The sequence below is a fragment of the Streptomyces sp. NPDC048290 genome (genome assembly GCF_040652095.1).
Lineage (GTDB): Bacteria > Actinomycetota > Actinomycetes > Streptomycetales > Streptomycetaceae > Streptomyces.
Map to the genome: position 1 here is coordinate 9765 of NZ_JBEZLM010000009.1, position 113089 is coordinate 122853.

Annotated in this window: 101 protein-coding genes, 1 tRNA gene, 1 pseudogene and 1 riboswitch (1 of these 104 running past the window's edge); of the genes and pseudogenes, 40 read left to right on the forward strand and 63 right to left on the reverse strand. The window is 71.7% G+C overall.

What is annotated here, in order from left to right; all coding sequences use genetic code 11:
* Nucleotides 1–935 precede the first annotated feature (935 nt).
* The 3 genes from AB0D49_RS17075 to AB0D49_RS17085 all read right to left on the reverse strand — a co-directional run bounded on the left by AB0D49_RS17075 (nt 936) and on the right by AB0D49_RS17085 (nt 4595).
* Nucleotides 936–2303 carry a phosphomannomutase/phosphoglucomutase gene (locus AB0D49_RS17075; RefSeq protein WP_362757796.1) on the reverse strand — a complete coding sequence of 456 codons (1368 nt, stop codon included), beginning with the start codon at nt 2301–2303 and terminating at the stop codon, nt 936–938.
* Between the two features lie 103 nt (nt 2304–2406).
* On the reverse strand, nt 2407–4023 hold the full coding sequence (locus tag AB0D49_RS17080) for an L-lactate permease (protein ID WP_362757798.1): 1617 nt from the start codon (nt 4021–4023) through the stop codon (nt 2407–2409).
* A gap of 197 nt (nt 4024–4220) precedes the next feature.
* On the reverse strand, nt 4221–4595 hold the full coding sequence (locus AB0D49_RS17085) for a DUF3499 domain-containing protein (RefSeq protein WP_362757800.1): 375 nt from the start codon (nt 4593–4595) through the stop codon (nt 4221–4223).
* 448 nt (nt 4596–5043) lie between these two features.
* On the opposite strand from AB0D49_RS17085, the gene AB0D49_RS17090 reads away from it, so the two are divergent.
* Entirely contained in the window at nt 5044–5490 is a 447-nt protein-coding gene (locus AB0D49_RS17090) for a metallopeptidase family protein (RefSeq protein ID WP_362758375.1), read from the forward strand.
* Nucleotides 5491–5585: 95 nt separating this feature from the next.
* On the opposite strand, the gene AB0D49_RS17095 is transcribed toward AB0D49_RS17090, so the two are convergent.
* The 3 genes from AB0D49_RS17095 to AB0D49_RS17105 all read right to left on the reverse strand — a co-directional run bounded on the left by AB0D49_RS17095 (nt 5586) and on the right by AB0D49_RS17105 (nt 11294).
* Entirely contained in the window at nt 5586–7070 is a 1485-nt protein-coding gene (locus AB0D49_RS17095) for a DUF5719 family protein (protein ID WP_362757802.1), read from the reverse strand.
* Entirely contained in the window at nt 7067–10762 is a 3696-nt protein-coding gene (locus AB0D49_RS17100; protein WP_362757804.1) for a glycosyltransferase, read from the reverse strand. The genes AB0D49_RS17095 and AB0D49_RS17100 overlap by 4 nt, the downstream gene beginning before the upstream one ends.
* Nucleotides 10763–11030: 268 nt before the next feature.
* Nucleotides 11031–11294, reverse strand: coding sequence for a WhiB family transcriptional regulator (locus AB0D49_RS17105; protein ID WP_003975777.1), 264 nt, complete (start codon nt 11292–11294; stop codon nt 11031–11033).
* 863 nt (nt 11295–12157) lie between these two features.
* On the opposite strand from AB0D49_RS17105, the gene AB0D49_RS17110 reads away from it, so the two are divergent.
* From AB0D49_RS17110 to AB0D49_RS17125, 4 genes are read left to right on the forward strand one after another with little or no spacing between them, the layout of a single operon-like run.
* Nucleotides 12158–12661: a cysteine dioxygenase family protein gene (locus AB0D49_RS17110; RefSeq protein ID WP_362757806.1), complete on the forward strand. Its 504-nt coding sequence runs from the start codon at nt 12158–12160 to the stop codon at nt 12659–12661.
* Nucleotides 12662–12702: 41 nt separating this feature from the next.
* The gene (cofD, locus tag AB0D49_RS17115) at nt 12703–13662 is read left to right on the forward strand and encodes a 2-phospho-L-lactate transferase (RefSeq protein WP_362757808.1); all 960 of its coding nucleotides are present in this window, start codon (nt 12703–12705) and stop codon (nt 13660–13662) included.
* The gene (locus AB0D49_RS17120; protein ID WP_362757810.1) at nt 13659–14978 is read left to right on the forward strand and encodes a coenzyme F420-0:L-glutamate ligase; all 1320 of its coding nucleotides are present in this window, start codon (nt 13659–13661) and stop codon (nt 14976–14978) included. Before cofD ends, AB0D49_RS17120 begins: the two co-directional genes overlap by 4 nt.
* Nucleotides 14979–15038: 60 nt before the next feature.
* Nucleotides 15039–16058 carry a DNA-3-methyladenine glycosylase 2 family protein gene (locus AB0D49_RS17125; RefSeq protein ID WP_362757812.1) on the forward strand — a complete coding sequence of 340 codons (1020 nt, stop codon included), beginning with the start codon at nt 15039–15041 and terminating at the stop codon, nt 16056–16058.
* 355 nt (nt 16059–16413) lie between these two features.
* On the opposite strand, the gene AB0D49_RS17130 is transcribed toward AB0D49_RS17125, so the two are convergent.
* Nucleotides 16414–17496 carry an NDP-sugar synthase gene (locus tag AB0D49_RS17130; protein ID WP_362757814.1) on the reverse strand — a complete coding sequence of 361 codons (1083 nt, stop codon included), beginning with the start codon at nt 17494–17496 and terminating at the stop codon, nt 16414–16416.
* Between the two features lie 106 nt (nt 17497–17602).
* The gene (locus AB0D49_RS17135; RefSeq protein WP_362757816.1) at nt 17603–18952 is read right to left on the reverse strand and encodes a peptidoglycan recognition protein; all 1350 of its coding nucleotides are present in this window, start codon (nt 18950–18952) and stop codon (nt 17603–17605) included.
* 129 nt (nt 18953–19081) lie between these two features.
* On the opposite strand from AB0D49_RS17135, the gene AB0D49_RS17140 reads away from it, so the two are divergent.
* The 5 genes from AB0D49_RS17140 (at nt 19082) to AB0D49_RS17160 (ending at nt 27037) form a co-directional block, all read left to right on the forward strand.
* The gene (locus AB0D49_RS17140; protein WP_362757818.1) at nt 19082–19837 is read left to right on the forward strand and encodes a TIGR03089 family protein; all 756 of its coding nucleotides are present in this window, start codon (nt 19082–19084) and stop codon (nt 19835–19837) included.
* A 272-nt stretch (nt 19838–20109) separates the two neighbouring features.
* On the forward strand, nt 20110–21336 hold the full coding sequence (locus tag AB0D49_RS17145) for an LCP family protein (RefSeq protein WP_362757820.1): 1227 nt from the start codon (nt 20110–20112) through the stop codon (nt 21334–21336).
* A 253-nt stretch (nt 21337–21589) separates the two neighbouring features.
* On the forward strand, nt 21590–23443 hold the full coding sequence (locus AB0D49_RS17150; RefSeq protein WP_362757823.1) for an LCP family protein: 1854 nt from the start codon (nt 21590–21592) through the stop codon (nt 23441–23443).
* 276 nt (nt 23444–23719) lie between these two features.
* Entirely contained in the window at nt 23720–25285 is a 1566-nt protein-coding gene (locus AB0D49_RS17155; protein ID WP_362758377.1) for an LCP family protein, read from the forward strand.
* Nucleotides 25286–25435: 150 nt separating this feature from the next.
* Nucleotides 25436–27037: an LCP family protein gene (locus tag AB0D49_RS17160; protein ID WP_362757825.1), complete on the forward strand. Its 1602-nt coding sequence runs from the start codon at nt 25436–25438 to the stop codon at nt 27035–27037.
* Between the two features lie 15 nt (nt 27038–27052).
* Here the strand turns inward: AB0D49_RS17160 and AB0D49_RS17165 are convergent, their stop codons facing one another.
* Complete coding sequence (locus tag AB0D49_RS17165; protein WP_362757827.1) at nt 27053–28081, reverse strand: glycosyltransferase family 2 protein; 1029 nt, start codon at nt 28079–28081, stop codon at nt 27053–27055.
* A 153-nt stretch (nt 28082–28234) separates the two neighbouring features.
* Here AB0D49_RS17165 and AB0D49_RS17170 point away from each other — a divergent pair, with 153 nt between their 5' ends.
* Nucleotides 28235–29764, forward strand: a complete 1530-nt coding sequence (locus AB0D49_RS17170; RefSeq protein ID WP_362757829.1) for an LCP family protein — start codon at nt 28235–28237, stop codon at nt 29762–29764.
* 138 nt (nt 29765–29902) lie between these two features.
* Here AB0D49_RS17170 and AB0D49_RS17175 read toward each other — a convergent pair whose 3' ends face one another.
* The gene (locus tag AB0D49_RS17175; protein ID WP_362757831.1) at nt 29903–30472 is read right to left on the reverse strand and encodes an acyl-CoA thioesterase; all 570 of its coding nucleotides are present in this window, start codon (nt 30470–30472) and stop codon (nt 29903–29905) included.
* A 118-nt stretch (nt 30473–30590) separates the two neighbouring features.
* Here AB0D49_RS17175 and AB0D49_RS17180 point away from each other — a divergent pair, with 118 nt between their 5' ends.
* Nucleotides 30591–31907: an LCP family protein gene (locus AB0D49_RS17180; protein ID WP_362757833.1), complete on the forward strand. Its 1317-nt coding sequence runs from the start codon at nt 30591–30593 to the stop codon at nt 31905–31907.
* Nucleotides 31908–31926: 19 nt separating this feature from the next.
* Here AB0D49_RS17180 and AB0D49_RS17185 read toward each other — a convergent pair whose 3' ends face one another.
* Nucleotides 31927–32283, reverse strand: a complete 357-nt coding sequence (locus tag AB0D49_RS17185; RefSeq protein WP_362757835.1) for a VOC family protein — start codon at nt 32281–32283, stop codon at nt 31927–31929.
* Between the two features lie 88 nt (nt 32284–32371).
* On the opposite strand from AB0D49_RS17185, the gene AB0D49_RS17190 reads away from it, so the two are divergent.
* Nucleotides 32372–32878, forward strand: a complete 507-nt coding sequence (locus tag AB0D49_RS17190) for a CGNR zinc finger domain-containing protein (RefSeq protein WP_362757837.1) — start codon at nt 32372–32374, stop codon at nt 32876–32878.
* 13 nt (nt 32879–32891) lie between these two features.
* Here the strand turns inward: AB0D49_RS17190 and AB0D49_RS17195 are convergent, their stop codons facing one another.
* Nucleotides 32892–34235: a UDP-glucose/GDP-mannose dehydrogenase family protein gene (locus tag AB0D49_RS17195; protein WP_362757839.1), complete on the reverse strand. Its 1344-nt coding sequence runs from the start codon at nt 34233–34235 to the stop codon at nt 32892–32894.
* A gap of 218 nt (nt 34236–34453) precedes the next feature.
* On the opposite strand from AB0D49_RS17195, the gene AB0D49_RS17200 reads away from it, so the two are divergent.
* Nucleotides 34454–35611, forward strand: a complete 1158-nt coding sequence (locus AB0D49_RS17200; RefSeq protein ID WP_362757841.1) for an acyl-CoA dehydrogenase — start codon at nt 34454–34456, stop codon at nt 35609–35611.
* A 55-nt stretch (nt 35612–35666) separates the two neighbouring features.
* On the opposite strand, the gene AB0D49_RS17205 is transcribed toward AB0D49_RS17200, so the two are convergent.
* The 4 genes from AB0D49_RS17205 to AB0D49_RS17220 all read right to left on the reverse strand — a co-directional run bounded on the left by AB0D49_RS17205 (nt 35667) and on the right by AB0D49_RS17220 (nt 39858).
* The gene (locus AB0D49_RS17205; RefSeq protein ID WP_362757843.1) at nt 35667–36827 is read right to left on the reverse strand and encodes a dipeptidase; all 1161 of its coding nucleotides are present in this window, start codon (nt 36825–36827) and stop codon (nt 35667–35669) included.
* 130 nt (nt 36828–36957) lie between these two features.
* Nucleotides 36958–38193: a dipeptidase gene (locus AB0D49_RS17210; protein ID WP_362757845.1), complete on the reverse strand. Its 1236-nt coding sequence runs from the start codon at nt 38191–38193 to the stop codon at nt 36958–36960.
* A 7-nt stretch (nt 38194–38200) separates the two neighbouring features.
* Complete coding sequence (gene purE, locus AB0D49_RS17215; RefSeq protein WP_362757847.1) at nt 38201–38722, reverse strand: 5-(carboxyamino)imidazole ribonucleotide mutase; 522 nt, start codon at nt 38720–38722, stop codon at nt 38201–38203.
* Nucleotides 38719–39858, reverse strand: coding sequence for a 5-(carboxyamino)imidazole ribonucleotide synthase (locus AB0D49_RS17220; protein WP_362757849.1), 1140 nt, complete (start codon nt 39856–39858; stop codon nt 38719–38721). Before AB0D49_RS17220 ends, purE begins: the two co-directional genes overlap by 4 nt.
* A gap of 177 nt (nt 39859–40035) precedes the next feature.
* On the opposite strand from AB0D49_RS17220, the gene AB0D49_RS17225 reads away from it, so the two are divergent.
* Entirely contained in the window at nt 40036–40620 is a 585-nt protein-coding gene (locus AB0D49_RS17225) for a GtrA family protein (RefSeq protein WP_362757851.1), read from the forward strand.
* Nucleotides 40621–40814: 194 nt separating this feature from the next.
* Here the strand turns inward: AB0D49_RS17225 and AB0D49_RS17230 are convergent, their stop codons facing one another.
* Together AB0D49_RS17230 and AB0D49_RS17235 are read right to left on the reverse strand one after the other, a co-directional pair.
* Entirely contained in the window at nt 40815–42086 is a 1272-nt protein-coding gene (locus AB0D49_RS17230; RefSeq protein WP_362757853.1) for an ATP-binding protein, read from the reverse strand.
* Between the two features lie 241 nt (nt 42087–42327).
* On the reverse strand, nt 42328–43005 hold the full coding sequence (locus AB0D49_RS17235; RefSeq protein ID WP_355739402.1) for a response regulator transcription factor: 678 nt from the start codon (nt 43003–43005) through the stop codon (nt 42328–42330).
* Between the two features lie 491 nt (nt 43006–43496).
* On the opposite strand from AB0D49_RS17235, the gene AB0D49_RS17240 reads away from it, so the two are divergent.
* Complete coding sequence (locus AB0D49_RS17240; protein ID WP_362757855.1) at nt 43497–44990, forward strand: oligopeptide:H+ symporter; 1494 nt, start codon at nt 43497–43499, stop codon at nt 44988–44990.
* Nucleotides 44991–45060: 70 nt separating this feature from the next.
* Here AB0D49_RS17240 and AB0D49_RS17245 read toward each other — a convergent pair whose 3' ends face one another.
* The 3 genes and pseudogenes from AB0D49_RS17245 to AB0D49_RS17255 form a co-directional block, all read right to left on the reverse strand.
* Nucleotides 45061–45435 (reverse strand): peptidase inhibitor family I36 protein, encoded by a 375-nt coding sequence (locus AB0D49_RS17245; RefSeq protein ID WP_362757857.1) that lies wholly within the window; start codon nt 45433–45435, stop codon nt 45061–45063.
* A 148-nt stretch (nt 45436–45583) separates the two neighbouring features.
* A pseudogene (locus tag AB0D49_RS17250) lies at nt 45584–45835 on the reverse strand (DUF397 domain-containing protein); the annotation flags it as partial.
* Nucleotides 45817–46659, reverse strand: coding sequence for a helix-turn-helix transcriptional regulator (locus tag AB0D49_RS17255; protein ID WP_362757859.1), 843 nt, complete (start codon nt 46657–46659; stop codon nt 45817–45819). The pseudogene AB0D49_RS17250 and the gene AB0D49_RS17255, both read right to left, overlap by 19 nt.
* A 180-nt stretch (nt 46660–46839) precedes the next feature.
* Here AB0D49_RS17255 and AB0D49_RS17260 point away from each other — a divergent pair, with 180 nt between their 5' ends.
* Both AB0D49_RS17260 and AB0D49_RS17265 read left to right on the forward strand, forming a co-directional pair.
* Nucleotides 46840–46977, forward strand: a complete 138-nt coding sequence (locus AB0D49_RS17260) for a hypothetical protein (RefSeq protein WP_362757861.1) — start codon at nt 46840–46842, stop codon at nt 46975–46977.
* Nucleotides 46974–47156, forward strand: coding sequence for a hypothetical protein (locus AB0D49_RS17265; protein ID WP_362757863.1), 183 nt, complete (start codon nt 46974–46976; stop codon nt 47154–47156). The genes AB0D49_RS17260 and AB0D49_RS17265 overlap by 4 nt, the downstream gene beginning before the upstream one ends.
* A gap of 113 nt (nt 47157–47269) precedes the next feature.
* On the opposite strand, the gene AB0D49_RS17270 is transcribed toward AB0D49_RS17265, so the two are convergent.
* From AB0D49_RS17270 to AB0D49_RS17295, 6 genes are all read right to left on the reverse strand, one after another.
* Entirely contained in the window at nt 47270–48502 is a 1233-nt protein-coding gene (locus tag AB0D49_RS17270) for a hypothetical protein (protein WP_362758379.1), read from the reverse strand.
* Nucleotides 48503–48543: 41 nt separating this feature from the next.
* A complete protein-coding gene (locus AB0D49_RS17275) occupies nt 48544–49560 on the reverse strand; it encodes a hypothetical protein (protein WP_362758381.1) in 1017 nt (338 codons plus the stop codon).
* A gap of 2 nt (nt 49561–49562) precedes the next feature.
* Nucleotides 49563–50444: a hypothetical protein gene (locus tag AB0D49_RS17280; RefSeq protein ID WP_362757865.1), complete on the reverse strand. Its 882-nt coding sequence runs from the start codon at nt 50442–50444 to the stop codon at nt 49563–49565.
* Nucleotides 50445–50505: 61 nt separating this feature from the next.
* On the reverse strand, nt 50506–51186 hold the full coding sequence (locus AB0D49_RS17285) for an LPXTG cell wall anchor domain-containing protein (RefSeq protein ID WP_362757867.1): 681 nt from the start codon (nt 51184–51186) through the stop codon (nt 50506–50508).
* Nucleotides 51187–51389: 203 nt separating this feature from the next.
* A complete protein-coding gene (locus AB0D49_RS17290; RefSeq protein ID WP_362757869.1) occupies nt 51390–52007 on the reverse strand; it encodes an ATP-binding protein in 618 nt (205 codons plus the stop codon).
* A gap of 249 nt (nt 52008–52256) precedes the next feature.
* Nucleotides 52257–52634: an STAS domain-containing protein gene (locus tag AB0D49_RS17295; RefSeq protein ID WP_362757871.1), complete on the reverse strand. Its 378-nt coding sequence runs from the start codon at nt 52632–52634 to the stop codon at nt 52257–52259.
* Between the two features lie 306 nt (nt 52635–52940).
* Between AB0D49_RS17295 and AB0D49_RS17300 the strand changes: the two genes are divergently transcribed.
* Entirely contained in the window at nt 52941–53924 is a 984-nt protein-coding gene (locus AB0D49_RS17300) for a SigB/SigF/SigG family RNA polymerase sigma factor (RefSeq protein ID WP_362757872.1), read from the forward strand.
* Nucleotides 53925–54220: 296 nt separating this feature from the next.
* Complete coding sequence (locus AB0D49_RS17305) at nt 54221–55786, forward strand: RICIN domain-containing protein (RefSeq protein ID WP_362757874.1); 1566 nt, start codon at nt 54221–54223, stop codon at nt 55784–55786.
* Between the two features lie 52 nt (nt 55787–55838).
* On the opposite strand, the gene hutI is transcribed toward AB0D49_RS17305, so the two are convergent.
* From hutI to hutU, 4 genes are all read right to left on the reverse strand, one after another.
* Nucleotides 55839–57014: an imidazolonepropionase gene (gene hutI / locus AB0D49_RS17310; RefSeq protein ID WP_362757876.1), complete on the reverse strand. Its 1176-nt coding sequence runs from the start codon at nt 57012–57014 to the stop codon at nt 55839–55841.
* A 98-nt stretch (nt 57015–57112) separates the two neighbouring features.
* On the reverse strand, nt 57113–58519 hold the full coding sequence (locus tag AB0D49_RS17315) for a formimidoylglutamate deiminase (protein ID WP_362757878.1): 1407 nt from the start codon (nt 58517–58519) through the stop codon (nt 57113–57115).
* Nucleotides 58516–59718: an allantoate amidohydrolase gene (locus AB0D49_RS17320; protein WP_362758383.1), complete on the reverse strand. Its 1203-nt coding sequence runs from the start codon at nt 59716–59718 to the stop codon at nt 58516–58518. The genes AB0D49_RS17315 and AB0D49_RS17320 overlap by 4 nt, the downstream gene beginning before the upstream one ends.
* A 134-nt stretch (nt 59719–59852) precedes the next feature.
* On the reverse strand, nt 59853–61562 hold the full coding sequence (gene hutU, locus AB0D49_RS17325; RefSeq protein WP_362757880.1) for a urocanate hydratase: 1710 nt from the start codon (nt 61560–61562) through the stop codon (nt 59853–59855).
* Nucleotides 61563–61771: 209 nt separating this feature from the next.
* Between hutU and AB0D49_RS17330 the strand changes: the two genes are divergently transcribed.
* From AB0D49_RS17330 to AB0D49_RS17350, 5 genes are all read left to right on the forward strand, one after another.
* On the forward strand, nt 61772–63241 hold the full coding sequence (locus AB0D49_RS17330; protein WP_362757882.1) for a diaminopimelate decarboxylase: 1470 nt from the start codon (nt 61772–61774) through the stop codon (nt 63239–63241).
* A gap of 172 nt (nt 63242–63413) precedes the next feature.
* On the forward strand, nt 63414–63833 hold the full coding sequence (locus AB0D49_RS17335; protein WP_362757884.1) for a hypothetical protein: 420 nt from the start codon (nt 63414–63416) through the stop codon (nt 63831–63833).
* A 497-nt stretch (nt 63834–64330) separates the two neighbouring features.
* Nucleotides 64331–64996, forward strand: coding sequence for a transcriptional regulator (locus AB0D49_RS17340; protein ID WP_362757886.1), 666 nt, complete (start codon nt 64331–64333; stop codon nt 64994–64996).
* A 70-nt stretch (nt 64997–65066) separates the two neighbouring features.
* Complete coding sequence (locus tag AB0D49_RS17345) at nt 65067–65537, forward strand: roadblock/LC7 domain-containing protein (protein WP_362757888.1); 471 nt, start codon at nt 65067–65069, stop codon at nt 65535–65537.
* 13 nt (nt 65538–65550) lie between these two features.
* On the forward strand, nt 65551–65925 hold the full coding sequence (locus AB0D49_RS17350) for a hypothetical protein (protein WP_362757890.1): 375 nt from the start codon (nt 65551–65553) through the stop codon (nt 65923–65925).
* Between the two features lie 179 nt (nt 65926–66104).
* Here the strand turns inward: AB0D49_RS17350 and AB0D49_RS17355 are convergent, their stop codons facing one another.
* The 3 genes from AB0D49_RS17355 to AB0D49_RS17365 form a co-directional block, all read right to left on the reverse strand.
* Nucleotides 66105–66710, reverse strand: a complete 606-nt coding sequence (locus AB0D49_RS17355; RefSeq protein ID WP_362757892.1) for a hypothetical protein — start codon at nt 66708–66710, stop codon at nt 66105–66107.
* A 129-nt stretch (nt 66711–66839) separates the two neighbouring features.
* Complete coding sequence (locus AB0D49_RS17360) at nt 66840–67700, reverse strand: MurR/RpiR family transcriptional regulator (RefSeq protein ID WP_362757894.1); 861 nt, start codon at nt 67698–67700, stop codon at nt 66840–66842.
* A complete protein-coding gene (locus AB0D49_RS17365) occupies nt 67697–69202 on the reverse strand; it encodes an aromatic amino acid ammonia-lyase (RefSeq protein ID WP_362757896.1) in 1506 nt (501 codons plus the stop codon). Before AB0D49_RS17365 ends, AB0D49_RS17360 begins: the two co-directional genes overlap by 4 nt.
* Nucleotides 69203–69662: 460 nt before the next feature.
* On the opposite strand from AB0D49_RS17365, the gene AB0D49_RS17370 reads away from it, so the two are divergent.
* Nucleotides 69663–69863 (forward strand): hypothetical protein, encoded by a 201-nt coding sequence (locus tag AB0D49_RS17370; RefSeq protein WP_362757898.1) that lies wholly within the window; start codon nt 69663–69665, stop codon nt 69861–69863.
* 209 nt (nt 69864–70072) lie between these two features.
* Here AB0D49_RS17370 and AB0D49_RS17375 read toward each other — a convergent pair whose 3' ends face one another.
* The 3 genes from AB0D49_RS17375 to AB0D49_RS17385 all read right to left on the reverse strand — a co-directional run bounded on the left by AB0D49_RS17375 (nt 70073) and on the right by AB0D49_RS17385 (nt 73353).
* Nucleotides 70073–70759 (reverse strand): ATP-binding cassette domain-containing protein, encoded by a 687-nt coding sequence (locus tag AB0D49_RS17375; protein ID WP_362757900.1) that lies wholly within the window; start codon nt 70757–70759, stop codon nt 70073–70075.
* Nucleotides 70760–70802: 43 nt separating this feature from the next.
* The gene (locus tag AB0D49_RS17380; RefSeq protein ID WP_362757902.1) at nt 70803–72905 is read right to left on the reverse strand and encodes a hypothetical protein; all 2103 of its coding nucleotides are present in this window, start codon (nt 72903–72905) and stop codon (nt 70803–70805) included.
* Nucleotides 72906–73059: 154 nt separating this feature from the next.
* Nucleotides 73060–73353 carry a lactococcin 972 family bacteriocin gene (locus AB0D49_RS17385; RefSeq protein WP_362757904.1) on the reverse strand — a complete coding sequence of 98 codons (294 nt, stop codon included), beginning with the start codon at nt 73351–73353 and terminating at the stop codon, nt 73060–73062.
* Between the two features lie 433 nt (nt 73354–73786).
* Between AB0D49_RS17385 and AB0D49_RS17390 the strand changes: the two genes are divergently transcribed.
* Nucleotides 73787–75247, forward strand: coding sequence for a glycosyltransferase family 39 protein (locus tag AB0D49_RS17390; protein ID WP_362757906.1), 1461 nt, complete (start codon nt 73787–73789; stop codon nt 75245–75247).
* Nucleotides 75248–75655: 408 nt separating this feature from the next.
* Here AB0D49_RS17390 and AB0D49_RS17395 read toward each other — a convergent pair whose 3' ends face one another.
* Nucleotides 75656–76090, reverse strand: coding sequence for a PPOX class F420-dependent oxidoreductase (locus AB0D49_RS17395; RefSeq protein WP_362757908.1), 435 nt, complete (start codon nt 76088–76090; stop codon nt 75656–75658).
* 128 nt (nt 76091–76218) lie between these two features.
* Between AB0D49_RS17395 and AB0D49_RS17400 the strand changes: the two genes are divergently transcribed.
* Both AB0D49_RS17400 and AB0D49_RS17405 read left to right on the forward strand, forming a co-directional pair.
* Nucleotides 76219–76650, forward strand: coding sequence for a hypothetical protein (locus tag AB0D49_RS17400; protein ID WP_362758385.1), 432 nt, complete (start codon nt 76219–76221; stop codon nt 76648–76650).
* Nucleotides 76651–77061: 411 nt separating this feature from the next.
* Complete coding sequence (locus tag AB0D49_RS17405) at nt 77062–77628, forward strand: hypothetical protein (RefSeq protein WP_362757910.1); 567 nt, start codon at nt 77062–77064, stop codon at nt 77626–77628.
* A gap of 131 nt (nt 77629–77759) precedes the next feature.
* Here AB0D49_RS17405 and AB0D49_RS17410 read toward each other — a convergent pair whose 3' ends face one another.
* Nucleotides 77760–77906 carry a hypothetical protein gene (locus tag AB0D49_RS17410; RefSeq protein WP_362757912.1) on the reverse strand — a complete coding sequence of 49 codons (147 nt, stop codon included), beginning with the start codon at nt 77904–77906 and terminating at the stop codon, nt 77760–77762.
* Entirely contained in the window at nt 77903–78331 is a 429-nt protein-coding gene (locus AB0D49_RS17415; protein WP_362757914.1) for a hypothetical protein, read from the reverse strand. The genes AB0D49_RS17410 and AB0D49_RS17415 overlap by 4 nt, the downstream gene beginning before the upstream one ends.
* A gap of 133 nt (nt 78332–78464) precedes the next feature.
* On the opposite strand from AB0D49_RS17415, the gene AB0D49_RS17420 reads away from it, so the two are divergent.
* Together AB0D49_RS17420 and AB0D49_RS17425 are read left to right on the forward strand one after the other, a co-directional pair.
* Entirely contained in the window at nt 78465–79295 is an 831-nt protein-coding gene (locus AB0D49_RS17420) for a helix-turn-helix transcriptional regulator (protein WP_362757916.1), read from the forward strand.
* A complete protein-coding gene (locus AB0D49_RS17425; RefSeq protein WP_362757918.1) occupies nt 79292–79507 on the forward strand; it encodes a DUF397 domain-containing protein in 216 nt (71 codons plus the stop codon). Before AB0D49_RS17420 ends, AB0D49_RS17425 begins: the two co-directional genes overlap by 4 nt.
* A gap of 56 nt (nt 79508–79563) precedes the next feature.
* Here AB0D49_RS17425 and AB0D49_RS17430 read toward each other — a convergent pair whose 3' ends face one another.
* Nucleotides 79564–80952 (reverse strand): cystathionine beta-synthase, encoded by a 1389-nt coding sequence (locus AB0D49_RS17430; RefSeq protein WP_362757920.1) that lies wholly within the window; start codon nt 80950–80952, stop codon nt 79564–79566.
* A gap of 148 nt (nt 80953–81100) precedes the next feature.
* On the opposite strand from AB0D49_RS17430, the gene AB0D49_RS17435 reads away from it, so the two are divergent.
* From AB0D49_RS17435 to AB0D49_RS17445, 3 genes are all read left to right on the forward strand, one after another.
* On the forward strand, nt 81101–82120 hold the full coding sequence (locus AB0D49_RS17435) for an SGNH/GDSL hydrolase family protein (RefSeq protein WP_362757922.1): 1020 nt from the start codon (nt 81101–81103) through the stop codon (nt 82118–82120).
* 295 nt (nt 82121–82415) lie between these two features.
* On the forward strand, nt 82416–83636 hold the full coding sequence (locus AB0D49_RS17440) for an acetyl-CoA C-acetyltransferase (RefSeq protein ID WP_362757924.1): 1221 nt from the start codon (nt 82416–82418) through the stop codon (nt 83634–83636).
* A 303-nt stretch (nt 83637–83939) separates the two neighbouring features.
* Complete coding sequence (locus tag AB0D49_RS17445; protein WP_362757926.1) at nt 83940–84737, forward strand: hypothetical protein; 798 nt, start codon at nt 83940–83942, stop codon at nt 84735–84737.
* A gap of 255 nt (nt 84738–84992) precedes the next feature.
* On the opposite strand, the gene AB0D49_RS17450 is transcribed toward AB0D49_RS17445, so the two are convergent.
* Nucleotides 84993–85304 (reverse strand): hypothetical protein, encoded by a 312-nt coding sequence (locus AB0D49_RS17450; protein WP_362757928.1) that lies wholly within the window; start codon nt 85302–85304, stop codon nt 84993–84995.
* Between the two features lie 103 nt (nt 85305–85407).
* On the opposite strand from AB0D49_RS17450, the gene AB0D49_RS17455 reads away from it, so the two are divergent.
* Entirely contained in the window at nt 85408–85638 is a 231-nt protein-coding gene (locus AB0D49_RS17455; RefSeq protein ID WP_362757930.1) for a DUF4287 domain-containing protein, read from the forward strand.
* 80 nt (nt 85639–85718) lie between these two features.
* Here the strand turns inward: AB0D49_RS17455 and AB0D49_RS17460 are convergent, their stop codons facing one another.
* From AB0D49_RS17460 to AB0D49_RS17480, 5 genes are all read right to left on the reverse strand, one after another.
* A complete protein-coding gene (locus AB0D49_RS17460; protein WP_362757932.1) occupies nt 85719–86603 on the reverse strand; it encodes a Bax inhibitor-1/YccA family protein in 885 nt (294 codons plus the stop codon).
* Nucleotides 86604–87019: 416 nt separating this feature from the next.
* Nucleotides 87020–87259, reverse strand: a complete 240-nt coding sequence (locus AB0D49_RS17465) for a hypothetical protein (protein ID WP_362757934.1) — start codon at nt 87257–87259, stop codon at nt 87020–87022.
* Nucleotides 87260–87466: 207 nt separating this feature from the next.
* Entirely contained in the window at nt 87467–88603 is a 1137-nt protein-coding gene (locus AB0D49_RS17470) for a hypothetical protein (RefSeq protein WP_362757936.1), read from the reverse strand.
* Entirely contained in the window at nt 88600–88800 is a 201-nt protein-coding gene (locus AB0D49_RS17475; protein ID WP_362757938.1) for a hypothetical protein, read from the reverse strand. Before AB0D49_RS17475 ends, AB0D49_RS17470 begins: the two co-directional genes overlap by 4 nt.
* A gap of 54 nt (nt 88801–88854) precedes the next feature.
* Nucleotides 88855–89397 (reverse strand): ATP-binding protein, encoded by a 543-nt coding sequence (locus tag AB0D49_RS17480; RefSeq protein ID WP_362757940.1) that lies wholly within the window; start codon nt 89395–89397, stop codon nt 88855–88857.
* Between the two features lie 176 nt (nt 89398–89573).
* On the opposite strand from AB0D49_RS17480, the gene AB0D49_RS17485 reads away from it, so the two are divergent.
* Nucleotides 89574–90830, forward strand: a complete 1257-nt coding sequence (locus AB0D49_RS17485; RefSeq protein ID WP_362757942.1) for a transcriptional regulator — start codon at nt 89574–89576, stop codon at nt 90828–90830.
* Here AB0D49_RS17485 and cutA read toward each other — a convergent pair whose 3' ends face one another.
* Entirely contained in the window at nt 90831–91154 is a 324-nt protein-coding gene (gene cutA, locus AB0D49_RS17490) for a divalent-cation tolerance protein CutA (protein WP_362757944.1), read from the reverse strand. It lies immediately after the preceding gene.
* A gap of 106 nt (nt 91155–91260) precedes the next feature.
* A tRNA-Leu gene (locus AB0D49_RS17495) sits at nt 91261–91343 on the reverse strand.
* 463 nt (nt 91344–91806) lie between these two features.
* Here AB0D49_RS17495 and AB0D49_RS17500 point away from each other — a divergent pair.
* Nucleotides 91807–92574 (forward strand): ABC transporter ATP-binding protein, encoded by a 768-nt coding sequence (locus AB0D49_RS17500; protein ID WP_362757946.1) that lies wholly within the window; start codon nt 91807–91809, stop codon nt 92572–92574.
* 54 nt (nt 92575–92628) lie between these two features.
* Nucleotides 92629–95157 (forward strand): FtsX-like permease family protein, encoded by a 2529-nt coding sequence (locus AB0D49_RS17505; protein WP_362757948.1) that lies wholly within the window; start codon nt 92629–92631, stop codon nt 95155–95157.
* A 132-nt stretch (nt 95158–95289) separates the two neighbouring features.
* Here the strand turns inward: AB0D49_RS17505 and AB0D49_RS17510 are convergent, their stop codons facing one another.
* Nucleotides 95290–96579: a cyclopropane-fatty-acyl-phospholipid synthase family protein gene (locus tag AB0D49_RS17510; protein ID WP_362757949.1), complete on the reverse strand. Its 1290-nt coding sequence runs from the start codon at nt 96577–96579 to the stop codon at nt 95290–95292.
* Nucleotides 96580–96856: 277 nt separating this feature from the next.
* Nucleotides 96857–98236 carry an NAD(P)/FAD-dependent oxidoreductase gene (locus AB0D49_RS17515; RefSeq protein ID WP_362757951.1) on the reverse strand — a complete coding sequence of 460 codons (1380 nt, stop codon included), beginning with the start codon at nt 98234–98236 and terminating at the stop codon, nt 96857–96859.
* A gap of 540 nt (nt 98237–98776) precedes the next feature.
* Here AB0D49_RS17515 and AB0D49_RS17520 point away from each other — a divergent pair.
* Together AB0D49_RS17520 and AB0D49_RS17525 are read left to right on the forward strand one after the other, a co-directional pair.
* Nucleotides 98777–99049, forward strand: a complete 273-nt coding sequence (locus AB0D49_RS17520) for a type II toxin-antitoxin system Phd/YefM family antitoxin (RefSeq protein WP_362757953.1) — start codon at nt 98777–98779, stop codon at nt 99047–99049.
* Complete coding sequence (locus AB0D49_RS17525; protein WP_362757955.1) at nt 99046–99315, forward strand: type II toxin-antitoxin system RelE/ParE family toxin; 270 nt, start codon at nt 99046–99048, stop codon at nt 99313–99315. Before AB0D49_RS17520 ends, AB0D49_RS17525 begins: the two co-directional genes overlap by 4 nt.
* Nucleotides 99316–99319: 4 nt before the next feature.
* Here AB0D49_RS17525 and AB0D49_RS17530 read toward each other — a convergent pair whose 3' ends face one another.
* From AB0D49_RS17530 to AB0D49_RS17585, 12 genes are all read right to left on the reverse strand, one after another.
* Entirely contained in the window at nt 99320–100261 is a 942-nt protein-coding gene (locus AB0D49_RS17530) for a Ppx/GppA phosphatase family protein (RefSeq protein ID WP_362757957.1), read from the reverse strand.
* Nucleotides 100262–100310: 49 nt separating this feature from the next.
* Nucleotides 100311–100910, reverse strand: a complete 600-nt coding sequence (locus tag AB0D49_RS17535; protein WP_362757959.1) for a DUF501 domain-containing protein — start codon at nt 100908–100910, stop codon at nt 100311–100313.
* A gap of 82 nt (nt 100911–100992) precedes the next feature.
* Nucleotides 100993–101469: a septum formation initiator family protein gene (locus AB0D49_RS17540; protein ID WP_362757961.1), complete on the reverse strand. Its 477-nt coding sequence runs from the start codon at nt 101467–101469 to the stop codon at nt 100993–100995.
* 151 nt (nt 101470–101620) lie between these two features.
* Nucleotides 101621–102907 (reverse strand): phosphopyruvate hydratase, encoded by a 1287-nt coding sequence (eno, locus tag AB0D49_RS17545; RefSeq protein ID WP_362758387.1) that lies wholly within the window; start codon nt 102905–102907, stop codon nt 101621–101623.
* A gap of 778 nt (nt 102908–103685) precedes the next feature.
* Nucleotides 103686–104393 carry a transglycosylase family protein gene (locus AB0D49_RS17550; protein WP_362757963.1) on the reverse strand — a complete coding sequence of 236 codons (708 nt, stop codon included), beginning with the start codon at nt 104391–104393 and terminating at the stop codon, nt 103686–103688.
* A gap of 3 nt (nt 104394–104396) precedes the next feature.
* A riboswitch (cyclic di-AMP (ydaO/yuaA leader) is annotated at nt 104397–104593 on the reverse strand.
* A 216-nt stretch (nt 104594–104809) separates the two neighbouring features.
* On the reverse strand, nt 104810–106138 hold the full coding sequence (locus AB0D49_RS17555) for a transglycosylase family protein (protein WP_362757965.1): 1329 nt from the start codon (nt 106136–106138) through the stop codon (nt 104810–104812).
* A gap of 493 nt (nt 106139–106631) precedes the next feature.
* Nucleotides 106632–107906: a cytochrome P450 gene (locus AB0D49_RS17560; protein ID WP_362758389.1), complete on the reverse strand. Its 1275-nt coding sequence runs from the start codon at nt 107904–107906 to the stop codon at nt 106632–106634.
* Nucleotides 107907–108124: 218 nt separating this feature from the next.
* On the reverse strand, nt 108125–109168 hold the full coding sequence (locus AB0D49_RS17565) for a nucleoside triphosphate pyrophosphohydrolase (RefSeq protein WP_362757967.1): 1044 nt from the start codon (nt 109166–109168) through the stop codon (nt 108125–108127).
* A gap of 248 nt (nt 109169–109416) precedes the next feature.
* Nucleotides 109417–110064, reverse strand: coding sequence for a SurA N-terminal domain-containing protein (locus AB0D49_RS17570; RefSeq protein WP_362757969.1), 648 nt, complete (start codon nt 110062–110064; stop codon nt 109417–109419).
* A 174-nt stretch (nt 110065–110238) separates the two neighbouring features.
* A complete protein-coding gene (locus AB0D49_RS17575; protein ID WP_362758391.1) occupies nt 110239–111726 on the reverse strand; it encodes a protein kinase in 1488 nt (495 codons plus the stop codon).
* A gap of 38 nt (nt 111727–111764) precedes the next feature.
* Nucleotides 111765–112385, reverse strand: coding sequence for a hypothetical protein (locus AB0D49_RS17580; RefSeq protein WP_362757971.1), 621 nt, complete (start codon nt 112383–112385; stop codon nt 111765–111767).
* Nucleotides 112386–112823: 438 nt separating this feature from the next.
* On the reverse strand, nt 112824–113089 hold the final stretch of the coding sequence (locus AB0D49_RS17585) for an N-6 DNA methylase (RefSeq protein WP_362757973.1). Its footprint extends 1996 nt past the window's final position; only the last 266 of its 2262 coding nucleotides appear in the window; the start codon falls outside the window, past its right edge; it ends in the stop codon at nt 112824–112826.

Here is a 113089-nt window from a genome sequence, read left to right on the forward strand (position 1 = left end):
CCCGGCTCCCGGCTCCCGGCTCCCGGCTCCCGGCTCCCGGCTCCCGGCTCCCGGCTCCCGGCTCCCGGCTCCCGGCTCCCGGCTCCCGGCTCCCGGCTCCCGGCGGACCATACAGGTCGGCAGCCCGGCAGGTCGGCAGCCCGGCAGCCCGGCAGCCCGGCAGCCCGGCAGCCCGGCAGCCCGGCAGCCCGGCAGCCCGGCAGCCCGGCAGCCCGGCAGCCCGGCAGCAGCATGTTGCCCGCCCGTCCCGCCGCCGTGGCCCGCCGTCCTGCCGATCGTTGCGGCGGCGGCGTGTCTCACAACCGGTTGGACGACCGCCTGTCCGCGTGTGGCCCGCGGCCAGGGATATCGGCGCGTTGCCGCCCGCAGGTTGGGCTTGGAAGGTCGTCGCCCCCCGAACCCGACCAGGCGCACAGTCAAGTCCTTGTGCCGAGCCCCTGCCAGCTGACGCTGGGGCACACCACTCCGCTTCCGGTCATTGTGCCGAGCCCCTGTCAGCTGACGCCGGGGCCACACCACTCCGGTCCCAGTCGCCGTACCGAGCCCCCCCATCCGGCGCCAGGGCACATCGCCGGGCCCTGCCACCCCCAAGGGGCGCGGGGAACTGCGCGACCAGCCACACACCACCCACGCCCGAGACTCCACCGCGATCCACCCGGTCCGTGGCGGGGGGCAGCGCGCAGCGGACTGTGGGAGCCCACGCAGCCGCCTGCCCAGCAACGCGAAGGGGCGCGGGTCGTCCCCAGAGGCGACGAGCCCCGGGCACCCCGGGACCACAGAGGGTCCTACAGGGCACCTCGCGAAAGCGGCGGTGCCGACGGGATGGACGGATCGTCAGCCTCTGGACCCCGGACGCGAAGAGTCCGGGGGCGCCCCGAGGGACGGCGCGGTCTCTGGCCGCCCCGGGACCCGGAACAGCGTCGCCAGACCCGCCGTCAGCCCCTGATGATCGCCAGCGCAGCGTCCCGTACTCGCGTCATCGTCGCCTCGTCTCGGGCCTCCGCGTTCAGGCGGAGGAGGGGTTCCGTGTTGGAGGGGCGGACGTTGAACCACCAGTCGGCCGTGGAGACCGTGAGGCCGTCGAGGTCGTCGAGGGTGACGCCCTCCTGCCCCTCGTACGCGGAGCGGATCGCGGCGAGGCGGCCCTGCTGGTCGTCGACGGTGGAGTTGATCTCGCCGGACCCGGCGTAGCGGTCGTACTGGGCGACCAGCGCGGACAGTGTGCCGTCCTGGCCGCCGAGGGCAGCGAGGACGTGGAGCGCGGCCAGCATCCCGGTGTCGGCGTTCCAGAAGTCCGCGAAGTAGTAGTGCGCGGAGTGCTCGCCGCCGAAGATCGCGCCGGACGTGGCCATCTCGGCCTTGATGAAGGAGTGGCCGACGCGGGTGCGGACGGGTGTGCCGCCGTTCTCCTTGACGACCTCGGGGACGGTCCAGGACGTGATGAGGTTGTGGATGACCGTGCCCTGGCCGCCGTGCTTGGCCAGCTCGCGGGCGGCGACGAGCGCGGTGATCGCGGACGGGGAGACCGGGTCGCCGTTCTCGTCGACGACGAAGCAGCGGTCGGCGTCGCCGTCGAAGGCGATGCCCAGGTCGGCGCCCTCGGCGCGGACCCGCGCCTGGAGGTCCACGATGTTGGCCGGGTCCAGGGGGTTGGCCTCGTGGTTGGGGAAGGTGCCGTCCAGCTCGAAGTACATCGGTACGAGGGTCAGGGGCAGGCCCTCGAAGACGGTGGGGACCGTGTGTCCGCCCATGCCGTTGCCCGCGTCGACGACGACCTTCAGGGGGCGGATGGAGGTGAGGTCGACGAGGGAGCGGAGGTGGGCCGCGTAATCCTTCAACGTGTCACGCCGAGTGATCGTTCCCGGTGTTCCGGCGGCGGGTTCCCGGGCGGCTCCGTCGAGCCAGCTCTCCACCAGGGCGCGGATCTCGGAGAGGCCCGTGTCCTGGCCGACGGGGGCGGCTCCCGCGCGGCACATCTTGATGCCGTTGTACCGCGCCGGATTGTGGGAGGCGGTGAACATGGCGCCGGGCAGGTCGAGGGCGCCCGACGCGTAGTACAGCTGGTCCGTGGAGCACAGGCCGATCTCGGTGACGTCGACGCCACGGGCCGCCGCGCCGCGCGCGAAGGCGCCGGACAGGCCGGGCGAGGAGGGCCGCATGTCGTGCCCGATCACGATCGCGTGGGCCCCGGTCACCTGGGCGAACGCGGCGCCGAACAGTCCGGCGAGTCCCTCGTCCCACTGGTCCGGGACCACCCCGCGTACGTCGTACGCCTTCACGATCTGCGACAGATCAGCAGTCACGGCCAGCCCTCCTGGTGTCCAACTCGGTCACCCAAAGCTACCTGCCCCCCACGGCTCGCGCGCGCACGCCCCGGCCTATCCGGGGTCACCCTCCGTGCACGGCTCAGGGCAGCATCCAACCGAGCACCGGTCCGCTCTGGCCGACCACGATCAGGCACATCACCAGCAGCAGGCCGAGGCTCCAGGGCAGCACCTTGCGCAGCAGGTCGCCCTCGCGGCCCGCGAGGGCGACGGCGGCGCAGGCGATGGTGAGGTTCTGCGGGGAGATCATCTTGCCGAGGACCCCGCCGGAGCTGTTCGCGGCGGCCAGCAGCTCGGGCGAGAGACCGGACTCGCGGGCGGCGGTCACCTGGAGGGCGCCGAAGAGGGCGTTGGCGGAGGTGTCCGAGCCGGAGACGGCGACGCCGAACCAGCCGAGCACCGGTGACAGGAACGCCAGTCCGGCGCCCGCCGCCGCCACGAACTGGCCGATGGTCCCGGCCTGTCCGGACAGGTTCATCACGAAGGCGAGCGCCAGCACGGAGGTGACGGTCAGGATCGCGTACCGCAACTCCCGTACGGTGGCCAGCCATTCACGGACGGCCACCCGCGCGGGGACCGCGATGACGAAGGCGGCGCACATGCCGGCGATCAGCACCAGCGTGCCGCCGGTCGACACGATCGGCCAGGTGAAGACATTGGCGCCGACGGGCTCGCCGTCGGGCCCCAGGACGTCCAGGAAGGGCCAGTCATAGGTGCGGGTCGCACCGGCCAGCCGGTCCTTGACGGCCGGGATCTGCGCGACCGAGAAGACGGCCACGATCAGCGCGTAGGGCGCGTACGCGCGGATCACCTCCGCGCGAGGGTCCCGTTCGTCTAACTCGGCGCTGCGCGCGCCGGTCAGCACGGCCGTACGGACGGTCTCGGTGGCGGGCCGCCGCGCCCGGGGTACGGCGGCCAGGGCGCCCGCGCCCGCCAGGGCGGCGGCGATGTCGGCGAGTTGGGCGGAGACGTAGTTGGCGGCGGCGAACTGGGCCACGGCGAAGGCGGTTCCGCACGCCAGGGCGGGCAGCCAGGTCTCGCGCAGTCCGCGTCGGCCGTCCACGAGGCCGATCAGCACCAGGGGGACGACGAGGGCGAGCAGCGGGGTCTGGCGGCCGACGACCTGTGCCACGTCCTCCAGGGGCAGTTCGGTGACCTGGGCGAGGGTGACGACGGGGGTGCCCATGGCGCCGAACGCGACCGGGGCGGTGTTGGCGACGAGGGCGACGACGGCCGCGCGGACGGGGTCGAAGCCGAGCGCCACCAGCATCACCGAGCAGATCGCGACGGGTGCCCCGAATCCGGCGAGCGCCTCCAGGAGGGCGCCGAAGCAGAAGGCGACCACCAGGGCCTGGATGCGCGGGTCGTCGGAGAGCCGTCCGAAGGAGCGGCGCAGGACGTCGAAGTGCCGGGTGCGGACCGTCATCCGGTACACCCACAGGGCGTTGACGACGATCCACAGGATGGGGAACAGCCCGAAGGCGGCTCCCTGGGCGGCGCTGGAGAGCGTCTGGCCGAGCGGCATGCGGTAGGCGAGCCAGGCGACCAGTACGGCCGCCAGGAGGCCGGTCAGGCCCGCGAGATGGGCCTTCATGCGGACCGCGCCGAGCAGGACGAGGACGAGCAGCAGCGGCAGGGCGGCGATCAGGGCGGACAGGCCGAGTGATCCGGCGACGGGTTCCAGGTCCTGGATGTACACGCGCGCCTCCCGACCCCCCACCCCGGTTCCGGGATGTGGAAAGCGAGTTCTTGTTTCCGGCTACCGGAATGCTCGTGTCCGCGACAACGCCGGGTCAATGGCCGGGGGCCGGAGGGAAGCGTGAAGAACGTGGGGGCCGTGTGTCGGACGGTGGGTCAGACCCGGGTGACGGGCCCTCAAGGGGCGTGTCCCGCAGGTCAGTTGTCCGGGGAGCGCAGGACCCTCAGGTGACCGCGGCGGGCGACCTCCATGGGGTCCGCACCGCGCGACACGCCGCCCGCCTGCGCGGCGCGCTCCTGCGGACGGGCCGCCTCGCGTACCGCGTTCGCCAGCGCCTCCAGGTCGTCGCCGCTCGGGCGGGCCGGGGCGGAGCCGTCCAGCAGCCGGACGACCTCCCAGCCGCGCGGGGCGGTCAGGCGCTCGGAGTGCTCGGCGCACAGGTCGTAGCAGTGGGGTTCGGCGTAGGTGGCGAGCGGGCCGAGGACGGCGGTCGAGTCGGCGTAGACGTACGTCAGCGTCGCTACGGCGGGACGGCCGCAAGCGGTGCGCGAACAGCGACGTACAGGGCTCACGACGTTGGACGGTACCGCACTCTTGAGCGGGCCGCGACGACTCTCCCCCAGGTCACTCCACCGTGTCGTGTGGGGAAACGCCCCACGGACCCCTTCCGTCACACCCCGCTGACCTGCGCGGACATGCGCCGGGGTGGGGGTCGGGCGGAGGCGGCCCGGTCGGCGGTGCGCACAAACCCCGTCATTTGCCTCGTGGCCGACGGTCTCGGAGAGATACGGAATCGAGCCCAACCTTGGCCGGAATGGTCATCCGGCGACATGCCGTACGGGTCGGTCGTGGGCGTTGACCGGGCTGGCCGGGCGCGGCGCGCGGGCCGGGTGGGGGCGTGCGGCGCAGGTGGGACGGGGGGCGGGCGCGCGCGGGGGTGGGAGCGGGGGCGGAATCGGCGGATTCCGGCGGATGAGTGCCGGGCGGGAGCGGGGGTGCGGGGACTACCCTTCACCAGTGATGGACAACCCCGTACCGCCGCCCGCCGCAGGCCCCTGGCCCCGCCGCCGTGACCGTCATGGACGGGGCATGCGCGGGCCGATCGCGCCGCCGCAGGTGCCGCTGGCGGCCAGCCGCGCCGACACCTTCGCCGGTCTCGTGGAGGACTCCGTGGAGCGGCTGGAGCGGCGCTGGCCGCAGCTGGCCGACATCGACTTCCTGGTGCTGGAGGTGCCCCGACTGGACGGGGGCGGGCCCTGGAGCGACGAGGCGGTGCCGCTCGGGCGGAGCGTCCCCGCGCGGGACGGGCGCCCCGCGCGGGTGGTGATCTACCGGCGGCCGGTGGAGATCCGCACCAAGGGGCGCGACGAGCGGGCCGCGCTGGTCCACGAGGTGGTGGTGGAGCAGGTGGCGGAACTGCTGGGGCTGACGCCGGAGACCGTCGATCCCCGGTACGGGGAGGACTGAGTCCCTCCCCAGGACGTCCCAGGACATCCCAGGTACGTCCTCCGTACGTCCCGGGGGGACCGGCTCCGGAGCCCGCCCTGTGACCGGCTCCCGCGCTACCCCTGTTCCTGGAGCACCGACAGGTCCTGTTCCGCGTCGGGGACGGACACCCGGCCCCGGTCGTCGGGCAGGACCTGCGTGGTGAAGGCGGGGACGTCGTCCTGGGGGGCTTCGAGGGTTCTCGCGGCGTAGAGGGGGCCGCCGGACGTGGGCTCGACGGTGAGGGCGTAGGTGCCCTTCAGGCCGTCGGGGACGGGCAGTTCGACGTTCTGGGTGGTGCCGGACTTGACCGTGTAGGTCTTGGACACCGGTTCGCCGCCCTGGGTCCCGGCCGATGCCGTGACCTTGACCTGTGTGGTGGTCGTCGGGGCCGTGAGGGAGAGCGTCGTGCCCTTCTCCGTGTTGGCGACGGCCGTCGCGCGGGCCTGCACCGCGCGGGCGGCCGGGATGAACGCGCTCTCCCGGTCACCGCCCTCGCCCCGGATCACCTGGACCGCCGCCACGACCGGCACCGAACCGCCCGTCGGGGTCAGCACCAGGGAGCCCGGTTCGCCCTTGGTGACGTCCGCGAGGTCCACGGCGGTGGTCATCCCCGCCTTGACGTGCAGCGTCTCATGGCCGACCGGGGTGATCAGACCGGACGGACCGGCCAGCCGCAGCTTCAGGTCGGCGTCGGTGTCGCCCGGCGAGAAGGCGATCAGCCGCACCTGGGCGGCGTCCTCGGGGATGCCCGGCAGGACCAGGCTGCCCGCGGGGTCGGCGGACGCCGTCAGCCAGTCCCCGCCCAGCTTGTCGTCCAGCGCCTGGACGGCCGCGCCGACCCGGCCGCTGCGCACATTGACCCGCACCGTCAGATCGGTCTCCTCGGCCTCGGTCAGCGTGGACAGCAGGATCGGCTCACTGGTGCGGGGCTTGACCGCGATGTCGGAGCCGACCTCGGACTCCAGGACGCCGTTCTTGCCGTACAGCTCGATGTCGACGACGGCGGCGGAGTCGTCCGGGTTGATGAGGTGGACGTAGTCGGTGCGGTCGCCCGCCGTGCTCGCGCCCGGGAACCAGAAGTCGGTGTCGGGGGTGACACAGCTGAGGCCCTGGAGGCCGCGGCCGGTGCCCGCGGTGACCTCGGTGGTCTGCTGGACGGTCCAGCCCGGCGCGAGGCGCCCCTCGGCGGTGCCGGTCAGGGCGGGCGCCTCGGCGCCGGACTCCTCGGCGGTGACAGGTGTGCCCGGTTCCTTCGGGGTGAGGACCGGTTTGCCGGGCTTGGCGTCCGGGGCGGCGGACTTCTCGGCGGCTGGGAGCAGTTCCGCCGTGCCCTCGTCGCCGGTGCCCTCGGTGGCCGGGGTGAAGGCCGTGTACGCCGTCTCGGCCAGGTCGGACGTGCTGGGCGCCGGGCAGACCAGGCTGGTGCGCTCGACGGGCAGCGTGGCCGCCGACCCTGCGGGGTCCGGCCCACTCGGGTCGGGGGCCGAGACGGAGGCGAAACCGGTGAGCGCGGCGAGCGCGGCCACCCCGGCGATCAGGGACACGGTGGTGCGCTTCACTGCTGGCTCCCGTCGGTGCGGCGGCCGTGCGGGTCATGCTGCGCCGCGGGGTCGTACGAGGGGTCGTAGCCCTGGGGGTACTGGGTCGGGTCGTACGGCTGCTGCTGGGGCGGGCCCGCGTAGCCGTCCTGTCCGCCGTAGCCGTAGGGGTCGTACTGGGTGGCCTGGTCGGCCGGGACGGGGTGGCCGCTCTGGTACGGGTCGGCCTGGTAGTCCTGGCCGTAGCCGTACTGCTGGGGGGCGGCCTGCTGGTACGGGTCGGCGCCATAGGAGGCGTATTCGGCGCCGGTGGGGGCCGGGTCCCAGGTGCCGTCGTACGGCTGCTGCTGCGGGACGGCGGCGGTGACGGGGGCCGGGTCCGGGGCGGCGGCCGAGGTGTCCTCGGCGGGGGAAGCGTCCTCCGCGCGGTCGCGCATACGGCGGGCGCGGCGGCCCTCGCCCGTGGTGGCCTGCGCCGGGATCACGGGCTCCTCGGGCAGGTCGTCGTCGATGTCGCGGCGGCGGCCGGGCAGCGCGAGGACCACCAGGACCAGGGCGAGGGCGCCCTGGGCCCACAGCCAGGCGGTGTGGGTGACCGGGGCGTCGTAGGTGACGTCCAGGCGTCCGCCGTCGGCGGGGAGTTCGAAGCCCTGCGCCCAGCCGTCGACCGTGGTGCGGGTCAGCGGGCTGCCGTCCAGGGTGGCGGTCCAGCCCTCGGCCGCGGTGTCGGCGAGGCGCAGGACGCGGCCGTCGGCGCCGGAGGGGACGTCGGTGTGGATCTCGACGGGTCCGGCGGGGACCGGCTGGGGCTCGCCGCCGCCGTCGGGGACGATCGCCGCGCGGGACACCTGCCGGTCGACCTGCCACAGGGCGCTGCCGTCGTCCTGCTGGCTGAGCCGGCTGAGGCCCGGGGTGGCGTCCAGGACGCGGGCGACCTCGCGCGGGGCGCCCTGGTGGACCAGGACGTAGCGGACGGCGAAGCCGCCGAGCTGGTCGCTCTGGTCGGCGCCGGAACCGGCCACCAGGTTGGCGACCACCTTGTCCAGGCGGGCGTTCGCGCCGTCCGCCGCGGCGAGTTCGGCGTCGCCGAGGCGGGCGCCCGAGCCGCGGACCAGCGAGTAGCGGACCCGCGCGGTGCTGTCCCCGGCCAGGACGAGGGTGCGGGCCTGGTCGGTGCTGCCGCTCTCCTCGGCGACGAACGCGGGCACCTGGACGGGGTCGCGGCGCTGCAGGGGGCCGTCGGCGCCGCGGATCATCCATCCGGCGGCGAGCAGCAGGGGGCCCGCGGCGGAGGCGAAGGCGATCAGGACGGCGACGGGCTGGCGCCAGCCGAAGCTCTGCTCGGCGACCCGGGAGCGGGCTCCGTCGGCGCCGAGCACGGCGGCGGCGAGCAGCGCGAGGCCGTAGACGAGGGTGGCGGGTCCGGCCCAGGCGGAGGCGTTGGACAGGACCGCGAAGAGCAGGGCGACCAGGGCGGCGGCCCAGGCGGCGAGGATGCCGGAGCGGCGCTCGGAGCGCAGCAGGGCGGCCAGGGCGGCGAGCACGATGCCGATGAGCATCGGCCCGGCGACCGTCCCGGCGCCGCCGGGCGCGGCGCCCAGCAGGTCGGCGGCGCTCGCGGCGGAGGCTCCGTAGTCGAGTCCGGCCTCGGTGAAGAAGCCGGTCGGGAGCAGGGTCAGCGACCAGGGGGCGAGGACCAGGAGGGGCGTGCCGAGCTGGGCCAGGAAGCGGGGTCCGTATGCGGCGAGTTCGGTGCGGCGCACAGCGAGCAGGGCGATGCCGAGGACCAGCGCGAGGGGCCACACGATGGGCGTGAACGCCATGGTGACGGTCAGCAGCAGGGCGTACGCCCAGGTGGCGCGCCAGGTGCCGCGGGTACCGGCGAGGCCGGAGGCGGCGACGGCGGCGCGGGCGAGCAGCGGGAGCAGCGCGGCGAGGACGGCGGTGCCGATCCGGCCTCCGGCGAGGGCGCCGGTGGCGGCGGGCAGGAAGGCGTAGACGACGGCGGCCCAGGCGCGCAGCAGGCGGGACATCACCAGCGGGCGGGAGGCGAAGTAGGCGGTGACTCCGGCGATCGGGACCGAGCAGACCAGCAGCACGGTGACGGCCGCTCCGGTGGAGCCGAACGCCAGGCTGCCGAGCGCGGCGACGGCGGCGAGGTAGGGCGGGGCGGCGGAGGTGCCGCCCGCGCCGACCGGGTGCCAGGCGTCGAGGTAGCGGGCCCACAGGTCGGCGGCGTCGGCGGGGGCGGGCAGCAGGGCGCCGCCCGCGAGGGCGCCGGTGCCGAGCAGCTGGCGGCAGGCGATCAGGGAGGCCAGCAGCAGGATCAGGAAGAGCATGGGCCCGGGGTTGCGGGCGACGCGCTTGAGGCGGGCGAACTGCTCGATCTCCAGGAAGTCGGCGTCGTCGCCGCCCGGTCCGGACTCGACGGCGCCGCCGTGGCGTCCGGCGCCGCCCGCGGTCTCGGCGTCGGAGCCGCCCAGGAGGCCGCCCGCGACCTGCTCGACGGTGGCCCGGACGGTGGCGCCGGGAGGCGGGAAGAGCGGGCGCAGCTCGGCCTTGTCGATCTGGGACCTGCCGCGCGCGCGGCGGGCGGCGATGATCCGCTCGGGGCGCAGCAGGGTGCCCAGCAGACCGCGGATCTCGTCGACGGCCTGTCCGGGGACCTTGCCGACGAGGTAGGCGACCGTGCGCAGGGCCGTGCCGACGACCAGGCGGAGCAGGATCCAGGGCAGCAGCGCGGTGGGCGCGTTGGCGAGCAGCGTATGGACGGCGCCCGCCTTGTCGACCTTGTGGGGGGAGGCGGCGGTGCGGCCGACGCAGTCGACGCTGCGGCGCTCCCGGGAGGCGGCCTCGGCGTGTCGTACGACCGCCTCGGGGGCGACCAGGACGCGGTGGCCGGCGGCGTGGGCGCGCCAGCACAGGTCGATGTCGTCGCGCATGAGGGGCAGTCGGCGGTCGAAGCCGCCGAGCTGTTCGTAGACGTCGCGGCGGATCAGCATGCCCGCGGTGGAGACGGCGAGGACGGGGCGTACGTGGTCGTGCTGGCCCTGGTCCTGTTCGCGGCGGTCCAGGCCGGTCCAGCGGCGGCCGGAGTGGGCGATGGTGACGCCGACTTCGAGGAGCTGACGGCGGTCGTACCAGCCGCGGAGCTTGGGGCCGACGACGGCCACGTCGTCGCGGCCCAGCTCGCGCTCGTTCTCGACGACGCGGAGGAGTTCGGCGAGGGCGTCGGGGGCGGGGGCGCAGTCGTCGTGCAGCAGCCAGAGCCACTGGACGGGCTCGCCGTGGGGCAGTTCCGGGAGGTCGTAGGCGTCGTCGCGCCAGGTGCGGGTGACCGGGTCCCAGCCGCTGGGCCGCTTGAGGTAGGGCAGGTCCTCGGGGGTGAGGACGGGGGCGGTCCGGTGGGCCTCCTCGACGGCCTGGCCGAAGCCGGTGCGCCGGGCGAGGTGGAGCACCCGGTCGGCGCCGAGGGCCCGGGTGACCAGCTGCGCGGAGTCGTCGGCGCTGCCGGTGTCGGCGGCCATGACGGACTGCACGGGGCGCTCCTGGCCGAGCAGCCCGGCGAGCGCGTCGGGCAGCCAGCGGGCGCCGTCGTGCGAGACGAGTACCGCGGTCACCACATGGCGCGGGTACTCGGGCTGGCGGGCCGGGTCAAACACTGCGGTGGCGGCCGGGTCGTGCTGGGCCGCCGGGTGGCTGTGCGCGGACATCGAGGTACGGGCCCCGGTTCGGTGGACTGCGGTGGACACGGCCCGTGCCCGGTGGGGGCGGTGGGGTGTCTCGGACGAGCGCCCACACTATCGGCTGACCATGACGACGGCCCGCCGCCTGTGGATAACCCACCCGCGACGGGCCGTTCGTACGGTGTTCGATCGTCCGGGGCGTCCCGGCCGCGCTGCTGGGGGTGCTTCCGGGAGTGCCTCCGGGGTGTCCTCGCGGGACGGCGCCCGCGCGGGGCGGCGTCCTCGGCGGGTCCCCTCAGACGGCGGCTTTCTTCAGGCGGCGGCGTTCGCGTTCGGACAGGCCGCCCCAGATGCCGAAGCGTTCGTCGTTGGCGAGGGCGTATTCGAGGCATTCGGAGCGGACCTCGCACGCGAGACAGACCTTCTTGGCCTCGCGGGTGGAGCCGCCCTTCTCGGGGAAGAAGGACTCGGGGTCGGTCTGGGCGCACAGCGCGCGCTCCTGCCAGCCGAGTTCCTCGTCCGCGTCGTCGACCAGCAGTTGCTGCACCAGCTCGGTCATGTGCGCCCCTCGTCTGTGCTTTCGCGTCCCCGTTTTTCGGCCGTCAGCGCCCGATCGCGGCTGAACGACACGAGTGAAATTACAAGTGTGCTGCTCCGGGCGAGTCAAGCCGAGATCTGCTATTGGGCCCCTTATTCACTCTGCGGAACCAAGGCCGTGCGGAAAGTGTTCAAATCGCCATAAACCTCGACACGCAGAGATGACCCCGCGGGGCGACGACCCACACAGGACCTCCACAGACGTCCACACCGACCTCCGCGGTGGTGTCCACGCCGACAACTCACCGGCCTCCGCGCGGACACCCGTACAGGCAGCGGACACCTGTACCGACACCCGTACCGACATCTGCACGGACACCGGTGGCGACATCTGTATGGACATCTGTACGGGGAAGGACGTCCCTCGGTTCGATCTCGTTCCGGCCCGGTCGCGGAAGCGAACCTGATCACATTCGGATCACGGGACCGCGCTCCGGACCGCGCACCCGGATGAGCGCCATGTCTCCCGGTCATCGCATGAACAAACCTTTCGGCAGCGAGATCGACCGGAAGAGGTGAAACCGTCCCGCGCCCCGGGTGCCGGGTTGACACCACAGGTGTGAACCGCTGTCCTTATGGGCATGCTCGCGAACTTGGCGCCCACCTCGACCCGCTCCGCCGGGTCCCCCGGTGCTGCCCTCGCTCGCCGTGGCTGTTGTTGCTGTCCCAGCTGTTGAGCCCAACGCGCTCCGGCTGCTCCCGGGTCGACCTCGCCCCGGCCGCCCCTCCCCCCGCCCGCACCCGGGCACACCTCACGCCCGCGACCCGGGCGCACGGTCCGTGACACCCAGCCCCCCGCACTGACGCCGAGGAACCACCCACCCCATGAACAGCGACAGCGACCTCCAGATCGCCGGCGACATCCTTGAGGTCCCCCACCTGCTCCAGGCCCCGCGCGAGCACCCGGCCACCGTCGCCGAGTTCGCCGGTCTCGCCCGGACGATCGCCGCGGACCGCTCCGCGTGGGAGCACCTGGTGCGCTACGACGCCACCAGCCGCTGGTACCACCGGCTGCGCACCGGGCCCGGCTACGAGGTCTGGCTGCTGTCCTGGGTGCCCGGTCAGGGCAGCGGGCTGCACGACCACGGGCCGTCCTCCGGGGTGCTGACCGTGCTGTCCGGCGGGCTCACCGAGCACGCCCGCGGACGGGCCCGCGCGCTGACCGCCGGGGCGCAGCGGGTGTTCGCGCCGGGCTACGCCCACGAGGTGGTCAACGACACCCTCGCCCCCGCGGTGAGCCTGCACGTCTACCACCCGGGCCTGACCGAGATGCCGATGCATGTGCGCGAGCACGCCCGCTGCTGCACGGGCCTGGCCCGGGTCCCGTAACCGCCCGGCGCGCTGTCAGTGCCGCCTGCAACACTTTCCCCATGCGCATTGTGGTTCTGGCAGGCGGCATCGGCGGTGCCCGGTTCCTGCGCGGTCTGAAGCAGGCCGTGCCGGAGGCGGACATCACCGTCATCGGCAACACCGGCGACGACATCCACCTTTTCGGGCTGAAGGTCTGCCCGGACCTCGACACGGTGATGTACACGCTCGGCGGCGGCATCAACGAGGAGCAGGGCTGGGGGCGCGCCGAGGAGACCTTCCACCTCAAGGAGGAACTGGGCGCGTACGGGGCGGGCCCGGAGTGGTTCGGGCTCGGCGACCGCGACTTCGCCACGCACATCGTGCGGACGCAGATGCTGGGCGCCGGCTATCCGCTCAGCGCGGTCACCGAGGCGCTGTGCGACCGGTGGCAGCCGGGGGTGCGGCTGATCCCGATGTCCGACGACCGGATCGAGACCCATGTGGCCGTCGAGATCGACGGCGAGCGCCGGGCGATCCACTTCCAGGAGTACTGGGTCAGGCTGCGGGCGTCGGTGCCCGCCGAGGCGGTCGTGCCGGTCGGCGCGGAGCAGGCCAAGCCCGCGCCGGGCGTCCTGGAGGCCATCGCCGGGGCCGATGTGGTCCTCTTCCCGCCGTCCAACCCGGTGGTGTCCATCGGCACCATCCTCGCCGTGCCCGGCATCCGCGAGGCCATCGCCGAGGCGGGGGTCCCCGTGATCGGCCTGTCCCCCATCGTCGGGGACGCCCCCGTGCGCGGGATGGCCGACAAGGTCCTCGCCGCGGTGGGCGTGGAGGCCACGGCGGCGGCGGTCGCCGAGCACTACGGCTCGGGCCTGCTGGACGGCTGGCTGGTGGACACGGTGGACGAGGGCACCGTGCGGCGGGTCGAGGCGGCCGGTATCCGCTGCCGGGCCGTGCCGCTGCTGATGACCGATGTCGACGCCGCCGCGCGGATGGCGGGCCAGGCGCTGGAGCTGGCCGAGGAGGTGCGCGCCCGGTGAGCGCCGAGGACACCACCGCGCGGGAGGGCTTCCAGGTCTGGGCGGTGCCGGGACTGCCCGAGGTGCGCGAGGGGGACGACCTGGCCAAGCTGATCGCCGCCGCCGCGCCCGGTCTGGCCGACGGGGACGTGCTGCTGGTCACCTCGAAGATCGTGTCCAAGGCGGAGGGCCGGATCGTACGGGCCACCGACCGGGAGGCCGCGATCGACGCCGAGACGGTACGGGTGGTGGCCCGGCGCGGGACGCTGCGGATCGTGGAGAACCGGCAGGGCCTGGTGATGGCCGCCGCCGGGGTCGACGCCTCCAACACCCCCGCCGGGACGGTCCTGCTGCTGCCCGAGGACCCGGACGCCTCCGCGCGCGCGATCCGCGCCGGGCTGCGCGACGCCCTCGGGGTCACGGTCGGCGTGATCGTCACCGACACCTTCGGCCGCCCCTGGCGCGCCGGGCTCACGGACGTGGCGATCGGCGCCGCCGGGGTCCGGGTGCTGGACGATCTGCGGGGCGGGACGGACGCGTACGGCAATCCGCTCGTCGCGACCATCGTGGCCACCGCCGACGAACTGGCCGCGGCGGGCGATCTGGTCAAGGGCAAGGCGGCCGGGCTGCCGGTGGCGGTGGTGCGGGGGCTGCCCCATGTGGTCGGCGCGGACGACGGCCCGGGGGCCCGCGCCCTGGTGCGCGACTCACGGGACGACATGTTCCGGCTCGGCACCTCCGAGGCCGTCCGGGAGGCGGTGACCCAGCGGCGTACGATCCGCGCGTTCACCGATGAGCCGGTGGACCCCGGTGCGGTACGGCGGGCGGTGGCCGCGGCGGTCACGGCACCGGCGCCGCACCACACCACGCCCTGGCGCTTCGTACTGCTGGAGTCGCCCGCGTCGCGGGTGCGGCTGCTGGACGCGATGCGTGAGGCGTGGATCGCGGACCTCCGCCGGGACGGGAAGAGCGAGGAGTCCATCGCACGGCGGGTGCGGCGCGGGGACGTGCTGCGCGACGCGCCCTATCTGGTGGTGCCGTGTCTGGTCATGGACGGGTCCCATCACTACGGGGACGCGCGGCGGGACGGGGCCGAGCGGGAGATGTTCGTCGTCGCCACCGGCGCCGGTGTGCAGAATCTGCTGGTCGCGCTGGCCGGGGAGCGGCTGGGGTCGGCGTGGGTGTCGTCCACGATGTTCTGCCGGGACGTGGTGCGGCGGGTCCTGGAGCTGCCGCAGGAGTGGGACCCGATGGGGGCGGTCGCGGTGGGGCATCCCGCGCGGGAGCCGGTGGCGCGAGGGGTGCGGGGCGTCGACGGGTTCATCGAGGTGCGGTGAGGTGGGGTGCCTGTGGTGAGGTGTACGTAGGGGAATTTCAGGGTTTTTAGGGGTTTGCCGGTGGCTGGACGTTTTGCTCCTCGGAGCCCGCGTACGCAGGTGCGCGGGGGGTTTCCCATGGGGTCCCTCGGGGTGTCCGGGGCGGTGGCCGGGCGGGTGCGGACGTGGGTGCCCGAGGGGGCGGTGGATCTGGGGCTGGTGCTCGGGCCGCTGCGGCGCGGGCCCGCCGACCCCACGTTCCGGATGCTGCCGGACGGGTCGGCGTGGCGGGCCTGCCGGACGCCGGGCGGGCCGGGCACCCTGCGGGTGTCCCTGCGGGACGGGGCCGTGCGGGGGGAGGCGTGGGGGCCCGGGGGTGACTGGCTGCTGGAGCGGTTGCCCGAGCTGATGGGGGCGGCGGACGATCCCTCGGCGTTCCGGCCCCGGCATCGGCTGCTGGCCCTCACCCGGCATCTGCGGCCAGGGCTTCGGCTGACGCGGACCGGGCTGGTGATGGAGTCGCTGATCCCGTCGGTGCTGGAGCAGAAGGTGACGACGGTCGAGGCGTACCGGGCGTGGCGGATGCTGGTGCGGAGGTTCGGGGAGCGGGCGCCTGGGCCTGCCGGGCGGGGGGAGGTTCCTGGGCTGGCGGGTGGGATGTATGTGATGCCGGACGCTCGGACGTGGGGGTTGATCCCGTCGTGGGAGTGGCATCGGGCCGGGGTGGACGACAAGCGGGCGTCGACGATTCTGCGGGCCGTGCGGGTTGCTGCGCGGCTTGAGGAGGGGGTCGGGATGGGGGCGGGGGAGGCTCGGCGGCGGCTTGAGGTGGTGCCGGGGGTGGGGGTGTGGACGTCCGCGGAAGTTGTGCAGCGGAGTCATGGGGCGGCGGATGAGGTGACGGTGGGGGATCTGCATCTGCCGGGGATCGTGGGGTTCGCGTTGGCGGGGGATCGGTATGCGGATGATGCGGAGATGTTGCGGTTGCTGGAGCCGTATGGGGGGCAGCGGCATCGGGCGGTTCGGTTGATCTTGGTGAGTGGGAGGGTGCCGGGGAGGCGGGCTCCTCGTATGCCGGTGGGGGATATTGCCGGGTTGTGAGGGGGTTGGGGGGCGGGGGTCGGGGGTGCGGCTTTTCTGTTGGGTGCGGGTTGAGTTGGGCTGGTCGCGCAGTTCCTCCCCCAGAGGGGGTACCCCCAGCGCCCCTTGGTGTGTTTCGGGCGCCCCTCGTGATCAGTGCGGGGCGTTGAGGGATTCGCGCAGTTCCCCGCGCCCCTGGGGGTGGGCTGCCCTCGACCCTCGTTGTCAGTGTGCGGCGTTGGGGATTTTGCGCAGTTCCTCCCCCAGAGGGGGTACCCCCAGCGCCCCTGAGGGAGTTCCCCGCGCCCCTCGTGATTAGTGCGCGGGGCTACAGGTGCGAAGAGATGCGGGGCTACAGGTGCGAAGAGATGCGGGGCTACTGGTCCGATGAGAAGCGGAGGGACGCTCTGGGGATTTGGGCGTCGCACCAGACTCTCGCGCCCGACTGGAGTTCATTGTCGGGGCCGACGAACGCGCCGTCGCCGATGACCGTGCCGGTGAGTATGGAGCGTTCGCCGACGCGGGCGCCCGTGCCGATGAGGGAGTCCGTGATGACCGCGCCGGGCTCGATGACCGCGCCCGGCAGGATCGTGCTGCCCACCACCCGCGCGCCCTGGGCGACCAGCGCGCCCTCGCCCACGACCGTGCCGCCGGTGAGCTTGGCGTCGGGGGCGACCCGGGCCGTGGGCAGGATGAGCCGGTCCCCGGTGCGGCCCGGGACCGCCGGGGACGGGGCCCGGCCCAGCACCAGGTCCGCCGAACCGCGCACGAACGCCGCCGGGGTGCCCAGGTCCAGCCAGTACGTGGAGTCGACCATGCCCTGGAGGTGCGCCCCGGCGGCCAGCAGCCCGGGGAACGTCTCACGCTCCACCGACACCGGGCGGCCCGCCGGGATCGTGTCGATGACCGAGCGGCGGAACACGTACGCGCCCGCGTTGATCTGGTCGGTGACGATCTCCTCCGGGGTCTGCGGCTTCTCCAGGAACGCCGTGACCCGGCCCGTCCCGTCCGTCGGGACCAGGCCGTACGCGCGCGGGTCGGTGACCTGGGTGAGGTGCAGGGAGACGTCCGCGCCCGCCCGTTCGTGGGTGTCCACCAGCGCCCGGATGTCCAGGCCGGTCAGGATGTCGCCGTTGAAGACCAGCACCGGTTCGTCCGGCGCGGAGTGCAGCCGGGACGCCACGTTGCGCAGGGCGCCGCCCGTGCCGAGCGGCTCGTCCTCCGTGACGTACTCGATGTGCAGGCCGAGCGCCGAGCCGTCGCCGAAGTACGGTTCGAAGACCTCCGCGAGATAGGACGTGGCGAGCACGATGTGTTCCACGCCCGCCGCGCCGGCCCGCGCCAGTTGATGCGTGAGGAACGGCACGCCCGCCGCCCTGACCATCGGCTTGGGCGTGTGCACCGTGAGCGGGCGCAGCCGGGTGCCCTTGCCGCCGACCAGAAGGATCGCTTCCGTCACCTGTCGTCTCTGCTTCCTGCCGGGACCGGCCGAACTGTCGTTCGGCCGGTCAGTGTGTGCAGTGGGGTGTCCGGCGCCTGCTACGGCCGTGCGGTGTCGGCGTTCGTCAGCGGCCCTGGAACCGGGCCGCGTCGGCGCGGGCCGTGCCGAGCCTGCCGTAGAGCTGTCCGCCGGGGCAGTCCGTGGCGAAGCCGTCCCGGTGACCGGAGATCACGTTCAGTCGCACATTCTTACCCTTTGCGTAGAGATTGCCGCCACCCGACTTCAGAGACGTCGTTCCCTTCGGATTGGCTCCCCAGATGCCGAGTTTCCACGCGCTGAGCCGGGCCACGGCGGTCACCGCCGAGCCGCTCGGCTTGGTGGAGCTGTAGGTGCCGATGACGGCGATCCCCATGCTGTCGGTGTTGAAACCGAGGGTGTGGGCGCCGAGCACCGGCTTGGCCACGCCTCCGGCCCGGCCCTCGTAGATGTTTCCGCACTTGTCGACGAGGAAGTTGTAGCCGATGTCCCGCCAGCCCATGCTCCCCACGTGGTAGCGGTAGATACCGCGAATGACGGAGGACGCCTCGGAGCACTGGTAGTTGTTGCCGGTGGCGGTGTGGTGGACGAAGGCGGCCTTGACCTTCTTCGTGTACACGAACCTCTTCTCCCGCAGGCCCTCGTCCGCGCCCCAGCCCTTACGGGTCACGATCTTCGGGCGCGGGCCGATGTACGGCTTCGTCTGCGGGGCGCCCGCCGCGGTCGTACCCGATTCGCGGGCGAGTTCACGTTCGGTCTCGGCGCGGGTGAGGGCCGGGAACTCCAGCGGCTCGGCCGGCAGCGCGGCGGCGGCGCCGGTCGTGTTCGACGGCTCGGCCGGCGCCTCGGCGTCGGCCACGCCCGGGTCGATCAGTTCGATCCGCAGGCCCGCCGGGAGGATCGCCTCCCCGCCGGACCGGGCGCCGTCGCCGCCGGACGCGGCGGTCTCCTCGGCCTGTGCCTGGACCCGGACCTCCACGCCGTCCGACTCCCCCACCCACAGCGGGGCCGTCGCGCCCCGGACGCGGGGCGAGGAGCGTTCGTCGGTGTCGGGGTCGGCGGCGTGCTCGGCGTTGTGCGTCTCCAGGTCCTGCCAGTCCGTCCAGACGCCGGTGAGGGCGGAGCGGGTACGGACCTGGACCCGGCCGTGGAGTTCGGCGTCGGGGTCGTCCCAGATGACGCCGAGGAGGGAGAAGTGCCGGACGTCCCGGACGGGCAGGCCCTGGAGGGTGGAGCCGAGGGCGCGGCTTTCGGAGAGCGGGCCCAGGGGGAGGGACTCGGTGCTGCCCGGGACGCCGGTCCCGCTTCCGGGGCCGGTGGAGTTCCCGGCCGGGCGGGGCGGTGCCGCCGCGGCCTCGGGCAGGGTCGTCGGGAGGGCGAGGGCGGCCATACAGGCCATACAGGTGACGCCGATGGCGGAGGCAAGGTATCCACGCATGCCCCTCACTCTGGACATAGTCATATAAATCTGTCCATCGCGGAACTGAGGGAGCGTCGGACGGCACTGCGCCGAACCGGTGACGCGGACCTCCGGGGCGGACGGCGCCGCGCGCGTACGCTTGCCCGGGTGAACTCCACCGATCGCACCCCTGCCGACCTGCTGCGTTCCGCGCTGGCCACGGACCCGGCCCGCCCGCTGGTGACCTTCTACGACGACGCCACGGGCGAGCGCGTGGAACTGTCCGTCGCCACCTTCGCCAATTGGGTGGCCAAGACGTCGAATCTGCTCCAGGACGGGATGTCCGCCGAACCGGGCGAACGGGTGGCGCTGCTGCTGCCCGCGCACTGGCAGACGGCGGTGTGGCTGCTGGCCTGCGCGTCCGTGGGGACGGTCGCCGAACTGGGCGGCGACCCCGGCCGCGCGGACCATGTGGTGGCCGGGCCGGGGGCGTTCGAGGCGGGGCTCGCCTGCCGGGGCGAGCGGTACGCGCTGTCGCTGGCGCCGCTGGGACGGCGGTTCGTGCCCGGACCCCCCGAGGGATACGCGGACTACGCGGTGGACGTACCGAGCTTCGGCGACCGGTTCGTGCCGTACGCGGCCGTCGACCCGGAGGAGCCCGCGCTGGTGGTCGCCGGGACGGAGCTGAGCGGCGCGGAGGTGGTCGAGCGGGCCCGCGCGGACGCGGCCGGGCGGGACGGCGGGCCGGGGGCACGGGTGCTGTCCGGGCTGTCGTACGACACCTGGGACGGGGTGAGCGCGGGGCTGTACGCGGCGCTGGCGGGCGGGGGGTCGGTGGTGCTGTGCCGGAATCTGGACCGGCTGGACGAGGGGGCGCTGGCCGCGCGGGTGGAGAGCGAGCGGGTGTCCGCGATCGTGCGGTGAGGGCGAGGAGGGTGCTGAGGCCGGGGAGGGCCGAGGTGGGCCGGGGAGAGCCGGGGAGAGCGGCTGGGAGCACGGTGACGGCGGTCACCGCGACGGCGACAGGGGTCTGACCCCACCTCCCCGCCTCCCCGCCGCCCCTCCGCCCCTCCCCTCTGCCCCGCCTCCCCTCCCCCGCTCACCCGTTCAGCCGCCGCCGAGGCGCCCCCACTCGCCCCCGCTCCCCTCCCCCGGCATCGTCGAAGGCGCAGCGAGTCGCTCGGAGGGGGTGTTCGATGGGCGGTGGGGCGTCGCAGGACGCGGACCCGCGGAGGGGGGCGCCGGAGGGCGCGGACCCACGGAGCGGGGCGTCACAGGGCGCGGGCCCGCCGGGCGGGGCGTCCGCCACCGGGGCCGGCACGAGCAGGCGGCGCCGCCGCACCTGGGCGCGCCGGGGCGCCCTCGGCGGTGCCGGGCTGCTGCTGATCGGGGCGGGCGCCGGATGGGCCGTCTATCTGAAGCTCAACGGGAACATCACCGCCGACGAGGCCGCCGCCCGGGAACTGGCCCGGTACGAGAAGGACCGCCCGACCGCGCTGGTGAAGGGCGCCCAGAACCTGCTGGTGCTCGGCACCGACTCCCGGGCCGGTGCGGACAATCGGCGCTACGGGAAGGACGACGGGACCGAGCGGTCGGACACCGCGATCCTGCTGCATCTGCCCGCCGGACGGGACAGCGCCACGGCCGTGTCGATCCCCCGCGATCTGATGGTCGAGGTGCCCGGCTGCCTGACCCGGGAGGGCGGGCGCAGCGCGCCGGAGTTCACGATGTTCAACCGGGCTTTCGAGACCGGGGGTTCGGCGTGCTCGATCCGGACCGTGGAGAAGCTGACGGACATCAGGATCGACCACCATCTCGTCGTCGACTTCCATGGCTTCCGGGAGATCGTGGACGCCCTGGACGGCGTCGAGATCTGTCTCGCGGAGCCGATCCACGACGAGGACGCCAAACTCCGGCTGCCCGCGGGCCGGGTGACCCTCGACGGGGAACAGGCCCTCGGTTACGTACGGGTCCGCAAGTCGCTCGGCGACGGCAGCGACACCGACCGGGTGGAGCGGCAGCAGCGGTTCCTCGCGGCGCTGGTGCAGAAGGTCCGCGGCAATGGCGTACTGCTGAATCCGGCGAAGCTCTATCCGGTGCTGGACGCGGCCACCTCGTCCCTGACGACCGATCCGGGATTGGCCAGTCTGCGGAGTTTGTACGCTCTCGTTCGCGGGCTGCGTGACATCCCCACCGAACGTGTGCAATTCCTTACGGTTCCGCGGGAGTCGTATGTGGACGACGTCAATCGCGATCAGTTGGCGGAGCCCGCCGCCGATGCCCTCTTCGAACGTCTGCGCAGCGACGCGGGCGTCGCCGTGGCACCGGGGAAATCCGACAAGGCAGACAAGAAGCCGTCGCGCGGGACCTCCGCGGCGCCCACTTTCCGGGGTGACACGGCCGCCCGGGACGGCTGCTCCTGACGGTTCACCGGGCACCGGGGTAAAGCAGATGCCAAGGGAACGTACGCGTGTTCAAAGAAATGGGCCGGATTGCCCAGTTGTAGGGAGAAGGAATTTCCGGCCGCCGTCACTCTTCGCCGAACTGGGCGGATAGTGTGAGCGCTTCGGTGTGACCGACCCGCGACCGACGTGGTGTCGCACACCGTGTGTACGAGACCCGAGCGCCTTTGAGGGGGAAGGCGCCGCGTGGCCCCGACGGAGGATTCGGACAACCGTGGACGCGCAAGGCCGTGGGCGGGCGGACAATGTCGATCCCGCAGACCAGTGGGTGCTCAATCCGAACACCGGTGAATACGAACTGCGACTGAGTCCTTCCGCACCGCAGTCACCGGTTCCCGGGCAGCGTGGCACGGGCAGACCTCCACGCAGCCGGAAAGCGACCGTGCCGGACGACCGGGAGACCCGGGGCAGCCGCTCCGGCGCCGCGCCCGGCCAGTCGACGGGCCGGGCGTCGAACCGGTCCGCGGGCCCGCCCGGACCCGGCACCCGTGAGACATCGAGGACCCCGGCGGCCCCGGGGCGCACCTCACCGGGACGGGACGTCCCCGGTCCGCGCAGACGCCGCAACGCTCCCGAGGAGCCGCCTCCCGGGCGGCGCGGGCGGCGCCCGGCGAAGAAGTCCAAGGCGAAGAAGGCACTGGTGTGGACCGGCGGCACGATGGCGTTCGTGCTGCTCGCGGCCGGGGTCGGCGGCTATCTGTATCTGAAGCACCTGGAAGGCAACGTCGACACCACGGACGTCGGTGACGCGGGCTCCTCCAGCTTCTCCAAGGACGAAGCCTTCAACATCCTGCTCATCGGCACGGACAAACGCACCGGCGCGGGCAACGAGGGCTACGGCGACACCGGCAGCAAGGGACACGCCGACACCACGATCCTGCTCCATGTCGCCAAGGACCGGACGAACGCCACCGCGCTCAGCATCCCGCGCGATCTGATCGTGGACATCCCGGACTGTCCGACCAAGCAGGAGGACGGCACCGAGACGGTGATCCCGGGCAGCACCGGCGTCCGCTTCAACACCAGCCTCGGTCAGTCGGGCCGGGACGCGGGCTGCGCCATGCGGACCGTCCAGGCGACCACCGGCATCAAGCCGGACCACTTCATGATGGCCGACTTCAACGCGATCAAGACGCTGACCAGCGCGGTGGACGGCGTCGAGGTGTGTGTGGAGGAGGCGGTCGACGACCCCGACTCCAAGCTGAAGCTGCCCGCGGGCAAGTCCGTCATCGAGGGCGAGCAGGCGCTCGCGTTCGTCCGGACCCGGCACAGCTGGGGCAACAAGGGCGACCTGGACCGGATCAAGGTGCAGCAGCAGTTCCTGGGTTCGCTGATGCGGAAGATGTCCTCCAGCGACACCCTGACCAGTCCGAGCAAGCTGCTCAGCCTCGCCGAGGCGGCCACCGACGCGCTGACCGTGGACACCGGCATCGGCAAGGTGCCCACGCTCAAGGATCTGGCGCTGGAGCTGAAGAAGGTGCCGCCGAAGAACATCACCTTCACCACCGTGCCGGTGATCGACAACCCGGCCGAGGTGGTCAAGGCGACCGTGGTCGTGGACGAGACCAAGGCGCCCGAGGTCTTCGACGCCGTCATCAACGATGTCTCCTTCACCGAGGTGAAGAAGCAGGAGGCGGCGGAGAAGAGCGCGGCGGCGAAGGAGGCCGCGCAGCGGCTCGAAGGCCCCAAGGCCGATCCGTCCGAGGTGCGGGTGCGGATTCTCAACGGCGGGGCGGAGGCGGGGTCGGCGCAGACCACGCTGTCCTGGCTCCAGACCGAGCAGGGGGTCACCAAGTCCGAGCAGAACGGGAACGCGGAGGAGCAGGCGAAGACGACGCTGGAGTACGCGACGGATCAGGCTGACCAGGCTCGGGCGCTTGCGGCGATCATGGGGTTGCCGGGGACTGCGCTTAAGCCGGGGGAAAGTGTCGCGAACTCTCAGGGGTTGCCTGCGATGACGTTGATCCTTGGGAAGGACTTCAAGGGGGCCGGGACTCCGCTTACTGCGCCTACGAAGGCGCCGGAGGTTGAGAAGTCGACGGCCGATCAGGAGCAGTGCGCTAGCTGAGTGGGGCCGTGCGGGCGTGGGGGCTGGTCGCGCAGTTCCTCCCCCAGAGGGGGTACCCCCAGCGCCCCTGAAAAGCAGGGCGTCCCCCCAGCCCCCGTATACAGGGCCCCTCTACAGGGTTTCCCCTAAGTCTGGGGGGATTTTGCTTGGGCGTGGCCAACCACTCGGGGGTCTCGTCGGTCTCACTGGTAGCCAGAACGGCTCAGGGGTGGGGAAGGACGGGGAGAGTTGAGCGGAAGCAGTGTGCGCGCCAAGCGGCGGGCCGTGGACGACACCATGCCGCTGACGCCCCGGAGAGCCCGCTCGCGGCGGCGTCCCGGTGGCGGGCGGCGGCTGGTGCGCTGGTCGGCCAGTACGCTCGCGGTCGTCATCCTCGGTACCGCCGGTGCCGGATACCTCTACTACGAGCACCTCAACGGCAATCTGGAGTCGGGCGAGCGCAGCAGCGGTGACTCCAAGGCCGAGCGCACCGCGCCCAACGCCGCCGGGCAGACACCGCTCAACATCCTGCTGATCGGTTCCGACAGCCGGGCCTCCGACGCCAATGTGGCGCTCGGCGGCAGCCGGGACAACCGGGACAACCCGCCGCTCGGCGATGTGCAGATGCTGGTCCATCTCTCCGCGGACCGGAAGAGCGCGGCCGTGGTCACCATCCCCCGGGACACCCGGGTCGACATACCCGAGTGCAAGGACCCGAAGACCGGCGAGGTCTTCCCGGCGACCAACACCATCATCAACGAGTCCCTCGGCCGCGGCGGCGCCGGTTGCACACTCGCCACCTGGGAGAACCTCACCGGTGTCTATATCGACCACTGGATGACGATCGACTTCGCCGGGGTCGTCGGCATGGCGGACGCCATCGGGGGCGTCGAGGTGTGCGTCAAGCAGAACGTGTGGGACCGTCCGCTGCCCCGGGTCCCCGGCGGCTCCGGGCTGAAGATGACCGCCGGGAAGCAGAAGGTGGAGGGCGAGCAGGCCCTGGAATGGCTGCGCACCCGGCACGCCTGGGGCAGCGATCTGCTCCGTGCCCGCGCCCAGCACATGTACCTCAACTCCATGATCCGCACGCTGAAGGAGCAGAGCCTGTTCACCGACGGCCCCCGGCTCGCCCGGCTGGCCGAGGCCGCCACGGACGCGCTGACGGTCTCCGAGGAGATCGACTCGGTCACCAAGCTCTACGACCTCGGTATGCAGCTGAAGACCGTGCCGACGAACCGCATCACCATGACGACCATGCCCAACGTCCAGGACCCCCAGGACGAGAACCATGTCGTCCCGGCCGCCGAGGACGCCGCCGCCATGTGGGCGATGCTCCGTGACGACGTGCCGTTCGACGACAACGGCGGCAAGGGAGACAAGGGGGACAAGGGCGGGAAGGGCGGCAAGGGCACGGCCGCCGAGAAGCCCGCCAAGGAGCCGTCCGCGCCGGACGCCGAGATCGGTGTGCAGGTGCGCAACGGCACCCGGACCGGCACCGAGGCCGCCGTCCCGGGCCGGGCCGGGCACATCGCGGAGGAACTGGCCGCGCAGGGCTTCGCGCGGGCGGCGGCCGACGCGTCCGGTTCGCTGGCCCAGGAGCGTACGGAGGTGACGTACCCGAGCGCCGAGTTGGAGGGGGACGCGCAGCGGGTCGCCAAGGCGCTGGGGATTCCGCTGAGTTCGGTCAAGCGCTCCACCGATGTCTCCGGGGTCACGCTGGTCGTGGGGGCCGACTGGCGGGAGGGCACGGCGTATCCGAAGCGGACCGCTCCAGAGGCGGGGGACCTCCCCGACACCGCCGACGCCCTCAACGGCTCCGACGACACCCCGTGCATGGACGTGTACGCGCCTTATCGCTGGTGACCGAGGTCACGTAGGCAGGGGTTGCCCGTCCGGAGCCCGCTCGAAAAGATCGCAGCTGTTCTGGTGTAGACCTGTCGGACCGTGGACCTGAGGGTCCGGTCCCGGGTCCTTGATCCCCGTACCGCGCAGGGGTGGGGGAGGACGGACACAATGACGCAGCACCGTGTGCGACGGGAGAGCACGCTCACGCGCCCCCCGCGCCGCACCGACGGGCCAACCGGACCGGACACCGGGAGCGAGGACGCGCCCGCCGAGGCGCCCGCCCCCCGGCCGCGTCGGCGGCGGCGCCTGCTGAAGTGGGCCGCCGCCGTGCTGGGCCTCGCCGTACTGGCCGCGGCGGGCGCCGGTTACCTCTACTACCAGCGGCTCAACGACGACCTCCGCAAGGACCATCTCAACCTGGGCGAGACCAAGGTGGCCGCGCCCACCCCGAACGCCGCCGGACAGACCCCGCTGAACATCCTGCTGATCGGCTCGGACGCCCGGGACACCGAGGAGAACCAGGAGCTGGGCGGCGCGCGGGAGACGTTCGGGGCGGCGCCGCTCGCGGATGTGCAGATGCTGCTGCATCTGTCCGCGGACCGCAGCAACATGTCGGTGATCAGCATGCCCCGGGACACCCTGGTGCAGATCCCGAAGTGCACGGACCCCGACGACGGCACGGTGTACCCGGCGAGCGACGGCCGGGTGATGACCAACCAGAGCCTCGGCCACGGCGGTCCGGGCTGCGCGGTGGCCACCTGGCAGGAGCTGACCGGCATCCGGATCGACCACTTCATGATGGTCGACTTCGCGGGGGTGGTGAACATGGCGGACGCGATAGGCGGGGTGCCGGTCTGTGTGGACGCCAACATCCACTCCCGTACCAGCGACGGCAAGGGCTCCGGACTGAAGCTGCCGAAGGGCACCACGTCGATCCAGGGCGAACAGGCCCTCCAGTGGCTGCGCACCCGCTACGGCTTCGAGGACGGCACCGATCTCGCCCGCGCCAAGGCCCAGCACATGTACATGAACGCGATGGTCCGCGAGCTGCGCGCCAACGCCACGCTCACCAACCCGAACCAGCTGCGCCGGCTGGTCGAGGAGGCCGTCCGGGCGCTCACCGTCGACGAGGGCCTGGACACGGTGAAGAAGCTGTACGACCTGAGCAACGAGCTGCGCAAGGTCGAGCCGGCGCGGATCACCATGACGACCATGCCCAACCGGTATGTGGGCGCCCGGGTCGAGCCCACCGAGGACGCCGAGCGGTTGTTCCGGCTGGTGCGCGAGGACATCGCGCTGGACGGCAAGGACGGGCCGAAGAAGCCCGCGAAGCCGGAGGCGCCGACCGACCCGGCGGCGCAGGACGCCGACATCGCCGTACAGGTGCAGAACGGGACGCGGACCGAGGTGCTCGGACCGGCGTCCGGGCGGGCGAGCGCGGTGGCGGGGCTGCTGGTGGCGGACGGCTTCGAGGGGGCGTTCGCCGATCAGTCGTCGGCGCTGAGCGAGGAGCGGACCGTGGTGCGCTTCCCCAGCACCGATCTGGAGGGCGACGCCCACCGGGTCGCCGCCGCGCTGGGCGTTCCGGCGGACGCGGTGCGCAAGAGCACGGACGTCTCCGGGGTCACCCTGATCGTCGGCGCGGACTGGCGGGAGGGCACGACGTACCAGGCGCCGGAGGTGGACGACTCGACGCCCGCGTCCGCGAACCCGCTGAACGGCGCGGACGACTCGGCGTGCATGAAGGTGAACCCGAACTACACCTGGTGAACCCGGCGCGGGAGGTCAGCCCGCGCCGACCACCGCCGGGCGGCGGGACGCGATGACCTTCCTGGCCAGCGACCTGGGGCTGGTCAGGAAGCCGAACCCCCAGGACATGTGCATGGTGGCCAGCGCCACCGGGATCTGGAGCCGCGCCTTCAGGCCCAGCCCCTTCCCGGCGGGCAGCGACCCGGCGGTGATCGCCGCGAGATATCCGCCCGGGATCACCAGCGCCCACGGCGTCAGCACCGCCCCCGCCACCAGCCCGGCGGCGATGGCGCAGACCGCGACCGGCGCGGCGAGATAGCGCGGATTGATCGACCCGGCGTGGTAGCGGGCGACGACATGGCGCCAACGGCCGTAGTCCTTGTACTGCTTGGCGAGCGCGCGCACGCTGGGCCGGGGCCGGTACGACACCTTCAGCTCGGGCGAGAACCAGATCAGTCCGCCCGCCTCCCGGATACGGAAGTTCAGCTCCCAGTCCTGGGCGCGGATGAACTCCTCGTTGTAGCCGCCCTGTTGCTCCAGCGCCGCGCGCCGGAACACCCCGAGGTAGACGGTGTCGGCGGCGCCCGCCGCACCGCCCGTGTGGAAGGCCGCGTTGCCGACGCCGATCTTCGAGGTCATCGCCGCGGCGACGGCGTGCTCCCAGTCGTTCTCGCCCTCGGCGTGCATGATGCCGCCGACGTTCTGCGCGCCGGTCTCGGCCAGCAGCCGTACGGCGGTGGTGATGTAGTCCGGGGAGAGCATCCCGTGGCCGTCGACCCGGACCACGACCGGGTGCCGGGACGCCTTGATCGCGGCGTTCAGCGCGGCGGGGGTGCGGCCGGTCGGGTTGGGCACGGTGTGCACCCGGGCGTCCTCGGCGACCAGTTCGGCGGCGATCTCGTCCGTGCGGTCCGTGGAGGGACCGAGGGCGATCACGACCTCCATCTCACCGGCGTACTCCTGCGCGAGGATCGCGTGGACGGCTCCGCGCAGATGCCGCTCCTCGTCGAGGACGGGCATGATCACGGAAACGGCGGGGAGCGGCATCTCGGCGTTGGCGTTCATCGGTGCTCACGTTACCGCGAACGGGGGACACGCTTGCGCGCCGCCGGGTGCGCTGCGCCGGGTCGCAGATCGTATCGGCCTACGGTGCTCACGGCCGGGCCCCCATCCGGACGGACCGGCCGCCGCCGCCCCAGGTCCGCCGGAGGTGTCCCCATGCCCAGCACGCCACCCCGGTCGCCCGCCGGTCCGCGGCGCCGTCCGCAGCGGCCCGTGCCGCAGCGCCGCGCGCGCCCCGCGGGCGGGCCCCCCGTCGAGCAGCGGCCCGCGCGCTCCGCCGTACGGCCGAGGCGGCGCCCGCGCTGGGCCATGCGGGCGGTGACCACGCTGTCCGTGGTGGTGCTGGCGTCGGCCGGGATCGGACACGCGGTGATGACGGGCCTGGACTCGGACATCGCGCGGGTCGACCCGTTCAAGGACATGAAGAACCGCCCCCGTGCCGGACACGGGATGAATGTGCTGCTGGTCGGCACGGACGGCCGGGACAAGATCTCCGAGGCGGAGCGGCGGCGGTACCGGCTGGGCGGGGCGCCCTGCCACTGCACCGACACGATCATGATGGTGCACATCTCGGAGGACCGGGAGCGGGCGAGCGTGGTGAGCCTGCCCCGCGACTCGTACGCGGAGCTGCCCGCGCACACCGACGCGACCACCGGGCAGCGGCACGGGGCGCATCCGATCAAGCTGAACGCGGCCTACGCGGAGGGCGGGCCGCAGCTGACGGTCCGCACGGTGGAGCACATGACCAAGGTGAAGATCGACCACTATCTGGAGGTCGACTTCACCAGCTTCATGAAGACGGTGGACGTGCTGGGCGGGGTCGAGATCTGCACGACCGAGCCCCTGAAGGACACGTACACGGGTCTGAACCTGCCCGCCGGGCGGCATGACATGACGGGTGGGCAGGCGCTCCAGTTCGTCCGGGCCCGGCATGTGGACGGGGCGTCGGACCTGGGCCGGATGGGCCGCCAGCAGCGGTTCCTGGCGGCGCTGGTGGCGCGGGCCACGTCCTCCGGGGTGCTGCTGAACCCGATGAAGTTCCGGGACGTGACCCGCGCGGTGCTCGGCTCGGTGCGCGCGGACCGGGGCTTCGGCACGGACGAACTCCTCGACCTCGGCCGGGCCATGCGCACCTTCTCCCCGTCGTCGTCGGAGTTCACGACCGTGCCCATCGGGCAGATGGGGTACGCGGTGAAGGGCATCGGATCGACGCTGAAGTGGGACCCGGTGAAGTCGGAGGAGCTGTTCAAGGCACTCCGTGAGGACAAGCCGCTCGCCAAGGACCCGGGACGCCCGAAGGGCGCCGCCGCGCCGGTGCGGGTGCCGGTCGCGCCGGACCAGATCCGGGTCCAGGTGGAGAACGGCACGCAGACTGCGGGGCTCGGCAGGCGGGTGGACACGGCGCTGGCGGCGGAGGGCTTCCGTACGACCCGGCAGCCGGTGAACGCGGAGGGGGCGCGGGACGCGGCGCGGACGGTCGTGTCGTACGACCCGCGCTGGGACCGTTCGGCGACGTCGTTGTCGGCGGCGCTGCCGGGCAGCGAGCTGCGGGCCGTCAAGGGTCTGGGTCCGGTGCTGAAGGTGACCGTGGGGTCGGACTTCCGGGCGGTCCGCAAGGTGAAGGCGCAGGAACCGGCGCCGGCGCGGGAGCCGGTGGTGCGGGGGAACGAGGTGACGTGCGGGTGAGGGGCGTGGGGTGAGCGTCGCCGGGTGAGGGCCGTCGGGTGAGGGGCGCTCCCTTGAGTCCCCGGCGCCTCACTCCGTCCTCGGCGCCCCCTGCAATCCCCTGCACAGTCCCCCGCGCCCCTGTGTCCCCGGCGCCCGCTACTCCCCGCTACCCCCGCCCGTCATCCCCCGCTCCCGCAGCTCCATGATCGCCCGGCGGCGGGCCAGCCGGTGGGTGCGGCGGATCTGGGCCTCCTGGTACCGCCGCCGGTCCCGGTCGGTCTCCGGCAGCACCGTCGGCACCGCGCGCGGCTTGCCGTCCGCGTCGACCGCCGCGAACACCAGGTACGCCGAGCCCACCTGGGTCGCCGGGGTCGACTCGTTCCAGCGCTCGGCCATGACCCGGACGCCGACCTCCATGGACGTCCGCCCGGTCCAGTTGACCTGCGCCTTCACATGGACGAGGTCACCGACCCTGACCGGCTCCAGGAACGCCATCTCGTCCATGGACGCGGTCACGGCGGGCCCGCCGCTGTGCCGCCCGGCGACCGCGCCCGCCGCGTCGTCCACCAGCTTCATGATCACGCCACCATGTACGGTGCCCAGCAGATTGGTGTCGTTGTGGGTCATGATCGTGCTGAGCGTGGTCCGGGAGGCCGACGTGGGTTTGCCGGGAATCCCCTGGTCGTCCTGAGTCTCCGGCTCTGTCGGTCCGGCCTGGTCTGTCATGGTGTCCACTGTAGGCGGCGGGACGAAGCGCGAACTTTGTGCCGGGTTCGCAACAGCCCTGCCCTGATTTTCCGCCGAACCTTGTGGGGGGCCCAGTGGCGCACGGCACACTAAGCCCATGAATGACTGGCCCCAGGGATGGTCCGACGACAACCGCGGCGGCGCGGGCGGCAACCGCTACGGCGGTGGCAGCGCGAGCGCGCAGCCGGAGAGCGCCCGTGTGATGCGCCAGGTGCGCCGCGGGCCCGCCGGGGCCGGCGGCTACCCGCCCGCTCCCCCGCAGCAGCCCCAGCAGCCCCAGCAGCCGTACGACGGCTTCCCGCAGCAGCAGTCGCACGCGAACGGGCCGGGCGGTGACGGCTACGACAGCGGCTACAACACCGGCCAGGTCTACGGCGGTGGCGGGGGCGGCGGTGGACGCGGCGGCGGGGGCGGCGGACGTCCCCGTCCGGCGCCCAACTGGCGGCGCCGGATCAAGGTGACCGCGATCACCGTCGTCACGGTGCTGGTCGTCACCTCGGTGGCCACCTACTTCTGGGCCGACTCCAAGCTGAACCGCGAGGTCGATCTGTCGAAGGTGATCGACCGCCCGGAGGCCGGCGAGGGCACCAACTATCTGATCGTCGGCTCCGACAGCCGTGAGGGCATGACCGCCGACCAGAAGAAGGACCTGCACACCGGTTCCGCCGACGGCAAGCGCACGGACTCGATGATGATCCTGCACACCGGCAGCAACGGGTCCACGCTCGTCTCCCTCCCCCGTGACTCCAATGTGGAGATCCCGACCTTCGTCGGCTCCGAGTCCGGCAAGACCTACGAGGGCACCGGCCGCCAGGTGAAGCTGAACGCCGCCTACGCCGAGGACGGCCCGGAGCTGCTGGTGCGCACGGTGGAGGCCAACACCGGGCTGCGGATCGACCACTACGTCGAGATCGGCTTCGCCGGGTTCGCGAACATCGTGGACGCGGTGGGCGGGGTCGAGATCGACATCCCGCAGGACATCAAGGACACCAAGTCCGGCGCCGACCTCAAGAAGGGCAAGCAGACCCTGAACGGCGAGGAGGCGCTCGCCTTCGTCCGGACCCGGTACGCGCTGCCCGGTTCCGACCTGGACCGCACCAAGAACCAGCAGAAGTTCCTGTCCGCCCTGGCCGGTCAGGTGGCCACGCCGGGCACGGTCCTGAACCCGTTCAAGCTCTACCCGACCATGGGCGCGGGCCTGGACTCGCTGATCGTGGACCAGGACATGGGCCTGTTCGACCTGGTCGGCATGTTCTGGGCGATGAAGAGCGTCAGCGGCGGCGACGGCACGTCGATGAACATGCCGCTCGCCGGGAACTCCGCCAACGGCAACCTCCAGTGGGACACCGCCAAGGTCAAGCAGCTCGTCGAGCAGCTCAAGAACGACGAGAAGGTCACCGTCACCAGCAACTGACGCCCGTCACCCCGCGCTCTCAGGCCCGGCAGAGGCAGAACGGATGCCCTGCCGGGTCCGCGTACACCCGCCAGCCCCGCCCCTCGGCGCTGTCCAGCGGCTTGGCACCGAGCGCCAGCGCGGCCGTCTGTGCCGCGTCCAGATCGGCGACCGTCAGATCCAGATGGAACTGCTGCGAGTGCCCGCCCGACGGCCACTCGGGCGCCTTGTGGTCGGGCGCGCCCTGGAACGCCAGCGTCCGCCCGTCCGGCGTCCGCAGCTCCACCCAGTCGAGTTCGCCCTCCACCGTGCCGCCGAGGAGCCCGGCGTAGAACCCGGCGAGCGCGCCGGGGTCGGGACAGTCCAGGACGACGGCACCCAGTGTGGCCACAGCCATGCTCTTCTCCCGCGTTACCTTCAGCAGCCGTCTTACGGTAACGGCCGCGGTTACCGCATGATGGCGCACCACCGGTAACCTCGCAAGGGTGACGGAGCGATCTCCCGCGCCCGGCGGTCTGGAGCTGATCGAGGCGCTGGTGAACACGGCGGACCTGGAGTCCGGTGCGGACACCTTGGACACCGTGGACGGACGCGCCCCCTTCGGCATCCCGGAGAGCGGTCTGGAGACCGCCCGTGAGCTGCGGGAATCCCTGCGCGCCAGCTGTCTGGCGCACGCCGGTCACCCGCCGCACCGGGAGGTGACCCCGCTCGGGGTGCTGCTGGCGCGGGCGCCGCTGTGTGTGGACATCGACCCCGGGGACGGTTCGGCGCGGCTGGTCCCGGTGGACGGCGGGGCGCTGCTCTCCCGGGTCGCGGCGGCCGTCGCGGAGGCGGTCACGGCCGGGACCTGGCAGCGGCTCAAGGCGTGCGAGCTGCCGGACTGCCACTGGGCGTACTACGACCGCAGCCCGGCCGGACGGGGCCGCTGGTGCTCGATGCAGGTGTGCGGGGCACGGGCGAAGATGCGCCGGTACCGCGCCAAGGGGACCTGAGGAGACCCGGGTCTCAGGCCGTCGGCCGCCCCATCGCCCGGTACGTCCAGCCCGCCTTGCGCCACACCTGCGGGTCGAGCGCGTTGCGCCCGTCGAGGATCACCCGGCGGGCCGCGGCCTCGCCCAGCACGGCCGGGTCCAGCTCCCGGAACTCCCGCCACTCGGTGAGATGCAGGACGACATCGGCGCCGCGGACCGCCTCCAGCGCGGAGTCGGCGTAGCCGAGGGTCGGGAAGAGCCGCCGGGCGTTGGCCATGCCCTTGGGGTCGTAGACGGTGACCTGGCCGCCCTGGAGGTGGATCTGCCCGGCGACATTGAGCGCCGGGGAGTCGCGTACGTCGTCGGAGTCGGGCTTGAAGGCGGCGCCGAGGACGGCGACGCGCGTGCCGAGGAACGAGCCGGTGCCGAGGGCCTCGCGGGCCATCTCCACCATCTGGCCCCGGCGCCGCATGTTGATGGAGTCGATCTCGCGCAGGAAGGTCAGCGCCTGGTCGGCGCCCAGCTCACCGGCGCGGGCCATGAAGGCGCGGATGTCCTTGGGCAGACAGCCGCCGCCGAAGCCGATCCCGGCGCGCAGGAACTTGGCGCCGATCCGGTCGTCGTGGCCGATAGCCTCGGCGAGCCGGACGACATCGCCGTCGGCGGCCTCGCAGACCTCGGCCATGGCGTTGATGAAGGAGATCTTGGTGGCCAGGAAGGAGTTCGCGGCGGTCTTGACCAGCTCGGCGGTGGGGAAGTCGGTGACCACGAAGGGGGCGCCCTCGGCGATCGGCGTGGCGTACACCTCGCGCAGCAGTCGCTCGGCGCGCTCGCCGCGCACTCCGGCGACGATCCGGTCGGGGTGCAGGGTGTCCTGGACGGCGAAGCCCTCGCGCAGGAACTCCGGGTTCCAGGCCAGCTCGGCGTCGGCGCCCGCGGGGGCGTGCGCGGCGAGGTAGGCGGCGAGGCGGTCGGCGGAGCCGACGGGGACGGTGGACTTGCCGACGACCAGGGCGGGGCCGGTGAGGTGGGGGGCGAGGGAGGCGAACGCGGAGTCGACATAGCTCATGTCGCAGGCGTACTCGCCGTGCCGCTGCGGGGTGTTCACACAGACGAAGTGGATGTCGCCGAAGGCGGCCACCTCGGCGTAGTCGGTGGTGAAGCGGAGCCGTCCGGTGGAGCCCTCGATCCCGGCGACATGCCTGCGCAGCAGGTCTTCGAGGCCGGGTTCGTACATCGGGACCTCGCCGCGCCGGAGCATCTCGATCTTCTCCGGGACCACATCGAGCCCGAGCACCTCGAAGCCCAGCTCCGCCATGGCGGCGGCGTGGGTCGCGCCGAGGTAGCCGGTGCCGATCACGGTGATCTTCAGAGTCATGGGGTACTCCAGGAATGCGGTACGCGTGTGACATGCGGTGCGGGGCGCGGTGCCCGAGCATAGTCGGGGGTACGCGCACCGCTTCAACGGGCAGTTCTACCGCTGTCGTCTAGCTCACGTACCCGTCCCTGGGGCCGCCCTCTAAACTTCGAGTTACTTAACGGTAATTTGCGTGTGCTTCACCCCGTGCTTCACCCGTCTTTGGAGCGTGAGAGACCGTGGCCGGATCGGCTGATTTCGACCTGTACCGCCCGTCCGAGGAGCACGACATGCTCCGGGACGCCGTCCGCGCGCTGGCCGAGGCGAAGATCGCGCCGTTCGCCGCCGCGGTGGATGAGGAGGCGCGCTTCCCGCAGGAGGCGCTGACCGCCCTCGTCGCCAACGATCTGCACGCGGTGCATGTGCCGGAGGAGTACGGCGGCGCGGGCGCGGACGCGCTGGCCACGGTGATCGTGATCGAGGAGGTGGCCCGGGTCTGCGCGTCCTCGTCGCTGATCCCCGCGGTCAACAAGCTGGGCTCGCTGCCGGTGATCCTGTCCGGCTCGGAGGAGCTGAAGAAGCGCTACCTGGGCCCGCTGGCCAAGGGCGACGGCATGTTCTCGTACTGTCTGTCCGAGCCGGAGGCGGGCTCGGACGCGGCCGGGATGAAGACCAAGGCGGTCCGGGACGGCGACCACTACGTGCTCAACGGCGTGAAGCGCTGGATCACCAACGCGGGCGTGTCGGAGTACTACACGGTGATGGCCGTGACCGACCCGGAGAAGCGCTCCAAGGGCATCTCCGCGTTCGTGGTGGAGAAGTCGGACGACGGCGTCAGCTTCGGCGCGCCGGAGCGCAAGCTCGGCATCAAGGGCTCCCCGACCCGCGAGGTCTACCTCGACAACGTCCGGATCCCCGCGGAGCGGATGATCGGCGCCGAGGGCACCGGTTTCGCCACCGCGATGAAGACCCTCGACCACACCCGGATCACCATCGCCGCCCAGGCCCTCGGCATCGCGCAGGGCGCTCTCGACTACGCCAAGGGCTATGTCAAGGAGCGCAAGCAGTTCGGCAAGCCGATCGCCGACTTCCAGGGCATCCAGTTCATGCTGGCCGACATGGCGATGAAGATCGAGGCGGCCCGTCAGCTGACGTACGCGGCGGCGGCCAAGTCGGAGCGCGGTGATGCGGACCTGACCTTCCAGGGCGCGGCGGCCAAGTGCTTCGCCTCGGACGTGGCCATGGAGGTCACCACGGACGCGGTGCAGCTGCTCGGCGGGTACGGCTACACCCGGGACTACCCGGTGGAGCGGATGATGCGGGACGCGAAGATCACGCAGATTTATGAGGGGACGAATCAAGTGCAGCGGATCGTGATGGCCCGCAACCTGCCGTAGGGCGGCGGTCCCCGGAAGCTGGGCTTCCGGGGACCGTTCCGTGGTGCGGCGTCGGTCAGCCGTCCAGTTCCGCGATGCGGGCCGTCGACGGGGAGCGGCGGGTCTGGGCCGCCTTCGCCGTGGTGTCGGCGCCGCGCAGCACCCGCTGGACGTTGCCCCAGGTCAGCAGGGCGAGGTCGGGTTCGGTCCAGGCGCGGCGGAGGAGTTCGGCGACGAGGTGGGGGTAGCCGGCCGCGTCTGGCAGCTCCCTCGGGTGGGTGGTCCCGGCGTCGTAGGTGCCGGAGAGGGCCACCGCGTGCGGTCCGGCGACCGCGCGCACATGGTCGAGGTGGTCGGCGACGTCCCGGACGGTCGGGCCGCTCTGCTCGGCCGTCAGCGGGACCATGACCAGGCCCTGGGCGGCGCCGATCTCGGCCAGCAGGTCGTCGGGGAGGTTCGCGGGGTGCGGGCGCAGGGCGCGGGACGCCGAGCGGGTGCACAGCACGGGCGCCTTGGAGCAGGCGAGGACCCGGCGGACGGTCGGTTCGGAGGCGCCGGAGAGGTCGGCGAGCACACCGAGCCGGTTCATCTCCCGGACGACCTCCTCGCCGAACCGGGTCAGTCCCGCCTCGCTGGCCCAGGAGGTGCCGGTGAGGGTGACGATCCGGACGCCGACGTCGTGCAGGACCCGCAGCAGGGACAGCGAGTCGTCCAGGGCCGCCGCGGTCGCCGGGCCGAGCAGGACGGCCGTACGGCCGCAGTTGCGGGCGTCGATGACCTCCCCGGCGGTCTGGGCGTAGCGCAGTCCTTCGGGGTGGGCGGCGACGACCGTGCGGACCAGGTCGACCTGTTCCAGGGTGGCGGCGACCGCGCGGTCGGCGGCGAGCCCGTCGGGCAGGTGCAGGGCGCAGAACAGCGCGCCCACCTGTCCCTCGCGCAGCCGCGGTACGTCGGTCTCGACGGCGCTCTCGCCCAGTTCCAGGTCGTACCAGGGCAGATGGCGCAGGACCCAGGGCAGTCCGCTGTAGCCGTCGGCGACGGGGTGGGCGGTGAGCAGGGCGCGGGCCCGCTGGAGCCGGTCGGCGTCGGTGTCGGCGCCGGTGTCGGTGCCGGGCGCCTCGGTGCCGGGTGCGCCCGGTGGCGCGGGCGGCTCGTCGTACGGGGCTGTCGGCAGGGACAGCGGGTCCGGCTCGCCCACCTCCGTCGTCGTCGTCAGTTCGTCCTGGACGTCTGCCATCTTCGGCTCCGTACTTCCACAATCCAAAAGCGTGATCGCCTTGCTCGATCACCGTCGCACGGAGCCGCCCGGTCCTTCCTGGTGGATGGGTTGTTCGGGTGGTTTTCGATCGGCTTTCCCCGGTGGCCGGTCAGGCCGTGGGGGCGTCCAGCGTCTCGATGGTGGCGTTCGACGGGCCGCGCCGGGCGCGCAGGTCACGGGCCACGTCCTCGGCGGCGCCGAGCACCCGGACCGCGTTCTGCCAGGTCAGCTTGGCCAGGTCGGGGCGGGACCAGCCGCGGTCGAGGAGTTCCGCGATGAGGTGGGGATAGCCGGAGACGTCGGTGAGGCCGTCGGGCAGGAACGGGGTGCCGTCGTAGTCGCCGCCGATGCCGAGGTGGTCGATGCCGGTGACCTCGCGCATGTGGTCGAGATGGTCGGCGACCGTGGCGACGGTGGCGACCGGGCGGGGGTGGGCGGCCTCGAAGGCGCGCTGCACCTTCATACCGTCCGCCGTGCCGTCCAGCGGGTGGAGGCCATGGGCACGCATGTTGTCGTCGGCGGCGGCCGTCCAGTCCACGGCGGCCTGGAGGACGAACTTGGGGACGAAGGTCACCATCGCCATCCCGCCGTTCGCCGGGAGGCGTTCGAGGACGTCGTCGGGGATGTTGCGGGGGTGGTCGCAGACCGCGCGGGCGGAGGAGTGGGAGAAGATCACCGGCGCCTCGGAGGTGTCCAGGGCGTCCCGCATGGTGGTGGCGGCGACATGGGAGAGGTCGACCAGCATCCCGGTGCGGTTCATCTCCCGGACGACCTCATGGCCGAAGGCGGAGAGCCCGCCGACGCCCGGGTCGTCGGTCGCGGAGTCGGCCCAGGGGATGTTGTCGTTGTGGGTGAGGGTCATGTACCGCACGCCGAGGTCGTACAGGCCGCGCAGGGTGGCCAGGGAGCAGCCGATGGAGTGGCCGCCCTCGGCGCCCATCAGGGACGCGATCCGGCCCTCGCGCCGGGCGGACTCCATGTCGGCGGCGGTCAGCGCGGGGGCGAGGTCCTCGGGGTAGCGGGCGAGCAACTGCCGTACGCAGTCGATCTGTTCGAGGGTCGCGGGCACCGGGTCGGGCAGGTCGGCGCGGACGTACACGGACCAGTACTGGGCGCCGACGCCGCCCTCGCGCAGCCGGGGGAGGTCGGTGTGCAGATGGGCGCTCTGGTCGGTGGCGATGTCCCGGGCGGCGAGGTCGTAGCGGACCTGTTCGCGCAGCGCCCAGGGCAGGTCGTTGTGGCCGTCGACCACGGGGAACTCGCGCAGCAGCGCTCGGGCCTCGGCGTCGGAGGGGCGGGCGGCGGGGCGGGTGCCGGTTGTCGGAGTGGTTGTCGGAGTGGTCATGCCCTGGTCACTTCCCGAATCCGAAGCCGGTCGATCCCTCGGTCTTCGACCGGAGCCGCTTGCCCTTCTCGGTCGCCTGGTCGTTCAGCTCCTGCTGGAAGTCGCGCATCCGGCCGAGGAGTTCCTCGTCGTGGGTGGCGAGGATACGGGCGGCGAGGAGTCCGGCGTTGCGCGCGCCCGCGACGGACACGGTGGCCACCGGCACCCCGGCGGGCATCTGCACGATGGACAGCAGGGAGTCCATGCCGTCCAGGTACTTCAGCGGGACGGGGACGCCGATCACCGGGAGCGGGGTCACCGAGGCGAGCATCCCGGGCAGATGGGCGGCGCCCCCGGCGCCGGCGATGATCACCTTCACCCCGCGGTCGGCGGCCTGCTCGCCAAAGGCGATCATCTCGCGGGGCATCCGGTGCGCGGAGACGACGTCGACCTCGTAGCCGATCTCGAACTCAGCCAGGGCCTGGGCGGCGGCCTCCATGACGGGCCAGTCGGAGTCGGACCCCATGACGATGGCGACAGCAGGGCTCATTCGGTGATCGTGCCTCTCAGATAGGCGGCTGCGTGGCGGGCGCGCTCCAGCACGTCGCCGAGGTCGTCGCCGTAGGTGTTGACATGGCCGACCTTGCGGCCGGGCTTCACGTCCTTGCCGTACATATGGATCTTCAGCCGGGGGTCGCGGGCCATGCAGTGCAGATACGCCCCGTACATGTCCGGGTAGTCGCCGCCGAGGACGTTGACCATGACGGTCCAGGGGGCGCGCGGGCGGGGGTCGCCGAGCGGGAGGTCGAGGACGGCGCGGACGTGGTTGGCGAACTGGGAGGTGATGGCGCCGTCCTGGGTCCAGTGGCCGGAGTTGTGCGGGCGCATGGCCAGCTCGTTGACCAGGATCCGTCCGTCGCGGGTCTCGAACAGCTCGACGGCGAGATGCCCGGTGACCCCTAGCTCCTTGGCGATCCTGAGCGCCATCTCCTCGGCGGCGAGGGCGCGCGCCTCGGGCAGCTCGGGCGCGGGCGCGATCACCGTGTCGCAGACCCCGCCGACCTGCCGGGACTCCACCACCGGGTAGGCCACGGCCTGGCCGTGCGGGGAGCGTACGACGTTGGCGGCCAGCTCCCGGACGAAGTCGACCTTCTCCTCGGCGAGCACGGGGACGCCCGCGCGAAACGGTTCGGCGGCCTCCTCGGCGCTCTCCACGACCCAGACGCCCTTGCCGTCGTAGCCGCCGCGGACGGTCTTCAGGACCACCGGGAACCCGTCGCCCTCGGCGGCGAACCGCACCACGTCGGCCGGGTCGGCCACGATCCGGTGGCGCGGGCAGGGGACGCCGATCTCGACGAGTTTGGCGCGCATCACCCCCTTGTCCTGGGCGTGCACCAGGGCGTCGGGGCCCGGCCGGACCGGAATCCCGTCCGCCTCCAGGGCGCGCAGATGCTCGGTGGGGACGTGTTCGTGATCGAAGGTGATCACGTCGCAGCCCCGCGCGAAGGCGCGCAGCGTGTCCAGATCGCGGTGGTCGCCGATCACGACCTCGCTCACGACCTGCGCCGCCGAGTCCTGGGGGGTGTCACTGAGGAGCTTGAACCTGATGCCGAGCGGGATGCCTGCCTCGTGGGTCATACGAGCGAGCTGGCCACCGCCGACCATGCCGACTACCGGGAACGTCACACCCCTAGGGTATCGGCCACCCGGATCGCCCGTGTCCGCCCGATGTCGCCCCGATGTCGGCCGCCCGGCGCGCGATTTTCTTTCCGAACCTGTGCACCGGTCCGGGGGCGATCACGGAAGGGGGCTGGTTAGCATGGCCGGGTTGACGTCTTCGACCGGACGGGAGCCTTCTCCGCCATGGCACATGGTTCCTCGGGGCTCCGTGACACGCCCCCCAGTGGATGGCGGCTGCGGGTGCGGCGGCTGGGCCGCGAGGTCGCGAAGTTCGGCGCCGTCGGCGGGGCCGGTCTGCTGGTCAATCTGCTGGTGTTCAACCTGGTCAGGGCGGTGACCGACCTCCAGGTCGTCCGCGCCAGCGTGATCGCGACGATCGTCGCCATCGTCTTCAACTACATCGGCTTCCGGTACTTCGCCTACCGCGACCGGGACAAGAACCGCCGGACCCGGGAGATGACCCTGTTCCTGCTGTTCAGCGCGGTGGGGCTGGTCATCGAGAACGGCGTGCTGTACGCGGCCACGTACGGTGTCGGCTGGGACACCCCGATGCAGAACAACGTCTTCAAGTTCCTGGGCATCGGGGTCGCCACGCTGTTCCGGTTCTGGTCATACCGGACGTGGGTGTTCCGGGCACTGCCGTCGGCGGAGCCGGGTGGGGCGGCGGTGGCGGGCGCGGAATCGTTCCTGGACGGCGGTGACGGCGGTGGCAGCCGTGGCTCGTCGGGGGCGGTACGGCAGCGGCAGCGGGCGCGGGCGCGGGTGTGAGCCGTGCCGTGCCGTGCCGTGCGGGAGCGCGGGGTGACCTTCTTGTGCTGAGCGCTGGCGGGACGGGACGTGACGTGAGGGCCACGGCCCGGATGCGTCCGCGGGACATGACGACCGCGGCTCGGTTGCGTCCGCGGGACGTTGCGGCCACGGGGTCCGGATGCGCACGCGGGGCGTGACGGCCGCGTGTCCGGCTAGCGGACCGTCCGCCCCTGCTCCCCCTCCGCCCGCTGCACCGCCGTGCGCGACAGGAACAGTCCGAAGATCGGCGGCTGGGTCTGGAGCATCTCCAGCCGTCCGCCGTCGGCCTCCGCGAGGTCGCGGGCGACGGCGAGACCGATGCCGGTGGAGTTGCGCCCGCTGATCGCCCGCTCGAAGATCCGCGCCCCGAGGTCGGCGGGGACGCCCGGTCCCTCGTCGGTGACCTCGATGACGGCCTGGTTGCCGGTGACACGGGTGCGCAGGGCGACCGTGCCGCCGCCGTGCATCAGGGAGTTCTCGATCAGCGCGGCCAGCACCTGGGCGACGGCGCCCGGGGTGCCGACCGCCTCCAGGTGCCGTTTGCCGGAGCTGACGATGGCCCGGCCCGCCTGCCGGTAGGCGGGGCGCCACTCGGCGAGCTGCTGCTGGATGACCTCGTCCAGGTCGAAGGAGACGGCGGAGCCGGTGCGCGGGTCGCGGGAGTTGGTCAGCAGCCGCTCCACGACGTCCGTGAGCCGTTCGACCTGGGCGATGGCGATGGTGGCCTCCTCCTTCACGGTGTCCGGGTCGTCGGTGAGGGTGATCTCCTCCAGCCGCATCGACAGCGCGGTCAGCGGGGTGCGCAGCTGGTGGGAGGCGTCGGCGGCGAGCCGCCGCTCGGCCGTCAGCATCCGCCCGATCCGCTCGGCGGAGGAGTCCAGCACATCGGCGACCCGGTCCAGCTCGGGGACGCCGTAGCGCTTGTGGCGGGGGCGGGGGTCGCCGGAGCCGAGGCGTTCGGCGGTCTCGGCGAGGTCGGTGAGCGGGGAGGCGAGCCGGTTGGCCTGCCGTACGGCGAGCAGGACGGCGGCGATCACCGCGAGCAGCGCGACCAGCCCGATGATCAGCAGCGTCCGGCCGACCTCCTCGGTGATGGAGGAGCGCGGCTCCTGGAAGGTGACGGTCTCGCCCTCCTCGCCCCGGGAGGTGTACTCGATGACGTCGCCGCTGGGCCGCTCGCCGATCTCGATGGGCGGCCGGTCGGGCAGCCGGATGACGGCGTACTGCCCGGGGCCCACCTGGTCGCTGAGGATCGCGGAGGAGATCTCCTCGTGCCCGAGGATGCGGCTGTCCACGATGCTGGCCAGCCGCAGCGACTCGGCCTCGACGCGCTCCCGGGCACTGTCGGTGATGGTCCGCGTCTCGACGATCACGAGGGACACCCCGAAGACCGCGATCACGACGAGCACGACAGCGAGGGTGGACTGAATAAGCCGACGCCGCATCTGGCCCTACCGGTACCGGGCGGCGGCGGAAGAGACGCGGTGGGTCACGCGCCTTTCAGGGGCGCGGGGAACCGCGCGACAAGCCACGACGGCGCCGCACGCACGCACCTCAGGGGCGCGGGGAACCGCGCACTCAAGCGGAACGCCGCCGCACGATTCTTGAGGGGCGCGGGGAACGGCGCGACAAGCCACGACGGCGCCGCACGAACCCCCCGTGGAAGACGACCACCGCACCACGCCCTCAGCTCTTCTCGAACCGAAAACCAACACCCCGCACCGTAGCGATGTACCGAGGATTCGCGGCGTCGTCCCCCAACTTCTTCCGCAGCCACGAGATATGCATGTCCAGCGTCTTGGTGGACGACCACCAGGTCGTGTCCCACACCTCCCGCATCAGCTGGTCCCGCGTCACGACCCGCCCGGCGTCCCGCACGAGCACCCGCAGCAGATCGAACTCCTTCGCGGTGAGCTGGAGCTCCTCCTCGCCCATCCACGCCCGGTGCGACTCCACATCGATCCGCACCCCGTGTGTCGCGGGCGGCTGCTGCGGCTCGGCGGCGCCCCGCCGCAGCAGCGCCCGCACCCGGGCGAGCAGCTCGGCGAGCCGGAAGGGCTTGGTGACGTAGTCGTCCGCGCCGGCGTCGAGACCGACGACCGTGTCGACCTCGTCCGCGCGGGCGGTCAGGATCAGGATGGGCACGGTGTGGCCTTCGGCACGCAGTCGGCGGGCCACCTCCAGACCGTCCATGCCGGGCAGGCCGAGGTCGAGCACGACCAGGTCGACGCCGCCCTGCATGCCCGCGTCGAGTGCGGTGGGTCCGTCCTCCCGCACCTCGACCTCGTATCCCTCCCGGCGCAGTGCGCGGGCCAGGGGCTCCGAAATGGAGGAGTCGTCCTCGGCGAGCAGTACACGGGTCATGTGGTGATGGTAGTCCCGCAGGCCATGACACCGAGGTGAGATCGCCTGGACGGATTCTTACTGGCGCACATGGCGGACATTTCGGTTAGGACGCTCGCGCGAGACCGGAATGACTGCTTACGGTTCCGTCACAGTCTGTGATCCCTGTCTCAAGTCCTTCCATATCATCCACTCCCCTGCTTTATGGTGATGGAACGCCTGTAGCACCGACAGGGACCTTCGTGCCGAGTCGACGGACCGACTTGACACCGGAGGTCTCTTTTGTGTGCGGGTCGGTCCTGTGGACCGGCCTTGAAAGGAATGACCTGTGGCCGGGCCTCGTAGCGCATCGACGCGCGTAGAGGCGTGGCTCCCGGTGGTCGCCGTCCACCGCCCCGCGACCCGGGGCGGACCCCCCGTGGGCGTGGGGTGGACGCTCCGGACCGCCGGTGCCGGCTCCCCCACCGGGCGCGCTCCGCTCCATCCGCGCGTCCCGACAGCAAGGAACACCCATGGCGTCCAGCCTGACGAAGGACTCGGCCCTCCCGGGCACCCCCGGGTCCGAGAAGTCCTTCTTCGGCCACCCCCGCGGCCTGGCCACCCTCTTCATGACCGAGATGTGGGAGCGCTTCTCCTACTACGGCATGAGGGCTCTTCTCCCCCTCTACCTGGTCGCCCCCGCGGGGCTCGGCCTGGACGCCGGTACGGCGATCGCCATCTACTCCGTCTATGTCTCGACGGTGTACCTGCTGGCGATGCCGGGCGGCTGGTTCGGCGACCGCGTCTGGGGTCCCCGTAAGACGGTGGCCATCGCGGGCTCCGTCATCATGGCCGGCCATCTCGTCCTGGCCCTCCCCACGGCCGGGACGTTCTACTTCGGTCTGCTGCTGGTGGCCGTCGGCTCCGGTCTGCTGAAGTCCAACATCTCCACGATGGTGGGCCACCTCTACGACGGCCCGAACGACCCGCGCCGCGACGGCGGCTTCACGGTGTTCTACATGGGCATCAACCTCGGCGCGTTCGCCGCGCCGCTGGTGATCGGCACGGTCGGCCAGAAGGTCAACTGGCACCTGGGCTTCGCGCTGGCCGCGCTCGGCATGGCGCTGGGTCTGGCCCAGTTCCTGCTGGGCAGCCGCCACCTGTCGGCCAAGTCCAGCGTCGTCCCGAAGCCCCTCGATGTCGCCGAGCGCAACGCCACGCTGCGCAAGTCGATGATCTGGCTGCTGATCGCGGTGGTCTTCTACGCGATCGTGGTCGGCACCGGCACGTACACCCTGAACTGGGTGATGGTCCCGCTGATGGTCATCGGTCTGGTCGTCCCGGTCATGGTGCTGGCGCGGATCAAGCGCGACAAGGAGCTGACCCGGACCGAGCAGTCGAAGGTCTCCGGCTACATCTGGTTCTTCGTCGCCGCGGCCGTCTTCTGGATGATCTACGACCAGGGCGGCTCGACGCTGGCGCTGTTCGCCGAGAAGAACGTGGACACGCAGGTCTTCGGCTGGGAGTTCCCGGTCTCCTGGTTCCAGTCGGTGAACCCGGTGCTGGTGATGGCCCTCGCGCCGGTCTTCGCGACGGTGTGGCTGGCGCTGAACCGCAGCGACCGCGAGCCGAGCACGATCGCCAAGTTCTCCGGCGGTCTGGTGATGGTCGGCATCTCCTTCTTCGTCTTCCTGCTGCCGCTGACGGCGGCGGACGGCGGCGCGGTGTCGCCGTGGTGGATCGTGCTGATCTACTTCTGCCAGACCACGGGTGAGCTGATGCTGTCGCCGGTCGGCCTGTCGGTGACGACGAAGATGGCCCCGGCGAAGTACGCCTCGCAGATGATGGGCGTCTGGTTCCTGGCGGTCACGGCGGGCGACGCGGTGACGGGCCTGCTGTCGACGTACGGCGTCGACCTGAACAAGACGAGCGTGGTGGCCGCGGAGGCGGCACTCGCCGTGCTGGCGGGTGTCGGGGTGTTCATGTACCGCCGGAAGGTGAAGGAACTGATGGGGGACGTCCGCTGACGTCACCTGGATGAGGAGGGGCCGCCCCGGCAGCTTGCCGGGACGGCCCCTTTCCCGTTCCCTGGCGGCGTCAGCAGGGGTGGAGCGAGCTGATCCTGTCGTTGATCCAGTAAGGGACGGAGGCCCAGCGCTCCCAGGGGCCGATCCGGAACTGGAGCCCGCCGTAGTCGGGGTGCTCGTAGAAGCAGTAGGCGGAGCCCGAGTTGTTGACGATCGACGAGGTGATGTCGTGGTGGCTGGAGAGGGTCCCGCTCGGCTGGTAGTTCCAGCGCAGCAGGGTCCCGCCGTAGTTGCTGTCCGAGAAGAGGCACATCGTGTAGCCGTCGCAGTCCCATTCCGCCGCGGCGGCGGGCGTGGGATGCGCGAGACCGGCCGTACCGGCGAGGGCGAGAGCACCGAGGAGCAGTGCGGCACGGCGCCTGGCGTTCGAGAGGAGGGCTGTCATGGGCGGGAATCTAGCCAGGGAGAGCGCGGCGGGAACGGCACACGATTCCGGCCGTTCCCGGACGGGGAGGGAGTTCGCCTGATCGGGCAGAGTCGGGGGGCGGAGGGGTTGGGGAGCGGCGGACGGGCGGGGGCTGCATGGACGCGGTGAAGGCGGTCCAGGCGGGGACTCCGATGAGGAGGAACGGGCCGTCGGGGGTTTTGGAGTCCCGGACGGGGATGGTGGCGGGGATGTCGGGCGAGATCTCTACGCAGTTGCCGCCGTCGGTGTTGCTGTGGGTGCTCTTACGCCATATAGCCGAGGCCAGGAAGTCGTCGGAGACTTCCACACAGTTGCCGCCGCTTCCGTTGCTATAACTGCTCTTGCGCCAGAGGCAATTGGTCAGGTCGATGGATCGCACGGCACTTCCTCCAGGATCTGCCCGATGAACTTCTGCGACGCGGCGGGGGACAATGACATGTCGCGCACCGCATCGTACCCACGCTGCAATCGCTCAACCGATGCACTGTCCTTGACCAGTTGACCACCATGCGCGTTCTCCGCATAGGCCATCAGCCGCCCATCCGGCATCCGCAGGAAGATGATGTCCGTGCTGATCAGGGCATGCAGCCCAGCCCTCATCGGGAGTACTTGAAAGGTGATGTTCGGCCGCACGGCCAGTTCCAGCAGCAGCGTGAGCTGTTCCCTCCACGCCTCCTTTTCCCTGAGCGTGGTACGCAGGACCGACTCGGCAAGGATGGCCCGGAAGTGCGGACCGTCTTCTTCCATCAGCCGCTCACGTCGGCCGAGTCGCGCTCGAATCTGTTGCTCCAGTTCGTCGCCGTTCAAGCCGTCGGCGACCATCACTTCCCAGGAGTACGTCTCAGTCTGCGCCAGCCCGGGAACGACGCTCACGGCGAATTGCCACAGGCTCGCGGCATCCGCCTCGTGCTTCATGTACGTGCGGTACTGCTCGATGAAGTGCGTCTTGTCCTCAACCGCCAGCTCCCACAGCGTCACCAGCAGCGGCGCAGTCCCATAGTGCTGGTCCAGCGCCTCCACTACCTCCGGGCCGCCCAGCGTGTGGCCGTTCTCCATCTTGCCGAACAGTGAGGAATCCCAGCCGAGGATCTCTTCCAGTTGGCGAAGCGTCTCCCCGCTCCGGGCCCGCTGTGCCTTCAACTCCTCCGCGAACCGCTGCCGCGGCTCCCGGCTCCGATCCGTGATGACACGCCTCGCAGGCATCGCGCCTCCTTGCGGAAGTTGCGGAATTTGCGTTTCAGCGCTGCGAAGCCCCTCGTCACCTGGGCTTTTTCGCAACGCAAACGCGGGATGCTCTTCAGCGTCCCGCCAACGCAAAGTAGCGCAACGACTGCGATGCGTACGGGAGATCGATCCAAGTCCATCCATTCGAGGAGCACAGACATGCCCATCCCCAGGACCACCCCCCACCGCCCCCAACTCCCCTGGCGTACCCGGCACCGCTCTGCCGTCTCCTGGGCGCGGCCCGCTCCCTCCGTGCTGCGGGCCATCGAGACCGCGCTGCTCCGGCGGCTCGGATGAAGCCCGTCCTGTGCGACCCGTTCCCGACCGGCTTCGCGCCCGTCCCGGTGGACGGCTGTGCCATCTGCACCGAACTCGGCGCGCGGCAGCGCAAGGCCCGCGATGCCGGGAACCAGAGCGCGCTGACCGACGCCAACGTCCTGCTGCGCCGCCACGTCCGCCAGGCGCACGGCTCATGAAACGGCGGACCCCGCTCGACGACGCGTTCTGGAGCGGGGTCCTGACCGTGTGCAGCGTGGGCGCGCTGATCGGGGCGATCTGGTGGTACGCGGGGCTGGGCCCCTGACCTACCTCACCGCATCCCCCGCCGCCCCGGCATGAACGTGAACACCGCTCCCCCGAGCAGCACCGCCGTCCCCGCCACCAGTCCCAGCGCCTTCAGCGTGCCGTTGTCGCTCGCGCCGGTCTCCGCGAGGCCGCCCGACGTCGACGTACCGCCGCCTGCTGTACCGCCGGAGGACGACGTGCCGCCGCCTGACGTGGACGTGCCGCCCTGCTGTTCCGTGGTGTCCAGGGTCAGGGAGACCAGGGACTCGGCCGGGGTGCAGGTCGTCGTCGTACCCAGGGCCTCGATCGTCAGGACTCCCGGGGACAGGGTCGACTTGCCGGTCGCGCCCGGCTTGTACGTGCCCTTGAGGTCGGGGATCGCTATCGGGTCGCCCGCGGCGATCGGCTGCGCGTTCGTCGGGCCCTCCACCGCTACCGTGCCCTCGTCGTCACCGCCGATCGCCACCTGCATCGACGGTTTCACCGAGTCCGCCGGGATCTGGGCCGGGCTGTCCATCACCGACTTCTTGAACTGGACCGTGAGGTCGTAGTTCCCGCCGTTCTTCTTGGCGTTGATCTGGACGGGCGAGGTCGCGTTCTTGTCCCCGATGGGGGTCTTGCACGCGTACGGGACCTGGACCTCCTTGCCCGTGAAGTCGGTCTGGCCGCCGCCCGTGGGGGTCGGAGGTGTGGGGGTGGGAGGGGTAGGAGTCGGGGGCGTCGGTGTCGGGGGGGTCGGAGTGCCTCCGCCCGCCTCCTTCACCGTGATCTTCGCCGCCGCCGGCACCGGTTCCTTCGGGGCGCACTTCGTGTCCGTCGAGATCGGCTTGCTGACGTTGATGTTGTACGCGTCCGGCGTCAGCGTCACCTCCCCCGCCGCCGTCAGCTTCAGCGTGCCCTTCATCGCCGACAGCTTCATGTCACCGCCCTTCGGGATGGGCGGGTTGGTGCGCGGGCCCTCCATCGCGATGTCCGCGGTCTGCGCGCCCGTCGCCTTGAGCGTGCCCGTCGGCTGGACGGTGTCCGCCTCCAGGTCGAGGATGTCGGGGTTCTTGGACGCCCCCTGGATGAACGTCCAGGTCACCTCCACCTCGTCGCCGACCTTCGCCTCCGCCGGTGCCGCGATCTCGACCTTCGTCGTGCCCTCGACCGGCGGCAGGCCCGAGATCGCGGGCGGGATGCACTCCGTCAGATACGCGGTCTCGGCCGCCTGCGCGGGCGCGGTGCCCAGCGCGATCAGCGCCGCCGCCGTCCCCAGGGCCAGCACACCGGCCGCCGGTCCCGCTCTCCTCGTCCTGCTCACGGTGGTCCCTTCGTCGAGTTCGCGTGGTCGTCGTGCGGTGCGGAGAGCCCACCGGCCGTGCCCGGAGCGGAGTCCGGGGTGAACCAGGGGAGTGTGGAGGGGGGGACCGGTTCGTTCCCGGACGCGGACGGTTTCCGGGGAGCCCGGCGCGGGCGCGAGCGCGGCGGCAGCGGTACCCGGTCCACCACCGCCAACCCCACCCGGAACAGCGCCGCCGGTACCACCACCGCCACCAGCACCCAGAACAGCGTCACGCCCCACGGCCGGCCCACCCCCCAGGGACGTTCGGCCAGCACCCGGCCGCCGTACTTCAGGGAGACCGTGTAGTCGCCGTGCGCCCCGGCGGAGAGTTCGACCGGCAGTTCGATACGGGCCCGTCCGCCCGGCGCGACCGTGCCCTGCCACTGCTGTTCCTCCCACTGCGGGGCGAACACGCCGTGCGAGGTGCCCAGTTCGAAGACCGGGTCCCGGATCGGCTCGGTGCCCACATTGCCCACCGTGAACACCAGCGTCCGGGACGGCGGCGCCCCGAACCAGGTCAGCAGTCCGCTGGAGCCGTCCAGGTCCGTGTCCGTCAGCACCGACAGACGTCCACCGGTGGGCTCCGCGGGCAGCGGCTCCACCGCGTGCCCGGCCACCTGGAACACCGCGTCCGCCTGCGCCTCGGGACCGGTCGCCGTCGCCACATGCACCACACACGGACACGGCACCGGCGGTTCCGCCACCGGCAGCCGGGTACGGAACCGGCCCTCCGCGTCCGCCGTCGCCGCCCGGCCGTCCGCGTTGGCGCAGGAGTTGGTGCCCCCGACCACCCCGCGCGCCGGGTCGGACTGACCGCAGATCAGGACCATCAGCAGCGTCCTGGCTCCCCAGCCCGAGCCGCTGACGGTGACCGAACCACCCGTCCCCGCCTGCTTCTTCGACACCCGCACCGACGGTTCCCCGTCCGCCGCCGAGGCGGCCGACGGCAGCGCCAGCAGCACAAGCGCCGCCGCCAGCAGGGTCCTCAGCAGCCTCACGTCCGCGCTCCCGTCAGCTCCGGTGCCGGGCGGGGGTCCCCGGCCGTCGTACCGCCCAGTCGTCGCCGTCGCCGTCGTACGGTGATCAGCGCCGCCAGCGTCAGCGCCGCCGCCGTCGTCGTCAGGGTGCGCCAGGGGACGAAGGGGGCCGAGGCCGTCGCCTGTGCCCGTACCCCCTCCCCCGCCGTCGCCGTCAGCCGGATCTCCACCGTGTCCAGCGCCGGGCGGTCCGGCCACGGCTCGGTCAGGGTCACCCGGCGGCCCGGCGGGATCTTCGTGTCCAGCGGACGGGCGGGGCGGTCCAGGACCGTGCCGAAGACCCCCTCCGCGCGGACCGCCAGCGCCGGGGCGAGTGTGGTCGTACCCCGGTTGACCAGGTCGTATCTGATGCCCTCCGGGACGACCTCGGTGCGCTCCACGGTCAGTGCGGACAGCTCGGGGCCGCCCGTGCGCAGCCGTAGCGCGAGCCTGTTCGTCCGGCCGTCCGCGTCCCGTACGACGAGCTCGCCCGCCCGGTCGCCGGGGGGCGCGTCGCGCGGGACCGTCACCGTGAACGGGATCTCGGCGCGGGTGCGGGGCGGCACCCGCAGCTCGGCGTCGGAGAAGCGCGCCTCGACCCCGGTCGCGGTGAGGCGTACGTCGACCGGGGCGGCCGTGCGGTTGGTCACCGACACCGTGTCCCGCAGTGCCGTGCCGGGGGTGCCCTCGGCGTAGAACGACGGCCGGCCGCCGCCCGCGGGCGCCGCGGACCAGCCCTCGGCGGCCGACGCGGGCACGGCCAGCAGCACCAGTACGGCCAGTACGACCGGCAGGACCGGCAGGACCGGCAGCAGGAACGCGGCGGCGGTCACGGCGGACGGCGGTGACGGCGGTGGCATCGGCGGCTCCCCGGGAGGTCTCGGCACGTCAGCGGCTTGTCAGCGGCACATCGGCGGCACGTCAGCGGTTCGCCCGGACCCGCTGGCCGCGTCGGGTGAGCCAGAGCGTGCCCGCCGCGCCCACCAGCAGGACCGTTCCGCCGAAGGTCGCCAACGCGATCGCGGAGTCCTCCGGGCCGGTCTGCGGGAGCTGCTCCTCGCCGCCACCGCCCCCGCCGGTGCTGGAGCCGCCGCCTCCCGAGCCGCCCGCCGCCGTCACGTCCAGGGTGAGCGACGGGCCCGGGTCGTTCGCGGGCGTACAGGTCGTCGTCGTCCCCAGCGCCTTGATGGTGAGCACCCCGGCCGTGAAGGTGACCTTCCCGGACTTCTTCGGGGTGTACGTACCGGAGAGGTCGCTGATCTTGATGGGGGTCTCGGCCGGGATCGCCTCCTGGTTGGCGGGGCCGGTGACGGTGAGCGTGCCGCTGTCGGCGCCGCCCAGTTCGATGGTGGCGCTCGGGGTCATCGCGCCCTTGCCCAGCTCGACGGGGCTGGAGGACACGCCCTTCTGCCAGGACATGGTGATCTTGTAGCCGTCGCCGTTCTCGACTCCCTTGATGTCGATGGGCGAGACGGCGCTCTTGTCGCCGATCGGGGTCTTGCACGAGTAATCGACGTCCACGACGTCGGCTCGGGCCGCGGGTGCGGCCAGCAGTACGGCCGCACCGGCCAGGGCCGCGGCGGTTCGCTTCCGGTACGGCACGGTCCCTCCTCATTTCTGACGGCGTATCAGATGGGCCGTCAAGGTACGGCCGATGCCGTGAGGAGGGAAGAGAGACCGCACCGTGAGTTGTGAGGGTGAGGGTGAGGTGGTGGGGGAGGGCGGTGAGCGTGGGGCGGTGCTACGCCGGGGCGGCGTTACGTCGCGGCGGTGTTACGCCGGGGCGGCGTTACGTCGCGGCGGTGTTACGCCGGGGCGGCCAGTTCCGCCCAGACCGTCTTGCCCGCGAGGCCCGGCGTCCGGACGACCCCCCAGTCCAGGCAGAGCCGCTGGACGATGAACATGCCATGTCCGCCGGGGCGGCCCGCGCGGTGCGGGGTGCGCGGCGACGGCTGGCCCGTGCCCCGGTCGGAGACCTCGATCCGGATCACCTTGCGGTCGCAGGCGATCCACATCTCGTCCGGTCCCTCGGCGTGCAGACAGGCGTTGGTGACCAGTTCGGAGACGACGAGCAGGACGTCCTCGGCGGCGGCCCGGCGGTCGGCGGAGGCGGCGGGCAGCCAGCCCCAGGCGTAGAGCGCCTGCCGGGCGAAGTCGCGGGCCATCGGGACGATCCCGGCCTGACCCTCGAAGCTCAGCCTGCGCATCTGGCGTCCGGTGGGGTGATCGGTGCCGGGGGCCGCCTCGGCGGGGGGATCCGCGGGGACGCCGGAGGCGCCGGACGCACCGACCGGCTGGGCCACGCCGGAAGCGCCGGACGCACCGACCGGCTCGGACACGCCGGAGGCGCCCGCGGGCTCGGACATGCCGGAAGCGCCTGTGGGCTCAGGGGAGCCCGGCGGGTAGGGCCGGGTGGTGCTCATCAGCGCTTCACCTCACCGATTCACCAGTTCACCAGTTCACCAAGTTCATGATTCAAGCGTCATTGTCGGCGGTACCGGGGGTTTCCACATCTGTGGCGTACGTCCCACCGGTGCCGCGACCTGTCCTGCGATCTGTTCTGCGACCTGTCCTGCGACCTGCTCTGCGATCTCTTCTGCCCGACGATTCGGGAGGAACACCCCCCGTTCGACCCCTCGGGCCGAGCATCGAACAGATACCCGGGCAGCGTCTCAGGTGGAGCCGTCGGAGAGGGCCGCTTCCACCGAATCATGGAGGGTGAAGACCGCTTCCACGCCCGTGATCTCGAACACCCTGGCGACCACCGGCTGCATCCCGGCCAGATGGACCTCGCCACCGGCCGCCTCGGCCTTGAGCCGGGCACCGAGCAGCACATTGAGGCCCGTGGAGTCGCAGAAGTCCAGCCGGGTGCAGTCGACCACCAGCCGGGTCAAGCCCTGGGCGAGGCATTCCTCCAGCGGTTCGCGCAGCAGGTCGGCCGTGTGGTGATCCAGCTCACCCGCCGGAGTCACCACGGCGCTCACCCCCTCCTGCCGCACCTCCACCAGAAGCCGGCCCGACTGTGCGCTGCCGAGCATCCCGTGGTCCATGCCGTCTCTTCTCCCGGGGGGTTGGTGACTGCCGACCGGTCCGTCCGCCTGCCGACGGTCCGTCTGTCCACCGGCCGATGCGACCGACGGCGCCCTCGAACCCTACGCCCTCACCCCCCTCCCTGACACCCGAACAACCTCACATACTCGGACATTTGCGCCGTAACGGTACTTGCAGTCAGTACCGAGGAGCGGGTAGGGCTAGTAGGGACACGTAATCGGACTCGGCCGGCTTTGGAGGCGCCGCACACCGCACCGCACGTACCGGCTTCGGCAGCCATATGCCGAGAACGATGGAGGACACCCATGTCACCCCGGCTCGACGCCTCGCAGGACCAGACGGCGACGTCGACGCACGACACCGGTCCCGCTCCCGTGAGCGCCATGAGCCCCGGGACCCCCGCGAACCACCCGGTCGACCTGATCCACCTGGCCGACCCGGCCCACCCGATCCACCCGATCCACCCGGCCCACCCCGTCGACCCGATGGCCGGGCTCCCGGAGATCCCGCCCTTCGACGAGATCGGTCCGGTCGACGCGCGGGCCCTGTCCAAGACCCTCTTCGAGCGGCTGGAGTCCCTCGAGGAAGGCACCCACGCGTACGCCTACGTCCGCAACACGCTCGTCGAGCTGAACCTCGCCCTCGTCAAGTTCGCCGCCTCCCGGTTCCGTTCCCGCAGTGAGCCGATGGAGGACATCGTCCAGGTCGGCACCATCGGGCTGATCAAGGCGATCGACCGGTTCGAGCTGTCCCGGGGGGTGGAGTTCCCCACCTTCGCGATGCCGACCATCATCGGCGAGATCAAGCGCTTCTTCCGGGACACGTCCTGGTCGGTACGGGTCCCCCGGCGCCTCCAGGAGCTGCGGCTCGACCTCGCCAAGGCCGGGGACGAACTCGCCCAGCGGCTGGACCGGGCGCCGACCCCGGCCGAACTCGCCGGGCATCTGGGCATCTCCACCGAAGAGGTGGTCGAGGGCATGGCCGCCGCCAACGCCTACACCGCCTCCTCGCTGGACGCCCAGCCGGAGGACGACGACTCCGAGGGCGCCCTCGCCGACCGGATCGGCTACGAGGACCACGGCATCGAGGGCATCGAGTACGTCGAGTCGCTGAAGCCGCTGATCGCCGAACTGCCCGTCAGGGACCGGCAGATCCTGTCCTTGCGGTTCGTGGCCAATATGACCCAGTCCGAGATCGGCGACGAACTCGGCATCTCCCAGATGCATGTGTCCCGGCTGCTCTCCCGCACGCTGCGACGACTGCGGCGCGGGCTCACCGCCGACGACTGATCCGCGGCCCTCGGCCATGCGGCGCCACCAGGCGCCGAGCTGTAGGAACCCCACAGAAAAACCGGAGAGACTTCGCACCCGGCGCCCTGCGGCGCCGGGTGTGTCATGTGCGATGGACCGGGGTCCATGGGAGCGCGCCCATGTGAGCCGTACGCGTTACCGCCGGTAGCCCCTTTTCCCGCGCGCCGCACTGGACCACTATGGTCACCCTCCAAACTGGCCGGTACGTCAGCAATGCGGATCGATTCGCTGCTGACCCGGCTCAGCACAGCGGGGGAACGCAAGGAGGCTGCTGAATGGCTCGGCCCCAGGGGACCGGCGACGACCACACGACCACGGAAGGGGTGCACTCCGGCGCGTCCGACGCCCGGTTGACCGAACTGCTGCGCGCCCCCACCGCTGTCGCCTACCCGGCGCTCCAGGAACTACGCGCCCGCCACCGGGAGTCGGTCATCGGCTACGCCCGGCTGTGCACCACCGGCGACTCGGCGGCCCGTCAGCTCGCCGCGCAGGCGTTCACGCTGGCCGCCCGCGAGACCGCCCGCGGCACCGACCCGGCCGGTCCGTGGCGCCATCAACTCCTGCTCCTGGTCGAGCGGGTGGCCCTCGGCTGGGCCGAGGGCGAGCGCTCCGCCGCGCTGGACGCGGGGCTGCTGCTGGTGCTGAACACCGGCGGCCCGGACGGTCCCGTACCGCCCATGCTCACCGCGTTCCAGACGCTCCCGGAGCGTATCCGCGGGCTGATCTGGTACGGCCTGGTGGAGGGCGAGAGCACCGAGCGCACCGCGCTGCTGCTCGGTGTCTCCCGCGCGGACGTGGCCTACGGCACCGAACCGGCGCTCACCGCGCTCGGCCGTGCCCTGCTGCGCTCCCGGCTGGCCGCCTCGGACGACCCCAGCTGCCAGGACTTCCGGCGGCTGATCGAGGAGTCCGTCCGGCCCGACTCGCCCCGGCACAGCCCGGACCTGGTCGCCCATATGACGCACTGTCCGTACTGCTCCGGCGCCTATGAGGAGCTGACCGCGCTGCGCGACGCCCCGCGCACCACGCTGGCCGAGGGGCTGCTGCCCTGGGCGGGCGCCGCGTACGCCGCCCGGCAGCGGGGCGGTGAGCCGGGCACCGCCGAACGGACCGGGCGACGGCCCGCCTGGGCCTCCTCGCGGCGGGTCGCGCTGTTCTCGGCGGGGCTGGTGGTCGCGCTGATCGCGCTGCTGTCGGCGCTGTCGCCGGACGATCCGCCGCCCGCGCAGGCCGCGAGACCGGTGACGGTGGCGCCCCCGCCGCCCGCGGTGACCGTGACGGCGACGGTGTCCGCGACCCCGTCCAGCGCCTCGCCGTCGTCCTCACCGTCCAGCAGACCGCCGTCGCCGTCGGCGACTCCGGCACCGACGAGTACGACCCGGGCGCCGCAGCCGAAGCCGACCCCGACCCGTGCTCCGGCGCATCCGCCGGGCGCCAGGTACACACAGGTGGTGAACATGGCCTCGGGGCGGTGCCTGGACGTGCGGGACGGGTGGTTCGCGGAGGGGACCGACGTCATCACCGCGCCCTGTTCGTCGTCGGACACCCAGCGGTGGCGGGTGGACGCCGCGCGGGGCACGCTCCAGTCGGCCGCCGATCCGTACTACTGCCTGGACAGCCGGGGCGACCCGGATCTCGGGGTCGGCATCTGGAGCTGCGACGCGGTGGAGGGGGGCGGCGGGCAGAACCTGCGGTTCGTGGTGGACAGCGCCGGGCTGATCCGGGCCGCCATCGCGATGGACAAGGCGGTGACGCCGAGCGGGGGCAGCGGGGTGATGCTCCGGTCCGTGGAGGGGACGGACGGGAGCACCGGGCAGCGGTGGCGGGCGGGGAGGTCTTGAACGGGGGGTTCGCGGGCGGGAGTTGAGGGGACGGCCCCCGCCCGGCCGCGGCTCAGCCGACGGCCGTGCCGCCGCGCCAGACGCGGGTGACCAGGGGGACGCCGGGGCGGTAGGCCAGATGGACATGGCTGGGCGCGTCCAGGAGCACCAGGTCGGCGCGCGCGCCCGGGGTCAGCCGGCCGATGTCGCTGCGGCGCAGGGCCGCGGCGCCGCCCGCGGTGGCCGACCAGAGCGCCTCGTCCGGGGTCATCCGCATGTCCCGTACGGCGAGGGCGATACAGAACGGCACGGACGAGGTGAACGACGAGCCGGGGTTGCAGTCGGTGGACAGCGCCACGGTGACGCCCGCGTCGAGCAGACGGCGGGCGTCGGGCCACTCGGCGCGGGTGGAGAACTCGGCGCCGGGCAGCAGTGTGGCGACCGTGTCGCCCTGTGCGAGGGCGTCGACGTCGGCGTCGGTGAGGTGGGTGCAGTGGTCGGCGCTGGCGGCGCCCAGCTCCACGGCGAGCTGGACCCCGGGGCCGTAGGAGAGCTGGTTGGCATGGACCCGGGGGATCAGGCCCTTCGCCTGGCCGGCGGTGAGGATCGCGCGGGCCTGGTCGCCGTCGAAGGCGCCCTTCTCGCAGAACACATCGACCCAGCGGGCGTACGGGGCGCAGGCGTCGAGCATCTCGCCGGTGACCAGGGCGACATAGGCGGCCGGGTCGGCGGCGAACTCGGGGGCGACGACATGGGCGCCGAGATAGGTCACCTCGTCGGTGTGGGCGGCGGCGATGCGCAGGGCGCGGGACTCGTCCTCGACGGTCAGGCCGTAGCCCGACTTGGTCTCGAACGTCGTCGTGCCCTGACGGAGGGCTTCGGTGAGGTAACGGGTGAGGTTGTGCTCCAGTTCCCCGTCGCTCGCGGCGCGGGTCGCGGCGACCGTGGTGCGGATGCCCCCGGCGGTGTAGGGGCGGCCGGACATCCGGGCGTTGAACTCCTCGGTGCGGTCGCCCGCGAAGAGGAGGTGGGAGTGGGAGTCGACGAAGCCGGGGATGACCGTCCGGCCGCCCGCGTCGAGGTGATTGTCAGTGGCGGGTGCTTTGCTTGATTCACCGGTCCAGACGACCCGGTCGCCGTCGATGACGAGCGCCGCGTCCTGGATCAGACCGAGAGGGGAGTTGTCGCCGAGGGAGGGGTCGTTGGTGACCAGCGTGGCGATGTGGGTGATGACGGTACTGCTGCTCATCGTGTCCTCGGGGGTGCGGGGGAGGCTGGTGGTGCCGGGGGCGGGCGGGATGCCGTCGTCCGGTGCGACGACGGCCGTTGCGGCGACCGTGCCGCTGTTCAGGCGCGGAGGGCGGCGACGGCTCGGGCCACTTCGCGGGCCGCGTCGGGGACCAGCGTGTGCGCCCCGTCCCGGACGATCTGGCGTCCGCCCACGACCGTATGGCGTACGTCCGCCGCGGTCGCCGCGAAGACGGCCGTCTCGGCGCCGAGCCGGGGCAGTGGTCCGGCCGTTCTGACGGTGTCGAGGGCGAGGGTGGTGAGGTCGGCGGGCGCGCCCGGCTCGATGACACCGGCCCGGTCCCAGCCGAGGGCCCGGTGGCCGTCGGCGGTGGCGGCCCGCAGCAGCGCGGCGGCGGTCCAGTGGCCCCGGGTGCGGGTGCGCAGCCGCTCGTTCAGCTCCATCGCGCGGGCCTCTTCGAGCAGATCGACGACGGCATGGCTGTCCGAGCCGAGGCTGAGCGGGGACCCGGCGCGTTGGAGGGCGACGGCGGGTCCGATGCCGTCGGCGAGGTCCCGCTCGGTGGTGGGGCACATGCAGGTGCCGGTGCCGGAGCCGCCGATCAGCCGGATGTCGGTGTCCGTGAGGTGCGTGTTGTGGACGCCGGTGGTGCGGGGGCCGAGGACGCCGTGGTCGGCGAGCAGTTGGGCCGGGGTGCGGCCGTGGGCGGCGAGACATGCCTCGTTCTCGGCGGTCTGCTCCGACAGATGCACATGCAGCGGGGCCCGCCGCCGCCCGGCCCACTCGGCGACGACGTCCAACTGCGCCGCGGGCACGGCCCGTACCGAGTGCACGGCGGCCCCGATCCGTACGTGATCCCGTTCCTTGAGAAGTGAAGAGCGTTCCGCCCAGGCGTCCGCGCTGCCGTCGGAGAAGCGGAGCTGGTGGGTGGTGGGGGGCTCGCCGAAGCCGGAGGAGAGATAGCAGGTGTCGAGGAGGGTGATGCGGATTCCGGCGTCGGCTGCGGCGGCGATCAGGGCCTCGCCCATGGCGTTGGGGTCGGCGTAGCGGGTGCCGCCGGGGGCGTGGTGGACGTAGTGGAACTCGCCGACGGCGGTGATCCCGGCGAGCGCCATCTCGGCGTACACGGCACGGGCGAGCGCGTGATAGGTGTCCGGTGTCAGCCGGTCGGCGACCGAGTACATCACCTCGCGCCAGGTCCAGAAGGTGCCGGAGCCGACCTGGACCGTGCCGCGCAGCGCCCGGTGGAAGGCGTGCGAGTGGGCGTTGGCGAGACCCGGGAGGGTGAGGCCGCGCAGGGGCTCGGCGCCGGGCGGCGGGGCGTCGACACCGGGGGTGACGGTACGGAGGGTGCCGTCGGTGACGGTGAGGAGGACGCCGGGCTCGACATGGGTGTCCAGCCAGGCGTGCTCCAGCCAGTAGGTATGGGCGGGGCCGTCGGTGCCGTCGCTTGTGCCGACGGGGGCGCTGTCGGTGCCGTGGGGGGTGCCGGTGCTGCCGGTCATGCGTGGATCAGCCCTTCCAGGACGTCGGCGAGGGCGAGGACTCCGGCCACGCAGTCGTCCTCGGTGGCGGACTCGGCCGGGGAGTGGGAGACCCCGGTCGGGTTCCGTACGAACAGCATCGCGGTCGGTACGGTGCCGGAGAGGATTCCGGCGTCGTGTCCGGCGCCGGTGCCGAGGACGGGGACGGTGAGACCGGTGTCCCGGCCCAGGATGACGCCGATCCGGTCCCGCAGCGCGTGGTCGAACTCCACGACGGGCGTGAAGGACTCCCGGACGACGGCCAGGTCGATCCCCTGGGCGTCGGCGGCGGCGCGGGCGGCCTTCTCGACGGCGGCGACGACGGTGTCCAGGTCGTCCTGGTGCGGGGCGCGGGAGTCGAGCCAGCCGCGCACCAGGGAGGGGATGGCGTTGACGCCGTTGGGTTCGACGGCGACCTTGCCGAAGGTGGCGACGGCATGGGCGAGGGCCGCCTCGCGGCGGGCGGCGAGGACGGTCTCGGCGTAGGGCAGCATCGGGTCGCGCCGGTCGGTGAGCCGGGTGGTGCCCGCGTGGTTGGCCTCGCCCCGGAAGTCGAACCGCCAGCGGCCGTGCGGCCAGATGGCACTGGCGACGCCCACGGCGTCACCGCTGAGGTCCAGGGCGCGGCCCTGTTCGACATGGAGTTCCACGAAGGCGCCGATCCGGGCGAACCGGTCGGGGTCGGCGCCGATCGCGTCCGGGTCGTACCCGGCGGACTCCATGGCCCGGGGCAGGGTGATGCCGTCGCCGTCGGTGAGGCGGTGGGCCTGGTCGCGGGTGAGCTGTCCGCTGCTGAGCCGGGAGCCGACACAGGCCAGCCCGAAGCGGGCGCCCTCCTCGTCGCCGAAGTTGACGATGCCGAGGGGCTTGGTGAACTCGGTTCCCCGGGCGCGGAGTTCGTCCAGGGCGGCGAAGGCGGAGACCACGCCGAGGGGGCCGTCGAAGGCCCCGCCGTCGGGCACGGAGTCGAGGTGGGACCCGGTGACGACGGCGTCACCTTGGGCGGGGTCGCCGAGCCAGGCCCACTGGTTCCCGTTCCGGTCGGTCTCCTGGACCAGGCCGCGCGCCTGGGCCTGTTCGGTGAACCAGGCACGGCACTCGGCGTCGGCGGGGGTCCAGGCGAAACGGCGGTAGCCGTGGGAGCCGGGGTGGCGGCCGAGGGGGTGGAGGTCCTGCCACATGCGGTGGAAGGAGGGGGTGGGGGTGGCGATGGGGGGCGCTCCGGGTTTCGGGGTTCTCGGGGTCGCCGCCGGGGTCACCGGGGTTGCTTCGGTCGCCGGAGTCGCCCGCGTCACCGGGTCGCCGTCACGCTGATTCACGCGCCGCCCCCTTCGCCGCCCTGGCCGCCCGTGTCGTCCCCGCCGTCCGTGTCGCCCTCGCGCATCGGCACCCGTACGCCCTTCTCCGCCGCCACGTCCTCCGCGAGGTCGTAGCCCGCGTCGACATGGCGGATGACGCCCATGCCGGGGTCGTTGGTCAGGACGCGGCGGATCTTCTCCCCGGCGAGGGCTGTGCCGTCGGCGACGGTGACCTGCCCGGCGTGGATCGAGCGGCCCATGCCGACGCCGCCGCCGTGGTGGAGGGAGACCCAGGACGCCCCGGAGGCCACGTTGACCATGGCGTTGAGCAGCGGCCAGTCGGCGATGGCGTCGGAACCGTCGAGCATCGCCTCGGTCTCCCGGTAGGGGGAGGCGACCGAGCCGCAGTCGAGGTGGTCGCGGCCGATGACCAGGGGCGCGGCCAGTTCGCCGCTCGCGACCATGTCGTTGAACCGCTCCCCGGCCCGGTCCCGTTCGCCGTAGCCGAGCCAGCAGATACGGGCGGGCAGGCCCTGGAAGTGGACGCGTTCACCGGCGAGTTTGATCCAGCGGGCGAGGGACTCGTTCTCGGGGAAGAGGTCCAGGATCGCCTGGTCGGTCTTGGCGATGTCGGACGCCTCGCCGGACAGGGCCGCCCAGCGGAAGGGGCCCTTGCCCTCGCAGAACAGGGGGCGGATGTAGGCGGGGACGAAGCCGGGGAAGGCAAACGCCCGCTCATATCCGGCGAGTTGGGCCTCGCCGCGGATGGAGTTGCCGTAGTCGAAGACCTCGGCACCGGCGTCCTGGAAGCCGACCATGGCCTCGACGTGCCGGGCCATGGACTCCCGGGCCCGGATGGTGAACCCGGCGGGGTCGTCGGCGGCGGCGGTGGCCATGTCCGCGTGGGCCACGCCGAGCGGGAGGTAGGAGAGCGGGTCGTGGGCGGAGGTCTGGTCGGTGACGATGTCGACGGGGGCGCCCAGGGCGAGCAGCCGGGGGAAGACCTCGGCGGCGTTGCCGAGGACGCCGATGGACAGCGGACGGCGGGCGTCGCGGGCCTCGACGGCGAGCCGCAGGGCGTGGTCGAGGTCGTCGGCGCGGACATCGAGGTAGCGGTGCTCGATCCGGCGCTCGATGGCCCGGGGGTCGCAGTCGACGCAGATCGCGACCCCGTCGTTCATGGTGACGGCCAGCGGCTGGGCGCCGCCCATGCCGCCGAGTCCGGCGGTGAGGGTGATGGTCCCGGCGAGCGTGCCACCGAAGCGCTTGGCGGCGACGGCGGCGAAGGTCTCGTAGGTGCCCTGGAGGATGCCCTGGGTGCCGATGTAGATCCAGGAACCGGCGGTCATCTGGCCGTACATGGTCAGGCCGAGGGCCTCCAGGCGGCGGAACTCCTCCCAGTTCGCCCAGTCGCCGACGAGGTTGGAGTTGGCGAGCAGGACGCGCGGGGCCCACTCATGGGTCTGCATCACCCCGACCGGGCGGCCGGACTGGACGAGCATGGTCTCGTCCTGCTTGAGGGTGCGCAGGGTGCGGACCATGGCGTCGAAGGAGCGCCAGTCGCGGGCGGCCTTGCCGGTGCCGCCGTAGACGACGAGCTTGTCGGGGTGTTCGGCGACCTCGGGGTCGAGGTTGTTCTGGAGCATCCGCAGGGCGGCCTCCTGCTGCCAGCCCAGGGCGCTCAGTTCCGTTCCGCGGGGGGCTCGGACGGGCCGGGGTCCTGACATGGTCTGCCTCCTGGCTGCTCGCTCCGGTGACCGGGACGTCGTCGGTGCCGTCCGGTGTCTTTCACGTGCGGTGTCTTCCACGGGCGGTGGCGCTCCGGTGCCGTGTCGTCCACGTGCTGCGATTATTCACATCCTGATCCGCTGAATAGAGCTAGTCAAGGGTGGGGGCCCGGACGGGGCCGGTGGCGGGCGCGTGTTTGGCTGGACCCATGGGTTCGTACAGCGAACGGAACGGGACGGACGGGACGGGGGACGCCATGACGGACGGTACGGCGGGCGCGCGGGGCGCCGCAGGGGAGCACGGCGGGGGCGGCGGGGGCGGCGGGGAGCGGGCCGCGCGGCGGGACGCCGCCGTACGGGCGGCCGTGGAGCAGGGGCTGCTGGGCCCCGGCGCCCCGCTCGTCGGACTGCTGGACGTGACCGGCGTCCGGGAGTCGGCGGCGGCGCTGCGGGCGGCGTTCGCGGAGGTGACCGCGCCGGGCACACCGGTGCTGCACGCCTTCGCGGTGAAGGCGAGCCCGCTGGTGGCGGTGCTGCGGCTGCTGGGCGCGGAGGGCATCGGCGCGGAGGTGGCGAGCCCGGGTGAGCTGGCGCTGGCGCGGGCGGCGGGGCTGCCGCCGGACCGCACGGTGCTGGACTCCCCGGCGAAGACCCCGGCCGAGCTGCGCGAGGCGCTCGCCCTGGGCATCGCGGTGAACGCCGACAATCCGCAGGAGCTGGACCGGATCGACGCCCTGATGCGGTCGGCGCCCAGCCGCTCCCCGCTGGGCATCCGGGTGAACCCGCAGATCGGCGGCGGGGACATCTCGTCCACCTCGACGGCGACGGCGACCTCGAAGTTCGGGGTGGCGCTGCGCGACGAGGGGGCCCGGGAGTGGGTGGTGCGGGCGTACGCGGAGCGGCCGTGGCTGAGCCGGCTGCACGCGCACACCGGGTCGCAGGGCATCCCGCTGGAGCTGCTGGCGCGGGGCGTGGCGGAGACGTACGCGCTGGCGGAGGAGATCAACGAGCGCCTCGGGCGGCGGCAGATCGACACCCTGGACATCGGCGGCGGGCTGCCGGTGAACTTCGGCTCGGACGCCGAGAGCCCCACCTACGCGGAGTACGCGCGACTGCTGGCGCGGACCGTGCCGGGGCTGTTCGACGGGCGGTACGGGCTGGTGACGGAGTTCGGGCGGTCCCTGCTGGCCAAGCACGGCACGGTGGTGGCCCGGGTGGAGTACGCCAAGAGCGCGGGCGGCCGGCCGGTGGCGGTGACCCACGCGGGGGTGCAGGTGGCGACCCGGACGGTGTACGCGCCGCAGTCCTGGCCGCTGCGGATCGCCGCGTACGACGCGAAGGGGCGGGCGAAGACCGGGCCCGAGGTGGTGCAGGACGTGGCGGGTCCGGCGTGCTTCGCGGGCGATCTGCTCGCCGAGGGACGGGCGCTGCCGCTGCTGGAGCAGGGCGACTACGCGGCGGCGCTGGACACGGGCGCGTACTACTTCGCCCACCACTACGCGTACAACTCGCTGGCCCGGCCGGGGGTGTACGGGTTCGTGGCGGGCGGGGAGCGCGCGGCGGACGGCTCGGGCGGGGTGGTCTTCGCCACCGTGCGCGAGCCGCAGCGGGTGGAGGAGATCGTCGCCGAGTCGGGCGGGGCGCACGCCGACGCGCTCACCGCGCTGGGCTCCCCCTGATCCCGCCGGGAGAAGGAGTTGGGCCAACCGGCGTGCTCCACACGCCAGTTGGCCCACGCTAGTACCCCGGATGCATGTTCCACGGGAAAATGCCAGAACTGCCACCCCCCTGCCGCACTGTGCGTAGCGTCGATGTCACTCAGGCGAACACCAGGCGGGAGGGGAGACCGGCGTGCCCGGAATCGACGAGTGTCTGCTGGAGACGATGCGGTTGCCCGGGGCCCGGGGTGCCGCGCTGGTGGACTGGACGAGCGGACTGGCGCTCGGGGTCGTCGGGGAGTTCCCGGGCGGTGACGCGGAGGCGGCGGCGGCCGAGGCGGCGGAGCTGGCCCGCCCCGCCGCCGAACTCACGGTCTTCGCGGCCGAGGACGGCCCCCGGGGCGCCGGGCACGACGGCACCCCGCACCCGGCCGGTACGCCGGTCGAGGAGCTGATCGTCACCAGCCGGGACGGCTACCACGTGCTGCGCTATCTGCCGACGGCCTTCGACAGCACGGTCGTCCTGCATGTGTGGCTGGGCCGCGCGGACGGCAATCTCGCCCTCGCGCGTATCCGGCTGGGGGAGATAGCCGGACGGCTGGTGCTGGGATGATCATGGTCGACCTCCCGAAGCCCCCACCGACGTCTCCGCCGACGCCCCTGCCGACTCCTCGTCCGGCGTCCCATCCGACTCCTCGTCCGGCGTCTCCGCCGACTCCTCGTCCGGCGTCTCGTCCGACGTCCCCGCCGACTCCTCGTGCGACGCCCCCTCAGGCGCCCCCGCCGACCCCTCGTGCGGCGCCCCCTCCGACCCCTCGTGCGGCGCCCCCTCCGACCCCTCGTGCGGCGCCCCCTCCGGCGCCCCCTCCGACGCCCCCGCAGACCCCTCGCCCGACTCCCCCTCCGACGCCCCCGACTCTTCGTCCGACGCCCCCTCAGGCGCCCCCGCCGACTCCTCGTGCGGCGACCCCTCCGACACCCCCGCCGACCCCGCGCCCGGCCGCACCACCGCCCCCGCGCCCAGCCGAGCCCCCGCTCCCGGTCCGCCAGCGCCAGCGCCACCGCCGCCCCGCCGCCGCCCCCGACCCGGACACCGGCGCCCTGTCCCCCATGCTGACCCGCCTCGCCGCCGAGCGGGCGACCGGCACCCTGCACCGTGAGCGCGGCTCCCTGCATCTGGCCCACGGTCAGGTGGTGCACGCCGAGAGCCCCTCGTCCCCCGGCGCCGACACCCTGCTCCGGGCAGCCCCCGCCCACCCTCCGCTCCCCCGGGCCGCCCTGGAGCTGTGCCGCCTCGCGGCGCTCTACGACGCCGCGTACTTCGCGCTGGCGCCGAGCAGCGCGCCGGGCCGTTTCCGGTACGGGACGGCGGCGGCGGACGGCGGGACGCGACCGGTGCCGGTGGCGGTGCTGGAGCGGACGGTGCTACGGCGGCGCGCGCTGCTGGACCGGATCTGGCCGGACGCGCGGGCCGACACCGCGCCCCTGGTCCGGACCGGGGACGGAAGGGAGCCCGGCGCGGCCCGCTCGGTCACCGCGCGGCAGCGGGCCGTACTGGAGTGGGTGGACGGGGTCCGGACCGCGCCGGACATCGCCCGGGAGCTGCGGCGGCAGGGGTTCCACACGCTGGTGGACGTCCGACGGCTGGCGGCGGCGGGCCTGCTCCACCCGGCCGTACCGGCCCCCACTCCCCCACCCATGACCCGCCCCGACCCCGACCCCCACCCCGACATCACCCTGCTGAAGAGGCTCAGGGATGCGCTGGAGGCCCTTTGAACGCCGAAGCCCGCACACCGGTGTCTCCGGTGCCGTCCGCTCACCCCGCACCCCCGACGGAAGGCACCCCATGAGCGGCCCCCCGCCCCCACCCGAACCCACCGTCCTGGACGAACTGCTCCGTCTGCGCGCCCTGCTCCCCCAGCTCACCGGCGCCCTCGCGGCCGGGGTCGACGGCCTGGTCGTCGCCCATGACACCCCCGGCGTCGAACCCGAGGGCCTGGCCGCCCTCACCGCCGCCGCGCTGGGCGTCGCCACCCGCACCACCGACGCCACCGGCAGAGGCGGCCTGCGCGAACTGCTGCTGCACGGCACCCGCGGCTATGTCGCCACCTACGCGGCGGGCCGTACGGCGGTGCTGACCCTGCTCACCGAGGACCGGGTGAACGTGGGACGGCTGCACCTGGAGGGCCGTCGCGCGGCGGCCCGGATCGGTGAGCTGATCGACGCGGCGCCGCCTCCGCGCACGGCGGCGACCGGCCCGCGAGCCCCGGTCGAGCCCCGCACACCCCTCATGAACAACACCCGCAAGGAAAGCTGAGAGGACACACATCATGGCCAACACCGAGACCGCCCTGAAGGAAGCACTCGCCTCCATCGAGGGCGCCACCGGAGTCGCGCTCGTCGACTACACCAGCGGCATGGCCCTGGGCACCCTGGGCGGCAGCAAGGACTTCGATCTGAACGTGGCCGCCGCGGGCAACACGGACGTGGTGCGCGCCAAGATGCGCACGATGGAGCATCTGGGGCTCAAGAGCGAGATCGAGGACATCCTGATCACCCTCTCCGACCAGTACCACCTGATCCGGCTGCTCAAGGGCCGCGGCGGCAACGGGCTGTTCCTGTATCTGGCGCTGGACTCGAACCGGGCGAACCTGGCGATGGCCCGGCACCAGCTGAAGCGGATCGAGGAGGAACTGGAGGTCTGACGGCCCGCCACGGGCACGGCGGACACCCTGGCCCGCCCACCAGCGGCACGGCGAACGCCCCGGCACACCCACCAGCGGCACAGCGGACACTCCCGCACACCCACCAGCGGCGCGCCACGACCCCGCCCCCGCCGACGCGGCCACCGCCCCTCCCCACGCCCCCTGGGCGCGGCGCCGGTTCAGACCAGCGCCGCGCTCCGCCGCCGCGCCCCGCCCGGCGCCGCGTCCCCCGCCGCGATCCCCGTACTGCGATACCCCCGCACCGACTTCCCCGCCGGGCGCCCCGCGTCCGTGCCGAGCCAGTCGACCCGCACCCACAGCAGGGCGTCCCCGTCCCGCTCGCGCCGCCCGAGCCAGAGCGCCTTCAGCCGCAGCCCCGCCCCGCACCCGGCGAGCAACATGCCCCCGGCCGCGGGCACGGCGAACGCGCTGCCCAGCGCGGCGGCGAAGGCCAGCGCCAGCCACCAGCGATGGCCGCGCCGCCAGAGCCGGGTGGTCACCGCCCGGTCCTGGAGGATGTCGTGCTTGCCCGCGCGCGAGGCGCCGCGCGCCAGGTCGGCGTACCGCTTGCGCCCGCGCAGGGCGACCGCGGCGAGCGCGACGAGGAACAGCGCGGCCCCCGCCATCACCCCGATCCGGCGCCCGGTGACGCCCGGCACCAGCACGCCGACCCCGGCGGCGATCACCCCGAGCCACCACATCGGCGCCGATCCGGCCCGTACGACGACGGCCACCCGGGCCAGACCCTGCGCCCTGCCCTGGCCCTTGCGCTCCGCCTGTGCCATGTCCCTGCCGCCTCCGTCTCGTCGTAGCGCTTCCGGGCGGCGGAGACTAGCGGCACAAGCTGAGACGAGTCTGAGAACCCACCCCCACAACCGCCGGAGAACCCAGCCCCACGGCCGCCGGAGTGAGACTCACTCCACGAACAACCCCCGCGCCGCCGCCCGCGCGTCGAACTCCTCCAGCCGGGCCTGCGCCTGCGGCAGGTCGTCGCACATCGCCTCCAGCAGCACCCGCCCCAGCAGCATCGGCGCGCACGCGGTGTCGAAGGCGAGCCCGGTGCCGACGGCGGCGGGCAGCAGCAGGTCGGACACCTTGGCGACCGGCGCGAACGCGGAGTCGGCGACGGTGACCACGGTCAGCCCGGCCTCCTTGGCGTACACCAGGGTCTCGACGACCTCGCGCGGATGCCGGGGCAGCGCGAAGCAGAGCAGGGCGGTGGCTCCGGCGGACACGGCGGCGGCGATCCGGTCCTGGAGCATGGTGCCGCCCTCGGCGAGCAGCCGTACGTCCGGATGGACCTTGGCGGCGAAGTAGGCGAAGCCGGTGGCCTGGGCGGCGGCGGCGCGCAGCCCGAGCACCGGCAGCGGGCGGGACGCGGCGAGGACCTGTCCGGCGCGCTGGACCGGCGACGGGTCGGCGAGGGCGTCGGCGAGCGCGCGCAGATTGTCGATCTCGGCCTCGACGGCCTGCTGGTACTCGTTGTGGGCGCCGGTGTCCCGGACCGGCCCGGCGGGCACGACCTCGCGCAGATGGCGGCGGAGCGCCGGGTAGCCGTCGAAGCCGAGGGCGACGGCGAACCGGGTGACGGAGGGCTGGCTGACCCCGGCGAGTTCGGCCAGCTCCACGCTGGACAGGAAGGGCACGTCGGCGGCCCGGCGCACCATGCTGTGCGCGATCCGGCGCTGGGTGGGGGTGAGCCGGTGGCCCTCGAACAGGGTGTGCAGCCGGGTGGCCGCGCTGTCGGCGGGCGGTCGGCTCTGGGCGGCGGTCATGGTGAGGTGGTGCCCTTCCACAGTTCGGTGAACCGGTCCAGCAGTACGGCGGCGGCGCTCACGTCGTCGGTGAGCGGCCGGTCGGAGAGGTCGGGATCGAGCACGGACTCGGCGAGGGCGAGGGCGTGCCCGGCGGGCAGGTCCGGGTCGGGGCGCAGATCGCGCATCCGCAGCGCCCGTACGGCGGCGACGAGTTCGCAGCCGACGACCAGCCGGAAGGCGTCGCAGGCGCGCACGCTCTGCCGGGCGGCCAGGGAAGCGAAGCTGGCCTGTTCCTCGACGCCCCGGGAGAGCACGGCGTGACCGAGGGAGGCGGGCGCGGAGAAGGCACGCAGATCACCGAGGGCGGCCCCGGCGGCGTACTCCAGGATCATCACGCCGGAGGCGGCGGCCTCGTGGTCGGCGAGGAACGGCTTGAGCCGGGTGTAGGCGGGCTCGTTGAGGGTGGACAGCCGGGAGGTGGAGAGCCGGGCGACCTGGGTGAGGGCGAGCCGGAAGTGGTCCAGGGCGAGTGCCAGTTGCGCCTGGTAGAAGCCGCCGTGGTGGTAGGCGGCGAGGTCCTCGGCGGAGATCAGCGGGTTCTCGGCGGCGGAGTTCACCTCGACGGCGAGGACGTCCTCCAGCGCGTCGGCGGCGTCGTGCGCGGGCCCGTGTATCTGCGGCAGGCACCGGAAGCCGTACGGGTCCTGGAGGCGGCCGAGCGGTGGGGTGGGCCGGTCGGCGGCGCCGATCAGCCCGCGCATCCGCCGGGCGACCTCCAGGGACCCCTTGTGCGGGCGGGCGGCGTGCACGGGGGCGGCGTACGCCTCGTGCGAGCCGTCCACGGCGATCAGGGAGAGCGCGGCGACGACCTGGGTGGCGGCGATCAGCCCACGCAGCTCGTGCAGGGCGAGCGCGGCCTGACCGAGGGTGAGGGCGTTGGAGCTGATCAGGGCGAGGGCGTCGTTGTTGTCGAGCGGCTGGGGCGCCGGGGCGCCGGTCCCCGACCAGGGGTGCTCCCCGGCGAGCGCGAGACCGAGCTGGGCGAGCGCGGCGAGGTCCCCGGTGCCGACGGACCCGAACTCGTTCACGACGGGGTGGGCGCCGTGCTCCAGCGCCTCGCACAGCGCGTCCACGACGCTGGGCCGCAGTCCGGCGCCGCCCGCGAGCAGTTGGTTGGCTCTTATGGCCAGCATCGCGCGGACCTGGCGGGCGGGCAGTTCGGCGCCGATGGCCCCGGCATGGCTGCGCAGCAGCCGCAGTCCGTGCCCGGCGGCGGAGTCGGTGGGCAGATCCTCGGTGCGGTTGGCGCCGACGCCGGTGGAGCGGCCGTAGACCCGTCCGGTGGCGGCGATCCGGCGGGCCGCGTCCCAGGACACCTCGACGCGCTTCATGGCCTCGGTGCCCGGGACGGGCCGGGCGGCGCCGTCGGCGAGCCGTACGACGTCCTCGACCCGCAGCCCGATCCCGTCCAGGACGACGATCCCGGCCACGGGCGCCACACTCGACGACGACCACGCCACGGCAACGCTCCCCTCGGTCCCCCGCGCCCACGGACACCCTCGGCGCCCGCTCCCCCCTCAGCGTATTCACGCACCGAGAACTCTGCATGACCCTATGCAGAGCGGCAAGGGGAGAACGGCAGCGGTGGCGTCAGCTGAGAGCCGAAGGTCGAAATGAGAGTCTGTGCGACGGCCGGGTCATCGTGATCGACGGTTCCGGGGACCGCAAGGGCGGCACCACTACCGCGCAGGTCAGCCGGTAGTGGCCGGGCCGTTATGTAGAGCCCGACAACGGCATCGTCACGGTGACCACGGTGGTGGACCGACGGCCGCGTGTACTACCCGCGGCAAGCGACTCCCCACACCCCCGCCCGCCACTTCGCCTGCAGTCCGGTCCGATCCAGCCTTCCGCCCGAAGCCGCAGCTGGCTGCTGCTCTTGCGACCCGCGGGAAAAGGAAGCTGGTCTCGACTGCCGGGCCGGTGGTCGCCGACTGCGCCGTCGTGGCCACCACCGACCCGGCCAGCCTGCCGAGAACTGGCCACCACCTGACCCACCCCGATCTGTCCCAGGCCGTCACCGGCCCGCACCCGCCGGCCGACCTATCCAAGACCGTCGGCCTCTACGGCCTGTGGCGGTGGATCCAACGGAGCTACACACAGATCCAGGACGAACTCGGCTAGGCCGGCTTCCAAGGCCGGTCCGACCGCGCCGCCGCCACCAGACCCTAGTCAACTGCGCCTTCTCGATCTGCTGGGACCAGTGGCTCGCCCCCGCCATCACCCTCACCCAGTGGTGGCGAGCCTGGACGGACACGGACCCACCCTCCGAGTTCCAGACCCTGATCAACGCGGTCGCCACGGCATTGACCTCTACCGCCGGATTTGACGAACTACCGGCGAGTGGTGCTGATGGGGGCGGTCAGTCGCTGCGGGTCACATTCACTTTCGCCCAGGGCGAAAGCCCGGTCGCACTGCTCGCGAACTGGGGTGCTGTGGGTGGCGATGACGACAGCGCATCCCGCCTCGCTCATCGCGCGGAGAACATCGACCACCATGTTCGCGTTGGCGTCGTCGAGGGCACCGGTCGGCTCGTCCGCGAGCACCAGAGCAGGCCGCTTGACCATGAGACGGGCGAGGGCCACGCGCTGTTGTTCCCCACCACTGAGATGGTGGATCGTCTCTTTCTCCCTGCCCCCCAGGCCCACGCGGTCCAGAGCCTCGGCGATGTTCGTGCTCGGCTGGTCCCGCGAGTATCGGCGCGGCTTCACGGCCACTTTGAGGTTCTCGGCAACAGTCGCGTTCTCGATCAAAGCGTAATTCTGAAATAGGTAGCCGAGCGCGTCACGGCGGAACCCACGGATCTCGCGCCGACCAAATCGAGTGATGTCCTTGCCCTCATACTGGATCGCCCCCGTGCTCGGCTTGTCCAGCAGACCGAGACAGTTGAGGAGGGTCGACTTTCCTGAACCGCTGGGCCCAATGAGGGCGAGCATCTCGCCACGGGCGACAGTGAAGGCTACATCGGACCACAGGGTCCGGGAACCGTAGGACTTCGAGAGATTCTCGATATCGATCACGACAGTACTCCTGCTGAGGGGAAGGGGATCGCAGGTACGGGTCTCACGCCGCAGTCGCCCCCTCCCTGACGATGCGGCGGTGGAAGACGGCGAGAGCAAGGAGCACAGCACCGAATTCGATAGACACGAGCCCGGCAATGATGCCTAGATCCAGTCCGGTGAGCTCGACGAGCGGCCGGGGAAGGGGAGCACCTGACGCGGCGATCCGTTCCAGGTCCTTGTTGCGCATCCATGTTTCGAAAGGCACCCGGGTGGCGAGGAGGAAGGCGATGGCCGCCTCCACGCCGAGGATGAAGCGGTGAGTGGCCACGTATCTCCACCCATTGATGTGCTGCGCGAATATGGACTGAGAATTCTTGCGCGCGTAGATGACACAGATGCCAACGCCAGCGATGAGGAGGACACTGACCGTCAGCGCGAGATTGAAGAGCTGCACCCGGAACTCGGTGACGACCTCTCTCATCTTCAGCGCGGAGTTCTCAGCGACGGGGCGGAGCGCCACGACGTAGACACCCAGTCTCTTTCCCTGAATGGCGCCTACCACGTCTTCAGGGTCAGGAAAGACGATCCCCTCCTGAGCGGCGAACGCGGTGTAGCCGTCGTCGGACACGAAGCGTGAGCCGTTGGGGACCACGACAAGGACCGGGTCCTGCACAAGAGAGCGGTCCTCCTTCTGACTGTGGGCCGCGTTGTAGACCTGGTTTCCGGGGTTGTAGGTGAAGACGCTCTGACCGCTCTTGGCCGGGGCCATCTCCAATTGGGTCCGGGGGTCGAAATCCGGAGCCAGCACTCCGGCGACCGCCTTGGTGAGGGCCGCCTCGTGTCCGCGGATGGCTTCGGGAACGATGAGCCGTACCCGGTCTCCGTTTGCCGCCCGGCCATTCCGGGCCGAGGGCAGGTAGCGCTGCCCCCCCGGGTCGAGAACGGGCTGTTCGGTGAGGAATCTTTCGTTCACCACGAGTACTTCGCCTGGCGGGAGGTGTGACCCCGGCACCAGGCTCTGGAGGTCTCTGCGCCCGGCGAGAATGACCTCTCCGTTGCCGTCGGCCCGGCGCAGCCACGGGCCAATCTCCTCGACAACCCTCTCCCTCTCGCCGGAAAGGCCTCCGTTGAGGCGGATGGTGACGGCATCGCCCGCCTCGGCATAGGCCGACCGGTTCTCCTGACGCGTCTCCATGTCTCTGCCGACCGCTGCGACGTCGGTGGCGACGCTGAGTGCGAGCAGCAGGGCGGGGATACGCACCAGATACACGCCGACGGAAGCCGCCCGAGCGGGCAGGGCGCCCTTCACTGCTCGCAGTACGTCGACCTTGAACGTCAGGGCGATCACGGCCACATGAGTGCTGAGCACAAGGAGAAGGAGCAATCCGGCCAGGATGGCGGCTAGCGCGCCGAAGAGGGAGAGCCAGGCAAAGCCGTTGTAGAGACCGAGGAAGGCGAGTGCCACCGCGACTACGGTACCGAGCGCCACCGCCCAGGGCACCAATAGTTGCCTCAAGTCACGGACGAGGATGCCCACTAGGGAGAAGCCCTGCAACCGCAGAATCCCATAGGTCCTCGCGGACAGCAGCACACTCGCGCCGGTGAGGGTCACGGCAGCGAGAGCGATCACCCAGAACGACCAGTACATGACGCTATTGGTGTAGGTGGTGGCCAGTTCGCCATACGAGAGCGGGTGGGACACGTCCGCCCGCAGGCCGAGGCCAGAGAGCTCTGCGACCAGCAGATCCGCAGCCTCCGGCGGCCCGAACACATAGTAGTGGCCGCGCGGATCACGCTGTCCGATGTCAGCGATCGGATGCACGTCCGTACTCAGGGTCGAGCTGAAGGCCGGATAGCCCTCGTTCAGCCATGCGCTGACTCCGGACGGGTCTTCACCTGCGGCCATGTACAGATGGCGGCGACCATCAGGTTCCCTCAGGTCCGGCACCTCACGAGCCACCGAGACGCCGTGCTCCTCGGCGAACGACGAGATCGATCGGGCGACCTGGGCGCCACTCGTCGAGTCATCGGAGTCGAAGACAAAGATCACGGCCGAGTTGCCGAGCACCTCGTCCTCGTCCAGTTCCCGGACAAACAGGAAGGCCAGCACCGCAGCGAAGAACATAACGGCGACGTGAACGAACTTGATACCTCGGTGCAGCATCGGCTTCCTATGTCGGACCGCTGGTGTGGGCTCACGAGACCGCCCTGGGCCGGTGAGATGTGGCGAGAGAAAGGCTGCGGAGGGCGGAGGGCGGAGGACGGACCACCGTGAGCCCCGGTGACGTCGACACCGGGGCTCACGGTAGTACGTGGGATCAGAGCGAGCAGCCCTTGTCCCAATAGGCCTTGCCTGTACCGCCGCTGAGCTCAGCCGATGCCAGGGCCCACGGTCCGGGCGCGGTGCAGCCGCTGTAGGCCCAGTAGTCGCCGTCGGCCGAGGACGAGTGGTTCACGGAGGCATGCTTGTAGTTCGACCAGACGCTGCAACAGCCGGTGCCGTACGCCCACTCACCGCCGCCCACGTTGACGGAGGCTATCGCCGGAGCGCCTGCAGCCACGGTGAGGGCGACAGTCGCGAACATGACCTTGAGTACGTTCTTCGGTCTCAAAGCTGAACTCCTAGCCCGTAGGGGAGTGCACGGCCTGGGCCTGCACCCTTGCACTCATTGACGCGAACAGAACAAGAGTCTGACTACTCGCAAAGATCATTGACAGCCGCAAATCATGTGACGCGGACCACAAAGATGATCTCCGGCCAGAATGAAGTGGTATCCGTGAGGCTTTCGCCCGACCGTGCATCCATCCGAGTCGCACGCCTGTCGGTATGCCCGAAGTGCGGGGTGTGGAAGTGGCCTTCGTCTCCCAGGGGCACGGGTTGTCGCCCCTTCGAGAACCGCGCAGACTGACCCGGCCACCCCGTCAGTGTGATCGTTCGTCGACTCACAGCCAGCCTCAAGATCGCTGACCCGAAGACACTCCCGCTGACGTCCATCCCTCGCTGACTGCGGTCCGCGCTTCTCACCTCAGGCCCTGAATATCTCCATGAATCCCCCCATAATCTCCCTGCGGCACCGTCTGCCCATCTGGCTGATACCCGCCCTGTGGACCCTTGTCCTTGGCTCGTGGGGTTTGTCCCGCCAGCACAGCGTCTGGCGGGATGAGGCCGCGACCTGGCAGGTGGCCGAGCGTTCAACTGCCCAGATATGGCACATGCTCGGGCAGGTCGACGCCGTCCACGGGCTGTACTACCTGTTCATGCACGGCCTTTTCACCTGCTTCGGCCCCAGTACGACGGCGCTGAGGCTGCCATCGGTTCTCGCCATGGCGGTAGCGGCGGGGTGTGTGACCGTCATCGGACGTCGACTGGCTGGTGGCTGGGCCGGCTTGGGAGGCGGCCTTGCGTTCGGGCTCCTGCCGGCCGTGCAGTTCCAGTTGCAGGAAGGCCGCCCGTACGCACTCGTCACGGCCGGGGCAGGGGTCTCAACGCTCCTGCTGGTGACCGCCCTCACTGCCCGGCGTCAGCGGCCGGGTCTCTGGGTGGCGTACGGGGGCGTCGTGCTGGTGTGCGGACTGCTGAACTGGTTGTCGCTGCTGATCCTGCCTGCCCACCTGGTGACCCTGGCGTGGACGCGATCCGGGCGCGGACTGTGGAAGCGCTGGGCGGTGGCCTCCGCGGTCGGCACCGCGTGTGTCGTGCCACTGATCCTCTTCACGCGAAGCCAGTCGCAACAGGTCTCCTGGATACCGCCGTTGTCGTGGCACATGTTGATCGGCCCGGCGGTTCTGCTGGCGATCGGCGGCCTCGGAGCGCTGACGGACCGGCGGCGCGGGAGTGACCCGTCCGTCGCGACTGTCGGGTTCCCCCTGCTGGCGGTGCCTCAGATCGCCCTGATCGGCATCTCGCTGATCCGGCCGATGTTCCTGGAACGCTACATACTCTTCAGCTACTTGGGCCTGGCTCTGCTGATCGGTACCACGCTGGGCGCTGCGGTACGAGCGGCGACCCCGAGGTTTCCCAGGGCCTACGTGTTCCTGCTCCCCGCGATACTGACTGCGGCAACGGTGGCATTGCTGCCGCAGTCGCTGGTCAAGCGGTCCCCGGCGAGCCGGGTGGACGACGTCCTCGCCATCGCGTCGGACGTGCAGCGACTCAAGCGGCCCGGCGCCGGGGTGCTCTTTGTGCCCGCCGCGCGGCGCGACACCAAGTCGGTCTCCCCCGACGCCTTCACCGGCCTCAGGGACATCGCCCTGGTGGAGAGTCCAGAGGCGTCCGGAACGCTCAAGGGCGTGGAGGCGGACCCGGTGCGGATCCGCGCCGCGATGCTTGCGCAGACGGAGATCTTGCTGGTGACTGATGCCCCGGAGGCCGCGTCGACCGTGACATCTGCCCGGGACAAGGCGAAGCTCTCAGTGCTGGACAAACACTTCAAGGTGGTGACGACCGAGCAGGACCGCGGCCGGCAAGTGACGGTGTACCGGAGGCTCGGACCCGCCAGGTCCTGAGCCGGGACGACCCACCGGGCTTGAGCCCGCCCGCCGCTGGCCATGCGTGCGCTCCAGACGTTTCACTTTGATCTCCTGAGCGCGGTCGACCGGCAGGGCGGGCAGACGGACAGCCGGTCATCGCCTGCATCGAGCAGCGCGGCTTCGGCGAGGACAGTACGCGTCTGAGCAAGCCAGTCCATCACCCGCCGCCATCGACGGTCACTGCCTACCGGTGCTGGAGTGGCAGGCCATCGTCCACGACAACAGCGGCGGCGCGATGGCGATCTGAGGGCACAGCCAGCGAGAAGCCCTTGGTTGTCTCCACTCTCATCCCATGTCCCAGAATGGCCTCGACTTGAGATTCATCAAATGAGCAGTGGCCAGGTCAGAGGGCATGTCACGTCTCATCTTGTGCAGCGGTTCTCATCAGCTGAGACGGGCCCCATACACCCGCTCCACCGTCATGGTGATCAGCACCCGCCGGTCGGAGACCATCACCGCGCGGTACGCCTCCCAGTCCTCGTGCTCCTCGGGAGCGGCCAGCCGGAAGTACTCCACCAGCGCCTCGACCTCGGGCCCGTGCGGGTCGGTGCCGGGGCCGGTGAGCCGGACCGTGCCTTCGGCGGTGGCCCAGGACATGCTGTCGACGCTGGTCACCTCCAGCGCGGCACGCGGGTCCCGGCGCAGATTCGCCACCTTGGCGGTGCCTTCGGAGGTGGAGACGTAGAGCAGCCCCGTCCCGGGGTCGTAGTGCGGCATGACGGGCGAGAGCTGGGGCCGCCCGTCGGACTTGAGGGTGGCGAGGACCCCGAGCTTGCGCTCGGCGAGCAGGGCGTGCGGATCGAACGGCGCGGTGGTCATACGAACATCATCGGCCAGGCCCGCGCGCCGGGGGTAGGGACATCCCGGAGCCGACCTCAGGGCAAGACGGGGGCTAACCCCAGTGCACCCCGCGCCCTCCCCTCCCTACCGTGGGGAGCATGACCGGAATGGACGCGCAGGACGCCGACCTGAAGAGAGAACTGAACGCCACCCTGCACGCCCGCAGGGACCTGGGCGAGGAGTACGAGTCGGCGTTGGTCGACTCGTTCCTGGAGAAGGTCGACCAGCGCATCGACGCGGCGGTGGAGCGGCGGGTGCGCCGCCAGTTCGCCGAGCAGCGGATGACCACGGCCCGCGACAGCCGCTCCCCCCGTGCGGCGGACTCCTGGGCCGAGCGCTTCGGCTTCGGGATCGTCTCGATGGTGCTGGCGATCCCGCTGTCCGCGATCGGCGGCGGGGTGGCCGACACCCCCGGCCTGGTCGTGGCCTGGGCGGGCATCGTCGGGGTGAACGTCTTCCACGCGGCCCGGGTGAACCCGAACCTGTTCGGCGGTCGCCGCCGCGAGAAGCATCGGGACGACGACGCCTGGGAGGACTGAGGGGCGAGCAAGGAGTGATGCGCGGGGACCGCCGCACCCCCGTCACCGGGGGGCGGGACGACGGCGGTCCCCGCGAGGGACGCGGGCCTGGTCGGGCCGGGCCTGCGCGTCCGGGCGTCCATGGAGGTCCGGGAGCCGCTCCGGAGGTCCTTGGACGTTCGGTGCCGACCGGGGCGGGGAGCCGCTCCCGCCCTGCCGACAACGACCAATGTGCCGGACGCGTGTTAAGCCGGTGCTGCGGGTACGTGACGCGCTCGTACCACTTCCGCGAAGTCCGGCACCCCCGCAGGACACCGGAAATTCGCCGGGTACACCCCCGGTTCACCGCAGTTTCGCCACGACTTCGCACCCTCGGCGGGAGAGTCCCGCCGCCCACCCGGGGTTGTCAGTCCGCTCCGCTAGCCTCCCGGCATGTCACTCACCGTTGATCAACTGACCGGGTATGTGGAGCGGGACCTGGACGCCGACCTGGCGCGCTGGTTCCCCGGCGAGCCCGGGGTGAAGCTCCCCGAGGAGACCCGCCCGGTCGCCCCCTTCCTCACCCGGCTCCCGCCCACCGCGGCCACCGCGCTGGCGGGCTACGACCGCCGGGCCCGTTCAGGAGCGCTGCCGCAGCGCCTGGACATCTTCGACTGGTCGTACGCCTTCGACTTCGCGGGCAACGACTGCCGGATACTCGACTCCGACTACGAGACGGAGCTGTCGGACGACGACGTGTGGTCGGTCGGCGCCGACGGCGGGGGCAACTACTACGTGGTGCTCACCAACGGCCGGGTCGCGGTGTGGTTCCACGAGGAGGAGGTCGTCGAGGCGAACACGCAGTTCGACACCGTGGACGCCTTCGTGTGGTCGCTGGTCCGCTACCACGCCGTCCGGGCGGGCGCCCTGGACCTGGCGGAGGTCGAGGCGGACTTCAGGTCCCTCGCCCAGCCGGGCGTCATGAACCCCGGGACCGGTCTGCTCAGGTCACTGACCTGACCGGGAGCCGCTGGATGTGGGGGCCGCCCCCGCCTGGGATGGGAGGGAAGTCGGGGAGGGGTCCCCTCCGTCTCGACCAGGCGGGGGCGGCGTCCATGCGGCGGCGGCCCCGGGCTGCGCCGCCGTCCTCGTCAGCGGCTGTGCAGCGTGACGACCGCCGCGACATAGCCGAGGACGGAGACGCACACCGTGACCATGAGGACGCCTCCCCAGAAGGGGCCGTCCGAGGTGAACTTCCAGGTCCGGAGGGACCGGTTGGCGCGGCGGTGCCTGGTCATCCCTGGCCGCCCGCGTCGAAGCCCGCCGTGCGTGCCTTGATCAGGGCGTCCCGGTCCGGGCGCCGGATGGCGTCGGGGTCGGCGGTCCACGGCTCCCCGTCCCCCAGCGGGCGCAGTCGGCAGCCCTTGAACTCCCCGGTCCTGCCCGTGGCCCTGTCGAGGACCGTCTCCCCCACCAGGGGGCGGTGCGGCCGGTCCGCGAGGATGCCGGGAGGCCGGCGCTGCTCGACGGCCACCCTGAGGGCGCGGTTGAGGAGCCGCGCCTCCGGGGTGGTCACGCGGCCCAGGAAGACGAGGGCCACGTCTTCGTCCGCGCTCCAGTCCACTCGGGCGTCCATGGGGAACACGCCGAGTTGTTCGAGCAGCGTCATGAGCGATTCGTAGGTGTCCTGGGAGAGGTTGCGGGGTGAGTCACTGCCAGGCATGGGGGGACCTCACGGTTCGTGGGGGGGGGTGCGGTTTCTGCAACCGGTACATCACCCAGAGTGGCCGACCGGCGATACCCTGAACAGGTCGAACTCCATTCCAACGAGGGTGGAATAGAAGGGGGTTGCTCAGGTGGGCGAGCAGGCCGACCAGCAGCAGGAGCCCAAGAACGCCGCCGCGTACTTCGGCCGGGAAGTCAAGGCACTGCGCGAGTGCATGGGGCTGTCCCAAGAGGCGTTCGCCGAATTGCTGCACTACACGCAGGCTCAGGTCAGCAAGGTGGAGAACGGGCTCGTCCTCGCCTCTTCCGCATTCACCGACGCCATGGACCGCGCGGCCGGGACACCGGGGGTCTACCGGCGGCTGCGCAACAAGCTCGCGAAGCAGGGCCATCCGGATTGGTTCGTGCCGTACATAACTCTGGAGGAATCGGCAAGCGCGGTCACTGACTACTCGTGCACCTTCCTGATGGGCTTGTTGCAGACACCGGAGTACGCGGCGGCCGTCATCAGCGCGGCCTTCCCCCGCGAGTCGAAGGACCAGATCAAGGAGCGCGTCGAGCTGCGAATGCGTCGGCAGGCCGTCTTGGAGAACGACGATCCGCCGTTGCTCTGGGTCATCATCAACGAAGCCGTGTTGCGGACCCTCGTGGGGGGCGCGTCCGTCATGGCCGGACAGCTCGAACACCTCCGCGTTCTCGGGTGTTCGCCGCATGTGACGCTTCAGGTGCTCCCCTACTCGGCTGGAGCCGCCCCCTCCCATCTGCCCTTTACTCTGCTCTCGTTGAACGAGAAGCCCCACGCGGTCTACACCGAAACGCCCACCCACGGCGGGCATATGGACGAGACACCACACATAGTGGGTGCTGCGGTCACCATGTTCGATCGGCTACGCATGGCGGCACTCTCTGAACACGAGTCGCTCGCCTTGATGGGCGCAACGATGGAGGAACTCGCGAGATGAACAGGATTTCCAGCACGGGACCCCTGCGATGGGTCAGGAGCACGTACAGCGGCGGCGAAGGACAATGCATCGAGTGGGCCCCTGAATACCTGACAGCTCACGGCGTCGTCCCTGTTCGGGACTCCAAGAACACCGAGGGCCCGTCCCTCACGTTCTCCTCCGACACCTGGGGCCACTTCATAGAACACACCAAGAGCAGCCCCACCGCCTGAGCCGGTGGCCCGGCTATCCCGCCGGGCCACCTCACCCGTACCGCCTCAGACCCCGCTCACTTCGCCGCGTTCGCCAGGAACGCCAGCAGGTCCTGCCGCCCGATCACCCCGGTCGGCTTCCCCTCCACCAGCACGATCGCCGCGTCCGCGCCGCCGAGCACCTGCATCAGATCGGACACCGGCTCACCGGAGCCGACCTGCGGAAGGGGCGCCGACATGTGCTTCTCCAGCGGGTCGTCGAGCGAGGCGCGCCGGTTGAACAGCGCGTCGAGCAGCTCCCGCTCCACCACCGACCCGACGACCTCCGCCGCCATCACGTCCGGGTGCCCGGCGCCCGGCTTGACCACGGGCATCTGGGAGACGCCGTACTCGCGCAGCACCTCGATGGCCTGGCCGACGGTCTCCTCCGGGTGCATGTGCACCAGCGAGGGGATGGCGCCGTGCTCCTTGTCGACGAGCACATCACCGACGCGGGCACTGGGCCCGGCGTCCTCCAGGAACCCGTAGTCGGCCATCCACTCATCGTTGAAGATCTTCGACAGATAGCCCCGCCCGCTGTCCGGCAGCAGGACGACCACCACGTCGTCCGGCCCGAGCCGCTGCGCCACCTCCAGCGCCGCGACGACGGCCATGCCGCAGGAGCCGCCGACCAGGAGTCCTTCCTCCTTGGCGAGGCGCCGGGTCATCTGGAAGGAGTCCTTGTCGGACACGGCGACGATCTCGTCCGCGAGCGTCCGGTCGTACGCCGTCGGCCAGAAGTCCTCACCGACGCCCTCGACCAGGTACGGCCGTCCGGAGCCGCCGGAGTAGACCGAGCCCTCGGGGTCGGCGCCGACGACCTGGACCCGGCCCTCGCTCGCCTCCTTGAGATAGCGCCCGGTGCCGGAGATGGTGCCGCCGGTGCCGACCCCGGCGACGAAGTGGGTGATCCGCCCCTCGGTCTGCTCCCACAGCTCGGGCCCGGTGGAGTGGTAGTGCGAGAGGGGGTTGTTCGGGTTGGAGTACTGATCGGGCTTCCACGCGCCCGGCGTCTCCGTCACCAGCCGGTCGGAGACGTTGTAGTACGAATCGGGGTGCTCGGGGTCCACGGCGGTGGGGCAGACGACCACCTCGGCCCCGTACGCCCGCAGCACATTGATCTTGTCGGTGCTCACCTTGTCGGGGCACACGAAGATGCACTTGTACCCCTTCTGCTGGGCCACGATCGCCAGACCCACACCGGTGTTCCCGCTGGTCGGCTCGACGATCGTGCCGCCCGGCCGGAGCTCTCCGCTCTTCTCGGCGGCCTCGATCATGCGCAGGGCGATGCGGTCCTTCACGGAGCCGCCCGGGTTGAAGTACTCCACCTTGGCCAGGACGGTCGCCTGGATGCCCTTGGTCACGTTGTTGAGCCTCACCAGCGGGGTGTTGCCGACGAGACTGATCATCGAGTCGTGGAATTGCACCGTTGTCTCCGGTTGCTGCAAAAGGTGTGGTCGTAATGGTTCCGTCAGCCTACGGCCCCGGTCCGGCGTTCACTCCCTGTTGAGATTGGACAGCGGTCGGTACGGGGCAAGGAGTGGATGTACGGCACGGAGGAGGTGGCGGCGAGGCATGACGAGCATGTCGAGGGCACGAGTGGCCCGGCGCATCGCGGCAGGCGCGGCGTTCGGCGGGGGCGGCATCGGTCTGATGGGGGCGGCGACCGTCGGTCTGCTGCTCGCGGAGGTCCGGCTGGCCAGACGGCACGTGGGCAACGGCATGTCGTCCCATGTCCCGCACGCGGACGGAGGGTACGGGCAGTCGTACGCCACGCCCGGCGAACCGCCCCTCACCCTGACCCTCCTGGGCGATTCCACGGCGGCCGGACAGGGCGTGCACCGCGCCCAGGAGACGCCGGGCGCCCTGCTGGCCTCCGGGCTCTCGGCGGTCGCGGAACGGCCGGTGCGACTGCGCACCGTGGCCCTGCCGGGCGCCCGCTCGGACGATCTGGACCGCCAGGTGACGCTGGTCCTCGAAGACCCCTCCCAGGTCCCCGACATCTGCGTGATCATGGTCGGCGCCAACGACGTCACCCACCGGATGCCACCGACCCAGTCGGTCCGCCATCTGTCGTCGGCGGTACGGCGGCTGCGCACGGCGGGCGCGGAGGTGGTGGTCGGGACCTGTCCCGACCTGGGCACGATCGAGCCGGTCCAGCAGCCGCTGCGCTGGCTCGCCCGCCGGGCCTCCCGGCAGCTGGCCGCCGCCCAGACGATCGGGGTGGTGGAGCAGGGCGGGCGGACGGTGTCGCTGGGCGATCTGCTCGGGCCCGAGTTCGCGGCGCATCCGCGGGAGCTGTTCGGGCCGGACCACTACCATCCCTCGGCCGAGGGGTACGCGACGGCGGCGATGGCGGTGCTGCCGACGGTGTGCGCGGCGCTGGGCCTGTGGCCCGCCGACGAGGACCGTCCGGACGCGTCCCGCAGCGAGGGGTTCCTCCCGGTGGCGGCGGCTGCGGCGGAGGCGGCGGCGTCGGCCGGCACGGAGGTCGCTGCCGCTATGCCTACGGGGCCTCGGGGGCCTTGGGCGTTGTTGAAGAGGCGTCGGCGGCGGCGGGTGCGGGTGGAGGATGCAGCGCCGGTCACTCCGTGAAGGGGCGAGGGGAGGGGGTGGGGGGTTGCGCAGTGTGGGTGAGTGCGGGTGGTGTGTGGCTGGTCGCGCAGTTCCCCGCGCCCCTTAGGGGGTGGCGGTGGCCTGCGTTGCAGAGGTGCCGTGGCTTGCAGCCGCCTCGCGCCCCTCCCCCACACCCCTCCTCCCCCCTTACCCCAAGCAAGCGCTTAGAAAGTGCGGTCCGTGTCACATGGGTGGACCGGTGACCGGAGGCTTACGGGCGGGTAATTTCCGAAGGGCCCGCCCATCCGTACGCACACCCGCCCTGGAGCCGGAAATGCCCGAAGCCGTCATCGTCTCGACCGCCCGCTCCCCCATCGGCCGCGCCTTCAAGGGCTCCCTCAAGGATCTCCGCCCGGACGACCTCACCACCGCCATCATCCAGGCGGCTCTCGCCAAGATTCCCGAGCTGGACCCCCGGGACATCGACGACCTGATGCTCGGCTGCGGCCTCCCCGGCGGTGAGCAGGGCTTCAACCTCGGCCGGATCGTCGCCGTACAGCTGGGCATGGACCACCTCCCCGGCTGCACGATCACCCGCTACTGCTCCTCCTCCCTCCAGACCTCCCGGATGGCGCTGCACGCCATCAAGGCGGGCGAGGGCGATGTCTTCATCTCGGCGGGCGTGGAGACGGTCTCCCGGTTCGCCAAGGGCAACTCGGACTCGCTGCCCGAGACCCACAACCCGCTCTTCGCGGAGGCGGAGGCCCGTACCGTCGCGACCGCCGAGTCGACCGGCTCCACCTGGCACGACCCGCGCGAGGACGGGCTGACCCCGGACCCGTACATCGCGATGGGCCAGACCGCGGAGAACCTGGCCCGCGCCAAGGGGATCAGCCGGGAGGAGATGGACGAGTTCGGCGTCCGCTCGCAGAATCTCGCCGAGCAGGCGATCAAGGACGGCTTCTGGGAGCGGGAGATCACCCCGGTGACGCTCCCGGACGGCACGGTCGTCAGCAAGGACGACGGTCCGCGCCCCGGCGTGACCCTGGAGGGCGTGCGGGGCCTGAAGCCGGTCTTCCGCCCCGACGGACTGGTCACCGCCGGGAACTGCTGTCCGCTGAACGACGGCGCCGCCGCCGTGGTCGTCATGTCCGACACCAAGGCGCGCGAGCTGGGCCTGACCCCGCTGGCCCGGATCGTGTCGACCGGTGTCTCCGGGCTCTCCCCCGAGATCATGGGCCTCGGCCCGGTGGAGGCGTCCCGGCAGGCGCTGCGCCGCGCGGGTCTCACCATCGACGACATCGACCTGGTGGAGATCAACGAGGCGTTCGCCGCCCAGGTGATCCCCTCCTACCAGGAGCTGGGCATCCCGCTGGAGAAGCTGAACGTCAACGGCGGCGCCATCGCCGTGGGCCACCCCTTCGGCATGACCGGCGCCCGGATCACCGGCACGCTGATCAACTCCCTCCAGTGGCACGACAAGCAGTTCGGCCTGGAGACCATGTGCGTCGGCGGCGGCCAGGGCATGGCGATGGTCATCGAGCGGCTCAGCTGACCGAATTCCCGGGAATTCGGCCCTATCCCGAAATCACTGCGTAACCCCAAAGGCACTTAACGTCACTCATCGGCCCAGAACCCGGCAATCTCCGGAGTTCTGGGCCGATTTGTGATCCAATCCTCCTCAGGATGTGACCTATCTCCCCCGTCTCAGGAATCACCGCTGGTCAGCGCGTTGAATCGATAAACCGCGGGTCCAAAGTCCTGTCCGTTTCGTGACGTTACGCACTGACAGCTGGTTAGTTCACCCATCAAGCTGATGTAGGAAGTCGGGGGTCGACTTTGAACCGGGAGTACGTCAGTGAGCGCCATGCCGATCGCTTTGCTGGTCACCACGGCCGCCACCGGCGCCGTGGGCGTCGCCGTCCTGCGCACCCTCATACAGCTGCGCCGCCAGGTCGCGGCCCTGCATCAGGATCTCGCCGAGGGCGGTGCCGCCCGCGGTCTGGTGCCCGCGGCCCGTCCGGCGGCCGACACCGATGAGATACGGGCCGCCGTCGCGGAGGCCCTCGCCGAGGAGCGCGAGCGGGAACTCGCCGAGGCGCGCGCCTTCTGGGCCGCCCAGGAGGCCCGTGACGCCGCCGACGCGCCCTCGCTGCTGGGCCTCGGCGACAACGAGCCGTTCCTGCCCCGTCCCGCCGACTTCGCGGGCCTCGACGCGCTGGAGCCGGTCACCGAACCGGCGCCGGAGGCCGACGACCACCCGCGCGACTACCCCGCGGACTCCCCCGAACTGGCCGCGGCCCGCCGCCGCCACCCCTCCCACCCGGACTTCACCCCGGTCCCGTCACCGGTCGTGGGCGACCACGAGCGTACGGTGACCACGCTGGAGGGGCTCGCCGCGGAGCGCGTCGAACTGACCGATGTCCGCCCCGGCCCGCTGGGCACGCTGGACGTCTATGTCTTCGCCGACGGCACCACCCTGTGCATGACCCCGGGCCACCGCGAGACCGCGGAACGCCTGGCGACCGCCCTGCACTCCGGCGAGATCCCCCACCTGCTGGGCGGCTCGGGCATCGCGGGCGCGTACACCCTCACATTCCAGTGCGGCGAGGAAACGGTATACATCCTGGCGGACCGCGTCATCGCGTCCTTGTAGTCCGGGAGACCCGGAAACCATTCGGCGCCGCCGAACAGCCAAGGCTTTTTCCGGGGCGCGGGGCCCTCTCGACACGGCCGGACGGCCAAGGCTTTTTGGGGCGCTGGGGGTACCCCCTCTGGGGGAGGAACTGCGCGACCAGCCACGACGCGCCCGCACTCTGAGAACGACGGGCTGCCCCACTCCCCAAGGGGCGCGGGGAACTGCGCGACAAGCCACAACGCACCCGCACCCGACGGCCCCCGGGAACACCCGTCACACCCCGGCCCGCCCCTGAGCCTCCCGCACCTTCCCGACCGCCGCCTCCACCTCCCCCGCACTACGCAACACCATCGCCAGATCCCGCCCGGCAACAGTCACCTGATCCGCCGCGGCGAACATCCCGGCATCCGGCATCACCCGAGGCTCGACCCCCGGCGCCTCCACCGACTGCGCCCACCGCGCCAACTCCCTGGCCAACCCCAGCGCCTCGGCGGCAGCCCCCCGCTGGAGACGGCTCTGCGGAGCCGCCCTCAACCGGTCGGCGAAGTGATCCACGGCCTGGGTCAGCGGTGTCGTATCAACCACGCGGCGAGCGTACGCGCCGTACCGGGACTGTTGCCAACGGACCAACGCTCAGGCACGGTGACCTGAAGGACCGGCTTACACCTGATTGCGTCCGGAGGCGCCGATGTCCCAAGTCTTCTCCGAGGAAACCCATCGCAACCTGCTCGCCCGCATCCCCCATTGCACCGGTCGTGAAGTCGCCGACTGGCTGCGCACCGTCGAGGACGGCCCGGCTCTCATCCGCTTCGAGGAGAAGGTCAGCTGGCTGCGCCATGAACACAATCTGGCGTACGGCCACGCCAAGGCGATCATTCACGAGTACGACCTGAGGAGGGCCGCGCGCAAGTTCTTCTGAGCGCCGAGCATGCGAAAGGGCCCCGGGATCACCCCGGGGCCCTGCTCGTCACTCAGATCCCGTCACTCGGACGGAACCGGTCAGTCGTCGCCGCTGAAGATCGCGACCAGCCGCAGCATCTCGATGTAGATCCACACCAGGGTCATGGTCAGACCGAACGCGGCCAGCCAGGACTCGCTGCGCGGAGCGCCGTACGCGATGCCGTCCTCGATCTGCTTGAAGTCGAGGGTGAGGAAGAACGCGCCGAGGATGATCGCGAAGATACCGACGATCGCACCGAGCGGGCCCATGCTGCGCAGTCCGCCGTCGTCGGCGACGCCGAACGCGACCAGCAGCAGGTTCACCGCCATGACCAGCACGAACGCGATGGCGATGGCCATACCGATGCGCGCGTAGCGGGCGGTGACCCGGATCCAGCCGGCCTTGTAGATCAGCAGGGTGGCGACGGAGACCGCCATCGTGCCGAGCACGGCCTGGAAGGGCGCGCCGGACCAGCGGGAGTTGAACATCTCGCTGAAGACGCCGAGGAAGACACCCTCGAACGCGGCGTAGGACAGGATCAGCGCGGGTGAGGCGTTGCGCTTGAAGGACTGGACCATCGCCAGGACGAAGGCGATGAGCGCGGCGCCGATCGCCAGACCGTAGCTGCTGGACGAGACCGGCAGCAGGGCCCACGCGAGGACGGCGCCGACGACGACCGTGCCGAGCGTCATGGCCGAGCGCATGACGACGTCGTCCATCGTCATCCGGTCGGTGCTGGCCGGGGCCTGCGGCGGCGCGCCCTGCACACCCTGCTGGGCGTACGGGTTCGTCGCGTACGGGTTGGCTGCGGCGCCGGGCTGGGCGTACGGGTTGCCCTGCGTGCCTACTGCTGCGCCCCCGGCCTGCGGCTGGGCGTTGAAGCCCGCGTAGCCGTTGTCGCGGCTGAACCCCCGTCGCGAGAAGACCGGGTTGCTGCTCCTCATTTCACTCCTCCATGGCCACACTGCGTGGCCTTGGCCTCAAGAGTAATGGAAAGGCAAAAGTATGACCCTAGTGCCTGGGGAGGATCTTTCCCTTGCCATGGTGAGGAACACGCTACGCGCGTGAGTGATTCCCGCCAGTGGCGGGGGACCTTCTATGACCGTTCCGATACCCAAACGATCCGTAAAGGAGAGATCAGCAGAGGGCGCCCCCGCGAGCACGCCGTCACCCATGGTCTCCGGATACCCCCCTCGCCCTCGGCGGGCGGGCCGTCGGTGAGCCGGGTGAGCGCGGTCAGCCGCAGCAGCCGCTCTCCGATGTCACGGAGTTCCGCCATCCAGGTGCTGAAGACGAACGACGGCGTGGACGCCGGAACGCGTCCACGCCGTACCGTTCTCGATCCGCGGACCACCGCCGCCTACGGGACGTACTCCCAGAGGTTGCCGCCGCCGTCGGGGCGGGCGGAGCAGTAGAAGTAGTGCCCGGAGAGGGGATGCCGGTTGTACCAGTCCGCCGCCGACTGGCATTCGTACATGTTGGCGTAGGTGTCGACGTATCGGTTGTACGCCGCCGCAGCCGGAGTCGCGGTCATCGCCAGGGTCCCGGCGACAATCGCGCCGGTGAGCCCCAGCCCCGCCAGTGCTCGCTTCAACTTCACCTGTTCGCACCTTTCAGGCATCAGACATCAGAGATGCGGATGCGGAATCCAGGATCTGGAATCCGGAACGCCCGGCAGAAATTACTGGGCGTCCCCTTCCGTCCGACACGTCGTGCGACAGGCGGAGCACAGTGGGGCACAGGCCGTGCCCCAAGAGGTAGGGAGAGCGCCGGAAACGAACCTTCACCGCCCGGCGCTCCCACCTCGTCAGACCGGCATGAGCTTGGTCAGGAAGTCGGCGTTCGCCGACACGTCGTGGCCGAGGACCACCGAGTGGTGCGGCAGGCGCCCGAGGCGCCGGGCGACCTCCTGACGGGTCTGTTCGATGCCGCCGCCGTCGACCAGGGCCAGCTCGAACACGTCCGGGTACCGGTCCTCGGTCGTACCGCTCATGAAGTCATGCCCGGTCAGCGCCCGGACCGTTGTCTCCTCGGCGGGAGCGGCACCGGCCTCGACGCGTGGGAAGACGAGAGCGGCGGCCTCGCCGGACGTCGCCAGCGGCAGGCCGAACCAGCGGTCGAACTGGTCGGGGAAGACCTGTGCCTTCAGCTCCCGGCCGTTGTCCCACAGCGGCGTCCGGTCCCCGGCGAGCAGCGCGGAGGTCACCTTCTCGTGCTGGGTCGGGTGCAGCCGCTCGCCGTCGCGCAGCCGCTTCTGGGCGAGGTCGAACCAGTTCAGGGCGTCCAGGAGGCCGAGGCCGACGGCGGCGGCGGACGGCCAGGGAAGGACGTCGATCCCGGCCTCGCCGTCGGGGCGCGGCCGGACGAACACACGGTCGTTGGCGAGGAGCCGCAGCCCGCCGCAGGCGGCCAGCGCGAGCGCGGTGGTCGTCTTGCCCGCCCCCTTCTGCCCGAAGGCCAGGATCGTCCCGCCGTCCCGGCCGACGACGGCCGACGCGTGGAGCACCGCCCACCCGTCGCGCAGCAGGGCACCACGCACCATCTCCCGCGCGAGACGGGCGGTGGCGGTGGCGACCGGTCCGGTGTCGCAGCCGACGATGTGCAACTGGCCACGGTCCGGTTCGGACCGGTAGCAGAGCTGGTGCTCCGGGCAGAAGGCGCGGATCACGTTGGAAGAGGGGTCATGGGTGACAAGGTGCTGGGCCTTGGCGTACTCGACGCTCCTATGGGGCGCCTGTACCGCCCCGAGTGCCAGCTCCTTGTACCGGCTCGGATGGACGCCCGCGACCACGGCGAGCCCCGTGCCCACGCTCTCCGGTGGCACCTCAACGGCGTTCCACCAGGGGCCGAAGTAGCGGGCCGTCCAGTCCGTGACGGCCTGGTCGAGGGACATGACGGTCGTGGTGGCGTCGGCGACGGCGAGGCGTACGGCGTGCGTTGTCACGGGTTCCTCCGGGAGGGGAGCGGCTGGGCGGGGACACCGCGTACGGCCGGATAGGCGCCGCGGAGCTTGGTGCGGGCTGCCTCCAGCCGGACGGGTACGCCGGGCCAGATCTCCGCGGCGGCCTGATGGATCTGGACCACGGCGTGCACGAAGACCTCGGCCACGCGGGGCGCGGGACGGACGGAAGCACTGGTCATGGGACTCTCCTCGGGCTTCCCGATTTCCGTGAGCGAATGGATTCCGGCCACCGGCTACGACTGGTCAGCCGCGGCGGACGCGAAGACCACGGCGGCCAGCACACACACCAGGAGCACGTAGATCGTCTGGGCCCTCGCGGTAGCGAGCTGCGGGACCTCCGTCACCCGTGATTCCTCGCACTCCAGGTCGGCCCAGACCCGTTTCCCCCACGGCAGACGGTCGACCCCCCATTGCCGGGCGACGGAATCCACGATGACCAGGCCCCGGCCGCTGAGAGCATCGGCGGCCGGAGTACGGAGCACCGGTAACTCGCGGCTCTTGTCGATCACGGCCACGCGTACGCCGGTCGGGGAGATCTCCCGCACGGTCACCCGGATCAGGTCCCCGCGCGCGTGCCGCACCGCGTTGCCGACCAGTTCGGCGACCACGGACTCGGCCGCGTCGATCATCGGGGTGCCGTCCTCGTCCGCGAGGAAGTCCCGGACGAGATGCCGGGCGACCGGAACGGAGTCCGGCGTACGAGGCAGGACCTTGGAGAGCACGGCGGCACCGTCCTCCGCCACCGATCTCGGGGAGATCTGAAAACGTTCGTACACGGCGACTCCTTAGAGCTGCGGAAACCGTGTCCAGCCGCGGAGCAGCGGGCACGCAACCAGCCAACTCCTGTTCCTTGTCACCCGGGAGGGCCGGAAAAGGGTGCATTCTCCGGCAGGGGGCCAGGTTCGGGGCCAGGATGGATTCCGGTATCAGTGACGACACTTGAGGGCAGCTCATGGTGAGTCCGGAGGGCATCGGCAGCCTGCTGCGCGACCTGCGCAAGGACGCGGGACGCTCGCGGTGCGAGCAGGCCGAGCACCTGGCACAGGTCAGCGGTGAAGTCTTCGACCCGGACAACCTGAAACGGTGGGAGACCGAGAAGCGCCTCCCCACTCCCGTGTTCCACGGGATGATCGCCGCCGGTTACGGGCTCTCCGTCGAAGACGTCCAGCGGGCCGTGGCAGCCAGTCGCCGCCATCGGCGGCTCATGTCAACATCGGAACTACTGGCCGAGGACGAGGAGGAGGACGTGGATCGACGCGAGTTCGGTCTCTCGGTGCTCGCCGCAGGGATCGCCACCGAACCATGGGGAAGGCTCGCCGCAGCCGTCGCCGGACCGTCCGTCGACAGCCGGACCAGTGAAGCGCTGGTCAAGAAGACCGCCGAGCTCTTCGTCACCGAACACCATCTCCCTGCCAAGAAGCTGGCCCAGCAGCTCGGGGCGCACTTGGACACCCTCACAGCGCTCATTCCTCGGTCCGGGACTCATCGCATGGCGTTGACCGTCGCGGCTGGCGAGACCGCCGCGCTCGCGGGCTGGGCAGCCTTCGACACCGGCGACCTAGAGCAGGCCAGAAACTACTACCAGACGGCCGCACTCGCTGGTCGGGAGGCCGGACATCCGGCAGTTGTCGCCCTTGCCCTTGGCTATGCCTCCTACGCGCTTCCAGCAGAGAAGGCACGCGCCATGCTGTCATCAGCCCAGGAGCATGTCCGAGGCCCCGGTTATGCCTCGGCTCGTTCTTGGCTGGCCGGCCGGGAGGCTGAGGAAGCCGCCTTACTCGGAGACAGTGATGGAGCTGTGCGCGCCCTGGAACGGTCCACCACCGCCTTCGACTACGCCGATCCAGGCGCAGAGCAAGCGTGGGTCCGCTTCTACGGCCGCCCTCGTCTGGACTCACTGATGCTCTCCACCTACTCCCGGCTTCAGCACCGCAACTTGGAGCAAACGGCTCAAGACGCCCTCACACACCTCGGGGAAGATGACTCCAAGGTCCGGATCGCTGTCCTGGCCGATGTGGCGAACGGGTACCTGGCCTCCGGAGATGTGGAACAAGCCGTAGCCGTCGGGCACCGATTTGTGCAGGCTGCGGTAGACACACCGACGACGATGGGACGGCAACGGCTTGCGTCTCTGGCCAAGTTGCTCCCGCCGAAGGACCGTGCGGCGCGAGATCTGACGGAGAGCATCCGCACCGCGCTCGCCGCCTGATCACCCCTCGGTCGTCTCCGCGCTCACCCACGCCAGATAGTCGGCGCTGCCCTGTGTCACCGGCGTCGCGATGATCTCCGGTGTGTCGTAGTCGTGTGCGGTCCTGATGTGGGCCTCAAGCGCCGGATAGCGCTCCACAGTGGTCTTGTAGAGCACTCGCCATTCCTGGTCGGCCTGCATCGCTCCGTCCCAGCGGTAGACACTCGTGACCGGCCCCTCGATCTGGGCACATGCCGCCACCCTCGCTTCCACCGCCCCGGCGGCCAGGCTCTGTGCCTTCTCGGCGCTGTCGGTCGTGGTCAGAACGGTCAGATACTGGGCCACCGCGCTCTCCTTCAAGTGGGGATGCCGCAAACGTACCCAGACGCCGCAGCAAAGAACGACGGCGCCCGCCAGCCTGTTCGCTGGTCAGACGCCGTGGACAGCGATGTGCCCGGAACCGGACTTGAACCGGTACGCCCGCGAGGGGCAGCGAGGTTTAAGCTCGCCGTGTCTGCATTCCACCATCCGGGCAGGCCGAGGGCTCCGCATCGAGGCTCCGAGCCTATCGGGGTACGTCCCCCGAACAGCGGACGAGCGGACCGATGTTGTCTTATTTTATTGACGTCTGAGGGAGCATCAGACCGCAAAATAGGCCATCAGCACTTGCCACCAGCCTTTCGGACGATCACGGACCGCGCATGCGGAATGACGGAATTTCACCGTCCGAGTGGATGCGTTCCCGGCCCTCTCCGTGAGCGCTCCCGGTCGCCCGGGAGCCGTGCGCTCCGCGCGGGCGGCCCGTGTCCGCCCCGGGCGGGCGGCTCCGGCGCCCTACCACGCGTCGGGGGCGCCCCTCATCCCGAGGTATGACACGCCGGGCCCCCGGTCCGACCGCAGAGGGGCCGTGGAACGGGAGCAGCGGTTGACTACATGGCCCGAAGTGCTCGGGACGATGGACGTGTCCTCGAAACCGTCCCGACAGGAGCACCCTCCCGTGACCACGACACCCATCGCCCGGCCCACGACCGCCGCGGCCCGCGCCACGGATCTGTCGAAGATCTACGGGGAGGGCGAGACCCAGGTGGTCGCCCTGGACCGGGTCTCCGTCGAGTTCCGCCAGGCCGAGTACACCGCGATCATGGGCCCCTCCGGGTCCGGCAAGTCCACCCTGATGCACTGTGTGGCCGGGCTGGACACCTTCTCCTCCGGGTCCGTGCGGATCGGGGAGACCGAGCTGGGTTCGCTGAAGGACAAGCAGCTCACCAAGTTGCGCCGGGACAAGATCGGCTTCATCTTCCAGGCGTTCAACCTGCTGCCCACGCTGACCGCGCTGGAGAACATAACGCTGCCGATGGACATCGCCGGCCGTAAGCCCGACAAGCAGTGGGTGGACCGGGTGATCCAGATGATCGGGCTGTCCGGGCGGCTCGGTCACCGCCCCTCCCAGCTCTCCGGCGGCCAGCAGCAGCGCGTCGCCGTGGCCCGCGCGCTGGCCTCCCGCCCCGAGATCATCTTCGGCGACGAGCCCACCGGAAACCTCGACTCCCGCTCCGGCGCCGAGGTGCTGGGCTTTCTGCGCAACTCGGTGCGCGAGCTGGGCCAGACCGTGGTGATGGTGACCCACGACCCGGTGGCCGCGGCCTACGCGGACCGGGTCATCTTCCTGGCCGACGGCCGGATCGTGGACGAACTGTACGGGCCGTCGGCCGACGCGGTGCTCGACCGTATGAAGCAGTTCGACGCCAAGGGCCGCACCAGCTGACCTCCGGGTCGCCCCCCACCCCCATCGGACCGTACCCACTGGACTGAGACAGCCATGTTCCGCACCGCCTTGCGCAATGTGACCGCGCACAAGGCCAGACTCCTGATGACCGTCCTCGCCGTGATGCTCGGCGTGGCCTTCGTCTCGGGAACCCTGGTCTTCACCAACACCCTGTCCACCGCCCTGCAGAACAGCTCCGCCAAGGGCTTCGACCAGGTCGACGTCGCCGTGACCGCCAAGCACCAGGAGTCCGAGGGCGACCGGGTCGGCAGCACGCCCGAGCTGACCCAGGCCATGCTGGAGGACAGCGGGCGGGCGCCCGGCGTCGCCTCCGCGACCGGTGTCGTCACCGGCTTCACCGCCCTCGCCGACAAGGACGGCAAGCTGATCGGCGGCGGCTTCCAGTCCCAGGGCGGCAACTACTGGGGCACCGACGATCCCCGCTACCCGTTGGTCGACGGCGCCGTGCCGAGCGGCACCGACGAGATCCTGATCGACTCCGAGACCGCGAAGCGCGGCGGCTACCAGGTCGGCGACACCATCCGGATGTCCATCGACGGCCCGGTCCTGGAGCCCCGTATCACGGGCATCTTCACCACCGACGACGGCAATGTCGCCGCGGGCGGCAGCCTCGCCCTGTTCGACACCGCGTCCGCGCAGGAGCTGTTCGGCAAGAAGGGCACGTACGACCAGATCGACGTCGGCGCCGAGCCCGGGGTGAGCCAGGCGGCGCTGAAGAGCGCGCTGGACAAGGCGCTGCCCTCGGACCTGGTGGAGGTCAAGACCGGTGAGCAGATGGCCGACGAGCAGGCCGAGAGCATCTCGGCCATGATGAGCGGTCTGCGCCAGGGCATGCTGGCGTTCGCCGGTATCGCGCTGTTCGTGGGCACGTTCATCATCGCCAACACCTTCACCATGCTGGTCGCCCAGCGCACCAAGGAGCTGGCCCTGATGCGCGCGGTCGGCGCCTCGCGCCGCCAGGTCACCCGCTCGGTGCTGATCGAGGCGTTCGTGGTGGGCACGGTCGCGGGCATCGCCGGTCTGGTCGCGGGCGTCGGCATCGGCGCCGGACTGCGCGCCCTGATGGGCTCGCTGGACGTCACCGTCCCGGCCGGTCCGCTGGTGATCACCTCCGGTACGGTCCTGCTCGCCCTCGGGGTCGGCATCGTCATCACCATGCTGGCGGCCTGGCTGCCCGGCCGCCGCGCGGCGAGGATCCCGCCGGTCGCCGCGATGAGCAGTGTGCACGCCCAGGCGACCACCAAGTCGCTGGTGCTGCGCAACACGATCGGCGCGCTGTTCGCCGCCGCCGGGGTGGCGGTCGTGATCGCCGCGACCGGCATGGACGGCTCCGACGGCCAGGGTCCGATGGGTCTGGGCGCGGGACTGCTGATCATCGGGGTGTTCATCCTGACCCCGCTGCTGTCCCGTCCGCTGATCGCCGCCGCGTCCCCCCTGATGCGGGTCTTCGGGGTGTCGGGCAAGCTCGCCCGGCAGAACTCGGTGCGCAACCCGCGCCGCACCGCGGCCACCGCCTCCGCGCTGATGATCGGCCTGACCCTGATCACCGGCATGACGGTGATGGCGGGCAGCCTCCAGAAGTCCATCGACAAGATGGCCGGTGAGGCGATCCGCGCCGACTACGTCATCTCCATGGCCAACGGCAACGAGCTGTCCCCGGAGGTCGAGCGGACCCTGCGCGACACCGAGGGCGTCACCGCCACCAGCCCGATGCGCAACGCGCCCGCCCAGATCGACGGCGAGACCGAGTACCTCACCGGCGTCGATGGGAAGACCTTCGGCGACCTCACCGAGTTCCCGGTCGACAACGGCACCTTCACCGTCGACGGCACCGATGTCGTCGTCGACACCGACATCGCCGACCAGTACGGCTGGAAGGCCGGCTCGACGTTCGACGTCCACTACGAGGACGGCGAGAAGCAGCAGCTGACGGTCGCCGGGGTGTACGAGCCCAACGAGATGTTCAACGGGATCATCCTGGACGCCGGGACCCTGGCCCCCCACCAGAGCGCCCCCGACGACATGCTGGTCATGGTCGCCACGGACGGCGGGGTCTCGGACGCCACCAAGGACCGGCTGGAGGAGGCCCTCGGCTCGAACCCGGCCATCAAGGTCCAGGACAAGCAGGATCTGTCCAACGAGATCGCCAGCATGTTCACCCTCATGCTGAACATGCTGTACGCGCTGCTCGCCATGGCCGTGATCGTGGCGGTCCTCGGGGTCATCAACACCCTGGCCATGTCGGTCTTCGAGCGGTCGCAGGAGATCGGGATGCTCCGCGCGATCGGCCTTGACCGCAAGGGCGTCAAGCGGATGGTCCGGCTGGAGTCCCTGCTGATCTCCCTGTTCGGCGGGGTGCTCGGCATCGGACTCGGGGTGTTCTTCGGCTGGGCGGCCGGACAGCTGATCGGCGCCCGGATGTCGACGTACGAGCTGGTCCTGCCGTGGGACCGGATGGCGCTGTTCCTGCTGCTGGCCGCGGCGGTCGGGGTGCTGGCCGCGCTGTGGCCGGCCCGCCGGGCGGCCCGGCTGAACATGCTGTCCGCGATCAAGTCGGAGTAGCCGCGGCGCCGGTCCGCCCGGCTCCACGACCGAAGGGCCCCGTCACCCTCCCCCCGGGAGACGGGGCCCTTCTCCGTCCGTCGTAAGACGTCAGCCGTGAGACGTCCCTCGTGAGACGTCAGTCGTGAGGTGTCACGCGTGCCAGGTGCGGGAGCGCAGCGGCAGGCCCGCCGTACCGGCGTCCGGGGTCTTCACGGCCAGGATCTGGTTGACGCCGATCCGGTTGCGTTCGAAGGCCAGGGCCGAGGCCGCCATGTAGAGGCGCCAGACCCGGGCCCGGCCGGGGCTGGTCAGCTTGACGGCCTGGTCCCAGCCCGCCTCCAGATTGGCCACCCAGCGGCGCAGGGTGAGGGCGTAGTGCTCCCGCAGCGACTCCACGTCCCGCACCTCGAACCCGGCCCGCTCCAGCTGGGTGACGGTGGTGCCGACGGGGGCCAGCTCACCGTCCGGGAACACATAGGCGTCGATGAACGCGTCCACATGATAGGAACCCTCGTCGCCCTGCGGACGGCGGGCGATCTGGTGGTTGAGCAGCCGTCCGCCGGGGCGCAGCAGCGCGTACAGGTCGGCGGCGTACTCCCGGTAGCGCTCGGCGCCCACATGCTCGGCCATGCCGATGGAGGAGATGGCGTCGTACGGGCCGTCCTGGACGTCCCGGTAGTCCTGGACGCGGATCTCGACCTGGTCGGTGAGGCCCTCGTCGGCGATCCGCTTGCGGGCGTAGGCGGCCTGCTCCTGGGAGAGGGTGACGCCGACGGCGGTGACCCCGTGCTCGCGGGCCGCGTGCAGCACCATCGAGCCCCAGCCGCAGCCGACGTCCAGCAGCCGCTGGCCGGGTCTGAGGGCGAGCTTCTCGCAGATCAGTTCGAGCTTGTCGCGCTGGGCGTCCTCCAGCGTCCCGCCCTGCTCCCAGTAGGCGCAGGAGTACACCATCGACGGGCCGAGGACGAGCTCGTAGAAGTCGTTGCCGACGTCGTAGTGGTGGCTGATGGCGCGGCGGTCGGTGCGGCGGGTGTGCAGATGGCGGGGGCGGCGGATCTCCTCGTGGGGCGGCGGGGGCGGCAGCGCGGGCCCGGCGAGCCGGACCAGTCCGCGCACGGCCGTGCGCACCTGGGGATCGCGCAGCGCCTGGGCGAGCGTACGGTCGTCCTCGTCCCGTTCCCAGATCTGTCCGGCGAGCAGTTCCAGCGCCCGGTACAGATCGCCCTCGACGGTCAGGTCGCCGGACACCCAGGCGCGGGCCAGGCCCAGTTCGCCCGGTTTCCACAGCAGTCTGCGCAGCGCTCGGCGGTCGCGGACGACCAGCAATGGCGCGTCCGGCGGCCCGGCCTCCGAGCCGTCCCATGCGCGGATACGCACGGGAAGCGGTGCTGCGAGCACCTGTTCCAGCAGTCCCTTCAGCCGCGGCGCGGCGTGGGCCATGGCGCACCTCCGTGACGAGTGATCGCGGATGTCTCTGTCCACGTAAACACCTGGGACGCGCCCGCGCAGTCCCCAACGCGCGTCACGACTGGGCAAAACACCTGTACTCCCCATCTTTCACCTGCTGATCCGTCAGATCGGCGGGCGGGGAGATGCCCAAGGGGCCGGGTGGGGGAACGCCGAAGGGGCCGTCCGCACCACGGATGGCGGACGGCCCCTTCGGGAGGTGGCTCTCTATGGCTGACCGGGGTCGGCTGTCCTGACCCGGCCGGCCGGGTCAGGACGCCTTGGCCGGCTCCTCGGTCTTGGCGACCGGGGCGGGGGCGGGCTTGGCGGCCTCGTAGAACTCCTCGCGGGGGTTCTCCATGGCGCCGAGGGCGACGACCTCGCGCTTGAGGAACATACCGAGCGTCCAGTCGGCGAAGACCCGGATCTTGCGGTTCCAGGTCGGCATCGCCAGACCGTGGTAGCCGCGGTGCATGTACCAGGCGAGCCGGCCCTTGAGCTTGATCTTCATCTTGCCCATGACGATCATCGCGACGCCCTTGTGCAGACCGAGGCCCGCGACCGCGCCCTTGTTGGCGTGGCTGTACTCCTTCTGCGGGAAGCCCCGCATACCGGAGACCACGTTGTCGCCGAGCACCTTGGCCTGGCGCAGCGCGTGCTGGGCGTTGGGCGGGCACCAGGCGTTGGGGTTGCCGGCCTTGCGGCCGACCAGGTCCGGCACCTGGGCGTTGTCGCCCGCGGCCCAGATGTAGTCGGTGCCCTGCACCTGGAGGGTGGCGGCGGTGTCGACATGGCCGCGCGGTCCGAGCGGCAGACCGTAGCGGGCGAGCGCCGGGTTGGGCTTGACGCCGGCCGTCCACACGATCGTGTTCGAGTCGACCTCCAGGCCGTTCTTGAGCACGACATGGCCGTCGACGCAGGAGTCCAGGGAGGTGGAGAGGTAGACCTCGACGCCCCGGCTCTCCAGGTGCTCCTTGCCGTACGCGCCGAGCTTCGGCCCGACCTCGGGCAGGATCTTGTCGGCGGCGTCGACCAGGATGAACCGCATGTCCTCGCGGGACACGCTGGTGTAGTACTTGGCCGCGTCCCGGGCCATGTCCTCGACCTCGCCGATGGTCTCCGCGCCCGCGAAGCCGCCGCCGACGAAGACGAAGGTGAGCGCCTTGCGGCGGATCTCCTCGTCGGTGGTGGAGTCGGCCTTGTCCAGCTGCTCCAGCACGTGGTTGCGCAGGCCGATGGCCTCCTCGATGCCCTTCATGCCGATGCCCTGCTCGGCGAGGCCGGGGATCGGGAAGGTCCGGGAGACCGCGCCGAGCGCGATCACCAGATAGTCGAAGGGCAGCTCGTACGCCTCGCCGACCAGGGGCGCGATGGCGGCGACCTTGCGGTCCTGGTCGATGCTGGTGACCCGGCCGGTGAGCACCTCCGCCTTGGGCAGCACACGCCGCAGCGGCACCACGACATGGCGCGGGGAGATGTTGCCGGCGGCGGTCTCGGGGAGGAAGGGCTGATAGGTCATGTAGGACCGCGGGTCGACGACCGTGACGGTCGCCTCGCCGTAGCGCATCTTCTTCAGGATGCGCCGGGCCGCGTACAGGCCGACGTACCCACCGCCTACTACGAGAATCCTGGGACGCTCCGTGGTGCTCATGCCTTGAGTATCCACCGGGATGAGGGGGGTACCTCGTGCGCCCCTTCACAAGCATCGGCGCACCCTCTGCTACACTGCGCGGCCCGCGTGATCCACATCATGGCGCGGAAAGGGAACCCGGGTCCCCGCCGGACCGTTGTCAATGCCTCGTGAGCTGCTCGTCCGCCCCTGCGGAATCCGTCGGACCAGCCCTTCGGACGGGCCCCCGGACGGGCTGGGAAACCCCCCCCGAAACACCCACCCGAACGCCCCGGCACCCCGGGTGAGCCCCCGGACAGCCGCTCCAGGGCCGGTTGGCCCCTCGACACAGCCCATTTCCTTGTGAAGAACTTCACGAACTTTTCCGCGAGGGCACCGGGCGGACCCCGGAAAACACCCCGGAACTGCGCTCATACGCCGGTCGGGGGCGCTCAGGGGAGGGGGTTCGGGGGGCCGGGAAGTGGTGCGCCGGGGCCAGGAGATGCCCTCGACCATCGCCCATGAACGCGACGCCCGAACCGAGCCAGAATAGGTGTACACGCAGGCGCGTACACTGACTGTATGACTGAGAACACCGTGACCGTGCGGGAAGCCCGCGCACACCTCGCCGACCACATCAACCGGGCCGAGGCAGGCATGGCGACCGTCATCACGCGCAACGGCGCTCCGGTGGCGGCCGTGGTCCCGATCGCGGACTTCGAAGCGCTGGAGGAAGCGGCCGACGTCATGCTGGCGCGCGAAGCCGAAGCGGTCCTGGCCGAGGGCGGTCCCACCGTGACGATGGCGGAACTGCTGGCAGACCTGTTCACCGAGCAGGACGGCGATGCGGCGTGAAGTACGCCTTCCGGTTCACCACGGCGGCACAGCGGCAGCTCCGGGCCGTCAGCCGGCCCGACGCCATGCGCATCCTGACCGCGCTGACCGCGCTCGGTGACGACCCGTACCGCGAGGACGCCGACGTCAAGAAGCTCACCGGCCCGTCCGGGCTCTACCGGCTCCGGGTCGGAAGCTACCGGGTCGCCTACCAGATCAACGATGGTGAACTCGTCGTCCTCGACGTCAAGGTGGGCGACCGCCGGGACGTGTACCGCAACCTGTAGGCGGTCAGGCCAGGGACCAGGCGATGCCGTCCAGGATGTCGTGTTCGCTCACCACGACCTCCGGCGCGCCGGTGCGGTCCATGATCGACAGCAGGACCAGGGCGCCCGCGGCGATCACGTCGACCCGGCCCGGGTGCATCGACGGGACGGCGGCCCGCTCGTCGTGGGTGGAGTGCAGCAGCCGGTCGGTGATCTCGCGGACCCGGGTGTGGGAGACGCGGGAGTGGTGGATCGCGGCGGAGTCGTAGGCGGGCAGGTCCTGGTCGATCGCGGAGACCGTCGTCACCGAACCGGCCAGTCCGACCAGCGTGCGCGCCTCGCGCAGCGGGACGGTCTCCTCCGCCAGGTCAAGCGCGGCCTCGATGTCCGCCTTCATGGCGGCGATCTGCTCCCCGGTGGGCGGGTCGCTCACCACGCCGTCCGTCACCAGATGGCGTTCCGTCATCCGGACGCAGCCGACGTCGACCGAGCGGGCGGCGCGGACATGGTCGTCGCCGACCACGAACTCCGTGGAGCCGCCGCCGATGTCGACCACCAGGAAGGGGCGGGCGAGGCCGTCGCCCGCGATCAGTTCCCTGGTGGCGCCGGTGAAGGACAGCTCGGCCTCCTGGTCGCCGGTGATCACCTCGGGTTCGACGCCCAGGATGTCCAGCACCCCGCGCACGAAGTCGTCCCGGTTCTCCGCGTCGCGGGAGGCGGAGGTGGCCACGAACCGGAGGCGTTCGGCGCCGTGTTCCTTGATGACGGTGGCGTACTCGCGGCAGGCGGCGAAGGTCCGCTCCAGCGCCTCGGGCGCCAGCCGTCCGGTGCGGTCGACGCCCTGGCCGAGCCGCACGATCGTCATCCGGCGGTCCAGGTCGACCAGTTCACCGGTCGCCGGGTCGGCGTCGGCGACGAGCAGACGGATGGAGTTCGTACCGCAGTCGATCGCGGCGACGCGGGTCATCGGGGGGTTCCTCCGGGGGTGGTGGGGTCGGCGGCGGGGGCGGGCGCCGTCACTCGGGGGCGGGCGGGGTCGCGCCGGTGCCTCCGGTGTCCCCGGGGCCCGCGGTCGGGGTCACGCCGGTGTCCCCGGTTTCCTCGGCCGGGGTCACGCAGGCGCCCTTGCGCCACCACTGCGGGAGCATCTCCAGCGCCTCGTCGCCGAGCGGGTTCACCCCGGGACCGGCGGCCAGGCTGTGGGCCACCAGGACGTGCAGGCACTTCACCCGGTCCGGCATACCGCCCGCGCTGGGGAAGCCGGTCAGCTCCTCGATCTCGTCCCGCCGCCGGATGTAGTCCTCGTGCGCGGCGCGGTAGGCGGCGGCCAGCTCCGGGTCGCTCTCCAGACGGGCCGTCATGCCCTTCATGACCCCCTCGGCCTCCAGCGTGCCGATGGCGGACGCGGCCTTGGGGCAGGTCAGGTAGTAGAGCGTCGGGAAGGGCGTGCCGTCGGGCAGCCGGGGGGCGGTCTCCACGACGTCGGGCTGCCCGCACGGGCACCGGTGCGCGATGGCGCGCAGCCCGCGCGGGGGGCGGCCCAGCTGCTGCTGGAAGGCGGCCACATCGGCGTCGGTGGGCTCGGTGCGCGGGGTGGGCGGCGGGGGCGTCTGCATGATGTCTTTCTACGGGGTCTGTCTGGTACGGGGTCTGTCTGGTACGGGGTGTTCCGGGGGCGGTCCGCGGTACGGGTCAGGGCTAGCCGTCGGCCGCGTCGGACTTGTCGACGCCGTCCCAGACATTGGCGTACCAGGGTCGGTCGGCGGCGGTCGTGTCGGTGCGGGACTGGCGGGCGGCGTCCGGGTCGATCACGATGTAGCCGGTCTCGCCCGGCAGCACGTAATGCAGCCGTTCCCTGATCCGCTGCTCGGCGTAGGCGTCGTCCTGCCACCGTGCCTTCTGGTCGCGGAGTTCCTCGACCCGCTCCTGGGCCTGCCGTTTCTCCCGCTCCAGGTCGGCGACCTCGGCGCGCTGGGCGACGTACTGCCTTATCGGGTAGGCGAGTGCCACGATCAGGGAGCACAGGACCAGGGCGAGCAGGGCGGCGCGGCCGGTCAGCCGGGAGCGGCGGGCCTGGCGGCGGGTCTGCGAGCGGTAGACCCGCTCGGCGGTCTGCTCGCCGAGCAGCCGCAGCCGGGTGGCCGTGGAGAACCGGTCCCGCTCCTTCAGGGCCATGTCGTCCCCGCCTCCCGTTCCCGTCCGCGGCCGTCCCGTACCGCTGTCCTGTGCGGCTCGCCGTCCGCGGCTGTCACGCGCGTACGTCCCCGCACACGGTACGGGACCGGTTACGGGGACGTACGGACGACGCTTCCGCTGGCCGGGCGGTTCAGCCCTTGAAGCGGGGGAAGGCGCTGCGGCCGGCGTACACCGCGGCGTCGTCGAGGATCTCCTCGATGCGCAGCAGCTGGTTGTACTTGGCGACGCGCTCGGAGCGGGCCGGGGCGCCGGTCTTGATCTGACCGCAGTTGGTGGCGACGGCGAGGTCGGCGATGGTGACGTCCTCGGTCTCGCCGGAGCGGTGGGACATCATGCACTTGAAGCCGCTGCGCTGGGCCAGCTCGACGGCGTCCAGGGTCTCGGTCAGCGAGCCGATCTGGTTGACCTTGACCAGCAGGGCGTTGGCGGCGCCCTCCTCGATGCCGCGCGACAGCCGCTCCGGGTTGGTGACGAAAAGGTCGTCGCCGACGATCTGCACCTTGTCGCCGAGGCGCTCGGTGAGGACCTGCCAGCCCGCCCAGTCGTCCTCGAACAGCGGGTCCTCGATGGAGACCAGCGGGTAGGCGGCGGCCAGCTCCTCGTAGTACTCCGTCATCTCGGCGGCGGAGCGCTCCTTGCCCTCGAAGAGGTACGTGCCGTCCTTGTAGAACTCGGAGGCGGCGACGTCGAGCGCGAGGGCGATCTGCTCACCGGGGACGTACCCGGCCTGCTTGACGGCTTCGAGGATGAGGTCGAGGGCCTCGCGGTTGGAGCCGAGGTTGGGGGCGAAGCCGCCCTCGTCGCCGAGGCCGGTGGACAGGCCCTTGGTCTTCAGCACCTTCTTGAGGGTGTGGTAGACCTCGGTGCCCCAGCGCAGGGCCTCGGAGAAGGACTCCGCGCCGATCGGGGCGATCATGAACTCCTGGATGTCCACATTGGAGTCGGCGTGCGAGCCGCCGTTCAGGATGTTCATCATCGGCACCGGCAGCAGGTGCGCGTTCGGGCCGCCCAGGTAGCGGAACAGCGGGAGGTCGCTGGCCTCGGAGGCGGCGTGCGCGACGGCGAGGGAGACGCCGAGGATGGCGTTGGCGCCGAGCGAGCCCTTGTTGTCGGTGGCGTCCAGGTCGAACATCGCCTGGTCGATCAGGCGCTGCTCGGTGGCGTCGTAGCCGACCAGCTCCGGGCCGATCTGCTCGATGACCGCGAGGACGGCCTTCTCGACGCCCTTGCCCTGGTAGCGGTTGGGGTCGCCGTCGCGCAGTTCGATGGCCTCGAAGGCACCGGTGGACGCACCGGACGGAACGGCGGCACGACCCGTGCTGCCGTCGTCGAGGCCGACCTCGACCTCGACCGTGGGGTTGCCTCGGGAGTCCAGGATTTCCCGGGCTACGACGACGTCGATGGACGGCACGAGCATCTCCTTCATGGATGTGACGCGGGTGACGCAGGGGCGGGCGGCACCGGTCGGGAGCGATCGGGGACGCCGTGCTCTGCGAGACGAGCCTAACCGTCCCGGGGGGATCGGCCAGCCGGTCTCCCATCCCTCGGACGGAACCGGTCGTGAAATGTTTCTGAATGGAACAAAGAGGGGGGTTCGGGGGGTGGGGGTTGGGGGGTGGGGGTGTGGGGGTTCGGGGGTTCGGGGGTTCGGGGGTGGGGGTTGGGGGCGAGCGGTCGGGGGCGGGGGCTTCGGGGCCGTCGTTCATGGGGGGGGGCGGCTCTGTGCGGCACGGGGAGGGGTCCGGGGCGGCTCCGTACGGCACCGGGAGCGGTCCGGGGCGGCTGCGTACGGCACCGGGAGCGGTCCGGGGCGGCTCCGGGAGCGGTCCGGGGCGGCTGCTCGGGCGTGAAAAGACCCCGCCCCGGTGCGTACGGGGGAATGACGCACCGGGGCGGGGTGCCCGTGGGGACGGGGACCCTCACGGGGGTCTCGCGGAGGGCGTACCGGGTGGCGCCGGGGCGCTGGGAAGCGCCGGGGCTGCCGGGAACCCGGGGACGTACCTCGCGGGGAGATGACCCCAGGGTGGCGGGGCGGGCTGTGCGAGGGCCGGGAGCGGGCTGTGGAACGGCCGTGAGCCGCGTCCGGACCGGTCTGGTCTGGTCCGGAATCAGACCGGACCGGTCCGGACCGGTCCGGTCTGGACCGGTCTGGTTCGGATTCGGTTCGGGCGGGGCCCGCTCCGGGGCCGTCCGGGCTACTTCAGGTGGAGCTGCTGGCCCGGGAAGATCAGGTCGGCGTCGTCCACGATGTCGTTGTTGCGCTCGAACAGCTTCTGCCAGCCGCCCGAGACACCGTGCTCGGCGGCGATGGAGCTGAGGGTGTCGCCGGAGACGACCTCGTACTCGCCGTCGCCCTTCTCGACCGTCTGGCCGGTGGGCGTGGTGACGGTCTCCTGCGTGGCGGCCGGGCGCTCCTGCGAGCGGGAGGCGCTCGGCTGCTCGCTGCGCTGCTCGGTGCCGCCGCTCTGCGACTGGCTCGGCTGGGTCGGGGCGGGCTCGGGCTCGGGCGCGGTCGAGCCGCCGCCGTACGGGGCGCTGGACAGGCCCACGCCGCAGCTCGGCCAGGCGCCCTTGCCCTGGCCCGCGAGGACCTTCTCGGCGATCTCGATCTGCTGCGCCTTGGTGGCGTTGTTCGCGGTGGCGGCGTACTGCGTGCCGCCGTATCCGGCCCAGGTCGAGGCGGAGAACTGGAGTCCGCCGTAGTAGCCGTTGCCGGTGTTGATGGCCCAGTTGCCGCCGGACTCGCACTGGGCGACGGCGTCCCACTCGGAGGCGGTGGCGGCGGAGGCGTTGCCGGCCGCCATCAGCGGGGCGGCGACGGCGGCGCCAGCCACCCCGGCGAGCGCGATGACACGGGTGGTCTTGGACGGACGGCGGTGCTTGCCCTTGCCACAGAACAGCATGGAAGATCCCCTCACCGACGCCTACGAGGTGAGCTGTCGGGTTCGGGCCGAATGAGTTGCCCGGTCATGTCCCGTACGGGGCTTTCCTCCCGTACGTCCTGACTTCACCCCAAGCCGCTTCCGTGCGGTCGAGTCGCCTCAACCTCCGTCACCGGCACTTACCTTGGGTCCCCCGCTCCTGCCTACGGCGCTTGACGCGACGACTGTTCCCGTACGACCGCCGGCAGGATTCGGCGTGACGGTCCTCGGGGCCCGCTGTTGCGAGCGGTCCTGACCGTAGACACGCGATTCCTGGAATTTCAAAGACGATCAGGGCTTCTGAGACTCATCCCACACTTTCGCCAAACCGGACATTCAGCGCGAAGTGTGACGTGAACTCCCGTCACTCCCGGCCCACTTCCCCACCGGCGCCTCACTCAGCGCGCGGCCGGTCCGGTGCCGACGTCGAGCGTCTGACCGGGGACGATGTGATTCGGGTCGCCGCCTAGCGCCGCCTCGTTCAGCCGGAAGACCTGACGCCATCCGCCGTCGACCTCAAGGGAGTCGGCGATCGAGGTGAGTGTGTCTCCGGAACGGACGGTGTAGGCCTGGTCGGGGGTCTGGCGGGCACCACCGGCGTCACGCGAGGCGCGCGACTCCGACTCCCTCTCCCCTACATCACCCAATTCGGCCAAATCCCCCAGGTCGCCGAGTTCGTCTGATTCCCGTGGCTCATCGGATTCCCGAGAATCCTCATCATCCTGGGAATTGGCGGATGAATCGGACGATTTGCCTGAGGGGGACGTGGAGTCCGTGGTGCCCGTGGAGTCCGTGGCGTCGGTGAGGCCCGAGAGGACGTTCGGCTGCTTGGTCGCCTTCTTGTCGGTCCCGCTCTCGTCGGCGCTGTTGCCGCGGTGCTTTCCGGTGCCGGGGGTCGGGTCGGCCTCGGGCAGCGCGCTGGTGTCGACCAGGAACGAGGAGCCGAGACCCTGCCCGAGATTGCCGGATTCCTCACCCTTCGCCCCGGAGGGGGAGCTGGTGGGCTGTTCGACCGGGGAGGCGGAGGAGTCGCCGGAGATGTCCTCCGTGGCGGCCGGGGCGCTGTCCGGTGAGGTGGTCGAGGGGGTGCCGGAGGGGGTGGAGCCCGGTGTTCCGGTGGCGCCGCCCGGGGTGGGGTCGGTACTGCCGGAGGGGCCCGATCCCCAGGACGAGTCGTCGGTGCCGTACTGCCCTTCGGGCTCCTGTGTCCCGGACGTCCCGGAGGACCCGGACGGCAGGGACTTCGAGGAGTCGGTCAGGCCGCCGGTGACTCCGGAGGAGCCGTCCGCGTCCTCCGTGGCCCGGGGGGTGGGGTCGCCCGCCACGCCCGTGTCGACCCCGGCCGGGTCCGAGTCCTGCGCGAGCCCGTGGACCAGCCCGCACACGGGCCAGACCCCGACGCCCCGGTCGGCGAGAATCCGCTCGGCCACCGCGATCTGCTGCGAACGGCTCGCCTGGTCCGGGCTCGACGCGTAGTCCAGCCCGCCGTACGCCGCCCAGTCGTCCTGGGTCAACTGGAGGCCGCCGTAGCGTCCATTGCCCTCGTCCGCGCTCCAGGCGCCGCCGGTCTCGCACTCGGCGACCTTGTCCCAGGTGGTGCCGCTCGCCGCGCTGGCGCCTCCGGCGCCGAGCAGGGGCAGGGCGATGGCAGAACCGGTCACTCCGGCGGCGACCAGGATGGCCGGGGCCTGACGGGGGCGACGGTGACGACCGTTCCCGGAGAGCATGCGGGGACCTTTCCCGAGACAGCGGTGACCCGCGCGGCGCTTGATGCTCGCGCGTCGCGCTGAGGGGTGAACGTAGCCGCAATCGTTGACTTGTCACAAGTTAATGCCGCGTAGATCACGTGAAGATCACAAAGGTGAGGGAGTGTCAACTTCTGAAGGGTCGTCTGGGGGTGTGGATGGGCTGTGGGGTGACTGTTTGCCATGGGGGTGAAGGGCCGGGGGTGAAGGGCCGGGGGTGAAGGGCCGGGGGTGGGGGCGAGGGTGGGGCGAGGGGCGTGATGGTGGCTGGGTGGGGGCGCGAGGTGGTGGGTGACAGCGGGGGGCGGGTGGCGGCGTGACGGCGTGGCGGGTGACGGGGTGACGGGTGTCGGCGTGGCGGGTGTCGGCGTGACGGCGTGACGGCGTGACGGGTGACAGCGTGGCGGGGTGGCGGGTGTCGGCGTGGCGGGTGGCGGGGTGGGGGGTGTTGGGCCTTCTGGGGCGGTGGGCTGGGTCAGAACTCCACCGGCAGGGTTCGCAGCCCGCGCATGATGAGCCCGCCGCGCCAGCGGAGTTCGTCCGGGTCGACCGCGAGGCGGAGGTCCGGGAGACGGGTGAACAGCGTCGCCAGCGCCGTCTGTCCCTCCAGCCGGGCCAGCGGGGCGCCGAGGCAGTAGTGGATGCCATGGCCGTACCCGAGGTGCTGGTTGTCACGGCGGGCCAGGTCGAGGGTGTCGGGGTCCGGGAAACGCCCGGGGTCGCGGTCCGCCGCCGCGAGCACCACGAGGACCGGATCACCCCGGCGGATCGACTCGCCCCCGATGTCCAGCGCCTCCGTGGCGTACCGCCAGGTGGCCAGCTCGACCGGACCGTCGAAGCGGAGCAGTTCCTCGACCCCCGTTTCGAGGAGGCCGGTGTCCCCTTCCGCCAGGGCGCGGCGGAACCGGGCGCGCTGTTCGTCGTGGGTGAGCAGGGCATAGGTGCCATTGCCGATCAAGTTAATGGTCGTTTCAAAACCCGCAAACAAGATCACGAAGGCCATCGCCGCCGCCTCGTTCTCCGTGAGGTGCTCCCCGTGGTCGGAGGCGCGGATCAGGTCCGAGATCAGGTCGTCCGCCAGGTCGGCCCGCTTGCGGTGGATCAGCTCGGTCAGATAGGCGCGGATCTTCTTCACGGACCGCGCGACCCCGCCCCGGGGGCCGCTGCCGTGCCGGATCATCATTCCCGCCCAGTCCCGGAAGTCGTCCTGGTCCTCGCCCGGGACGCCGAGCAGATCGCAGATCGCGTAGATGGGGAGCGGGAAGGCGAAGTCATGGATCAGATCCGCGGCTCCCTTCTGCGCGAAGCGGTCGATCAGGTCGTCGGTCAGTTCCTGGACCCGGGGGGCGAACGCGGCCACCCGGCGCGGGGTGAACGCCTTCGACACCAGGCGCCGCAGGCGGGTGTGGTCGGGCGGGTCGATGTTCAGCAGATGGGTCATCAGGCCCGCGCTGCGCTCGCCCGGGATGCCGGTCTTGCTCTTTCCCGGCGCGTCCGCCGCGTGGTGGACCGGGTTCTTCGAGAGCCGTGGGTCGGCCAGCGCCTGGCGGGCGTCGGCGTACCGGGTGACGAGCCATGCCTCCACTCCGCTGGGGAGCGTGGTCCGGTGGACCGGGGAGTGCTCCCGGAGCCAGGCGTAGGCGGGGTAGGGGTCGGTGGCGAACGACCAGGTGAATAGGGGTGGGGTGGGGGTGGCGGCGGTGGGGGCGTGGTCGGTGGTGTCCGGTCCGGTGGGGGCGGGCCCGGTGATGTCCGGCCCGGCGGGGGCGGGCCCGGCGGCGTCCGGCCCGGTGGGGGCGAGTCCGGCGGTGTCCGGCCCAACGGGGGCAAGTCCGGCGGCGTCAGGCCCGGCGGGGGCGGGTCCGGCGTCGTCACGCCCGGCGGGGGCAGGCCCGGCGGGGGCAGGTCCGGTTGTCCCGCCCGCGGGGCATGAACCCCGCGCCGGTGTCGGTCCGTCGTACTGATCGGTCACCGTTCGACCGTATCCCGGGCCTCCCGCTGTCTGATCGCGTCCCGGTAGGCGCGGGCCGCCGCTCTCAGGGCGGCCTCCGGGTCGACGCCGTCCGCCTCGGCGCGGGCGGCGAGGGCCAGCAGTTCGTAGCCGATGCCGTCGCCCTGCGGCAGCGGGACGTCCAGACCGGCCGTGCGCGCCCGGGAGGCCAGCTTGGCGGCGAGGGCCAGGCCCGGCTGGTGGACCGGGATGCCCTCGGTCACCGAGGTGCGCCGCTTCTCCTCGGCCTTGGTGCGCAGCCAGTGCTCCTTGACGTCCTCGGGGGTCGTCGCGGTGGCGTCCCCGAAGACATGGGGGTGGCGGTGGACGAGCTTGGCGACGATGCCCGCGGCCACGTCGTCGATGGAGAAGGGGGCGTTCTCCTCGGTCTCGCCGCCGTCCCCGCCGTCCTCGCCGTCCTCGGCGGCCGGGACGCCCTCCTCGGCGATGCGGGCGTGGAAGACGACCTGGAGGAGGACGTCGCCGAGTTCCTCGCGCAGTTCGTCGCGGTCGCCGGACTCGATCGCCTCGACCAGTTCGTACGCCTCCTCCAGGCCGTACTTGGCGAGGCCCTCGTGGGTCTGGCGGGAGGACCAGGGGCACTCCCGGCGGATGCGGTCCATCACCTGCACCAGGTCGAGCAGCCGGGCGCCCGGGAGGTCGTAGGAGGCGGGCAGCAGCTCCAGCTCGGGCATCCGGGTGCGGCCGGACCCGGCGAGCCGGGCCAGCCCGTCCGTCAGTGCCGGCTCCCCCTCGCCGGTGGCGACCACCACCACCGAGCGGCCCCCGGCGCAGGCGGCGACCAGGTCCTCGGCGGTGGGGGCGGTCTCCTCGACGGCTATGCCCGCGTCCCGCAGATACGGCAGCTGCGGGTGGGCCGGGTCCGCGCACAGCACCGCGTCGGCGGCGCGCAGCGCCTGCCAGGCGGGCCAGGACAGCAGGCCGGGCGCCACACGGTGGCTGGTGGTGAGCAGGACGGCACGGCCGGGGTCGGGGATGCCTTCGGGGCTGATTGCGTTCACGATCCGAACGTAACGCACGCTGCGGATCGGGCCGTGAGGTTGTCCACAGCCTCAGGGGGATCGTCGGATTATCTGCTCGGGAGGGGGAGGGGGAGGGGGAGGCGGGCTCCCACCGGGCGGGTGGGGGCTGGGTGCTCCTCCCCTCCGACCCGCCGCTCGGCCGACCCGTCGGTCACCCGCGTGCCCGGCGCCTCCGCGCAGCCACCCGCGCGGGCGCCCCGCTCAGCCGCGCAGCCGCCGGCCCTCCGTCAAGCCGTCTGCTGCTGGGCCGCCGCCGTGATCTCGCGTACCCACGGGGTCTCGGCGTCGACGCGGCCGACCTTCTCCACGTCCCAGGCGCCGTAGCGCGGGTTCAGGTCGACGTCGAGTTCCTTGGACGCGTCGGACAGGGCCGCCCAGAACGCGGGCTGAGTGGTGTCCGTGCCGAGCTTGGTGGCGAGCTTCTGGGCCTCGATCTGGACCCGGAAGGTGGCGTCCAGCCGCTCGGGGGCGACCCCGTACTGCTGGAGCCAGGCCGTCTCCAGGGCCTCGGCGCCGCCCGCCTGCTGCTCCAGCTCGGAGCGGAACGCCTGGACCTCCTTGCGGGTCACGGCGACGCCCGCGTCCTCGGCGGCACGATTCAGCACCTGGTCCAGGACCATGCCGTGCAAGGTGTCCCGGGTGAGGGTGCCGGTCTGGGCGATGAACTGGGCGTACTGCGCCTCGTCGGTCACGGCGGCCCGCTGTGCCTCCCGGACCTCGTCCACCCGGTTCTCCAGCTGTGCCACGGTGATCCGCTGACCGCCCACGACGGCCGCCGCGCCCGGGTGCGCGTCATTGCCGCACGCGGTCAGGAGCGGGGCCGCGGCTGCGATCACGGCGGACAGGACGAGCACGGTGCGACGACGGCGGTGCAAGGGAAACCTCCCGAGGAGATTGTGCGGCGGTGCACAAAGTCTTGCGGTGATCGATGGTAGGCAGCGGGCAAGCTCTGGCCAACCCATTCGACCAACGATTCACCAGGACTTCGGGCACCGGCACGCCTCCGCGCGGTCCGGGGCCGGTCGCGGTCCAGGGTCCGGGGTCTGGCGTCAGCCCCGCATCTGGCCCAGCCACTGCAAGGTCCGCCGGACCTCCAGGGCCAGCGGATGCGTGGGCCCGCCCATCCGCTCCACGTCGTGCAGCAGCCGTACGAGGGTCTCGTGGGCGGCGGGCCGGTCGCCGAGGGCCAGCAGAAGGTGGCCGATCCGGCGCCGCACCTCATGTGCGAGCCCGGGGTCGCCGGAGACGTACTGGTTCTCGTAGTACGGCAGCAGCGCGCGGTACGCGGCGAGTGCCGCGGCGGGCTCGCCGAGCTGTTCCAGGCACTGGGCGGCGTCGTAGCGGAACCGCAGGGCCTGCGGGTCGGCGTGGCCCGCCTCGGCGGCGCGCTCGTCGGCGAGGCGGCGCAGCTCGGGCAGCGCGCGCCGGTACTGGCCGTCGTCCATGAGGGTGGCCGCGTACTGCTTGCGCAGGGTGCGGACGACCGGGGAGTGCTCGCCGTGCTGTTCGGCGGCGGCGGGCAGGATCGCGCCGAGGATGTCCACGGCCTGGGTGATGCGGCCCGCTCCGAGGAGCCGTTTCACCTCGTCGACCGCCTTGGCGACGTCCGGCTTCTCGTCGGGCGCCGGGCCCACGGGGGCGGGCTGCGGGGCGAGGGTCCGCGCGCGGTCCGGCCAGGGGGCCTGGGGGCGCAGGAAGGGGCGGGTGGGGTCGAGCGGCGCTCCGGTGGGCGTGCCCCGCGCGGGGAGCAGCAGCGCCAGGTCCTCGTACACGTCCTGGGCGGAGCCGGGCCGGTGCTGCGGGTCCTTGGCGAGGAGCTTCAGGACGAGGGTCTCCAGCGCCTCGGGGACCTCGGGACGCAGGCGGCGGACCGGCAGCGGGGGCTCGTAGAGGTGCCGGTGCAGCACGCCGAGGGCGGTGGAGCCCGCGAACGGCACGTCGCCGCTGAGCAGTTCGTGGATCAGCACGCCGAGCGCGTACAGATCGGTGTACGGGCCCACGGCGCCGCCCATCGCCTGTTCCGGGGCCATGTAGGCGGGCGAGCCGATCGGGGAGCCGGTGTGGGTGAGGCGGGTGGTGTCGGTGTCCATGACGGACGCCACGCCGAGGTCCAGGACGGTGACCGTGCCGTCCTGCTTGACCATGACATTGCGCGGCTTGAGGTCGCGGTGGACGATCGGCACCGCGTGGACCGCGCTCAGTACGGCGCACAGTTGGGCGGCCACCGCCACCGTCCACTGCCACGGGTACGGGTCGTGCTCGGCGAGATGGTCGGAGAGGTCGGCGCCGTCCACGTACTGCATGACGAGGAAGAGTTCCTCGCCCTCGCTGCCCGCGTCGTGGACGGTCACCAGGCCGGGGTGGTCGACCTGGGCGGTGACCCGGCACTCGCGTACGAAGCGGCGGCGCAGTTCGTCGGCCTCCTGCCCGGCGACCTTGTCGGGGCGCAGCAGCTTCACCGCGACCCGCCGGTCCAGGCGGCGGTCGTAGGCCGTCCAGACCTGGCCCATGCCGCCCTGTCCGATGAGCGTGGCCAGTTCGTAGCGACTGGCGACGACACGTCCGGTCGCCACGGTCACCCGCCGTTCCCGGGACGGCCGTCCTGGTTGCGCAGATAGTCGCTCAGCTCGTCCAGCTCCGCGCGGACCTGGTCGATGCGCGCGGGCGGCTGCTGGGGCGGCTGCGCGGAGGGCACGGGACCGGGCGCCGGGGGCGGGGTGTGCGGGCCGCCGCCGGGGCGGGGCACGGGCGTGTGCGGGGGATTCTGGGCGGGCGGCATGTGGGAGACCGTGGTGGTGGTGTACGGCGGCTGGGGCTGGGGGTAGCCGTACGCGGGGGCGGGACCAGGGGCGGGCGCGGGCGTGGGCGGGTACGGGTAGCGCAGTTGGTGGAAGTGGCGGATCTCGGCGGCCAGGTAGTACGCCACACCGGCGATCAGGGTGCCCAGCAGCAGGAACATCCCGGTGAAGCCCGCGGGGGTGTGGATCTCCTCGCCGGGTTCGGTGACGATCAGCACCATGGCGAGGATGTCGATGGCGGCGGTGGCCACGAACAGGCCCCAGTCCAGGCCCTTGCGGGTGACGATCGCCAGGCGCAGCAGCATGGTCCAGGCGAGGAAGCCGATGCTGCAGACCGAGATCACGACGAACAGCACACGCAGGAAGACCAGAACCCCCATGGAAGGCTGCTGTGTCACCGGCTGCGTGTAGCCGTGGCCATGCATGGCTGCTCCTGAAACCTGGGAGGGCGTGCGCGGCCGGCCCCCTGCGCCGCCGGTCGTGCGATGGTCGCATCGAGCGTATAGGCCGACGCGGACAACAGGTCCCGCGTTGTACCGAACCGTTGTCGACCCGATCACCGCACGCGTCCCGCACGCCCCCGGGGTGCCGTCGCTCCGGGTGCTACGACGTCCGGACGGGGCACTTGGTTGCCGGTCCGCGGGATTCCGGTCCGGCGGGAGGTGCGGAGGGCGGTCCTCCGCGGGGGCGGGGGCGGTCGAACGCGAGGTACGGGCCGGTCGAACGCGGGGTGCGGGGGCAGTCGTACGCGGGACATGTGGGCCCGTCCCGCGCGAGATGCGGGGGCGCTCCCGCGCGGGGCCCCGTCCAGCGGTTCAGGGCCGCCGTCCAAGAGGTCAGTCGGGTGCGACCGTGCCGTCCGTCAGCCCGTCGTACATCCCGCGCACCAGTTGGTCCCCGATCCGGCTCGCGTTTCTGAGCGCCCGCTCGAACCGGTCCAGGGCGTGGAAGCGGGCGCCATAGCGGCGCTGTTCGTCGAGCGGCAGACGGGGCAGTTGGAGGCGGCGCACATCGAGGCGGGTGGCGGTGGAGGCGTAGCTGCTGGCCTGGCGGGTGTTGGCGGTGCCGCGCAGGAAGCCGGCCAGGAACCAGGGGTCGAGCG

Bases quoted from the DNA above. Each gene is read 5' to 3' on its own strand.
- AB0D49_RS17090 (WP_362758375.1), top strand. From the start codon at position 5,044: ATGGACAACCCCGTACCGCCGCCCGCCGCAGGCCCCTGGCCCCGCCGC.
- AB0D49_RS17100 (WP_362757804.1), bottom strand. From the start codon at position 10,762: ATGTCCGCGCACAGCCACCCGGCGGCCCAGCACGACCCGGCCGCCACC.
- AB0D49_RS17105 (WP_003975777.1), bottom strand. From the start codon at position 11,294: ATGACCGAGCTGGTGCAGCAACTGCTGGTCGACGACGCGGACGAGGAA.
- AB0D49_RS17110 (WP_362757806.1), top strand. From the start codon at position 12,158: ATGAACAGCGACAGCGACCTCCAGATCGCCGGCGACATCCTTGAGGTC.
- cofD (WP_362757808.1), top strand. From the start codon at position 12,703: ATGCGCATTGTGGTTCTGGCAGGCGGCATCGGCGGTGCCCGGTTCCTG.
- AB0D49_RS17135 (WP_362757816.1), bottom strand. From the start codon at position 18,952: ATGCGTGGATACCTTGCCTCCGCCATCGGCGTCACCTGTATGGCCTGT.
- AB0D49_RS17145 (WP_362757820.1), top strand. From the start codon at position 20,110: ATGGGCGGTGGGGCGTCGCAGGACGCGGACCCGCGGAGGGGGGCGCCG.
- AB0D49_RS17155 (WP_362758377.1), top strand. From the start codon at position 23,720: ATGCCGCTGACGCCCCGGAGAGCCCGCTCGCGGCGGCGTCCCGGTGGC.
- AB0D49_RS17160 (WP_362757825.1), top strand. From the start codon at position 25,436: ATGACGCAGCACCGTGTGCGACGGGAGAGCACGCTCACGCGCCCCCCG.
- AB0D49_RS17165 (WP_362757827.1), bottom strand. From the start codon at position 28,081: ATGAACGCCAACGCCGAGATGCCGCTCCCCGCCGTTTCCGTGATCATG.
- AB0D49_RS17170 (WP_362757829.1), top strand. From the start codon at position 28,235: ATGCCCAGCACGCCACCCCGGTCGCCCGCCGGTCCGCGGCGCCGTCCG.
- AB0D49_RS17175 (WP_362757831.1), bottom strand. From the start codon at position 30,472: ATGACAGACCAGGCCGGACCGACAGAGCCGGAGACTCAGGACGACCAG.
- AB0D49_RS17180 (WP_362757833.1), top strand. From the start codon at position 30,591: ATGAATGACTGGCCCCAGGGATGGTCCGACGACAACCGCGGCGGCGCG.
- AB0D49_RS17185 (WP_362757835.1), bottom strand. From the start codon at position 32,283: ATGGCTGTGGCCACACTGGGTGCCGTCGTCCTGGACTGTCCCGACCCC.
- AB0D49_RS17195 (WP_362757839.1), bottom strand. From the start codon at position 34,235: ATGACTCTGAAGATCACCGTGATCGGCACCGGCTACCTCGGCGCGACC.
- AB0D49_RS17205 (WP_362757843.1), bottom strand. From the start codon at position 36,827: ATGGCAGACGTCCAGGACGAACTGACGACGACGACGGAGGTGGGCGAG.
- AB0D49_RS17210 (WP_362757845.1), bottom strand. From the start codon at position 38,193: ATGACCACTCCGACAACCACTCCGACAACCGGCACCCGCCCCGCCGCC.
- purE (WP_362757847.1), bottom strand. From the start codon at position 38,722: ATGAGCCCTGCTGTCGCCATCGTCATGGGGTCCGACTCCGACTGGCCC.
- AB0D49_RS17225 (WP_362757851.1), top strand. From the start codon at position 40,036: ATGGCACATGGTTCCTCGGGGCTCCGTGACACGCCCCCCAGTGGATGG.
- AB0D49_RS17230 (WP_362757853.1), bottom strand. From the start codon at position 42,086: ATGCGGCGTCGGCTTATTCAGTCCACCCTCGCTGTCGTGCTCGTCGTG.
- AB0D49_RS17235 (WP_355739402.1), bottom strand. From the start codon at position 43,005: ATGACCCGTGTACTGCTCGCCGAGGACGACTCCTCCATTTCGGAGCCC.
- AB0D49_RS17240 (WP_362757855.1), top strand. From the start codon at position 43,497: ATGGCGTCCAGCCTGACGAAGGACTCGGCCCTCCCGGGCACCCCCGGG.
- AB0D49_RS17245 (WP_362757857.1), bottom strand. From the start codon at position 45,435: ATGACAGCCCTCCTCTCGAACGCCAGGCGCCGTGCCGCACTGCTCCTC.
- AB0D49_RS17255 (WP_362757859.1), bottom strand. From the start codon at position 46,659: ATGCCTGCGAGGCGTGTCATCACGGATCGGAGCCGGGAGCCGCGGCAG.
- AB0D49_RS17260 (WP_362757861.1), top strand. From the start codon at position 46,840: ATGCCCATCCCCAGGACCACCCCCCACCGCCCCCAACTCCCCTGGCGT.
- AB0D49_RS17265 (WP_362757863.1), top strand. From the start codon at position 46,974: ATGAAGCCCGTCCTGTGCGACCCGTTCCCGACCGGCTTCGCGCCCGTC.
- AB0D49_RS17280 (WP_362757865.1), bottom strand. From the start codon at position 50,444: ATGCCACCGCCGTCACCGCCGTCCGCCGTGACCGCCGCCGCGTTCCTG.
- AB0D49_RS17290 (WP_362757869.1), bottom strand. From the start codon at position 52,007: ATGAGCACCACCCGGCCCTACCCGCCGGGCTCCCCTGAGCCCACAGGC.
- AB0D49_RS17295 (WP_362757871.1), bottom strand. From the start codon at position 52,634: ATGGACCACGGGATGCTCGGCAGCGCACAGTCGGGCCGGCTTCTGGTG.
- AB0D49_RS17300 (WP_362757872.1), top strand. From the start codon at position 52,941: ATGTCACCCCGGCTCGACGCCTCGCAGGACCAGACGGCGACGTCGACG.
- AB0D49_RS17305 (WP_362757874.1), top strand. From the start codon at position 54,221: ATGGCTCGGCCCCAGGGGACCGGCGACGACCACACGACCACGGAAGGG.
- hutI (WP_362757876.1), bottom strand. From the start codon at position 57,014: ATGAGCAGCAGTACCGTCATCACCCACATCGCCACGCTGGTCACCAAC.
- AB0D49_RS17315 (WP_362757878.1), bottom strand. From the start codon at position 58,519: ATGACCGGCAGCACCGGCACCCCCCACGGCACCGACAGCGCCCCCGTC.
- AB0D49_RS17320 (WP_362758383.1), bottom strand. From the start codon at position 59,718: ATGTGGCAGGACCTCCACCCCCTCGGCCGCCACCCCGGCTCCCACGGC.
- hutU (WP_362757880.1), bottom strand. From the start codon at position 61,562: ATGTCAGGACCCCGGCCCGTCCGAGCCCCCCGCGGAACGGAACTGAGC.
- AB0D49_RS17330 (WP_362757882.1), top strand. From the start codon at position 61,772: ATGGGTTCGTACAGCGAACGGAACGGGACGGACGGGACGGGGGACGCC.
- AB0D49_RS17340 (WP_362757886.1), top strand. From the start codon at position 64,331: ATGCTGACCCGCCTCGCCGCCGAGCGGGCGACCGGCACCCTGCACCGT.
- AB0D49_RS17345 (WP_362757888.1), top strand. From the start codon at position 65,067: ATGAGCGGCCCCCCGCCCCCACCCGAACCCACCGTCCTGGACGAACTG.
- AB0D49_RS17350 (WP_362757890.1), top strand. From the start codon at position 65,551: ATGGCCAACACCGAGACCGCCCTGAAGGAAGCACTCGCCTCCATCGAG.
- AB0D49_RS17355 (WP_362757892.1), bottom strand. From the start codon at position 66,710: ATGGCACAGGCGGAGCGCAAGGGCCAGGGCAGGGCGCAGGGTCTGGCC.
- AB0D49_RS17360 (WP_362757894.1), bottom strand. From the start codon at position 67,700: ATGACCGCCGCCCAGAGCCGACCGCCCGCCGACAGCGCGGCCACCCGG.
- AB0D49_RS17380 (WP_362757902.1), bottom strand. From the start codon at position 72,905: ATGCTGCACCGAGGTATCAAGTTCGTTCACGTCGCCGTTATGTTCTTC.
- AB0D49_RS17390 (WP_362757906.1), top strand. From the start codon at position 73,787: ATGAATCCCCCCATAATCTCCCTGCGGCACCGTCTGCCCATCTGGCTG.
- AB0D49_RS17395 (WP_362757908.1), bottom strand. From the start codon at position 76,090: ATGACCACCGCGCCGTTCGATCCGCACGCCCTGCTCGCCGAGCGCAAG.
- AB0D49_RS17400 (WP_362758385.1), top strand. From the start codon at position 76,219: ATGGACGCGCAGGACGCCGACCTGAAGAGAGAACTGAACGCCACCCTG.
- AB0D49_RS17405 (WP_362757910.1), top strand. From the start codon at position 77,062: ATGTCACTCACCGTTGATCAACTGACCGGGTATGTGGAGCGGGACCTG.
- AB0D49_RS17410 (WP_362757912.1), bottom strand. From the start codon at position 77,906: ATGACCAGGCACCGCCGCGCCAACCGGTCCCTCCGGACCTGGAAGTTC.
- AB0D49_RS17415 (WP_362757914.1), bottom strand. From the start codon at position 78,331: ATGCCTGGCAGTGACTCACCCCGCAACCTCTCCCAGGACACCTACGAA.
- AB0D49_RS17425 (WP_362757918.1), top strand. From the start codon at position 79,292: ATGAACAGGATTTCCAGCACGGGACCCCTGCGATGGGTCAGGAGCACG.
- AB0D49_RS17435 (WP_362757922.1), top strand. From the start codon at position 81,101: ATGACGAGCATGTCGAGGGCACGAGTGGCCCGGCGCATCGCGGCAGGC.
- AB0D49_RS17440 (WP_362757924.1), top strand. From the start codon at position 82,416: ATGCCCGAAGCCGTCATCGTCTCGACCGCCCGCTCCCCCATCGGCCGC.
- AB0D49_RS17455 (WP_362757930.1), top strand. From the start codon at position 85,408: ATGTCCCAAGTCTTCTCCGAGGAAACCCATCGCAACCTGCTCGCCCGC.
- AB0D49_RS17460 (WP_362757932.1), bottom strand. From the start codon at position 86,603: ATGAGGAGCAGCAACCCGGTCTTCTCGCGACGGGGGTTCAGCCGCGAC.
- AB0D49_RS17475 (WP_362757938.1), bottom strand. From the start codon at position 88,800: ATGACCAGTGCTTCCGTCCGTCCCGCGCCCCGCGTGGCCGAGGTCTTC.
- AB0D49_RS17485 (WP_362757942.1), top strand. From the start codon at position 89,574: ATGGTGAGTCCGGAGGGCATCGGCAGCCTGCTGCGCGACCTGCGCAAG.
- AB0D49_RS17505 (WP_362757948.1), top strand. From the start codon at position 92,629: ATGTTCCGCACCGCCTTGCGCAATGTGACCGCGCACAAGGCCAGACTC.
- AB0D49_RS17510 (WP_362757949.1), bottom strand. From the start codon at position 96,579: ATGGCCCACGCCGCGCCGCGGCTGAAGGGACTGCTGGAACAGGTGCTC.
- AB0D49_RS17515 (WP_362757951.1), bottom strand. From the start codon at position 98,236: ATGAGCACCACGGAGCGTCCCAGGATTCTCGTAGTAGGCGGTGGGTAC.
- AB0D49_RS17520 (WP_362757953.1), top strand. From the start codon at position 98,777: ATGACTGAGAACACCGTGACCGTGCGGGAAGCCCGCGCACACCTCGCC.
- AB0D49_RS17530 (WP_362757957.1), bottom strand. From the start codon at position 100,261: ATGACCCGCGTCGCCGCGATCGACTGCGGTACGAACTCCATCCGTCTG.
- AB0D49_RS17535 (WP_362757959.1), bottom strand. From the start codon at position 100,910: ATGCAGACGCCCCCGCCGCCCACCCCGCGCACCGAGCCCACCGACGCC.
- AB0D49_RS17540 (WP_362757961.1), bottom strand. From the start codon at position 101,469: ATGGCCCTGAAGGAGCGGGACCGGTTCTCCACGGCCACCCGGCTGCGG.
- eno (WP_362758387.1), bottom strand. From the start codon at position 102,907: ATGCTCGTGCCGTCCATCGACGTCGTCGTAGCCCGGGAAATCCTGGAC.
- AB0D49_RS17550 (WP_362757963.1), bottom strand. From the start codon at position 104,393: ATGCTGTTCTGTGGCAAGGGCAAGCACCGCCGTCCGTCCAAGACCACC.
- AB0D49_RS17555 (WP_362757965.1), bottom strand. From the start codon at position 106,138: ATGCTCTCCGGGAACGGTCGTCACCGTCGCCCCCGTCAGGCCCCGGCC.